The organism is Brevibacillus sp. B_LB10_24 (assembly GCF_046036945.1).
Taxonomy (GTDB): domain Bacteria; phylum Bacillota; class Bacilli; order Brevibacillales; family Brevibacillaceae; genus Brevibacillus_C.
On record NZ_JBJQOQ010000009.1, the window covers coordinates 57,672 to 173,014 of the forward strand.

Consider the following 115,343-nt stretch of genomic DNA (forward strand, 5'->3'; position numbering starts at 1 on the left):
CGGGGAATCCTGACCTTGTCTACAATACACGGCAGCATTCGCTCCATTAAGCCCTTGACAATCTTGTCGCCAGTCCTCGGTCCATAGGTGGCAAAAGCGATGTCCTTCGTGGCCGGAGCCCCGTAGAATTCAACAAATTCCCCTTGTTCATCTTTTCGATAACGATGAAGCCACGCACAGGAGGTATGCCATTCTTTAAGCCTGTCCAAATAAAGGTTTTTATCCATATTCCGATAGTACAGCACAGCCATGCGTCCGGTTGTCGCCGAGTCAAGGACCAGAATATTCACATTGGACTTGGTGTACAGATCGCTTTTGTAACCATCCAAAGCTTTGGAAAACTGATTCGCAAACTCTTGATTAGTATTGGACTTTCTGACCGCAACGAGGGGCGATGTAGGATCAATGGCAAAGGTATCTTCAGTCGGATCCGGAATATCGAGAGCATCGTTCCCCCATACCAGGAAAACTCTCTGCTCAATGGTCTTCCCTTGACGATGAATCAACCATTTCAACGCATTATGGGCCTTTTGGGATACTTCATAACTGATACTGGCAGCTTCGTTGCTTGTAGTAAAACGGCCTCGAAATGTAAAGCCGCTTGTATCATTTGCCGATATTAGCTTTGCCTTGTCCGCCGCATTTCTGATTTTATTGGCGTGCCTGTCCGTACTTGGCAGCATTCTCCCGGTTACGTAGCAAATGTCTTCACTGCCCAACAGTTCTCGATAGTATTTGACGTAAGAATCATAAACCTCCGTATCTTTCCATACCTCGGTTAGAACTTTGCTGTGTGAAGGCGAATACACATTGAACCTCACAAAGGCGCTTTCCTGTCCACCGGCAACAACGGAAAAAATAAGAGGTCTTTCGCCTTTTCCGTCCCATTTATCGAGTAACCGGTTATGATCATCAACATATAAAATGCGGTTCTCTACTAAATCTTTAATTAATTGCCCCTTCCTTACATATTGATAGATACTTTTTACTTTGGGATGCGCATACGGTGAATTGGCCCAGTTGCCCAATTCTTCAATATAGTACGAAAACGGTTCATCTTCTTTGATCATACCACCATAAGCTGCATAATCCCCGGCAACAGAACTTAGCTTATCGTGAAGCGGATATGGAAACTGATATGCTTTCACACCCGATCTACTGGCCGATTTCTCGGTACACGGAATTAAGGTGCTCGCGTCGCTTTTGTCAATGACGAAAGCCGTATGAAATTCTCCGTCTTCCGTAACCTCCACCTGGATATGGGCATTTTGTGTTGTATGTGAGACAGGCAGGAGCGTATACTCTTGGCCGTTATACTTTTTTTCAATGACCCCAACTCGATCCAGATTGGATTCGTAGGTCTCATAAAGATTCAATAACCAGCTCATGGATTCCCACCCCCTTCCATTTGAGCATACAGCTCGTCCGCTGATTCTACATTGGATTCGTCGAAATGCTTCGGCAGCATATCCGCAATCTTGCGAATCTGTGTGCACTGATCGGGTCTGATAAACTGGATCACGCCATTTCTCATCACCGGATTCCATAAACGCACTTCCATTTGGTTTCTGCCCGTTTCATCCGGATAACTGATGCCATGGACCATATTTCCCAGATGGATGTCGCCGTAGTTATCGTAGAATCCATTTCCTTCTCCAAAGCGACACGGTTCCACATAAGCTTGGCATTCACGCGTACCAAGAAAGATATCCCTACGACCGCCAGCCAGCAGAGAGCGCTTCAAGATATTGTGATGCTTGTGTTCGTTGCGGTCATAAGCCAAGTCGGGACGATTCATGTTGAATTCAAAATAACCCTTCACTTGATAACGAACATCCCTCAGGTAAGTATAATTGGCCAGAGTATTTCCTCCGCCGTACTCAATCGGGCGAACCCCTTTGGATTCCATACGAATGGGATTCATTATGCGAACGGAATCTATTACCATGATGAGTGTTGGTTTCCAGTAAATACTTTCCAATATTCCCTTCAGTGCTTGATATGTGGGGACCTGGTACGATAATTTTTCTCCACCCAGTTTGGTTAATGGATCGGTAAAAAGGGCGTAATCTCCATATACTTCGAATTCAATTGAGTTTCTCATGGTTTCACCTCCTTTCTTTGAATAATCAATCATATCCACTTATTCCTTTGCTGTCATTTCAATAGATACTCAAATCAAACTGACTGTCGTTTTGGATGTCAAGACCAAACTCCTGGCTGTAAGCCCCTTCCTTTAGTACCAGCACCCTTCCGTCGAGACAAGTCGCTAATCCGCCATTTTGTGATAAGAGCTTCAGTTCAAACTCAAACAAATTGATTGTAAATTGCTGTGCCTTGCGCAATAATCGCGTGAGATCCTCAATACTGCGTTCCCCGTTCAATTCGGCAATGATGTTCTTTCCCTCATCCCCATATGGAACGATAACCGCAGTCGTAAGATCGTCGATAACACGGAAATGTTCGGCCGCTGTGCGGTAGCTGTTGGCCAAAAATAAAGGAGGCCGTTCTTGATACTTACTGCAATAGGCTTGATAGTAAGAATTATCAATTTTATTGGCGGACAATAATTCCGTCATTTCTTTTCTTAACTTCGGTATGGGATAATTCAACTCTGATTTATATTTGGTATAAAGCTCTTTAAAATACTTTTCCATCGCTTGTACCGACAGAATATGACCACCATGGCATGTCCGATCCCGTTTCAGATCAATAAGAATCTTTTTCGAGATTTCTTTGCCGAACTTGATTTCTTTTAAATGATTCAGATTTTCCTCTACATGATCAATAACGTATACTTGTTGGATTTCCCGCTCTCCATGCCGGTTGCAGCGTCCTGCTGCCTGCGCAATGGAATCCAGCCCGGCCAGAGAACGAATGACGCATGCAAAGCTCACATCCACCCCTGCTTCGATCAATTGTGTACTGATGCAGATGATCTTGTTTCCCTTCTTCAAATGATCGCGCACTTCTCCTAGAAGATCGTTCCGATGGGCCGCACACATCGATGTGCTCAGGTGATAGACCGGAACGTTGCTCACTTTCGTTTTTAATTGATCGTACAACTTTTTCACAACGGATTTCGTATTTAATATGACGAGAACGCTTTGGACTTCTTCTATTTTCTCCGTTACAAAATCAGATAACTTGTCGTGATCAAAATCTTCACTTGTCGCTCGATCTATAACTTCTACTCGTTTAAAGGCTTCAATAACGTGTTCCAGGTTATCGATCATCTCTGCGTGTGTGCCGATCTCCAGCCTGTTTTCAACGAAATCTAGTGCGGGCTGTGTTGCTGTACACAGTACGATGCTGGAATGGCCGTACATTTGCAAAAAGTTCAATGCTTGATTGAACAAAGAGACACATGACACAGGAACCTTTTGTACTTCGTCAAAGATGATGACGGATTCACATAAATTGTGAAGCCGTCTGATGTTTCTGCTTCCGTTGGCATAAAACACATTTAAAAACTGCACCATCGTTGTAAAGATAATGGGGACATCCCAGTTGTCTTTGGCCAGTTTTAGCTTTTGCTGAACATTGATGAAACCGTCAAAGTTCTCATCGTCATCGTTGATATCGTCAACCACGTTGGAATGATGCTCCAAAATATTGGAGTCGTCCATGAGAATTTTGCGTATTTCTGCCGCGTTCTGCTCAATGATCGTCGTATAAGGTACGACGTAAATGATGTGCTTCTTGTGGTATGTTGCGGCGTGTTTCAGCGCATATCTCAAACTGGCCAAAGTCTTGCCGCCGCCGGTTGGAATGGATAGGGTATAGATGCCTGACGGTTTCTCGGCAAAATGGTCGCATTGTCTGGACATTTCGCTTCTTAATCGTTGAATAGCCGATTGGGTACTGCCCTGTTTTGCAAAAGAGTCAATCTTTTTCATTAGTCTGTCGTAGTATGCGGCAAAGAGTTTATCATGATCTCGTACTGATTCATCTATCTTATTCTCTTCAAATAAACGAGTGTTCGTTCGATCAGCGTCTATTAGTGTGCTGAAAATAAATTTAGTTAAGAACATTAGCTTCGTTTCGGTACTTGCTGAAGATGCTTTCCCCATATATGCTTCTAATTCAGCAGCAGCCTCATCTACATAATGGTGAAAATCCACCTCGCTCATCACATACTTAAAAAACCTGTGCTCTATCAATTCATATTCTTCTAGTACTTTATCCCGTACGCGCTGCAAATAGTTGGATTCTAAATCCGGATTCAGAAAATCTTGGAGATAGGAATGATGAGAGATGATCGCATTTCCCACAATTTCCGCCAATAATCCTTTATGCAGTTTGTCTCTCCCAGAATGGAACAACTTGTAAATGAATTTTCCGCCTGCAGTCGAGTGATCGACGCTTCCGCGCCTTGGCGGAGAATCAGGATTGTTAACTGCATCAAGTATGTATTCTCTAAATTCATTCGTATACTTCCCCATATCGTGAAGCATACCCGCCAGCCCGGCTATATGCTTGACGCCAAGTTTCTCTCCGAAAGATTCGGCGAGTTCTTTTACGCCTAGCAGATGTTCTTCCACGGTTTGGACTTGATGGTCGCTTTCGCGAATGTGAGCAATAAAATTCAATTTCATCTCCTCCCATACACACTGATTCCCTGTACCCATAAGTTGGATACCACAATTATTAACATAGTTCGATAGACTCATTTAAATACCTTCCAAATTACCCAAAATATCGACTGAAACTTCCCGATATCGCAAAAAACAAAAAACACTCCCGGTTCTTGGGGAATGTTAATCAATTCAGCTTTATTATATTGTCTGAGCAATATACCCTTGGTCTATATATTTTTAGAGCAATATATTTTTAATCTTCCTATCCGTTAAGAGTACCCTACCTCGTCTACCACAAACAGTAGGTAGTCTTCAATCTGACTCATCGTTGTAGGATGCGACCAACGAACATCGACCAATACCGGAAATGCACTGGATTTCAATCCACGCATCCGTGTAGGATGCGACGCCAGTATCCCTATGTTGTAGGCACACAGTTGTTATTTCAATCCACGCATCCGTGTAGGATGCGACTTAATGTAAGCAGAAACCAGAGTTAATGTATACACATTTCAATCCACGCATCCGTGTAGGATGCGACTAGCTCATACTTTACAAGACATTGAACAGGAAAATTTCAATCCACGCATCCGTGTAGGATGCGACCAAGACGATCGCCAAAAGCCTGGATGCCATGAAATTTCAATCCACGCATCCGTGTAGGATGCGACGCCCTTTGGGAAATCGGGTAGTTTACCCCTAGCAATTTCAATCCACGCATCCGTGTAGGATGCGACTAACGATGACCGTATAGATCCAGGGAGCAACCACATTTCAATCCACGCATCCGTGTAGGATGCGACCTCCGCCTGTCAGCGCATGCGCACGTTCGCGGAACATTTCAATCCACGCATCCGTGTAGGATGCGACGCGGTAAGCCGCGCAGATCCCGCCCGTCGTAATGGAATTTCAATCCACGCATCCGTGTAGGATGCGACCCAACCATGCGATGACGCGGGCCTCGATGGCGGAATTTCAATCCACGCATCCGTGTAGGATGCGACAATAAAGTAGCTGCCATTGACTTTTTCCATAATTATTTCAATCCACGCATCCGTGTAGGATGCGACGGCAGCGGTACGCCACATTTCCGTAGGCATCAATATTTCAATCCACGCATCCGTGTAGGATGCGACACGAAAAGAACACGGAAGCCATCACCGCTTTAAAAATTTCAATCCACGCATCCGTGTAGGATGCGACGAGCGTTTCACCAAGGTGGAAGACGACCCCGAAACAATTTCAATCCACGCATCCGTGTAGGATGCGACTTTTTACAACTTCAATAAGGTAGCCAACCGCTACTATATTTCAATCCACGCATCCGTGTAGGATGCGACGGGGTTGACCTCACCCCGATTAAAGACAGAGTGACATTTCAATCCACGCATCCGTGTAGGATGCGACCACCGGAAAGATCAGCTTGTGATTCATCTTTTTGGATTTCAATCCACGCATCCGTGTAGGATGCGACGTATTCACCAGACCTTTATTTCCGCCTTTCGGCCAATTTCAATCCACGCATCCGTGTAGGATGCGACATTTCCGTAAGCTCTTATGTTACTGGTATGGCTGTATTTCAATCCACGCATCCGTGTAGGATGCGACGCTATCCGACAGATGATGCCGGTACACACATTTTTATTTCAATCCACGCATCCGTGTAGGATGCGACTCCTGTCATGTTTGACGGAGTACCTATTGAAGGAATTTCAATCCACGCATCCGTGTAGGATGCGACGAGGGAGACAATGAAAGGTTTTGCGAGTGGTATGAATTTCAATCCACGCATCCGTGTAGGATGCGACATCAGTCACATGGCTGTATTTGAGTATCACATCTACATTTCAATCCACGCATCCGTGTAGGATGCGACATCAGTCACATGGCTGTATTTGAGTATCACATCTACATTTCAATCCACGCATCCGTGTAGGATGCGACTTCGTCCAATTCGGCGTTGCTGACTTTATCCGGGATTTCAATCCACGCATCCGTGTAGGATGCGACTAAAAGCTTATCTATATACCTGAACGTTCTCAGGAATTTCAATCCACGCATCCGTGTAGGATGCGACCTAATGGGACATTCATTTGTTTAGCTAGATTCATATTTCAATCCACGCATCCGTGTAGGATGCGACGTGTGGATCTATTTGAAAAGCGGAGCTGTGATTATTTCAATCCACGCATCCGTGTAGGATGCGACTCCAACATCGAAAGAGGAAAATACGCACCATCCTTATTTCAATCCACGCATCCGTGTAGGATGCGACTGAACTCGTACTCGGGATTCTCCAGGTCTTTCTATTTCAATCCACGCATCCGTGTAGGATGCGACCTTATTGTCTGTCCGGCGTCTCTTACATTGAACTGGATTTCAATCCACGCATCCGTGTAGGATGCGACGGGATAGACAATCTTTCCTTTTTCCACGAAAATGGATTTCAATCCACGCATCCGTGTCGGATGCGACGGGATAGACAATCTTTCCTTTTTCCACGAAAATGGATTTCAATCCACGCATCCGTGTCGGATGCGACGGGATAGACAATCTTTCCTTTTTCCACGAAAATGGATTTCAATCCACGCATCCGTGTCGGATGCGACGGGATAGACAATCTTTCCTTTTTCCACGAAAATGGATTTCAATCCACGCATCCGTGTCGGATGCGACGGGATAGACAATCTTTCCTTTTTCCACGAAAATGGATTTCAATCCACGCATCCGTGTCGGATGCGACGGGATAGACAATCTTTCCTTTTTCCACGAAAATGGATTTCAATCCACGCATCCGTGTAGGATGCGACCCAGGTCAGGAAATCCGGCGCGACGAATGACAGCGAATTTCAATCCACGCATCCGTGTAGGATGCGACTTCGCCATCGCATTCGCCATTGTATTCGCCCTTTTATTTCAATCCACGCATCCGTGTAGGATGCGACCTAAACGGTCGTAATCTCCCTGGGACGGTTTACAATTTCAATCCACGCATCCGTGTAGGATGCGACATAGCAAGGTAAAAGCAGTAGCGGAAGCAGAGGGATTTCAATCCACGCATCCGTGTAGGATGCGACTCAAAATCAACTTCAGCCCGACGTGATAGCTTTTAATTTCAATCCACGCATCCGTGTAGGATGCGACTCCGATTTTCCAACAAAACAAGTTAAAAAATCGTTTTTACTATCAAAGAAATACATAAATCCCCTAAGTGATTCAATTTTATTGTTTCTTTTTTCCATTATAATTTATTAAATGGAATTTAATTCGGTGCGAATGTACCTAAGAATCGATGTTCGCTTGGCTTTCGCACCGGAAAATTAAGGGACTACTAAATCGATTTCCTTTTCAGCCTTTCTGTTATCGTGCTTCCATTATACTTTATTTACAACTTTATAGACTACACGTTCATAAGAATTTAGAAGAAACCCCTCTAGCCTTTGCAGTACCAATAACGCACCTATGTAAAGACTTGTATAATACGTTAATATAACGTGGGCGAATCAGTACGCACTTTTTTAATATAAAAAACTTGATTTCTTACCTATTGCTGCCCATTTTTTGTAGTTATGTATGGCAAAGCTAACATGAGAATCAGTAGTACCGTTCTGCCACAAAAAAGCATTATGAAAGCCAAAATAATGTTCAGTCATTCACCGAAGCAACGAAATGTAAACGGAACATCCCTTATGCTTTCGGGGGGATGGTTTCCCACGGAATTAGGGCGGAGAAATTAATCACACGAACGTAACGCCAACTTACACAACTTGTGGACACCAAGGTTACGTATCCCAGACCAAACAAGGATAAATGACCTCATGCCTAGTACACGTACCTATCTAATTCTTAACGTAACCAAATCAGGTATGGAGAAAAATCGGCATCACGTATCTACGGATAAGTAATGAATACAAATATTTTCTCAACAATATCGATTCATACAGCTGCAACTGTAATCGTAATCCTCCTGTCAGTTGCAGTGTAAAAGCAAAAACCTGCCAAATTCTATAGGTGCGTACATATTTATGCCGGACATGCATTATTACCGTTGTGAAAGCCCAGAGGATCATCTCCCCCGGGCTTTCATGCTATTTATTGAAACTTCGTAATAACGTTAAACCCAAACGTCCGGAAGTTGGTCATGTCATCGAGAATTCCCGACACGTCATCGAGGGAAACCTCGCGGGAGACGAGCGATGCCGGATTTAACCTGCCTTGTGCAATCAGGGTGAGCAGGCCGTCGTACGCCGAATGCGGATTGCCGATGCTGCCGACGATCTCAAGCTCCATCGCCGTGATCGCATCGATTGGCAGGCCGACCATTCCGCCTTCTTCTTTTGTGGTCAGGCCGATCTGCACATGTCGTCCGCCCTTGCGCAGGCAGAGCACAGAGTTGAGGATCGTATCGCGAATCCCCAGCGCATCGATGGAGGCATGCGCCCCTCCCTTGGTGATCTCTTTGATGGCTTCCGTGACGTTTTCCTTCCGTGCATTGATGACGGCTGCCGCCCCTTCTTCCTTCGCTTTCTCAAGCTTGTCGTCATCCACATCGACGGCGATGACCATCGCTCCGACGGCATTGCCGACCTGCACAGCAGACAGGCCGACACCGCCGGCACCGTGTACCGCCAGCCAATTTCCCGGCTGCACGTTCCCGCGCAAAACCCCGTGGTAGCCAGTCATGTAGCGGCACCCGATCGCCGCCGCCGTCAGCGCATCCACTTCGTCAGGCAGACGGATCAGGTTGAAATCGCCGTTCGGCACTCGGACGTACTCAGCATAGGCACCATCGTAGCTGAAGCCGAAGATCGCCAGGTTATCGCAGCGGTTGGAATGCCCGCTCATGCAATTGGCGCAATGCGAGCAGCCTTCATGGAAAGGCGTTGTCACGCGATCGCCCACCCGGAAGTTCTTCACGTCCTTGCCGACTGCTTCGATCACTCCGCCCAATTCGTGGCCGGGGATAATCGGCAATTTCGGGCTGAGCCCGATCCACTCCCAGTCTCCCATCCAGGCATGCCAGTCGCTGCGGCACACCCCGCAAGCCTCGACCCGGACGATCACATCTTTCGGTCCTGGCGTCGGATCCGGCACCTCACCGATCCACAGCGGTTTTTGATGTTCATGGATTTGCGCTGCTCTCATGGACAACTCCCCTTTCAAAGTAATCGATTCGTCAATCGAGATTGACCCACACCGCTTTCACTTGTGTATTCAAATCGAGTGCGTACGATCCCATCTCGCGGCCGTAGCCGGACTGCTTGGGCAAAGAACATTACCTCGATATAAATCACATACTTTTCTGTGCCGCCTTCCCCGTATTTGATCTATACGGCACCTGCACTCTACTTCTTTCATGATATTTACGGCAAAGACGAAAAATTACAAGCCGCCATCCGGTTGGCCAAACGGGCCGTAGCGACAGACTACACCGTCATGCTCTCCGGTGAGAGCGGCACGGGAAAAGACATCGTCAGCCAAGCCATCCACCTTTCCAGCATGCACAGCAGCAAGCCTTATGTCGCGATCAACTGCGGTGCAATACCGAAAAGCTTGCTGGAAAGCGAATTGTTTGGCTATGAAGCCGGATCCTTCACCGGGGCGAAGCAGTCGGGACAAGCGGGAAAAATCGAGCAGGCCCACAGAGGCACCCTCTTCCGCGACGAGATTGCCGAAATGCCGCCGGAAATGCAGGTGGCGCTGCTGCGGGTGCTGCAGGACTTCACCGTCACCCGCATCGGCGGCACAAAGCCTATCCAGGTGGATGTGCGAATCATTACGGCTACCCATGTCGATTTGTGGAAAAACGTCCAGGAAGGCAAGTTCCGCGCTGATTTGTTCTACCGCCTGCAAGGCGTCCAAGTCACGCTGCCGCCGCTGCGCGAACGGGAGGATCGGTTGGATCGGTTGGAGCTGGCGAAGCTGTTGTTGCAAGGCATCGAGTCTGAGTTGGATCAAGGCCCGCTTGCGCTTACCCCCTCAGCCAAGCGCTTGATTGAGCGATATCCGTGGCCCGGCAACATCCGTCAACTCACTGCGGCGCTGCGCGAAGAGGCATTTGTGTCGGAGAACAGGATGATTGCTGTCCATAGCTTTCCAGAGTATATTCGCTCAGGCTATCAGCCGATGGGGGAGAGAGATGGCGCTGTTTTACCGAAAATAAATAGCAATGATCTTGTCGACGTGTTTTTGAAAACGGGTGGGAATGTTTCGCAGACGGCTCGTATTTTGGGAATCGGACGAAATACGGTGTATCGGAAGCTGAAGAGGATGATGGGGGATGGAAGATAGAAAAAACCTCCTTTTTACGAAAATGTAAAAAGGAAGTTTTTGTCGATTGAAAACATCATTTTGTAAAAGGAAATTTTCCGTTTTTTGTAAGGAATACGAGGACACCCAACCATCGGAGATTATATCAAATAACTGCTTAATTTTTTCTTGGAGTTATTCATTATCCCCCTTGATATGCCCTGCAAATGATCCACTTGTACTTCTGATATCAGCTTTGTACTTTTTGTGTTCTTTCAACGTCCCTTTTTCTAGAGATAAGCAAATCCAACAATAAATATGGTTCAATCAATCTGTTTGGAGCAAAGGGATGTATCATTTCTTTTCTAGCGAAATCATTTGATTTTCAAATTCAATCCTTAACGATGCACCGGAAGCAAATAGGATTTCATGTGACATTTTAGTATCATCGACATCTAGCAGTTCATCATATCCCCATTCATCAAATCCACGAGTTTTAGAGACATCACTTTCACCACTTTTATAACAAAGTTGAATTTCATTGACATTTAGGTATCTAATCGTCCATTCTTCACGGTGATTAGTTAAGTTGATTTCAACATTTACTGGATATAAATTACCAAAATAGTCATTCAATATAGTTACGCTTACGACTCTAAAACCATGAAAGGTATTTGAACTAAAAAAATCATAAACTTCTTTCGAAAACCGATTCTTATTTAGAGCAAGTCTCGAAAAGTATTCTTCACAATTTTTATCCCATTTTTTACTAGCTTCCTCCCTTTCTTTATCATTTTCACTGTTAAATTGCTCCCAAAGTTCAGCAGTAAAATATCTCAATATTTATTGCTCCTTTCTAAAGAATCACAAATCGTATACGCACACCTAGATTCAACCTAAGGTTAGGGCTAGACTTCTCTACGACTTGGCCTGAGGGTGTTAAAACAGGTACAGATAATCCCATCCTGTAAGCATTAAACTCAGCATAGGAACTGAACCTTAGCCCTGATTCTTCATCATATATACTAAATTTTTGAGAATCATTATAGGCCTTAACTTTACCGTCCCAATCCCAACCAAATTTTTTCTTTATTTCCTTTTTCATATAATTCGGTGGGTCTCCCGGACTGTTTCTATTCTTATCATGAGGAGATCCATCAGTATTTTGTGACCACTCTTGACCTTTAGGACCAAATATATGCACATGATCCTGAGTTCCGGTTCCAATTAGTCCTTTATCAAATCTTACAGACCCCCCCCCTTTACCCCTAAATCAAACCTTCAAGCGCTCCAGGCTGTCAAACGAAAAGCTGGTGTCGATCAGCCAACAATTGCATGTTGCACTTAAGTTTTTACGGTTCCTCTTTCATTGTACACGTACGTAGGAGGTATCACCTATCAATCGTAGAATTGCTTGAAACATCGAAGTAAAAAGGTTTCGTTTCAACTGTTTGAAAAATGCGAAAGACCTTGAAGGAATAGAGTTCCTATCAAGGTCTTCATATAAAGCATTTGTCCAATTTGCTTTTGATTATTTGAAGCAAAACAAGCAGTAAGTAACTTTAATTGGATGAATAGGATTACATAGGGAAGACTAAGAATTTAACCTGTATCTCTAGTATTACAATTTGTTTGCTAAGGGTATTACTGTTTCAAACCCATACCTTATATAAAGATACTAAAATCAAATCAAGCTAACAGTATTTGTAAAAATTTCACTCATTACGGAAAAGGCAACGGCTTTAGGTCTACGTCATCCTTTCTAGCCCACCAGCGTGAGTCAGAGCCATAATAAATATCATACGCCCAAAAATCCTCTAATTCGTGGTAAATAATATGATCTTCACCAACAAACTTTATGCCTCTCCATTTTCGATTGATCCTACCAAGAGCCTCTTCTTCTGAAATCGAAAAAAGATCAATCATCTTTTCTACAATCGTTTTACAGAATCGTTCGGACTCCTGATCAGTAATAAACTCGAAATTCCCCATATATATCCTCTTTTCTTATATCATTTATTATTAATGTTGATAGCTCCTGAGAAACCCTTCCAAAACCATTCAGCCATTCGAATAGATTGAATCGATGATTGGTTACCCTTTGCTACTAAAGTACCGCTATTACTTACGTCCGATTTATAACGCCCCGACGGAAGAGGCTGCCTTGCTGGAATTGATCAATTTGAGGAAATCTGGTGCAAGCAGTATCCCTTGATTGTTCGTTCATGGCGGACCAATTGAGATGAACTCGAGACCTTTTTCAAGTATTCGCCGGAGCTGAGCAAGCTGATTTATACGACCAACATGATTGCCACCGTCAATTACGAAATGTTTCGAAAGTCAAAGTATCTTTCCGACCGATGAATCGCTGTTGAAAATGCTCTATTTGGCGACGATGGATGTGATGCGCAAGTGGACAGGTCGCGTTCAAAACTGGGGTCAAATCTCGCTTCAGCTTACGCTCCATTTTCCAGAGTGGGTGCAAATTCGATAAAGGGCTTAACATGGAGGGCGGGCATAATAGGCTAGTTTGCCATGCGATGTAGGGTTCCACGCATCGCTCCACAAAAATTTATGCCCGCTGGAGGCCCCATGTCAAGCCCAGCAACTGAGGTGCCGTATACACGTTTACACAAAATTCTTGACAGACCCTTACAGTGCCAACATTAGTTACTCGTATTCAGGTGTAGTGGCTGGTTATGGATAGGGGATTGGTTTAATCTCTTCCCCTTCCTTTAACCACCAAAAAGATGATTTTCCATAATAGATAGTTTTCGCCCAGTAAGTGTCATCTTCGTGGTAGACGATCTGTTCGTCCCCAATAAGTTTTTTACCACTCCACATTCTGTTTATTCTCCCAACAGCCTCTTCTTCCGTAATGTTAAACAATTCTATCATCTTGTTTTTTATATCTATTAGAAATTCTTCCCCCTGCTTATCTGTCACAATGTTAAATCTCCCCATTTCCGTCACTCTCCAATTCCAATATAAAATTGAGGTTGAATGTTATTAAAAAGCCATCTTGCCATGCTTTCACTGTTTATTCTTATTTGATTTCCCCATGCTCTAGGTACTTCTCCCTTAGCAAATTGTCTAGGATTCCCAAGTAAAGGACCTTCAACATAGTCATAATTATGCAATGGGGCACCATTTCTATTACTCTTAACAAAATCAACCCAATCTTTATTCGCACTCGGAAAATACAGTCCTTTAAAGCTTTAAAATTCCGATTCCTTCACCTTAAATACAACTACCAATCCCTCTCCTCCTGCCCATTCTTGAGCTTGTTTTAAGTTTCTTGTTACATAAAATTCTTTCCCAAAATCAAGATCCGATCTTGACTTACTTAGATCAATACCATTTTCGTGAATGTTAAATGCGTTTGCCGCTGTTGTACCATGATATAAAATTATATATTTATCTTTGTTATTCTGTGTATTTTCTACTGGAATAGCTACCGGCTTTGTTTCGGCTTTTTCTTGGCTGTAAACATTTTGTATCGCAGGATCGTTTAAGGTAACTGAAGTTAGCCATATTACAGCACCTTCTATAACAGCCTTTGTTTTATTCCAACCTGGTAATACGGCAGAGTCATGCCCTGTCGGGTCAAAATACCTCAATGGATTGTTGTACGTATACACATACCGATTCAAACTCAACGGATTTTCCACTTGCCCCTTATACGTATCCTCCGAAATAAACCGCCCTACACTCGGATCAAAGTACCGGACCGGCCCGCAGGTAATACAGCTTGGACTCGCTGTCGTACATCTCACCCGTATACTTGAATGGATTGGACATCGCCTCCTGCTGCGAGACGATGTTGCCCCAGCTGTCGTACTCGTAACGATTGAGCGTCTCCCCTCTTACATCCGTGATCGCGACGACAACCCCATGGCTGTTGTACAGGTAATAGCCCGACTCGTTGCTGGCCGCGTCTTTGCGGAACAAGAGCTGGTTGCCCCAGATGTTCTGCGCGGTGACATTCCCTTTGTCGTCCAGTTCCTCGATGACTTTTCCGTTCAGGTAGACGCAGTGGGTGGTCAGGTTGTTTTCCTGTTTGGTCGCACGCAGTCCGTTGGCATCATACCGTAAATCACCCTTCGTACAATTCTCATAGTTACTTACATTGGCAAAAAATCCCAGACGCGCATTGAATGCTTGTCTGGGATATTCCCGAACTGAATTAAACCTATAAATTTGGCCCGAATTTTTTCCATGCCAATTCAAAATACTCTTTACTTACCTTAATTGCGAGAAAAACAGAATTTTGGTTATATTCATCTATGTTTGGGGAGGGCTGGTCGGATAAACCCGTAGGATATGCTGTATCGAATTCACAATACACAATATCATCATAAGCATATCCTATCTTACCCTGGTCAAAAAACTCTATTTTCCTAGTCTCATAACCATCCTCTCCTATTTCACAAATAATTATATTTGGCATATCAGGCGATTTATTCTTTCAAATTAACATATGATATTCCATGACTAAACACCTCGTTTATCGATTCTAGGGTTTAAATCCACTAATTGAACCTGCGCCAACAAGTCTTTCTTTAATTGACAAGGGTTTATCATTTAATACTGCATAAATATTTGGGTACTTCTTAGGGTCACTTGCCAAGGGTAAACCAGTAACATCTATTGCAATATAATATTTTAATCTATCTATCTGTCCGGGGTTATTATAAAGTGTTCGTGATAAATCTTCTAGGGACATAGTATTAGGAGCAATATTTGTAAAATACTGTCCATCTCTTAAGCGTGCGTCCTTTGGCCTTACAGCTTTTCGGGCAATTCCCCTCGTCTAGCATACCGTCCAGATTCGGACGCTTTTCCCACCTTAATAGCTCCTCTTGTTTTCCCGTCATCACCGATCACCCCGTACTCTTTCTCGTATTACTCGGAATACCGAGTGAGTCGTTCTGCGGTTTTAAAGCAGTTCACTAGTTTAATCTCATGAGCGGTTGGAGTTTTAACTCGGTCACACACTACTTTTAAAGTCCGCTTACCTGCTTCTCCTCGTATAAAATGGTTACGGGCGATTTAAACGTGGTAAATTTTCATCTTATGTCTCGCCCAAATCTTCTATCACGCGAGAGGGCTGGAAAGATTCTAGGGCGATTTCTGGACGCTAGAGCGTCCCTTTTTCGTCGTATCGGGGGTATGGGCGGGACGTTACCTCTCCTCGATACGCTCGGAGTGCTTCGCCCTCACCGTTCTTGTAGACTGTCATAAGGGCACAAAGAAACCCCAGACGAGCGTTTACTCGTTTGGGGGGAAGTTAACATTATTAAACGGGCAGTTCACTCCAAAAGAGTTTTGTCACTCTGTTGGAAATGTTTAAATAGCAACTATCGGGAAATTGCTCTACTTTTTCTTTAATTTTTCTAGTTGTTTTTCCAGACTCCAATCATGTGGGCGTTTTGAAACATCGAACCATTTTGCTCCTGATGAAATCCATTTGTTTCTATAGTTCAGTAATGCAGTTTCAGTTGCATCCTCATAGCCAAATTCCGCTCCGCAACAATCGCAAATGTTGAAACTAGCCGTTTTTCCATCCAGCCCCCAAGGAGGTTCTTCTAGTTCTTCGTACCCACAGACAGGACAAATATATTTCCTACCAAATTTAACTCCTCCTAATCATTTTTGACTTGCAAAGTACCCCAGCCGAGCGTTTTTATGACTCGTTTGGAGTTCTCTGCCAACACGTTTATAACATTCTATCCACTGCTTTAATGTACATGGGACACCAGTGGAACGCATTGACGTTTGAATACGCTTCTTGAAATTCATCTTCTCGTTGAAACCAAGGTAAATCAGAATGACGATTTGATACATCTCGTAAACAGAACCACCCCTGTCTCAAGTCTTCTCCACCAGTTGACCTGAAATCAGCATTTGAGCAATTAGCACAAATGTTAAAGGATATATCCATTTTGTCCTGAAGTGCTTGTAATGCAATGGAGAAATCCACAACAGCATCGGCTTCAAAGATATTACCTCTGTATTCACATACGAGTTTGAATTTTAATTGCGGTTCATCAGGGTCATATTGTCTGGTAACTAAGACGTATTCCTCTATCGTTACAATTTCTATGGAATTACCATTTGTGATTTGTACACTATTCAAGAATTTATGTGAATATCCCTCTGGTAAATTTGTCATCAATTCAAGCAGACCCTGGACATATGTTCCCGCTTCGCTTTCAATATATAGAGATTTTCCTATTAGAATCATATGAACAGTATCATTTTCTCTAAATCGGACATAAAGATTCGTATCCTGAATTTGTCCCTTATCATCAATTAGTTTAGTAATAATTATCTTCTCGTTCATTCTACCCCTCCTTTTTTTACCATCCCTTAATTGAGATAGACTTTAGTTTAGCAAAATGGTTAAATAATATGGATTTGATTCAGCGTCAGATCTTGAAGCAATCCACGCTTTATGGTGAACTGGGTTTGTTGCAAAGACGCTGACGTGTCCTGTGGTAGGATTGTCTATCACAGCCTTTAAAACTCCTGTAGCATTTACCGCTTTAATTGAAGTGAACGTATATTTGGTAGACCCTGGCGCTAAAAAGTATGATAATCCTGTTGTATCTACTGGTCTTGGTGTTAGATTCATGTTTGTACCTAAACCATCACGGAATATTAGGGTTTGTCCATTATAATTATAGGTCGTAGTGCTTGTCGAGGTGTCCTGAGTAGCAATGTTCAATATTGTTGCTACAACAGCCACCCATCCTATTGCGCCACCAGAAGCTGAACCTGAACCAGACCTCGGCATAGTTGCAGTAGTTCCTGCCTAAAATAGTGGAGGGGTACTTAAATCATACTTTTTAGCAATTGATGATCCTAAGTTACTCCAGTATGCTGTTCTTGCCTCATAGTACCGGGCCCGCAGATATACAGCTTAGACTCGCTGTCGTACATCTCACCCGTATACTTTAACGGATTGGACATCGCCTCCTGCTGCGAGACGATGTTGCCCCAACTGTCGTACTCGTAGCGATTGATCGTCTCCCCTCTTACATCCGTGATCGCGACGACATCCCCGTGGCTGTTGACAAATATTAACCCATCGTGCGTCTAACTTAAATTTTGTTTTACTACATCATTCGTAATTGTCTTTTTAACTGTATTCATATCTAATCCTGTGCCCTCTAAAAGTCTTCCACCGTGCCCAAAGGTAATAGCTCCTCTTGCTTTCCCGTCATCACCGATCACCCCATACTCTTTCTCGTATTACTCGGAATATCGAGTGAGTCGTTCTGCGGTTTTAAAGCAGTTCGCTAGTTTAATCTCATGAGCGGTTGGAGTTTTAAACCGTCTACACGCTACTTTTAAAGTCCGCTCACCTGCTTCTCTTCGTATAAAATGGTTACAGGTGATTTAAACTGGGCAAATTTTCATCTTAGCGTCTCGCCCAAATCTTCTATCACACTAGAGGGCTGGAAAGATTCTGGGGCGATTTCTGGACGCTAGAGCGTCCCTTTTTCGCCGTATCGGGGGTATGGGCGGGACGTTACCTCTCCTCGATACGCTCGGAGTGCTTCAGACTGTCATAAGGCAAAGAAACCCCAGACGAGCGTTTACTCGTTTGGGGGGAGGTTAACATTATTAAACGGGTAGTTCACTCCAAAAGAGATTTTGTAACTCTGTTGTAAATGTTTAAATAGCAACTATCGGGAAATTGCTCTACTTTTTCTTAAATTTTTCTAGTTGTTTTTCCAGACTCCAATCATGTTGGCGTTTTGAAACATCGAACCACTTTGCTCCTGGTGAAATCCATTTGTTTCTATAGTTCAGTAAAGCAGTTTCAGTTGCATCTTTATAGCCAAATTCCGCTCCGCAACAATCGCAAATGTTGAACTAGCCGTTTCCATCCAGCTTTCGAGGAGGCACTAGGTGGAGCTGTTTCAAGCCGCCATGCCATCAAAAAAAAACCACAACGCGAGAGCTAGTCGCATTGTGGTTTAGGTAATTAGAAAATAATGTCAATACTAATATCATTCCATAGTTCTTTTAATGGTTTCGAGTTGATATTAGCATTTTTCAATAAATCTTCTTCATTCTCAAAAACTTGCAAAGTATCATAGTCATAATACTTCATAAATTGCCAACCTTCTTGGGTGTTCGTTATTGAATATCTATTATTCATATAAATAAATTCTACTTCCCTACCTAATTTAATATCGGCTTCAAAATCTTCATACGAATATTTCATATGAACCTCCATTATTTCCACTTACCTCTTGGTGGTTTTTTGCTCCAATCCCAATCATGTTCGTGAGGCACTTTGGGATGTTGTTTAGGGTTACCATGGTCAGTAAAATCAACATCTTTAATAGCTTTTCCATCCGGGCCATAGTATCTTCTAGTGATAATATTATCATCTTTATCTACCAAATCACTGGTTGAATTAGGTTTTCCAATTACAGGGAAAGTTTCTCCCTTTCTAACAAAATGTATGATCAGTAAATTTAGGATATTGCTTAGACCATCAAACCCACCTGTCAACCCCAATATCAAGCCTGAATTTAGGTCAGGAAAACCCATCTCTATTTGTTGCTTCATATACCCTTGTAGTAGTCTTTTTCTTAGCTGATTGTTCGTTCATGGTGGACCAATTGGGATGAACTCGAGACCTTTTTCAAGTATTCGCCGGAGCTGAGCAAGCTGATTTATACGACCAACATGATTGCCACCGTCAATTACGAAAGGTGACGAAAGGCAAAGTATCTTTCCGACCGATGAATCGCTGTTGAAAATGCTCTATTTGGCGACGATGGATGTGATGCGCAAGTGGACAGGTCGCGTTCAAAACTGGGGTCAAATCTTGCTTCAGCTTACGCTCCATTTTCCAGAGAGGGTGCACATTCGATAAAGGGCTTAACATGGAGGGGCGGGCATAATAGGCTAGTTTGCCATGCGATGTAGGGTTCCACGCATCACTCCACAAGAAATTATGCCCGCTGAAGGCTCCATGTCAAGCCCAGCAACTGAGGTGCGGTATTCACGTTTACACAAAATTCTTGACAGACCCACCTAGTATTTCGGCCACTTCCTAATTTTTATTTATACCATCTAGTTGATGAGTTGCAGTTTAAGGTGAAATAAGCCTGCTAAATTCGTAAGGTTGTAAGTTTTTTGTCTGGAATAATCGAGTTAAGCATTTCCTAACTCTTTTAAAACTCTATACCTGCTTGTAAGTTTCTCAAAGGGATTCCACCATAGTCTAATGAGCGAAATTATTGGACTTACAACTGAGTTTTCGATTCCAGCTATGTTTACAATTGCAGCAATCCCCACTTCCTCATGCCACTTCCAAGAGGCTCCAAGAGTTACTCTAATAAATTCTCCATAGAATGCACTCGCCTCTAAAACTAAGTCCCAGTCAACGATTTTGGTTGGGTTGTCTCTATACAATCCTTCCATAATTTCCTCAATTTTCCATAATGCAGTATCATCAGTAAGGATTATATTGTATCTTTCCTTAAACTTGTCGGCTAACTCCTCTCTATTTAAAAACAAATCCTTTGAAAAGCCTTCTGGAATCTGTGGAATCGGTTTTGCCACCCGATCAAACCATGGAATTCCATATTGGATAATAGCCTCCAATAATTCGTTAACTATCAATCTGAGAGAATCACTGTCTGAAAAAGTCCACCATCCAGTTTCCCCTTTTTCCTTAATCATCTCGGATACATATACAGCTTTAAGTTGCTTTGAGGTATTGATTGAAGCCCTGATAGAATTGGGGAAATGGTTACTCAGGTCAAAAGTAACATATTCAATTATCTCTCCTCTAGTTCGTGAAAATATCCAAATCTTCGAACTTGATTGTTGTTTATTCAGTGTAAAACCATAAGAATTCAATTTTGCTAATGCTTCTATAATCGTGTCTCTAATTTTTATTGGCACAAGTATATCCTCCTCTATGGTACTTAGACAGGTCTAAGTACTGGAAATCCAGGTCTAACCGTAGGCATCTTGCTTCCAGGTATTCCACCACCTAGAATAATATTAATCTTCTCAGAACTTGTTAGTGTTTCGTTATCAAGAATTTTTTGCAATTCTGTCTTTGGTTGAGTATCTTGCTTTTTCTTAATTTCACCGTAGTATATCATTCCTGGATCGGATGAATAAGTATATAATTTTATCATCTTATTCGGATCTGTCGGATGAGGTAACTCTAGACCATTTGGATTCCAAGAGCGACCTTGTATTGCGTAAATACCATGTTTATTAAAATCATTAACATATCCAAGAAGTTGTTTTAGTACTGCTTTATTTGCTGTCTTATTTCCGGATGGTGAATTACTTATGGGCCTCAATTCAAAAATCTCCAGTGTATGGTTTCCGTACAAGTCCTCTACCCAAAGTCCCATGTCGATGCGTCCAGTTTTTGATGGTGTCGGAGTCTCTATATATTGCATCATTTCCAAATTTCCCTTTAAAATATCCTTCTACCAATGCATGCACTTTCTGACCAAACCAAGCCTTTCCATACCCATCGTCTTCAATCAGTTTATGTCCCGTGGGTCAAGATACCTCAGCGGATTGTTATGCACATACACATACCGATTCACGTAGACGGCTATAGGCGAAAAAGAACCCCAGACGAGCGTCTACTCGTTTGGGGATAAGTAAAAAAATAATTCTAAAGGGTTTAAATGTTACCTTTTACTATGGTAAATATTAAAGTATTCTAACAACCCTCTCCAAACGTTTTCTGTAACAAAATAAGTTTCGACTGCAGAACTGACACAACCGTTCTCATCTTGGAACTTAATTAAAATATCTTTGTTATCACCTTTTCCGTAACTCCTATCCAAATAAGTTAACTTTTTACCAACATGATACTCTTTTGTTTTCTCTTCATCAATAATACTATTTTCTTGTAAAACTAACTCTGTTACAAAAGCTTCAATTACAAAGATGTTGTCTCCCTTTCGACATTCTGAACTAATACTCATAAATCATTCTCCTTGTAAAATTTTTTAAAGTGTTTTCCTTATCCTTACCGGGTTGAAATAGAGCGGACTTAAATATGCCAGGGTTCAAAAATGAATTAGTCTTCTTGTTACTATTATTAGGTTTTTGCGGAAAGTTGTTAGGGCCATGGTTTATACTTCCAGGTTTTTGGGATTTTTCACCATTTACATTTTGTATGCTTCCCATCAGGATGTTGAACATCCCAATGGTCATTCCCAACTTTAACAGAAGGTTTGTCTAACACCCATTCATTCCCATTCTTATCTATCACTCCGCCATTTGGACCTTTTTTATAAACTGGGTTACCTGATTTATCAAGGGGTGGTTCAAAAGGATAATCCCCAGATTTGGGTAATTCACTCCAAGGATGTTTAGTTGGATTAATAGTAGCTTTTGGGCTTCAAATTCCGCTCTTTCTTCAGGAGTTAAATCTCCACCTGCAGGAGTTGGATTACCGAACAATGTATAGAAAAAGATACCATTAGAGACCCCATCTTGCTGCACTTGTGACATCGGCTGCTGCACCTGCTACTGGAATCGGTGTCGGTATTGCGATATGTCCGCTAGGATCAAAATACCTCAACGGATTGTTATGCACATACACATACCGATTCAAACTCAACGGATTATCCACTTGCCCCTTATACATATCCTCCGAGATAAACCGCCCCACGCTCGGAGTACCGCGCCCGCAGATAGTACAGCTTAGACTCGTGTTTGGAAGGTAATTCCCTAATGAATCGTGGGTGATTTACACCTTAATCTAGATGTTTGTCATCAGACCTTATAAACGATAGCCATATCCATAACAACAGAAATAAAAAATAGGGGGGCCCATAAGTAGACATCTTCTTATGGACTAGCCCCTTCATCTAAAATGTTATTATCGTAAATTCTTAAAATTTAATACGACTTCTATTTCTATTAAACCCATTTATCAAGATTCCAACCATTACTAAGCCTTTCAATTAGTAACGAGTCGTTCCATATCCCCCAAGGGGATAATTTTTTCTGATCATTTGATAGTTCCGAAACTGGTTCACGGTGCCAAGTTTCGGTATCAACAATGTGCCATTTAATTAAATTACCGTCCTTATCGACAGATTTAGATCTCATATATCTGGGCGGTTTAAAACTTTTAGGAACATCATAGTTTCCAAGGTGCTTTAAAATACCTTGTTTATATGCCGCTTTTAGTGGAAAGTAAACAAAGAAGAGTTCATTCCCTTTAACTAATTCTTCAAGGTTATTCGTATCATTATATAAACCAGGCAATATTCTAATTAACTGTCCAGTATCTGGTTTATTTAAAACGTATTGAAAAAAAGCTTTACCCTTAGTTGTTGCAATCTCAAACACATCTCCAACTTTGGGACTCTTCATATAATCACTCTCCATATCCTATACCTTTTAATAATTCATATCCTCGTTTCAATTGTTCGGCGTATTTTGGATTTGTCTTTGAAATACTATTTATTTAATTCATCAAAGTACCGCCATTTTTACCTAGTCCATGTATCTCAATCAATGCTTGCTCAACAGCTCTTGCATCTGCCCTATTGAGGTTTTTCATTAGACCTTCAATATTAATTCCCTTTGAGTTTAAGTGTTCAGCCGCTCTTCTTGCAAGGTTATTGGTAATACCTACATACTGTACTACATCATCTGCATTTCTAGACAAATACACGACATTGTTGGTAGTAGTTTTTGCCCCTATATTTTTTAAACCACCAGCTGCAGGTATTGAGAGCATCCCCAGTCGATCCATGAGTTGTGTCTTGTAGAAGATTCTATCCCACGAGCTCAATTCTTTTCTCTGGGTAGAGCCTTCAACACCCAGATAACCAACAAGAACGCCGTTTTCAATTAATGGTAATCCGACAGCTTCGCTATCATCTAAATGATTAAACCCTTGATCCCAATATGCTTGAACCCTGTCTCCACCACCATTGCAATCGCCTGCATGTGCCCATTTATTGTCACTTGACATACAGTAATGACCGGATGGGTCAACATTATTAAGTGGGTTATTATGAGTATACGTATAACGGTTCAGTGATAACGGATATTCCACTTGCCCCTTATACGTATCCTCTGAGATAAACCGCCCCATACTCGGATCGTAGTACCGAGCCCGCAGGTAATACAGCTTGGACTCGTTGTCATACATCTCCCCCGTATACTTGAACGGATTGGACATGGCCTCCTGCTGCGAGACGATGTTGCCCCAGCTGTCGTACTCGTAGCTGTTGAGTGTATCTCCGTTCGCATCCGTTATCGCGACGACATCCCCATGGCTGTTGTACAAGTAATAGCCGGACTTGTTGCTGACCGCATCCTGGCGGAACAAGAGCTGGTTGCCCCAAATGTTCTGCGCAGTAACATTTCCCTTATCGTCCAGTTCTTCAATGACTTTCCCATTCAGATAGACGTAGTGGGTCGTCAGGTTGTTTTCCTGCTTGGTCGCCCGTAGGCCGTCCGCATAATACCGGTATGAGATAGAAATTCCCGACGGATTGGTAAATTCCTTCAAGCGCTCCTGGCTATCATACGTGAACGTGGTATTTCCCATCGGAGGATTGGTCGTTCCACTGAAGGTCTCCCGGTTTCCTCGGTTGTCGTATGTGTAGGAGGCATCTCCTGACGGTGTCGTTTCTCCCTTGATGCGATCCACTTTATGTGTAACGGTACAAGAAGGCCGCTCCGTTCCGAACGACTATCATATAAGGTTGGTTTAAGTAATCGAAACCTATTTCTTCTCATCAGATTCGGAGTGCTTCGCCCTCATTCTGTTCTTGTAGACTGTGACAACAGCAAAAAGAACCCCCAGACGAGAAATTGACCACACACTCGTAGGGGTTCCAATTTTTTCCTAAGACGTCGATTGTAGGGTATTTTTTAGTTGCAGATACTCTAGTTCAGTAAGATTTACAACAGCTACCATACTAAGAAGACCACTTTGGTCAATTCCAAATCTTACACGTCCAGATTGGATTAAAGATGTCAAGTTTTTTGACTTTCCAAATTTAATACAAACTTCTTTATCCCTTAAATGAACCTCAAACCTTTCTTCTTCGTCTAAAAATCCATTTTCGGGTACCTTCGCAACATTAAAAACGGGCAATCCTGAACTTACCGATAACCCAATCAAATTGCTTTCTAGCGAATCTAAGAAATAATTATCCGTTTGAGTCAATGTTATTGATCGAATAACCCCTTGACTTGACATCCCCAACTCCAACAAGGACTTTTTAAAATCGCCTGTTCTCCAATAGAGAGTACGGTCATGAGTATTATCTAGTTCCCATCTGATGTCGATAGGTATATAGGGATCTATCTCTATTCTTTCATCTGAGACTTTATATACTTTTAGAAGTTCTAGCATACATTAACCCTCCTTTCTATCATGGAATGTAGACAGCATGCTTTATAACAGGTAACAATCCAGCATCCCTAGGTCTACTAAAAATTAACTCCCAATTCCCTACCTTAACTAATTCATCATATTTTAATCCTTTCCTAATTGCTTGGCTGACAGCATTTTGGAAACTTGTGAGAAGAGCTTGGTCGCTCATTTTACTTCCATGCGAGAGCGTCTTTGTAGAATATTCTACCATATGCTTTGTTGCATTAGGGTGTACCCAAAACTTGCTGGAACCAATTGTCAGTTCGAATGATTTCGGTATAACTGTGCCAGGATTTAACGCTTGTGTCGCTTTTATTGAATCCCAAACAGTACCCGTAACCTTACCAGAAGCGGCAGCTTTTCCTCCCCCCAGGAATTTCGGAAGAGGTGCAAATAGTAGAAAGGTATTCACTTCAAGAGCTATATCTTCCCTTGCTCCCTCTATATGATTATATATCCCAACAATTTCTCCATCTTCTCGTATAAAATCACCATCATGCTTAAAGTCAGCTTCAAAACTCTTATTGTTTCTCTTATCGGTACAATTACCTGCATGAGCCCATTTCCCATCTTTGGACTCGCACCAGTGCCCCGTAGGGTCAATAAAGTTAATGGGATTATTTTGAGTATACACATACCGATTCAAACTCAACGGATTATCCACTTGCCCCTTATACGTATCCTCCGAGATAAACCGTCCCACGCTCGGATCATAGTACCGCGCCCGCAGATAGTACAGCTTAGACTCGTTGTCATACATCTCACCCGTATACTTGAATGGATTGGACATCGCCTCCTGCTGCGAGACGATGTTGCCCCAGCTGTCATACTCGTAACGATTGAGCGTCTCCCCTCTTACATCCGTGATCGCGTCGACATCCCCGTGGCTGTTGTACAGGTAATAGCCCGACTTGTTGCTGGCCGCGTCTTTGCGGAACAAGAGCTGGTTGCCCCAGATGTTCTGCGCGGTGACATTCCCTTTGTCGTCCAGTTCCTCGATGACTTTTCCGTTCAGGTAGACGTAGTGGGTGGTCAGGTTGTTTTCCTGTTTGGTCGCCCGCAGTCCGTTGGCATAATACCGGTATGTTGTAGAAATTCCCGATGGATTGGTAAATTCCTTCAAGCGTTCCAGGCTGTCAAACGAAAAACTGGTATTTCCGACCGGCGGATTGACGGTCCCGCTGAAGGTTTTCCGGTTTCCTCGTTCATCATATGTGTAGGAGGCATCCCCTGTCGGCTTCGTCTCTCCCTTAAGGCGGTCCACTTTGTCGTAGCGGTATGAGAAGACCGTTCCGTTCCGATTTGCCGAGATGACATTCCCGAATTGGTACTCGTTTGTCTCCTTCCATATGACGGGTACGTTCTGCCGGTGGCTCACTTCCCGCATCTGACCAAAGGAGTCCATACGATGCTCCAGCTTGATGCCGTTGGGATAGAGCAGGGTTTGAATTTCTCCGTCGAGGGAGACATTGTAATCGTAGGTGACGGTTCCCATCTGCGGACTGAACACCTGTTGGATTCGACCCACTGCATCGTAGGTGTACCGTACCTGCGTGCCGTCAGGGTAGACCAATTCGTCGATCAGGTCATCGTCGTCTTTATACTTGATCTGGTAGTAGCGCCCGAACGATTGGATGCCGCTTAAACGCTGGAAGGGATCGTACGTGTAGCGAAGTTCACGTACATTGGCTGAGCCAGAGCCGTTGCTGTCCGTCTCCGCCTTCAATAGTGACGTATGCGCGTAGTACTCCTTCGTCTGGGTATTCAACAAGCTGCCCGACGGATTTTTCACCTCGACGCGGGACACATCGTAGAACGGCGTATAGCTGTAGTGAAAAGTGTTGCCGTTTTTGTCTCGATAAACCTTCACATCGCCCGTCAGGTTGTAGGTGTAGGTCTCGTTCTTTTGTCCCGGGATATCCTCTTCGCTAAGCTTCCAGGACAGTGCGTTGTAGGTGTAGCGGGTGGTCAGCGTGCCGTTTTCCCTCACCGTCTCCAGGTTTCCGAGCGAATCATAGCCGTATCGATAGGTTTGCCCCTCCGGATCTTTCAGGTAAACCAGGCTGTTCTTCAGGTTATATCGATAGTTCCAAACGCGATTTTCCCCCGTCTGATCGGTGACGACCTTTTCGACAGGCTGGCCAAAGGCATCGCGCCTGTAGGTAGTAACGAGCGTTTGGCTGCCATCTCCGGTGCGGGCTGCTTCTTTTTCCACCGCCTGATAACGGTCAGCATACGTGGTGGTGATAAGCCCATTGACGGCGGTCACTCTTACCGTGTCCTGCGGCAAATAATGGGTGGCATCCTCAAGGGCGTTTGCCCGTTCGTAATACGTGATACCAACCGGATCGATCGTCTTCCACAGCGACCCGTCTTCATTATAGACGTACTCCGTTCGCTTGTCGGTCCGGGCGTTGGGATAGCTGGCCTCCAGTTGGCGGCCGTTCGCTCGGTAGGCATTGTACAACAGATGGCGGATACTGGTGGATCCCGGCGCCTTCTGGCCTTGGTATTCCACTTCGCCAAACGGCGTGAATTGGGTCAGGTATTCGGTGCCATCGGGCATCAATTGGGTCACTTTCCGTGCACTGTCGTCGTACTTGTACTCGATCGTCCGCGCTTCTCCCTGGTTGGCAAACGACTCCGTGCGCAGGCGGCCGAGCAGGTCGTAATCATAACTGACTTCGCTTTGGTCCGGATACGTCTGGGAGGTGATGCGCCCCAACGGATCATAAGTCGTTTTTACCGTCACATCCGCAAACGTCCCCGGCGCGGTTTCTACCCTCATCTGGATATTTGTCGGATAAATCCCGTACGCATCGTACGACAGCATGTTTTGCGTCAAGGTCTTGGAGCTGGCGCCATAGCTGGTTTCGGAAACAGAAGCGACCCGCTTGTTCTCGTACGTGTAGGCGCGCTCGGTCCTCTCCGTTGCTGTTCCCTGTTCCGTCGGATAAGAATCCTGGATCGTCTCTTTTTTCAACAAATGTTCTGAAGTGTATTCATACGTTTCCCGATGAAAATATTCGTCGTCTGCTGGGGATTGCTTCGTCAGACGGGTGGGCAGGCGAAGGTTATTCGTCACCGCCCCCGTATACTCCCATGTCGTCAGATTGCCTCGTGCGTCGATTTCTTTCGTGACATCGCCAAACGAGTTGTACTCATATGTCTCGGTATTGGCATACTTCGGAATCTTGCTGGAGATGTCGGGAGTCAACCCCTTCAGGTCGGGCCAGAGCAGGTACTGGTAGACCTCGCTGTCTGCCGTCAGCCAGGACGGACGACCTAGAAAATGGTAAACGTATTTTGGTTTCTTGCTCCGGTTCTCATACGTGTAGCTGGTGTATTGAACCGGCCGATACAAGTATTCTTTATCCCCTTCCAAGAGGTTCAGCCGGCCGGAGATCGCCTCCGAGTCCCTTCCCTCTTTTATATAGTTCTTCACCAGGCGTATCAGCGGATTTTTGTCCTGGTTGAACTCATAGGTCGTCTCCACGTTGGACTGGTACGAAGAGATGGTCCGTGAGACGACGAGATGCCCGTCCCGGTTTTGCGCATTGGCGAGCCGGAAGTGGCCTTCTTTTTGATTTTTCCAGATTTCATTTGTCGTCACGGGATAGGACACCGTGTCCGAATACCACTCTTCTGGCGATCCAGGCTGAAGCGGATTCGGCGTTTTCTTATAGCGGTACTGCACAGCTGTCACCGGATGGTACGAAGTGTAGGTCAAAACCTTGTCATCGTGGTACAGCCGAACGACGCCGCGTTGAAACGGATCGGGATTCTGTTGGTCGTAGGTGCTGTACGTATAATTTAGCGACAGCCCTTCGACGGGGTAGGTAACCTGCTTGAGCAGAAGATAGTACAGATAGCTCTTCCCGCTGTCGTCCTGTCTGATATAAGCGGAGGACTCTTTTCCTTCAAAATCGAGTGCAATCGTTTTGTTCGGGGCGGCAAACCCGTAATTGGCCAGCAGATTAAACTCCGACTTTCCGTACAGGGATGGATCGTAGTAGGCATATTCTGCGACGGTTTTATAGGCTTTGCCTTGGGTGTCCCATTCCCTCACCTGATTGAGTGTCCATATTCTTCTGCTGGAAAATGAGGTATTGCCCGAGACGTATTCGGTGTGTTTCAAAAGCTGGCTCCGTTTTGTATCGCTGTAGACTTTTATACGTTTCACCGTATTGTAGCTCATTTCTTTTTCCAGCACGATCAAGCGGCCTGCACTGTCGGTAATCTCGATGTCTGCGTTGTAGTTGGGAATCCGGTATACGATCTGGTCTCCGTAGGCATTGGTCTTTTTGATGACCTGGACCGTCTCATATTCGCCATGCCCGACAGGCACGTCTTCCAGTGAAAAATCATAGCTGTTGCCGTTGATATCCAGTCTGGCGCTGATGTAAGGGTAGTTATCCTTCATACGGACCAGGGTCGCCCCCTCGTAAGGGTAATTGACCCATTTGTCACCCTCCCGCTCCAGGACGGTGCCGTCGTCCAGAGTAAAGACGTACCTGAGGGCTCCTCGTTCATCTTTGCAGGAGTATGCGGGAGTTTGCTCGTTGTAGTCACAAAGGACATCTGTCTTGAAGTAGCGCTCCAGCTTGGGAAAGTTAAAGCTCCAGCCGTTGGGGGCATTGTGCTCGTCCTGGTACTCCCTGTCTGCCGTTTCCGTTTCATTTTTTCCCCGTTTGGTTGTGTACGGCTTGTCAAGCAGCCCATCCAAGGAGGAGTAGCTTCGCTTCAACACCAGATCCAGCCCGTGCTTTCCTTCTAGGACGAGATCGTTTTCCGTGATGTTGGCCGTACGGTATAAATCGTCAACCGGGGCATCCGTATTGCTTCGGCGGTATTGGTAAGGCAGCTCCTTTGCCGAGTATTTGAGGTCCGGGTTCTCCGCGCTGGGGGCCGCCACACCATCGGTTGCCTGCGTCCCATCCTGTACCTGATCCGTATCCAGAGACTGGTTAGGTACGTTCTCGACTTCTTCCTCACTGTCCGTTGGAGGCTCAGCCGATTCCGCCTGATCACTCAAAGTGTCTTGATGATGCTGGAGCCACTCCCTCGTATCGGCGGGCTCTGCTTGCGTGTCCGGGCTTATGTGCCCGGTTTGCTCCCGTTGCACTTGCTGACCGTAAGTAATGCCCATCGGAAAACTTGTCAAAAGCAGCACACAGATGAGCATCACCTTGAAAAAGGCGTATCTGTTCATTCCGTACCTCCCGATTCCATACTTCGCTGCTGCAGCTCCGTACCTGATGTGGAAGCTGGCGGAAGTGTTTTCTTGATGGTTGTAATATTTTCGTTTAGACCGTTTTTGGTATAGATAAACTGGATTTCGACCACACCGTTTGCCAAGATCGCGGTAATCCTGTTGCGCTCGTCATACTGGTAGGTGTACACCTTGGAGACAGGGGCATCCCGAAATCCGAAGGCAAACGGGCCGGAGGTGACATCGGCAGCCGCTCCCGCGATCTTGGACTTTGCAATCGTAATGGAAGCGTTGGAGACATCATCCGCCTGGCCATGCCGGATCGCCTGACCGGTAAAGGAAATCGTCAGTTGGGTATTGCTGTTGCGTTCTACCTGGATCCCCAAACCCTTTGGGAGGTTGTTTACCGTGACGCCTGTTGACATGTCGGCGGCAAAGGTGCCGTTGGACAAGAACACCGTCTGCTTCGCCGTGATCCGGCCATCGTTGGATTCGGCCTCAGGGATTAGCGCGCTTCCTACTGTAAGGACAGGAGCGGATGGATCACGAAAGGCAAAGGTAAACGGGCTGGAAGTCAGGTCGGACGAAGCTCCCAGGATTTTTGCCTTTGCGATCGTGACGGCTGCATTGGTAACCTGATCGGCTGCCCCGTGGCGGAGGGCCCGGCCTGTAAACGAAATCGTCAGCTGGGTATCGCTGTCCCTCGTGACGGAAATTCCCAATCCCTGCGGCAGGTTGTTTACCGTAACGCCTGTAGACAGATCAGCGGCAAAAATTCCGTTGGACAAAAGCACCACTTGCTTGGCTGTGATACTGCCGTCATTGGCCTGGGCTTCCGAGATCACGTCGCTGCCAAGGCGAATGCTTGGCGGTTGTACATCCCGCGTGGACGACAGCCGCGTCATGAGGATTCTTTCGCCAAAGGTGCCCAATACCACGTAGTAGTCTCTGCCGGAGACCAGATAAAGGCGCATCTCGGAGAAAGGATCTCTACCAGGAGCATCGATGTTTAAGTCGATCAGTTTGGTCAGGTTCGGGTCGGCGTACAGCGCGAGAATTGTATCGCAGTCTTCACCGTCTCCCCCATAAGGACCGGTAGCGATGATATGCGTGCCGGATTGGGAGGGGGTAAACCGGTAGACGAGCAAGGACTCTCCAGCGGCAAGGACATCGATCGGCTTGCCGGTGGTCAGCACGGGATAACTCTCCGGTTTCATCTGTACCGTCAGACGGGTATGCAGATGGGTATCTTCCGGTCCAGGCATCAGCCTGAGATAATACATTTTGAAGGCGGTCAATTCGACGCTAAATTCGGAAAATCTGGTGTCGCGATTGGCATTGTCGTTGCCTCCGATCGAGCGGGTCAATTCCTCGTCAGCATACAGCTCCAACACGGTATCGTTCTCCCACCCTACGCCGCCGTATGGACCGGTAAAAAAGGTGTACACACCGGAATCGACCGGGATAAAGCTGTAGACTTGTCCCACCCCGGGAGGAAGGTCTACGTCGAGAGGCCGATTCAGAAAGATTTGATTCGAACCAATCGTCAAGGTATAGGGATTGTACGGCGAGTAGTCATATGGGCCGAAGCCGAGCACGACGATATAGTAGGTATCTCCCTTCCGCGCTTGAAAGCTTACTTTTTCTGGAACTCCAACTCCGCCTTGGGATGACTGAATCAGCTCTTCTCTCGAATTGAAGATGTGCAGATCGTAATCGACGTCTTTGGGGACCTTTAACTGAACAGTGATGGCACCATCTTTTGGCGCTGTCAGTTTATAAAAATCGACATCGCCTTTCTGCGAGATGTAGGCATCCAAAGAGGTTCCTATAGCAACCGGATAGGCTTCGGAAAAGTTGTTATTGGGCTCAAACGGGTCCCCGTCCGCATAAAGCGGCGATGCCTGTGCTTGTTGCACCGATTGAGCGTTGGCAAGAGGATGGTTGCCCAGTTGTGCCTCCGTTTCCGAGATCAGCTTTTGATAGGCCTGTTGGAGTTGATCGAACTCGTCCTTTTTGGAACGAAAATACGCTTCTCTCTCTTCTGCAGCCGTTTTTGCGTCGCGGAACTCTTGAGCCCCATTTGTTATCGTTGCTGGCCATTGATGCATAGCCAAATTACGAATCCGTAACTGAGCCTCTTCTTGTTTGATTTTTTTCGCGAGCGGTTTCTGGCCGCTCTTCATTGCGACTTGGAATAGGTAGTCCAGTTTTTGCTGGGCAAGCAAAAACTTCTGGTCCGCCTGGACGATATACGACAGGGTGTCGGGCTGCTCTTTGGCGGCTGTCTGGCCCGGAGCCGCCAGACCGAAGAGCGGTACTGTCAGAAGCAGCGACAGAACCGCTTGGATCCATTTTGTTTTCATGGTCCGCTTTTCACACCTTTCTTGTAGGGTCGGATACTGTGTTTTGTCTTAGTTGGAGCATCAATTCGATTAAATTTTCTGTATATATTGGTTTATATTTCACACAAGTTCAATTAGTCGATCACGTCTATCCCCGCCGCCCGCCGCAGCGCGTTTGCCGCATGGTGGGCAGCCGCTTGTACACCCTTGTCCCCGCTCGCCATGTACAAAGCGCTCAGCAAGCTGATCACCTTCTGGGCCGATTGCTTGTCCAGGGGTTCCGAAGCCGGGTTTCGTTTGCTGCTCACCAATGCAAGAAAGCTTTCCCACCCACCGGCCCGGCCCCTGATGCGGTGCGGGCAGTCCTTCCCGCTCCAGCGGTTGTGCTGGACCACACAATCGATTGGCAGGTTGAATTGCTGAAGCAGGTGAGCCGTCAGCTCCGCGGCGTTGGCCTCCGCTTTGGCTCGATCCCCATCCGCGTTCTCGCAGATCTCGATGCCGATACTCGCGCTGTTTCCGGGACCGCTGCCGTCACCGGCGTGCCAGCCTGCTTCGTCCAGCGGAAGATGCTGCACGATCGTCTTCTCGTCCACAGTGAAATGCCACGAGACCATACGTTTGGCTGCCTCATCGCTTTTTACATAAGCTGCATGAGAGCGCGCATTAGCCCCCGCTGCCTTGTTTCCTGTGTCGTGGATCGTGATATATTTGGGGGCGGTCCATTTTTTGCACGGTCGGTTTGGGCGGCCAACAGGGATGAAATCCTGGATGATCGACAGCATTATCGGACGTCCCCTTTCCCTTTCAACACTTCGACTGCCCGTTTAATCAACTCTGGCACCGGCAGCCCAACACGGCCGGCGTTTTCCAGAATGGACAGCAGTTCATTGGTCAGGTAAAAAAAGATCGCCGCATCGCGCAAGATGTGCTGTTCGCCAAGCGCCGTATCGACCAGGTGGGCAATCGCCACCATCAGGAAGGTAAAGACCTTGCGAGCGATGCCGAGTCGGCCCACTTTGCTGTTCAATCTTCCCTCGACCCCGGCCGCCAGAATGCCTGTGACGTAATCAATCGCGACGAACGCAACCAGTATGTTCAGCAGCATCGACCACCCCCCAAATAAAAAAGAGGCGGCAGCGCCCCCGAGTGAGACTATTAATTTGTAGGTTGTTTCCATTGGGTTTGTCTGTCCTCCTTTTGTGCTGATAATACGCCGTATTTCAAATGAACAAACTCCCCAGTTTTTGAGACAAGGGAGTTTGTTTAGTTTAGTACTCTGTTTTGCAAGAACCAATCTTTTTGGCATTAGACTCGCAACTGCGTTACTGTCCTACCTTGTAGAGTTCTACTTGTTATGCCAAAGCAACGGTTATCTTGTCTATCATTACCAAATTTTGTCCTGAGGCACCGGACTTGCCCCATCTAAATACGATGCGAACATTGTTGTTCCCTGCATCAAGGGGAATATTACCTGTATTCGTATACGTTTGTCCAACAGTATTGTTGCTGTATTTAAGAATGCCTTTTACATAAATATCGACGTACCCTCCGTTAGCATCACCGTACACCAGGTATCGAGAGAAGTCCATGTGCAGGCTACGTGTTGCTGCCTTAGAGGGTGCATAGACCACAAAATTAATTTCTGGCTGAGATGTACTCCTATCAGAAACTACTGCCCATACACAGCCATTATCTTTTTTATCTAACGTGAACTTTCCGATGTCCATGCCCCATTCGAGTTTATCGTCCGTAAAATCTTCAACAACTGTTGACGGGAGCGTAATTTCTCCACTTGGGGCAGTTACATTCAATGTATACGGTCCATTTTGTGCGTTGCTATAACCTGATACTGCAATATAGTAAGTCGAGACCTGTACAAGATACACTGTAACTTTTGGTTGAGCATTTCCTCCGCCGTCATCGTCGTAACCGATCAGATGGTAGTTTGAGTTATAGACACGCATAAACAAGTCGATGCTGCTAGATGTTTGGAAAGTATGGTTTCCTGTAGCGTTTGCAACGTATATAAAATGTTTAACTCGACCATTAACCATTGAATCAGAAACACTGTTTGCCAGCGTAGGTGCCGTTGAAATCAATTTTCCAGTGTAATCTGTAACTGTCGCCCAAGGTGATATTGCCATGCCTTCTCCGAACACGACATTTCTGCTGTTGGTACCTAGGCGTTCTACATAGTACAGTATCCCTAATTTTAGAAAAGCTGGACTATAGGATGGGAACATTTGCTTGTATAACGCTGCGAGACCGGTAATATGTGGTGCTGCACATGACGTACCATTAAACGATCCGTAGGATGTGCTAGGCGTTATATAGTCTGTACCCTGCTGATTTGCCGTGCTCCTTGCTGTTGTCATTACACCGTCGCCAGGAGCGGCAACGTCGATTTTTGGACTGCGATTGGAATAAACCGCTGGCTCCTTATTATTCTTTAGACAAGCAACTGAAACGGTAAAATCGTAGTCAGATGGGTAGTGCTCAATGTTGTTATTGGTATTACTCCCCTCATTTCCGGCTGCACATACAAACAAAACGTCATAATTTTGATAAGCCCTCTTAAATGCATCTGCCAACACTAAAGAATCTATTGAATTACCAAAACTGCAGTTTACAATTTTTACATTTTGTGTAACAAGCCAGTTTACAGCTTCAATGATGGCACTAACGGACAGTCCGCCACCGGTATTATCATCTGCCTTTGCGCTATACAGCAGACAATCAGGGGCTACACCAATGTATCCTTTGTCATTGTTACGTGCGCCAATTATGCCGGCAACGCTTGTCCCATGCCCGCTATAATCGGCTGCTGCTGGTGTCGTACCTCCGTAAACAGCGGTATAGGCATTATATGTTCCTGCATAAACCAAGTCTTCATGAGGAGCCGCACCAGTGTCGATAATACCTACTTTGACACCTTCCCCTGTGTAACCACGGGAATGGAATCCGGAAACATCCATCAGAGGGTGCGACCATTCCGATTTTTGCGCCATATTAATTGGTATTTCTTGGTCTTCCTCAATAGCTAATACATTCGGGTCGTTTCTCAAATCTTCTAATAACTCTTGATCGACGTCATCGATGATGAATATGCTTGGGAGCTTCTCCAATTCGCGCTTAATCTTCGGTCTTTTCGACAACCCTCTTGCAGCGTATTTTGCAGCGTGCTTTTCTACGTGCCTTTTCAATTTTGCTTTGTTTCCTTGTTGATCCTGATCCTTGAAGGTGACAAGATAGACTTTACTCATTATTACCTCTCCTTTACAGATTTCTTTTGAGCTGCGGAACTCCCCCCGCAACTCTTCATTTTCGAGAAGCCCTCATCCGCCTCTCACCCATTACGGGCTTTCGTATGACAAAAAACAGCCTCATCCGGCAAGGACGAGGCTGCTCGCAATCCGCTGGGCCATTTTATTCTGCGCGCGGGTGATATAAGTCTGGACACTGCTCTTGGTGATCCCAAGCAATTGTGCCGTTTCTTCCAGCGAAAAGCACTCGCCGTGGGTAAGGACGAAACAATCCCGCTCCCGTTCGGTAAGCCAGGAAAGCACATATTCCAACTGATCCGCCTCCTGCTTGTCCAAGGGGCACGAACTGCCGGCTGTGCTATCACTGCTGAACATCACCTGCATCAGCGCCGGATCCATCGGCCGTTCGCGTTCATAACCGGCCCGGCGCTCCACTCCCCGTCTGTTTCCGGGCTGGCGGCAGGTTTCCAGCCACTCGATCACGTAGTCAATGCTTCCGATCATTTCTTCTACCAGCCGGCGATCCCCCTTGCGGGCAGGCCCGTTTGAGACGGCTTTTGCTTTTCCTGTCTGCCTTTTGGCCATGTCCAGGCGAACTACCCTTGCAGCATCGTCAGCCTGTTTCAGATGACGCTGCAAGCGGTTCAACGCTTTCCTAGTCTTTTGGTACTCGCAAAGCAAATCTTGCATAACGTTTCCCTCCTCGCCCGGTTATCTCGACCGCTTTCCTTTGTCCTTCAAAAATTGCCGCGGCCCCGTATCGCCCATCAGCCGCCGGAGCTGGCCGATGGTCAATACCTCAGCCGGCTTTGTCGGCAAAGGCTTTTGCGGCCGCCGCCCGTTCGCTTTTTCCAAGTGCTCCGCGAAGCTCACCAGCTTGTCCGTTTTCTTTCGTTTCCATTCCAACAGCTCATAGATCTTTGCCATGTCTCGTCCCACCTTCTTCTCAAAATAAAAAGGGCGCCAGCCACACCTAAAGTCGGTGTTGAACTGACGCCCTCCCGTTGTCGGTACCAGGCTAGCTATGCGGTTTTACAAGCGAACGCTCCTCCTCTCATCAAATCCGGTGATCTTCCCCTGATAACACTTCACGACGACGTCACCGTGCTCTACCAGTCTGACGAGACCGGCCTTGCCCTGCTTCGGATCGATCAGCACCATGGCGGGTTCGTTGCCGACGGGTACCGTCACGGTCTTATTCACCGGATTGATCTGCAGCTCTTGCCAATCTTTCATCCCTCACTCCTCCCTTTCGTAGTAGATTGTCACAGGTTTGCGGTATCTAAAATGTATTGTATTTCCGTCATTTTGTAAAAGACTGTTTCTGTCCATTTTTTGCCGTTTTCTATTATTTTCAAAGGAATACCTGGTTATTCCAGCGAGAAACTCCTGTTTACTTGTATTTACGTCAAGAAATCAATTGTATTTCCGACATTGCTATAGTACAATCAATGAAAGAAATGTCGGTATAATCGACTTTACAGGGAGTGCGGCGTCATGTCTATCGGTAGCAATATCAGGTTCTTTCGAAAACAAAGCAAAATGACTCAAACGGAACTGGCGGAAAAAGCCGGTATTTCCCGATCGTATTTGGCTGACATCGAACATGACAGATACAATCCCAGCCTGGATGTACTGAAGTCTGTTGCCACAGCGCTGCAAGTCGGCACACATCTGCTCTTGTCAGACAATCCGCTCGCAGAGCTCACCGCGGATAAAAACAATCCTCCCCAGCTGCTGGCAAAAGAGGAGAAAGACATCGCCAGAGATCTGCAGAAAATGCTGAATGATCTGGAGTCCAGCGAGGCGCTGGCGTTCCAAGGGGAGCCGCTTGACGAGGCCAGCAAGGAGCTGCTGCGCATCTCGTTGGAAAACTCCTTGCGGCTTGCCAAGCAGCTGGCCAAACAAAAATTTACCCCTCATAAATTTAGGAAGTAAGCGATGGAGGGGGATGGTTGAATGCGAACTATCAAGGAGACCGTATCGCAGCTGACCAAAAAGTATGGAACCAATGACCCCTTTGAGATTGCATCGCGGAAGAACATCCTGGTTCTCTTCGAACAGTTGGGAAGCACACTCGGTTACTTCAATACGTACAAGCGAATCCGCATGATCCACATTAACAGGGACTCGACGGAAGCGGAGCAAAAATACACGTGTGCCCATGAGCTTGGCCATGTGATTTTACACCCGGCTGTGAACACGCCGTTTTTAAGCAAACACACGTTGTTTTCCATCGACAAGATTGAACGGGAGGCCAATGAATTTGCTGTCGAGCTGTTGATGCCGGACGAATGGGTATACGAGAATCGGAATACGGCCATGACGATCTACGAGGCTGCTGCCGTATACGGCATACCGCCGGAAGTGGTCCACCTGAAAAAATTGTAGAACGATTCCCGAAGAAGGTTGGAGGAGGATATGCTAACCTCCATGAAAAAACGTGCAGCACTTGATCCGCTTTCCGGAACAGGGTCTGCACGTCTCACTGGGCATCTTTTATATCCGATTAAATCGTGTCGCCATCAAATTCGATATCGCCGCTCCTGGCATCACCGTTAAAATCGTGAAGCTCATCGTCACCATAACTGTCGATGATCGATCCTCTAATATCTGCATCCTTGAATTTGTCCCAGATATCCTTGCAGATGTTTTCCACGAGCCTTTCTTTTTCGCTGGTTGACAGATCGTTGTAATCATCTTCATATTCGTCGAGGTCAATCTCGATATCTACGTCAATGTCGTCTTCGTCACCGCTCAAGCTGATCTTCCAGTCCAGTCCTTTATAATCCCCGTAGTCGTAGTTAAGGTCGTCTTCCAGATCTGCGAGTTCATCATCTATGTCGCTCTTATCATTTTTTTGCTTTTCTTTCTCAAGCTGGTCTTCCAAATCCTTGATTTTGGCGTCCTTCTGGGCAATCTCTGCCTGCAGGGACGTGATGCGGGGATCGTCTTTGTCCGTGATCCCTACCGTATATGTAGTTCCATCCCAGGTGACATTCTTATTAAACACGCCAGCCATCATTCTCACGGGAATATAGGTCGTGCCATTGATGATGAACGGTTCGATATCCGTAGGAACCAAGCTGTTGTTGTACATGATCTTGATGTTATTGTACAAGGCCTGCACGTTTTTCGTTGTTACGGCAGCATCCGTTTTTACCGGAATAAACGCCGCCAGCATCAGCGTAGACAGAATGATGATCGACTTTTTCTTCAACACAAGAAACCCCTCCTCCAGGTTTTTCTACGTTTCAAAATCAACAATTCATAGTTTACCGATGAATTGTGTCAGGAGGATGTCAGGGACAATCAAATTGTTCTGAACGGAGAATTTGATCCCTAAGTAGTGCTTGTCCCGAAATCTATCGAAATCAATAACGACAACGAAAAACGGACAGTACCATTATGAATGGCACAGTCCGCTTTTTTTGATAGAATTCACCGGCAGCCCATTTACAACTGCAAGGCAATGCCCAGCCTTGCCATCCTGATCACGGCCTCATCCCGTGCATCGATGGTCCTAAAAGCTGGGGGAGCCGCTCATACGCATCCGCGACCCAGTCGCACAGCAGCGGACGGGTATCCCGCGGATCGATGATCTCTTCGATCCCAAATGCTTCCGCCGTGCGAAAAGGCGAGCGGACCGATTCCATCTGCTCCAAAAGCTCTGCCAGCAGCGCCTTGGGGTCTTCGCTTCTCTCAATCTCCCGCCGATACGCCACCTGAACGCCGCCTTCCACCGGCAGGGAGCCCCAATCCCCGGACGGCCAGGCGTAACGCAAATTTAACCCATGCCCGTTGGACATCCCGGCACCGCCTACGCCGAACACCCGCCGCAGAATAATCTCGATCATCGGCACGGTCGCTTGATAGACGGCCGATACAGCCCGCACCGCTTTTCGGATCGTCCCCTTTTTCTCGGCATCCAGGCCAATCACGGCCCCCGGCTGATCCACCAGGTTGACGATGGGCAAATGAAAGGTCTGGCACAGATCGACAAAGCGTTCCAGCTTTTCCGAGCTCTCTACGGTCAATCCTCCCCCCAAAATATACGGGTCCGGGGCGATCACCCCTACCGGGAAGCCGGCCAGCCTGGCAAACAAGGTGACGATGCCGCCTCCGAATAAGCGCCCCATTTCAAAAAGGGAGCCCTCGTCAAAAATCATCGGGAGAATGTCCCGGATTTTATAGGGGGACCGGCGATTTCGCGGGATCGCGGATATCAGCCGCTCATCCCTGCGCTCTGACGGGTCGTTCGACTGGATGGCAGGAGGTATTTTCCATATACTGGATGGCAAGTAGGATAAAAACGTCCGGATGTGTTCAAACGCTTCCTCCTCCGATTGTACGATGTTGTCGATAATCCCGCTTGTGCGGTGAACCTGCACGCCGCCCAGCTCTTCTTTGGTCAGATCCTGCCCCATCCCGAATTTGACCACCTGCGGTCCCGCGGCGAAAAGCTGGGACGTGCCTTCTACCATCACTGAAAAGTGGGAGGCGGCGACGCGTGCTGCCCCAAGGCCCGCCACCGAGCCCAGGCAGGCAGCCACAACCGGCACTCGCCCCATATTCGCCACCACAAGGTCCCAGGCCGGATTGAGTGGAACGTAGGTGTGGCCCATCCGTTCCAAAAATTTGACGCTGCCGCCGCCGCCAGTTCCATCCACCAGCCTGACGATGGGAATTTGCAGATCGTGGGCCATGCGCTCAGCGTAAATCTGCTTTCCTTTGATCGCACCATCTGCGGCACCGCCGCGAACCGTGAAATCGTCGCCGCCAACCACGACCTTCCGACCGTGAATCTTCCCTGTTCCACAGACAAAGTTGGCGGGAACAAAGTCTGTCAATTTCCCCTCTTGATAGGTCGCCTTTCCCGCCAAGGCGCCCGTCTCGTGAAAGCTTCCCGCGTCCAGCAATTGCTCGATCCGCTCCCGTACGGTCAGTTTTCCTTGGGAGCGGTGCCTCGCGACCGACTCCTCTCCCCCCATCTTTCGGGCAAGTTCTTCCCGCCGGTGCAGTTCGTCGATTTCCGGCTGCCATGTCATTAGCTCCACCCCTTCGCGGAAAATGGTCAGGCTCTGAGGGCTCTTAAATCGATCACCCTTTTTTCTTTCAACTCCGTCTCCATGCCGATTTGCTCAAGCAGCGCGGGCAGGCTGCGAAATACAATCCGATTAGGTGTCACCTCCAGCTCGCGATGAAACCGTTCGTGAATCTCTCTGGTAAAGGTGGATTGGTCAGCCTGCTCGGCTAGCGCTACATAAAGCGTAATCTCATCGACGTCAAACGGGTCACCGTTCCGCTTCCCGATCTCAAGCTGCCACTCCTGAACCAGGGGGTGCCCGTTCAAGATAGGTGAAAACGCGTTGAGATCGAGCAAAGTCCCCTTAACCTTCGACAGATGAAACTCCTGGACTAACGAGCTGCGCCGAATATCATAGGAGATCCTCGGAACGGTTCGACCGCAGTTGGGACAGGGCCCGCTCACGATTCCGCCGACGGCGATATCTCCGGTCCGGTACCGGATCACCGCCGTTCCTCTGGTATCCAATGCTGTGTAGACGATTTCTCCCGTTTCTCCCTCGCCTACCCGCTGGCCGCTCACGGGATCGATCACCTCAAAAAATTCCATGTCCGGCCTGGTGTGATAGCCGTACGAGCGAAAATCTCCCGGAGGGGTCTGGCACTCCGAAAGTCCTCCTTTGTTTTCTGTAAAACCGTAACTCCCGAGAACAGACAAATCATCGGGATCCGCTCCCAATTCCACCAAATTCCCGGTCAACTTCTGCTTCAGCTCCACCGTTAGCTTCTCGCCGCCCAGAGCAACATGGGTCACGCTGCTAAAATCCCTTCCCTGCTGAAGGGCAGTCCGGCACAAGTGGTACATGTACCCCGGCATCGCCACCAGATAGGATGGCTTGCTGCGTTCGATCATATCGAGGATGGCTTGTGTTCCGGCGATCTTTCCTCCCCCTGTATGCAGCACCGAGAAACCCAATCCCAAGGCGGTGATTGGATTCAGCCAAAAAGCCTGATGGGAAACAACCGTGAAGGGATAGGTAGAGACAGCGCGGCCCAACCGGTCGCGGTTGACCAGCGTCGCCGTCCTGCGCGCTCCTTCCGTGTAGGCAGCCAAATCTCTTTGCGTAAACCAGATCGGCGTCGGCTGAGCCGTCCTGCCCGTCGTATGATTGGCATGAACCGGGTAGTACTCCCAGAGCATTTTTTCATGATCGGTCCGTTCCGCTGCGGTCAGCTCGCGATAAATCCTCCGCCTCGTTTTGGCATCCTGCTCGGTCCACTTCTTCAGTTCCCCCGGCATCAGCACAAATCGGTTGGGCCGGTCCGGATCGTCTGCAGTGGGAGCCAGATCCGCTTTGGAGGTAAACGGGATCTTGACCAGATCATCTGTCGATTGGATGTCGTCGGGTGCAAGTCCCAACCGGTCAAACATCTCCCGGTAATAGGGACTGTGGGGATAAAGCTGGTCCCGGACAAAATCGCGCAGTTTCCGGTTCTGCAGTTCCCTGATCTCTTCCGCAGACAGGCGGTCCCAATCCGTTCTGAGCCACTGCGGAACCTGATAAGGCTGATACATCTTATTCCCCCCTTTATCTTAAGCAAAGCGAAGGTGGCGGGAGTCTTTAATCACACAAAAAGCAAGCCGTCCAGCGATTCTTCGACACTTCCGCTAATTTCGGCTCTTCACGCCTGCACTGCTCTACAGCCTTGGCACAACGCGTATGAAAACGACAGCCGACGGGAGGGTTGGCGGGACTGGGCAGATCTCCGCTCAGCAATACGCGCTCCCGGTCCCGCAGCTTCGGGTCGGGTTCGGGAACGGCGGAAATCAATGCTTTTGTATAGGGATGGGTGGGCGCTGCAAACAACTGGTCGGTTTCGGCCATCTCGACCGCCTTGCCCAGATACATCACCGCGATCCGGTCGCTGATGTGCTTAACCGCCTGCAGTCCGTGGGCAATAAAGATGTAGGAGAGGCCGCGTTCCTGCTGGATGTCTTTCAACAGATTCAAGATCTGCGCCTGAATAGACACGTCTAACGCGGACACCGGTTCATCGCAGATAATCAGCTTGGGATTTAATGCCAGAGCGCGGGCGATCCCGATTCTCTGCCTTTGCCCTCCCGAGAATTCTTCCGGATACCGGGTGCCGTGCTCTGAGGATAACCCTACCCTCTCCAGCAGTTCGTCCACTCTTTTTCTGCGCTCCAGCTGAGACCCGATCCGGTGCAGCAACAGGGGTTCTGCGATGATATTGGCGACCGTCATCCGCGGGTTCAGCGAGGCGTACGGATCCTGAAAGATCATCTGGATTTGCTTACCCAACTCCTTCTTCATTCCCCGTCGGGTGCCGAGCGCTTTCTCCTCAAACAACACTTGCCCCTCAGTCGGTTCGATCAGGCCGACAGCCATCCTGCCCAGGGTGGACTTCCCGCAGCCGGATTCCCCCACCAGCCCCAACGTCTCTCCCGGCATCACATCCAGACTGATTCCATCAACCGCCTTCAGCCACTTGTTCCTTTTTCCGAACAAGCCGCTGCCGATCGGATAGTATTTTTTTACGTTTCGCAGCGAGAGTAATGGTTTAGGCATATTCCGCCCTCCCGCCTGTTTCCCTCTTCATCGGGTACCAACAGGCCGCTTTCCGCCCGGGTCCGTGTCTTTCCAATGACGGTGCTTGTTTTCGGCACTGTTCTGTGGCAAACTCGCACCGCGTACTGAACTTGCAGCCGGCCGGCAGCTCGAACGGACTTGGCACAGCACCGGCGATCGCGGTCAGGCGGTCCTCCGAAGGTCCTCTCAGCTTGGGCACGCTGGCCATCAACCCCTTCGTGTAGGGATGAAGCGGCTGTTCAAAGATCGAGTAGACGTCTCCCTCCTCGACAATCTCCCCGCAGTACATGACCAGCACATAGTCAGCCATCTCTGCCACGACTCCCAGATCGTGGGTGATGAGCAAGATGGCGACGTCCGTCTCTTGCTGCAGCTCTTTCATTACGTTTAATATCTGGGCTTGGATCGTCACATCCAGCGCCGTCGTCGGTTCGTCTGCGATCAACAGCGACGGCCTGCAGGCGAGCGCCATGGCGATCATCACTCGCTGCCGCATCCCTCCCGACAATTGATGGGGATACTCTTTCAACCGCCTTTGGACATCGGAAATTCCCACTTTATGCAGCAGCTCCAGCACCATCTTCTCTGCTTGTTTGTACCCGATCCTCTGGTGCAGCATGATGGGTTCGGCAATCTGCTTGCCGATCGGATGAAGCGGATTGAGCGATGACATCGGATCCTGAAAAATCATCGAAATTTCATTTCCCCGGATGTGTTTCAGCTGCTTTTTTTTCAGCTTCAGCAGGTTTTTCCCTTGGAAGGAGATGTCACTGTCGTCGCCATAGCGGATGGAGGGAGCGTTTAATCCCATGATGGATAAAGCGGTCACGCTTTTTCCGCTGCCCGACTCGCCGACCAAGGCTACAACCTCCCCCTTGTGTATCGAAAAAGAAACTTGATGAACAGCCTTCACCGCGCCTTTCGGAGTGGGAAAATAGGACTTAAGGTTCTTCACTTCCAATAACGGTTGTTGTCTTGTGTTCAACTCGCTTCCCCCTACGTCCGTTTGATTTTGGGATCGATGGCCACTCGGAGTCCATCACCGAAAAAATTGCCTGCCAATACGGAGAGCAGGATGGCGATCCCGGGAGAAATCATCATCCAGGGACTGACGAAAATCATGCTGTATGCTTGATGGAGCATGCCTCCCCAGCTGATCTGCGGCGCCTGGGCGCCCAATCCCAAAAAGCTGAGCGAAGCTTCCACCAGAATGGCGAAACTAAAGCTGAACGAGGCTTGCACAATAATCGGTGAAGAAATATTGGGAATAATATGCTTGAGCATAATCCACCAGGGGCCTGCCCCGGAGATCTTCGCCGCTTCCACGTAGGGTTCGCGGCGCACTTGCAGCGTTTGCCCTCTGGCCAAGCGGGCAAACTGCGGGGTGAAGACGATGCCGATCGCGATCATCGCATTGACCAAGCTGGCTCCAAGCGCACCGGTGATCCCCAAAGCCAGCAGGATGGCCGGAAACGCCAGAATGCCGTCGACGATTCGCATGAAGACATCATCGACAATCCCGCCGATGTAACCGGAGATGATCCCCAAGGGAACTCCGATGAAAAGCGGGATCAGGATCGCCACGAATCCCGCCTCGATGGCGGCTCTCGACCCCATCAGCAGCCGGCTGAGAATGTCCCGGCCCAGTTCGTCCGTCCCCAGCCAGTGGGAAGAGTTGGGCGGCATCATGATGTTGTTCAAGTCTTGCTCTTCCGGATCGTACGGCGCGATAGAAGGGGCAAAGATCGCCACGAGCAGCAGCACCAGCAAAAAGAAAAAACTGACAAAAGAAAGTTTCTCCCGGGCCAACCGGGCAAAAACCAACTGAAAGCGCATCTTTTTTCCCCTTTCAATCGAATTCAATCCGCGGGTCGAGAATACCGTAAATCACATCGGTTAAAAAGTTTATCACCAGGACCATGACGACCATCACCAGCACGACTCCCTGCAGCATCGGAAAATCGCGCTGCAAAATAGAATTGACGGCGAGCTGCCCCATGCCGGGGATGGCAAAAATCGTTTCGATCACAACTGTCGCTCCCAGCAGGTTGCCGAACAAAAGACCCGCTGTCGTGACGACAGGCAGCAGCGCATTCCTCACCCCATGCTTCCAGATCACCGACCAGAGGAGCAGCCCTTTGGAGTAGGCCGTACGGATGTAGTCCGTGCCCAACACTTCTAACAGTGACGACCGCAGCTGTCGGGTAATTTGGGCCGCTCCGAAGGCCCCAAGAGAAACGGCGGGGAGCAGCACGCTCTTGAAAAAATCCACCGGACTGTCGGAGATGCTGACAAAACCGGTGGCGGGCAGCCAGCCGAGCTTGATGCTGAAAGCCAGGACCAGCAGCATCGCCAGCCAAAAGTTGGGGACGGCCGTTCCCAATGTGCCGAAAAACCTTGTGATGTAATCCAGCCAGCTATTGGGCCGGATGATCGAAGCGATCGCAAAGATCATTCCGATGAGAAAGGAGAAGATCATCGCGACCACGACGATCTGGAACGTGATCCCCAAATGGGCTGCCACCGAATCGCTGACGACTTCCCCGGTAAACAGCGATTTTCCCAGATCTCCTTGCACGGCTTTCCCCAGCCAATCGGCATACTGAACCAGGACAGGCTGATCGAGCCCCAGTTGATGGCGCAATTGTTCAATCTTTTCCTGGGTGGCGTTCTCTCCTAACAAGGAGACGGCAGGATCGCCAGGGATCAATAGAATCAGGGAAAATACCACCAGAGTCGTCACGAGCAGCATGGGGATGACGTACATCAAACGCCGCAGCAGAAATCGGAAGAACAAGCGACCTCCTCTCCTTTCCGTTCGTGTTATTTCTCAAGCCAGAGAAACTGGATTCTCGGTTTGCCGAGCAGGGTAGATTCAAATCCCTTCACTTTGGGGGACAGCGCGGCAGCAATGGGCGAGTACATAATCGGAATCTGCATCGCTTCGTCCAGCAAGGCGATTTGGTTAATCTCGCCGTACAACTTGGCGCGCTCTTTTTGATCGTAAGATGCGGCAGCCTGCGTGATCAGCTGTTCTTTTTCCGGGACCGTGGCTCCTCCTGCGTTGTAAAAACCTTTGCCGCTGTAGAACAACTGGGCTGTCTGCTGCGGGTCAGGACGTCCCGTCCATCGGGTAAGGTTGGCCGCAATCTGTTTTTCGTTGAAGTACAGGGCCGTCCCTTTCGTCAGCTCCATCGGCTTGATGTTGACCGTGATCCCCACTTCTTTCAGCTGTCCGCGGACGGCCTCGGCAATCCTCTGATAGAAGGCAGTAGGGGGGGTGGTCATGTCAAAGGAGACGTTCTCGGCACCAGCCTGCTTGAGCAGCTGCTTTGCTTTTTCGGGGTCGTACGGAATCTTCAGCCCTTCCTGGTGGGCCCAGTATCCGCTCGGGTATGACTGGTAAGCCGGTTCTCCTTGTCCGAACGTAAACGTTTTCACCAAAGCTTCCCGATCGATCGCGTATTGCATGGCATGTCGTACTTCTGCTTTGTCAAACGGGGGGATGGTTGTATTGATGTAGATATTGTAGAAGGCCAGGCTTACCTTCGAATCGATGACCAGGTTTGGGTCTGATGTAAGCGCTTGTACGTTGGAGGGTGAAACATTCCAGTAGATTTGGACCTGCCCGGATTTCAGCGCATTCAGGCGGGCGTTTTCATCCGGCATGATCTTGACAGTGATTTTATCCAGATAGGGGTAGCCCTTCTGCCAGTAATCGGCGTTTGCGACAAACTGGATTTCGCCATTGCGAACCCACTTAACCATCTTAAAAGGACCCGTTCCGACTGGATTTTGCGAATAGTCGGCACCGTATTTTTGGATGGCGGTCGGAGATGCCATCATCCCGGTGCGATCAGCCAGCGACAATATAATAGAAGAATCGGGTTGCTCCAAATGAAGCTTGACGGTAGATGGGTCGACGACTTCGACCGACTTGATGTTTTTCAGATCCGACACTTTGGATTCGGCAGAATTGGCCCGCTCCAGATTGAACTTGACGGCTTCGGCGTCAAACGGCGTGCCGTCGTGGAAGGTTACCCCTTTTCTCAAATGCAGGACGATCGTCTTGTCATCGACGATCTCCCACGATTCGGCAAGGCATGGCTGCGGTTCCAGATTGCTGTTGTACGTGACCAGCGTGTCGTATACAGGATAGAGCAGTGCGTGGTCACTCCCGGAATTACCCAAAATCGGATCGTAGTTGCTCAGATCGCTGTCGTAAGCGACCGTCAGTTCACCGCCCTTTTGCGGTCCGCTCGTCACGGACGAAGTCGCAGAACTGCTCGACGTCTTAGGATCCGTACTGTCGGATTTGGCAGGCGAGGAACACCCGGCCAGCAGCAGAAGGGCCGTCATGAATACAAGCAAGGCATGCACTCGTTTGACAACCATCTATCCATCCTCCCCCTTTTCATCTAATCGAAGCAAAATAAGGCGTCGAACATGGCATGTTTTTCTAAAAGATACTGACCGTACAGTATCTATAGTATTTAATATTCAGAATATTGTCAATATACTAACCGTCCTCTTTTGGTAGGATAGTTAGCAGGCTGTATCGGATTTATTTATACGCAATACCGTTCAACAGCATTTCCATATAGGTGCGAATCAGTTCGTCTTCCGGAACCGGGCCGTCAGGTTTGTACCACCTGTTGCTCCAATTGCACACGCCTAGAATGGCAAAGGTTACAAGATCGGCTCGCAGATCCGGACGGAACTCCCGGTTCTCTATACCCTGTTCGATAATCTTCTGCAGATTTTTGCGAAATTCCCGCCGTTTTTTTCTGATGATCATGTAATTCTCTTCATTGAGGTGGCGCAGCTCACGATAGAAAATCCTGGCGATCCGTCCTTGTGTGCGGATGTGTTTGATCAGCAGCGCTACGACCTCAAACATTTTGGTTTTCCAATCCTTGTCAGGTTGAAGCAGTATTTGCTCCTGCTTGGCCAAAAGATCATCGATATACTGCAGTTGGATATCCATCAGCAATTGTTCTTTTGATTCGAAGTAATAGTAGAAGGTTCCTTTGGTAACGCCGAGCCTGTCGACAACGTCCTGAATGGAGGTTTGACTGAATCCTTTCAACTCAAACAACGAAATACTCTGTTCTATAATTTTATTTTTCATGAAATGGTGCCCCTTTCCCTAGACAGATAATTACGACTATTATAATAGAAAGACTTCATCCCCAACAATTCCAACGATAGCAGGTCACCAAGCTGCGGGCCGGATCGCCCAATCGGGCAACCCGTCCCTCGGCATTGCCTATGTGTTCAAGGTCTGCCGCTTTGTAATCGACCCGGTAAAGTGCGGCGCCTACTTTTCCCGTTCCAGAATCACCGCAATTCCCTGTCCGCCGCCGATGCATGCCGTCAACAGAGCGTAGCGTCCCTGCACCCGCCTCAGTTCGTAGACGGCTTTCGCAGCCAGGATCGCGCCGGTTGCCCCGAGCGGATGTCCGTGGGCAATCGCCCCACCGTTTACATTTACTTTGTTCAGGTCCAGTTGAAGCTCCCGGTCACAGGCAATCACCTGGGCGGCAAAAGCCTCATTGATTTCGATCAGATCCATATCGTCCAGGGTCAGACCGGATTTCTCCAGTACTTTGCGGACGGCTGGGACCGGACCGATGCCCATGATATTCGGGTCGACTCCGGCCACCGCGCGGGAGCGAACGGCTGCGAACGGCTGCAAGCCCAGTTCCTCCGCCTTTTCCCGTGCCATGATGACCAGAGCGCAAGCCGCGTCGTTCAGTCCGGAGCTGTTCCCGGCTGTGACGCTGCCTCCCTCGACGAATGCCGGCGGGAGTTTGCTGAGTCCCTCCAGAGTCGTCTGCGGTCGGGGATGCTCATCTTCTGCGAACAGGAAGGTTGCCCCTTTTCCCTTGGGGACCGAGATCGGCACGATCTGTTCGTCAAACCGTTTTTCTGCCATGGCGTTAGCCATTTTCTGCTGGCTGGCCAGGGCAAACGCATCTTGTTCTTCCCGGCTGATCCCGTATTTTTTGACGAGGTTTTCCGCGGTGATGCCCATCGGAGGGTTGCCGATTTCGCGCGGAGACAGCTGGGACTTTCTGAATGAAGGCGGCTGTACGCTGTACAGTTTATCAGGCTTGCTCATCAGATAAGGCGCCTGGCTGTAGCTTTCGATCCCGCCAGCGACATAGATGTCGCCATCCCCCGACTCGACCGCCTGGGCAGCCAAAGTAATGGCATTTAATCCCGACCCGCACTGCCGGTCAACCGTTAAACCGGGAATCTCCAATGACAATCCCGTCTTCAGTGCTGACAAGCGGGCGATGTTCCCCCCGCCGCTAAGCACGTTCCCCATGATGACATCGTCGATCATATCCGTAGTCACCTGAGCCCGGTTCATCGCTTCCTTGATGACGGCCGCCCCGTAATAATGCGCTGGAAGCGTCGCCAACGCTCCCCCGTTTCTGGCTATCGGCGTTCGCACCGCAGCAACAATAACAGCATCACGTTTCATCCTGTTTCCCCCTTCCTTGTAATAAACTGACCGGTTAGTATGTCGTTGTATTAGTTATTTATATTATATTTTAAAATATTGATTTATTCAAATATTTATAACTATTTAGCTTTCTCTCTGAATAAAATTTGCTATGATACTTGTGAACATCCATTATGCAGCAAAAGGAGTGGCTTGGCTTGAACATCTATTTGATACGTCACGGTGAATCCGAACATAATGTCGACCGTTTTCGCATGGCTCATACCCACGATTCTAAACACGCCCTGACTGAACGCGGCAGAAAACAGGCGAATCTCACGGGGCAATTCATGAGCCGGCAGATCATGGGCAACGCCGTTCTCTACTCATCCCCGTACCTTCGCACCATCGAGACGGCAAAGGCGATCCACGCCATGCTGCCGGCGGAAACCCCGTTCTATGAAAATCCGCTGCTGCGGGAATGGGAGCTGGGAAACCTCTACGATTTCAACGGGCGGACACCGGAAGCGAAACGGGAATTTAAGGCGGCCGGACGATTTTACTATCGCTATCAAAACGGCGAATCGGCAGCCGATGTCTATCTGCGCTCCGCCCTGTTTATGAACACCGTCGTCCAGCGGCTCGTGCAGCAACAGAGATACGAACATCTGCTGGTGGTGTCGCATGCCGCCTTTATCCACATGTACCTCGCTTTTTTGCTGAACTGGCCTGTCGAAAAAATGGAAGTGTATGAGCCGGTGGAAAACGCGTCTGTCATCCTGATCCAGGAGACAGCGGGCGAATACCGCCACGAAAAGATTTTTGCGCCTGTGGCAGAAGAATAACCTCCTGCAGCATGCCCGTAATCTCCCTACTTGCCGAAGAATTGCGGGCTCCTTTTTTCGATAAACGCTTTGACGCCTTCGCTGTGGTCATGTGTCGTCTTGATCATCGCCTGGGCCGTTCGCTCCATTTCCAGGATCCCTTCCAAATCGGAGATCAGCGCACGGTTGGCAATCCGCTTCATCATGCCGATCGCCCGGGATGGGCCTTCCGCCAATTTCCGGGCGTACTTCATCGCTTCCGGCAGCAGCTGCTCACTGGGGTAGAGGCGGTTGACCATCCCCCAGGAATAGGCTGTCGCCGCTTCGATCGGCTCCGCATTGAACAGCACTTCTTTTGCCCGGTAAAGTCCCAGCGTCCTGGGGAGAAAGAACAGGCAGCCGCCGTCGGAGATGAGACCGACCTTGGCAAAACTGAGGACGAACTTGCAGTCTTGTGCCGCGAGGATTTGATCGCAAGCCATCGCCAGGCAGACACCTGCCCCGGCTGCATAGCCGTGCACGGCTGCCACGATCGGAACGTCCAGATCGGCCATCGCGAGAATGACTTTGTTCAAACGGCCAATGTGCTCGTAGGTGAGGACGGGCCCGGAGTCACCCATTCGCTCCTCCATCCGTTTGACATCCCCGCCGGCGCTAAACGCCCGCCCCGCTCCCGACAAAAGGACGGCCCGGATATCGGGATCCTCTTTTGCCCGCTGGATCGCTTCCATCATCCCTTCCAGCATGTCGGGACTAAAGACGTTTAGTGACTGGGGACGGTTCAGTGTGACCGCTAATACATTGCCTTCCACCTGCAAAAGAATGTCTTCTCTACTCATACAAACACCCTCCTTCACGATTTATCCGCATGGACATCGGCTGCAGCTACTCCAATTCCAGAATCGGATCCCCTTCATTGACGAAGTCCCCCTCGCCTGCTGTGACCTCCTTCACCCTACCCTCGCGATCCGCCGTAATCGGGATTTCCATCTTCATCGATTCAATGATCGCGACCTCTTGTCCGTTTGCGACGGCATCTCCCTTTTTGACCAAAATTTTCCATACGTTCCCTGCCATGCTTGCTGTCACTTTGCTCATCCCAATCCCTCCATTTCTTCACACAGATACAGATATAGATTTTGATACCGCTGACGGGGTTTAAAAACCGGTTGGCCAATTTGCCAGCAGCCGCTGACTCTTCGAACCGTTCTTCACACATGCGTATTCCAGCGACTGGCAGAGGAATTTGCGCGTGTCCCGCGGGTCAATCACATCGTCGATGTAGTGCTTGGCCGCCGCTTTATAGGGCGAACTGTCGAAGGACCACAAGTGGAGTAATTCTTTGCGCTCCTCCGAGGGATTTTCGGCATTCATCAACTGTCTGCCGTAGACGACGTTAATGCCCACCTCCGGTCCGGTGAAGTTAATCTCGGCTGTTGGCCAGGCGGCGACAAAGTCAGCCCCCATCCCCGGACCGCACATATTTGCGTAAGCCATTCCGATCGCTTTGCGCACGATGACAGACAGCTTGGGGACAGTGGAGTAGGCCAGTGCCTGATTCCATACCATGATCTTGGTCGGGATCTTCTCCCGCTCACCGACACTGCCAATGCGGAATCCCGGTGTATCAAGCAAAAAGATCAAGGGGATATGGAACGAATCACATAAACAGATAAATTCCGTCGCTTTGTCACACTCATCGGGACCGGCTGCCCCGGCACTGTACAGCGGCTGGCTGGCGACGATCCCGACGACCCTGCCGTCCAGCCGGGCCAACCCGGTGATGAGCGCGCGGCCAAACAGCGGCTTCAAGGGGAAAAACTCCTGGTCATCAACGATCGAGCGGATCAATTTGGTCATATCGTAGGCGCGGTTTCTTTTCGTCGGAACGATCTGGACTGCGTCGTCGATCCTCCGCCAGGGATCATCCTCCGTCCGCTTGAAAGGCGGTTCTTGTTGGGCATTGAGCGGCATGTAAGAAAAAAAGGCCCTCATCTTGTCGATGCACTCCTGCTCGCTTTCGGCGACGTCATCATTCTGACCGGTCACTTCGGCATGGAGCTTCCAGCCGCCCAAATCTTCTGCAGCAATGGTTTCACCGGTGGCCACCTCAAGCATTCTCGGCCCGGCGACTGCCATGCAGGTGCCCTTCACCTGTACGACATAATCGGAGGTGACCGCATGCCAAGTCGGCGCTCCAAAGCTGTCCCCCATAATTCCCAGGATGCCGGGCACCTGCCTTGCCGTCATCAAGCCGTCCCGCGTTGGCAGGCTTGCGCTGATCCCGTCAGACCCCATCCCGTCCGGCATGCGAAGTCCGCTTCCTTCCGCCAGTTCAAACACCGGGAGTCCCCGTTTGACGGCGTAGGCTTTTACTTCTCTTGCCTTTCGCTTGGAGACGTGACCCGTCGCCCCTCCGAAGACCGTCTTGTCCATGGCTTGCACCACCACCGGACGGCCCGCCACTTTGCCCAGCCCGCAGATGAGTCCGTCAGCCGGGCTTTGCTCCTCATGCCCCGGCAGATCAGAATGGTTAAGCAGGCCAAGTTCCATAAATGTCCCCGAATCAACCAGCATCCCGATCCGTTCTCTGGCGGTGCCGCGGCCAAGACTATGCTGCTGTTCCACCTTTTGTTGGCCGCCCATGATTTTCGCCTGTTCCTTGCGCTGCTCCAGCTCTTTGATCAACTCTTCCAAAGCTCTTCCCCCTTCCTCATCGTCGCGGAATCCGTCCGCGCCATCAATTAAGCAGCTTCTTCAATTCTGCTTTTTTCACTTTTCCGGTCGACGTCAGCGGAAATCCATCGACTAATGACGGGAACTTTATAGACTGCCATGTGCTGCCGGCACCATTCAGCAAGCTCTGCTGCAGAGACTGCCTGTTCGCAATCTTCGCGCAGCTTGACGAAAGCGACGGGAATCTCTCCCTTCTGTTCATCCGGTTTCCCGATCACGGCGCTCCCTTCAATCGCGGGGTGACGGCTGAGCAGCGCTTCGATCTCGGAGGGAAATACGCTCATCCCGTTTACTTTTAGCATTTCTTTTTTTCTGCCGAGGTAATGTAAAAACCCCTCGGAATCGATCATGCCCATATCGCCGGTATAAAACCATCCGTCCCGCAGCGATTGGCGGGTCGCCTCCGGTTGATTCAGATACGACCTGAACAGGGAAGGGGAACGGACGACGATCTCTCCCTTTTCCCCCAGCGGTACGAGTTCTTTCGTCTCGAAATCAACGATGCGCAGTTCCGTGCCTGGGACCGGCAAGCCGCAAAATACAGGCGGCTGGCTGAGCAGATCCATGTCGTCTGCCTGAAACCCGTTAGTGAACGTATCCGCCGTGTGGGTCTCCGTCATTCCGTAAGCTCCCTCGCGGATCGAGCAGTCCGGGCCGGTCAGCTCTTTCCAGCGCTTTCGGTATGCCGGGTCCAGCTTCTTGACGAATGACATGGCTGACACCAGCCGAACACTATTCAGGTTGTACTCCTTGACGCGGGGGTGTTCCATCAGCTCGACGACATTGTCTACCACGGCACTAAAATAGTTGACTCGGTAGCGGTCGATCGACGTCAAGACGGCATCGGCGTCCCATCTGGTCAACAGAACGCATGTGTTTCCGTTAAAGACAGGCCCGATCAGACCGCCGTTCTCCCCCGAGATCCAGAAGATCGGCGTGTATACCAGGTTTACATCTCCAGGCTGGTATCCGACGTTAAACGTCCTTATGCAGGCAGCGGTGTAGAGCATGTTCCTCTGCGTATGCTCGCATCCTTTGGGCAGTCCGGTCGTTCCCCCCGTGTAGTTCAACGCTGCCGTGTCATCGAGGGCTGCCTGATTGTCAGGATAATCAGGCAGCCGCTCGGCGAGCGCAGCCATCAGGTCGATTGCTCCCGCGGTATCTGCCGTTCCTGAGAGCAGGCTCCTGTGGACCGGGATCGCAGGGTTTTCCGGGAGAAAATCAGCCAGGCGGGTCGTGATGATTTCCCTCAGCCGCGTCTGGCCCATCACTGCTTTTACAGCAGCGTGCAGCACATCCAACGTGACGATGACACTGGCCTCGGCATCCTGCAGTTGATGGAGCAGTTCCATTTCCCGGTACATGGGATTGATCGGTACATGGACACACCCCAGTTTCAGAGCGCCGTAAAAGACAATGTGGAATTGCGGACAGTTTGGCAGATATACCGCCACTTTGTCCCCCTTGCCAAGGCCGAGCTGATGCAGCAAGGCGGCAAACTGATCGCTTAACTCGTCAAGCTGTTTGAAAGAAAGCTCGTTTCCGTAGTAGATAAGTACAGGATCATGCGGCTTTAGCTCGGCCCACTTCCGCAAATAATCGGGTAACGGAATTTCTCCAAACGGATAGCAAGGCTCTTTCGGAAGGTGACGCGGCCAATTCTTTTTCCATAGCTGATGAAGGTTTGCAGCGCAGCTGTCTGCATTCACATTCGTTTCCCTCCTGACCTGAATCAACTAACCAGTTACTAACCAGTTAGTATGTTATGAAGTATTTTTCATTATATTACGATATTTCAAATGATTCAAATATTTTATCGCACTTCTCTTTAAAATATATTGTTATAATTTTCTGAATAAATTATAATACATACTAACCGGTTAGATAGTAATTGATATGTTAGGGGAGTTCAAATGAAAAAAGACAAAATGAAGCTGATACTCTTGTTCCTGTCGACTGTATTCCTGCTTCTTGCGGGATGCGGCGGCCAACCCGCTGCAAGCGATCCAGGCCACGCCGAATCAAAAGTCAATGCCGATCAGGCAAGCAGCGGGCAAGGCGGAGAACTGACGATTGGCTACTATGCGGATATCAGCAGCTACGACCCGACATTGGCGGCATCAGGCGGGGACCACAGCCTGTTGTATTTTGTGTACGAAAGTTTGGTCAATTACAGCCCGAATATGGAGCCTCTCCCCGGACTGGCCAAGTCGTGGGAACAAAAAGACGACAAGACCATCGTCTTTCATCTGCAGGAGGGCGTTACTTTTCAGGACGGAACCCCGTTTGATGCGGAAGCCGTCAAATTCAATATCGAACGGGTCAATTCTGACAAGTCTATTCTTACCGATCTGAAAACAGTCGAATCCGTCGAAGTCATCGACCCGCTGACAGCGGTGTTTCATCTCAAGCAGCCCGACTCCGGGTTGATCCTGTCCCTGACAGAGCGGGCCGGGATGATGGCAAGTCCTGCGGCGGTGAAAAAATACGGCGACGACTACGCCGCCCATCCGGTCGGAACAGGTCCCTACAAGCTGGCTAAACGGGTGCCCAACAGCGAAATTCAGCTGGAACGCTACGACAGGTACTGGCAGAAGGGAAAGCCGTCCCTGGATAAAATCACCGTCAAGATCATGCTTCAGGAAAACACCATGATCAATGCGTTGAAGTCGGGAGAAGTGCAAGTCATCGCCCCAGTCACCCCGCAAAACATCCAGGTCCTGCAGCAGTCGCCCAATATTGCACTGGACATCAGTCCTTCCTTAAACTTCCAAAACATGTTTCTCAACACGTCCAAGCCTCCTTTGGACAAGCGGGAAGTGAGGTTGGCCATCCAGTACGCGCTTAACCGCGAACAGTTGGTGAAGGCGCTGCAATTTGGGCAAGGGGAGCCGGCTTACAGCCCTTTTCCCCAAGATCACCCTGTATTTGATCCAGCCCATGTGATTCCCTATGATCCCCAGAAGGCGAAGCAGTTGCTCGAGGCTGCCGGCGTCTCCGGCGTTACACTCGACATCATCCTGAAACCTGACGCGTTCAGCTTGCGGCTCGGGGAGGCCGTGCGGGCTCAGCTCGCCCAGGTCGGCATCAAGGTAAATTTGCATCCGACAGAAGTGACCAAACTAACCGAGGAGTTTTTCAAGGAGTTCAAATATCCTGCGGCCATCGCCCGAGCTTCCAACAGGCCCGATCCCAATCAGATCCTGCGCCTGTACTACGGCGGCAGCAGTTTTTACAACCCCGGGAAGCACGCGAATCCCGCATTTGAGGCGCTGCTGGAAAAGATCGCCGCCACGACAGACCAAAAGGAAAGGGCAAAGCTGATCGGCGAAGCGACCCGGATCGCCATGACAGAGGATGCCGTTGGGATTCCGATCTTTTTCGAACCGATGATCGTCGCGATGGATAAAAAAGTGAAAGGATTTGAAGCAAATCTCATCGGCAAGCCGAAGTTTCAATTCCTCTCGTTTGAAAAGTAGTCGACTGGTTGTCTTCGGCACCTATGTCACTACAGGACGCTGCCAGCTAGCCGTCAAAAACAGAGACGGCCAACCATTCACCTTCACAGCTCGATGACAAATGGTTGGCTGTCTTGCTGCAAGCAGCGGATCACTCTTTGTTTAAACACCTGTAGTTTGATATTCCTCATCGCCTCTTCAACGGAAAAATAGCCGACATCAAGATGTTCATAAGAGCAGGCGAGCTCGCCGCTGACTGGTTTTCCCTGAAACAAAAAAACACAGGTGGACCTGGCCAAATCCTGTTCAATTCCGCATAGCCTGGTCAATTCAATCTCGATTCCCGACTCTTCCTTTACTTCCCTGATGGCTGCTTCCTTAATCGGTTCACCTGTTTCTACATATCCGCCGGGAAACTCCCAACCCCTGCCGTGCGCCTTTACGAGCAGTAGTTTATTTTCCGGATTGATCACCATAACCGCGACGGCCAATTTCTGCTTTGGTATGTCCATCAGCCTCACCCCCTTGCCAACCGCCGTTTGATCGATCAGCTTCCCGCGCTTGGATCAAGGGATAAATCTGCAGGGCTGCCCGGTTCCAATGAGACTCGTCATCCACTTCACACCAAGCCAGGTCATGCAGCCTCTGTACAAATAATTTGACGTCCTTGGAGATTCCGATCAGCGCATTCTCGTAATCTAGCGTGGATGCGGTTGGCAAAATCTTCGCTACATACCTGCACAAGGCTTCAAAGGCAGTGTAGGAGAGTTTCGTAATCCCCACCAATTCCGCATAAATGCTGCCCAGATCTTCGGCTCTTTTGGACAGATTGACGAGATAATGGTCTTCATCTGTTTCGATAAAGACTTCATCTCCGGAATGAGTGAATGTGCTTGCCAAAATAACGTCCTGCCGCTCTTCTTCCAATAATCTGCGCAAAGCCTTCTTTTCATAGATCAGATCTGACTCAAGCAACAAAAAGTCTTCGCTGATATAATCCTTTAACTGATAGAGGGTGTACATGCTCCCCGTCGATTCGTAACGTTCATTGCAGACACATTGGATTTGAGGATATTGAGAAGCGAGATGTTCGTACATTTCGCTGACATACCCCGTTCCGATGACGATCTTGTCAATTCCCGCCTCCAGCAGTTTGGCGATGGAATGTTCGATAATAGGCTTTTCATCGATGATCAAAAAACCTTTCGGGCGGCCATTTGTCCTGCTGCCCAGCCGCTTTCCCATGCCTGCAGCGACAATGACCGCCGTCTTAATGATTCCGCCACCTGTCCCCCGGCAGCTGCTGAGGCTGAAGCCCTGCCCCGTCTCGTGAAGATCATGGCCCATCCGTTCCCGCCCGCCGCTGATCGGGTAAAAGCTTGCTCTTTAAGCTGATAAAGGACTCTCTCATCATCACCCGGTAGGTAACCTTCAACAGAATCATCGCGTTTTCATCAAGGTGAGGCTCCAAAATCTTGAAAATCTGCGAACCGGTCTCACAAAAATAAACGCGGTCCTCGCTCATCCCCTGTCTCAAGGCACTAAGACCGATTTGCTCCGCTTCCTCACCAACGACGATCAACAGGTCAAGATTGGTTTCGGCCGCTTTTTCACCCATTTTCGCATATTGTTCCTGCGCGTATTCACTTTCACCCAGCTGCGGCATGAAGCCCAAGAGAGCGATTGTTTTCCTTCCCTGAGAAATATCTTTCATCACTTGCAGCGCAGTGGCCATGGAGAGCGGAGAAGAATTCCATGTATCGTCTAGTACCGTACAGCCGTTGACACCGGTCTTTACCTCCAAATGCTCCTCCACCTGTACAAAGCCGGCTAATCGATGCAGGGCTGTTTCAATCTTCACCCCGATACACGACACTGCTGCGACCGCGGCAAGAGCATTGTACACATTGTGCTCTCCGTAGCCGGGAACGTAACCCTGATAAGATTGGCCTTGATGCTCCAGCTCAAATGTCATCCCGCTGTCTGCATAGCTGATGTTTTTGGCGCGAAAATCGGACCGTTCCGTTTTGCCGAAATAGACGACTCGCTTCAAACCGCTGACATCGATCACTTTCTTGATATTTTCATCATCGTCATTCAGGATGAGGACACCGTTTTCTGGATCGAGTCCTTCCATGATTTCCGCTTTTGCCATCATATACTCCTCGGGTGTTTCACAACCGGCCAAGTGGTGCACGTCGATGTTCAGTAACAGGCGGATCTGCGGCTGGAAGTACCGGCAGGCAGTGCTCAAATAGCCCGGATGGACGACCGGTATTTCAAAAACAGCCACGTCCGTGTGTTGGTCGATTTCGAGCATGTATTCCACATTGTCCCAAATGTCATTGATGCTCCTCCAAGTAGCGGTTACGGTATAATCTTCTTCCTCGAGAATGTGCCGGATCATTTCTTTTGTCGTCGTTTTGCCGCAGGTTCCTGTGATGCCGATTACCGGGATCGGAAAAAGGTTTCGATAGTACTGGACGAATTGCTCATAAGCTTGCTCTATCTGATCAACCTGGATGAGAATGATCGAATCCCCCAAATCAGTGCAAAGCTCCGGTTGATCTGTAACAATCGCGACTGACTGGTAAACTCTCCAATACTTTCCATGGATTGGCTCTCTATCCAGATGGAAGACCAAGGTATGATCGTCGATCTCTTTCTTTGACCAATCGATTACGTTTCGTATCATCGGGTTGCCGGACCCGTGAATGACGCGGCCGCCTATTAACTGAACAATGTCACGTAACGGCAGGCTTTTCACCTCAAGTCACTCCAATCCAATTGAATTTTACGTTGCTTCCTGTCACTACCGGTCAGTGATGCTGTCTGAATGAGCAACGGAGCTGCGAGAGTGCGCAACTATCCAGTCTTGTCTTACCCATGGTTTCGTCTCATTGCATTGTATGGAAAATGCATCAAATTTCCTGTGTATGTATCACGGTTCAATCAACTATTTGTCGTTGTGTAGCTTGCAGTCTAAACAAAGCAAAAAAGGGCCCGGAAAGGCCCTTTTGCCTGCCTCCTCATCACGGTTCATGGAAACGGATGGGGATGTGGGTTGAGCTGCTCGGGCGTCAGCGGCTGCTTCGCATACCCAAGTTCAGCCGGTACGCGCAACACCCGTTCCAGCCCAGTCAACCGCGTTAAGTGATAGCCAAACGTCATCGGCAGCATCCCCGGAATCAGCACTTTCACGCAATGCAGTCCGTTTCGCAGGATTTCCGGGGAAGTCTGGTCGACCACGATCACATCGAGGTTCAAACGGCGAAAGGCCTGTAGAAGCCCCTTCAGGTCATCGGTCAAGTCCGGATTCCATGCTTTCTTTTTATATTCCTGGTCAAATGTTCGCAGCGGACGATTTTCACCCAGTAGGAAGTGCAGGCGTTCTTCCGCTTCCGGCAAGCTGTACAGCATCGAGTGATCTTCCATCTTTTTCACCAAGGTTGGATCGTCCAGCATTTGCCTATACGTATCGCGGTTCGCCTCAAATTTGTCGTTAAGTCCAATCAGCATGCTGGCCACCTCATAGATCGAGCCTTTTACCGCCCGAATCGGATCGGGGTGGGCTCCGGCCGCGCAGATCAGATTGACCCCCTTTTTCTTCCTGTTTTTTCCTATCGTCCAAACGCTTGGAATTCCATGCTCCAGCGTGGCGTTGTACAGATACAGATCATATCCCGCTACCGCCCGCACACGCTCAATCATCAAGTGCAATTCCGGGTCGTTTGCGGAATCAAGGTCAAGGCGCGGGAGAGGCAGTTTTGCATACCAGGGAAGCAGGAACGCATCTCTCTCCACTACTTCCAAAATGCCGTAGAAAATAGCCTCCTCCAGACTTCCTCCCAGCGCGCAGCCGTTGGAGGTTTCATAGACGAAGCCGCGACCGCAGCCCACGCTGTAATAGGCGAGCAGTTCAGGAACCAGGATCGGACTCTCTTGTGATAAAGAATACCCCCATACCCAATCCATGACCGAGTCCGGAGAATACGACGCAAACGGAAAATCGGGTAGCGCGTACTGTTCTTTCGAGTGCAGCCCCACCTTCACAGGATCAAGCGCCTGTTCTGCCAGATTGCGGTAACTGTCGCGGATGAACGTCCGTTTGCCGCGGGGCGCCATTCCGCAATACCGCTCTAATGCTTCCAAAATGGCGGTAAGCTCGCTTTCGGCATAGGAGAGAGTCCGCCCTGCTGTCCCCTCGTCCCCGATGAACAGCGGCAGATTCACGCTCATATCGGCAAACGGGGAGATGAGATCGCGCATTTTCCCATTGATTAAGCCAGTCCGATAATCGAGATAATCGTTGAGCAGGCCTTCCTTCAATTCGCCCATCGGACGGCAGCGGTAGCTGTCAGCGCTGACTTTGGGGCTGGGTTGCAGAGTGATTTTCGCAGCGATCGCGGAATCGACGGGCAATTGACCGCATAGGCTGCACAGCGGGTCAGGCAGAATGAAATGGCGTGAACACGTTAATGTTTTCAGGTTGAACAAAAATACCTGTCCATCCGACAGAGGCTGATTGTCTTGCAGTACGTTTTGCACCTCACCCTCGATCAGATGAGCCATCTGCAAGAGCCCTGTGCGGGAAGCCCATAAATCACGCGGTATCCCGCCACGCTCATTCAGGTCCTGCCGCAGTTTCCAAGTTTCCTCGCGATCCGGTCCAGCCATAAAGTGCCGTATATCCGCACACTGCGTGCATCCTGGTGTACCCGGGCGAACCAAAGGCCCGACGATGCCTTCGCCAAATAATACGGAGCCGCGGAGCCAGGGGACTTTCGCTCGCTGCAGAATTTCTGCCGCCTCATGATAAAACGCCGGATTCCACCCGTCGTGCAGCACCACTGCCAGATCAATCCCATCCCGCACCCCTGCCTTCAGATCACGCTGGCGCTCCACCCGGCACTGGGCAGATAAGGATCGGCACACATCGTCCGCCAACAGTCCTTCGCCGACAACAAGCACGACAGCGCTCATCGCGTCCCCTCCTCTCGTAACGCCACGCCGAAAACGCCTGCAAGCTCCTCTTGTAAAAACGGTTCGATTGCCAGATCGAGGAGCATGAGCCGCTGATTGTTCTTTTTCAAGGTCTGCAAGGCTGACTGCAAAACGTCAGGTCGAGCCGTCTCTTCATATGCGGGGAAAATCGCACCATGCTGCACCTTTTCTGAAAGAAGCACGGACGATGCCTCCAAAGCCTCGCTGCCCATACCTGCCGATTGATTTTGCGCCTTCGTCAGAGCATGCTGCAGCGCTTTTCTCAGCGCTGCTGTCACATGCAGGCCAACGCTGCCATACCAGCGGTCGTTTGTCCCCACCCAAACGACCGGAAAGCCTAAGACTTCAACGCCTAAGCCGATTGTCGGCGCTCCTTGCAAGGTGGCGAGCGCTTCTAAATAAAACCGGCAGCGATCATCTTCCACTGCGCTTGCTTCCACCGGAAAAACAGTTGGCTTTTCAACCAGCTGTTGGTTGGCCAACTCCTCAGCCAAACATTTTTGCAGCCCTCGGCAGACGGCTTCTGCGACCGTTTCTCCCGCTCCCACGCCAACTCCGGCATATCCCAGCGGCACTATCATCCGTGTCACGTACGCTTCGATTCCAGCGAGACCTGCATCCCGCCGCGCCTCCTCATGAGTCAGGCCCGCGCAGACTACATCCGGCAAGAGCTCTGCCGGTCCCCGAGAGAGCGGATCAACCGCCTGAACGCGGCACAGAGCCAGCGGCAGCTGCTTCATATCACCTTCATCCAGAATATGGAGAATCCCTGATTCTGCCGATGTTATCGAGCTGAAAAAAGCAAACAAACGATTCGTCTCGCTTCTGTCGGAACTCGTTTCGAACAGCAAATGAAGATCTTGAATCTCTTCGGGCGCTTTCTGTCCGGTCACCATGGGATGCGGAATAAAGGAATACCAGGTGCCTTCCCATGTCTCCAAATCAAGCAGATAGAATGTGTTCTTCCATTCCGACTCGTACACTTCAGTTACCATTTTTATCCATTCAAATACAAGCACATTGGCCAGCATGGCTCCGGCCGTGGAAGAGAAGGCAATCCGCTCTGAATCCTTGCAAACTGCAGATCGGTGGATGCGACGCAGTGCGGACTCCCAACACCCCTCAGCGTCCGGATGCACGAGCGGACCAGCCAAACCGGCTTGAAACAAGCATATGGCCGGGGCAAATACTTTGCGCTCCTCCCGGCAAATGGCATGAAGCATGCGCAGTTCCTCAAGATCTCCCTCCTGCGAGACATAAAAGATCGAGTCAAACGGCTTTACTGCCTCCCGCCAAAAGCCCTCTTTCTCCCGCTGCAGCGCAATCTCCCTGATCTCCACCTCCGGGTCGGATTTGCGGGCATCGTCGGCAAGTTCCGCCAGCTTCTGCCGATCGGTCGGCATAGATTCGGTCAGCAGCACATGAAACTTGGGCAATCCCGATTCAAGCAAGGCCGCAACCAACGAAACAAAAAAAGGCCCAGAGCCGATCGCCAAGACTTTGGACTGACGGTATGTCTCAAACCGGTACACACCCGACCCGCCGAAGCTGTCCAAAAATTCGATTTGCGCTGCGTAGGTTTTTCGCACCTCCTCTGGCAGTTGATGCGGCCTGTCTCGGCTTACATCCTGCGCGAATCCATTTTGGTACAAGCTTTCGGCAATCTCGTATACTCTGTCACGGTATTCATCCGGCAATCCATCCGTCAGCTCGTGCAAGGTGTGCTCCCCGTTTAATACCGGAATCAGCTTTTCGATCCACTGATCAATGGCGCTGCCTTCCATACGAAACGACCCCAAGTTATTCCGAAAATAGACGCTGCCTTTCGGGTCAGGGAGAAAAAACGTGTCCCCTTTCACTTTCAAACGCGTTGAAGGGTCTAAACCTGCCATTTCACTCCTCCATTCTCAGATGTTGCGTATGCCATCACTTTCACTGATATCCTATGTACTCCTCATTGTCCTTCTTGCCTATTTGTTTCTGAAATCCGAATGGAAATGAAAGAACCCCTGCCAGCCCAAATTTCTGCTGTGTACAGGGGTGACCCTTTGATTTCTTGCACCCATTCAAGAAACGAGCCTACCTTTTCCTCAAAAACCGCCGCACCGTCCACAGCGTTCACCACAGCGGAAGCAGCTCTCACCGCACCGTCCGCCACAGCTGCACCGTCCACCACAGCTGCATCTTTCGCCACATCGACCACCGCATCGTGGAGGATCATCGCTGCTATCGCATCCGCAGCTCGAAGACCACATTGCGCTCGCCCGGAAGTCACCAAGATGCAATCCGCGGAGCTCTTTTTTAAAATCACCCATTTTGACAACCCGCCTCTTCAAAATAATGTATAGAGTACTACTAGGAAAACACCTGCCTGCCCAAATTTTTGCTGTGCACGGGGGTACCCTTTCTTTTCCTTATCCTCAAAAACCGCATCTGCCGCAAAAACCACACCTGCCGCAAAATCCGCACCTGCCGCAGAATTCCCCGCACCTGCCGCAGAATTCACCGCATCTGCCGCATCCACCGCATCCAGCGCATCCAGCGCATCCACCGCATCCACCGCATCCACCACAGCGGCAGAACTGTTGAGGATAGCTTGCCATTTCATAGGCCGAGGACGACATTTTACCTGCCCGGTAGTCACCAAGATGCAATCCGCGGAGCTCTTTTTTAAAATCGCCCAATTTAAAACCCACCCCCTAAAAAAATTCTAGGTTACTAGGCATCATAGCTATATCTGCTTTAGATATATGAATCATTGCCAAATGTCGGCACGACGCAGTTACCTATTTTCTTAGATTTCCGCGAAAGTCGGCCTGCTTGATGACTCGATCGATCCGGTTGGCCTCGGTCTTTTGGATCGCGATAGAATATATCCATAAAAAACGCCGAAAACCCTTATCATAAAAGGATTTTCGGCAAGAGAACAGCATATGAACCTCACTCTTAGACTCTCTAATTTTTCAGGTATTCTCTCAAACGCTGCAGGGCTTGTTTGGACAGCCGATGCAGCTCATGCCTGTATTTCACACACTGCCACAACAGGATAAAGGCGGCGCATCCCAGCAGGATGCTTCTGGTGAGCGAATGTGCGGAAGCGCTTTGGATGAGCTTCCAATTGGGCCCCAGCTTGTTTCCAAGTGTGACGAAGGTGAGCACCCAGACCAAGGCACCACTGTAAGAATAGAGTGCGTAAACCCGAAACCGTATGTTCAGAATGCCCGCGATATACCCGGTAAAGTGCCTTAGCCCCGGTACGAAAAAAGCGATAAACATGACCTTGTTGCCGTATTTTTCAAACCACCGGGAAGCTTTGGCAAGCTTTTTCGGTCCCAGTAAGAAGCGGGACCCGTATTTTTCAAAAAAGGGACTGCCAAACTTGCGTCCGACGCAGTAGGAGAAGGTTGATCCCAGTATGGTTCCGGAAACGGCTGCCAGCACGCATACCGCCCCATGCAGCTGTCCTTGATAGGTCAGGAAGCCCGCATAGCTCATCGCAAGCTGGCCGGGAAATGGGAGGGCGATATATTCGAGTAAAAGGCCAATAAAAAGTACCCAATAGCCGTACCCTTGAAACCAAGCTGTCACGGATTCCAACACGTTTTCTCCTTCCTTCAGCGGGGGCGCCAATATACGATCAGCAATACTCTTTATATTACCTTTTTTCACCCCATAAAGAAACGGCTGCAGACTGGCTGCCCCCCTTTTTTGCTTCTGGAACCGTATCTGATCGCTCCCTGATGGAAGCCTCGATGGATATAAAAAACAGGCCGCTGCCCGGCGGTTCTTCGCCTGGTTAGCGCCCGTTTTGGGTTGCAAGTGCCAAACCTTCGTCACCCATGCCTCACATCGTCAGATTCCTCCGCGAACATACAGGACTTGGCCGGTGATGAAACTGGACTCCTCCGAGACGAGAAAGAGGACGGCATTGGCGATATCAATCGGCTTGCCTGTTCTCCCCAGCAGCGACCGCTCTGCCGCTGCCTGTTTAAACGCTTCAAATTCGCTTCCGACCCGCTCCGCCGTCGCCTTGGTCATATCGGTTTCAATGAACCCGGGGGCGATCGCGTTTACGTTGATGTTGAATTTGCCAAGCTCGATCGCCAGCGTCCTGGTAAATCCCTGCAGGCCAGCCTTCGCTGTGGCGTAATTGAGCTGGCCGCGATTGCCCAGCGCTGAGGTGGAGCTGAGATTGACGATTTTGCCGTACCGCTGCGGCACCATGTACCGCTGGGCCGCCTGGGAGGCGTAAAATGAGCCTTTCAGATGTACGTTCATCACCGTATCCCAATCCTCATCCGTCATTTTGTGAACCAGATTGTCCCGGATCACCCCGGCATTATTGACCAGAATGTCAAGACGTCCAAACGTGTCGACTGCTTTCTGCACCATCTCCTCGACCGACTGCCGCTCGGTGATGTTGCACGGTACGGCAATCGCCTCGCCGCCGGCCGCTTTGATGGCCGCCGCCGTTTCTTCGCAGGCGTCAGCTCGGATGTCGGTCACGACGACTTTTGCCCCTTCTTCCGCCAGCCGGCCGGCCGTTGCCGCCCCAATGCCCCTCCCTGATCCCGTAATAATGGCTACTCGATCTTTTACTCTCATATTCATTCTCCCTTCCGTTTCACATCCCGATATTCCGGGCCGTGTCGTTTCATTGCACTGCCGGCATCGCGTACTCGGCATGTCCCCGGACTGCCTTTGTTCCTCCTTGCGTGGCAGCCCATACCTCACAGGAAACGATCTGCTTGCCCGCCTCGACCCGGGTCTCAAGCACGCGGCCTTCGCAGGTGATCTCATCTCCGGGGCGGACCATTCCCGTAAACCGGACACCGAATGTCCGCAGCTCTCCTTCGATACCGATGACATCTGTCAAAAGTTGGCCGACAAACGCCATGGTCAGCATGCCATGGGCGATCACACCGCCTAGTCCCGCCTCAAGGGCAAACTCTTCGACGGTATGAATCGGATTGAAATCCCCTGAGGCCCCGGAGTACATGACCAATTGTGTTTTGGTGATCGGCGGTTTCGTCAACGGCCCGATCGTCTCGCCCGGTTGAAACAGCTTGTTTCCCATCGCCATCCCCCTCCTATCCCCGGTAGATCGTCGTCATCTTCGCGACGAACGCAGTCTCTCCGGATTCGTTGACGCCTTTTTGCTCATGGACCAAGAATGTCATCCGCCCCAGCTTTCCTTCCTTGTCGTAGACATCCACCAATTTCGTCGAGCAGTACAGCACATCGCCGGCGCATATCGGCTGGAAGTACCGGAACTCCTGCTCGCCGTGAATCAACCCTTCGCGCTTTATGGTGAAATCAGGGATGGCACCGTAGTCGAAAGTGCGGCTAAATGTCGGCGGTGCGATGATCCGTCCGTACCGGGTGGTCTTTGCGTACTCCTCGTCGCGGTAGATCGGATTTGGATCTCCGATCGCATCGGCAAATTTGCGGATGGCCCCTTTCTCCACTTCGTTTTTGACAGGCTTTGACTCCATTCCGACAAACCGTTGAAACAACTCTGCGCTCATCCAATTCCCCCATTCCTCGGAATTTTAACTGACCGGTTAGTATGTAGGCATAGTAGACATTACTATTATATTCAAAAATATCAGTTAATTCAAACATTTTCGCGAATTGGTCTATTTTTCGGAAAAGAAAGCTGCTATGATACTAGTTGGGCTTCTCTTTTTTCTGTAGAAGGAGTAACAGGATTTGAACATCGGATGGAGATCCGGGGGCTGGTTGTCTTTGACAGCTATGAACCCTATTATAGAAAAAAAGGAGTGGAGAAAAAGTGGAGACGAATTATCTGCAGGAACTGAAACATGACTTTTCTGACGTACCTTTTTGGCGGCACGTCGGCTGCGTGATTGAAAGCATCGAAGAGGGGCAGGCGGTGCTGTCGCTTGCCATCCAGCACCACCACATCAACGGAAATATGACCCTCCACGGGGGCATGTACGCCACCCTGCTCGACAACGCGATGGGCCTTGCTGCCCGTTCCCTCGGCGAGCGGAAAGTGGCCACGACCAACATGAGTATTCACTACCTCGCAAGTATTGGCGAGGGTACTATCTACGCCCGGGGCCGGGTGGTCCATACGACCAAGCGGACGATTACAGCCGAAGCAAGAGTGGAGACGGCAGACGGCAAATTGCTGGCGATGGGGACAGGCAGTTTTCGCGTGCTTAAATGAGAGCTTTGCCTGAGGCGGCAGCCCCCATCCTTTCACAGGATGAGGGGCTGCTGTGCTATGGTCCGAGCAAACCGGGAAGCCACATGGATATCTGCGGGACGTAGGTGATCAGCAGCAAATCTGCCACGAGCAGCAAGATAAAGGGGAAGATCCCGCGAATCAGATGCTCGAGTGAAATTTTGGCGATCCCCTGTACAATGAACAGATCGAGCCCGACCGGCGGGGTAATCAATCCGAGAGCGAGGTTGACCACCATCACCAATCCAAAGAAAACGGGGTCGATTCCCGCTGTTTTGATCAACGGCAGGAACAAGGGCGTTAAAATCGTGATCGCGGCAGATGCGTTTAAAAAACAACCGGCGATGAACAGAATGATGTTGATCAACAACAAAATCATGTACTTGTTGGATGTGACCCCCATGATCAGAGCAGCCAATTGCCCGGGGATCTGTTCTGCGGTCAAGAGCCAGCCAAAAAGATTGGCCGCAGCGATGATGAACACAATCATCGCTGTCGTGATTCCGGCGCTCATCAGAACCTCGGGCAGATGCTTCCACTTTACATCCCGGTAGACAAACATCCCGACGAACAGGGCATAAGCGGCTGCGATCGCTGCGGACTCTGTCGGGGTGAACACTCCCGAGCGGATCCCTACGATGATGATCACGGGAAGCAGAAGCGCCCAGATCCCTTCTCTCAGAGCTTTTCGCAAAGTAGTCAGTTCAAAAGCGCCCCCTTGATCGTCATACCCCCTTTTCTTCGCTGTGAAGTAGTTCATGCCCATGATCGATAACCCGATCAAGATTCCCGGAACGATGCCGGCTGTGAACAGAGCGCCGATGGATACCCCCGCTGTCACACCGTAGACGATCATCGGAATGCTGGGCGGGATGACCACGGCGATTGTACCGGCCGTTGCAATCGTCGAAGCGGCAAACGCCTTGTCATATCCTTTTTTTTCCATAACAGGAATCATCATTTTTCCGACTGCCGCCGTATCGGCAGCCCCTGAACCGGAGATTCCGGCAAAAAACATGCTGGCCAGCGTAGATACTTGGGCCAGCCCCCCTTTCAGCCACCCTACGCACGCGAATGCGACATTGGTAATCCGCTGGGCCATCGACCCCGCCATCATCAGCTCCCCTGCCAGCATAAAAAAGGGAATCGCCAGCAGCGGAAACGAATCCACCGCAGTAAAGAATCGCTGCGCAACGACAGTTAACGGGATCGGCACGGAACTGAGCCCGACCCCGCCAATCGCCGCCAAAGACAGAGAGATGGCGATCGGAACGCCGATTCCCATGAAGACAAACAGCAATACAATCACCGGCAAAACCATCCGGACCCTCCTCTACCCGATTTTTTCCGCCATAGCGGGCTCTTCTTTTCCTCCTTCGCCAACAGCTTCCCCTAACCTCTCCTTCCGATGCAAATGGACAGCCCCCATAAGCGATGCAAACGAATGGATCAGGCAAACGGCAGAACAGAGCATGATCGAAGCGTACATCGCCGACATGTTGAGATGCAGCGAAGGAGACAGCTGCCCATTGGTGATTTTCGCCATCTCGATCCCTTTAACCAGGAGAACACCGAAAAACGCGGAGTTAAGCACTTCGACCGCGAGACTGCATCCCCGCTGCCACCGGGAGGGAAAGAAATTCGTCACGATCTCCACCTGCGCATGACCTTTGCTTTTGTACACGACGCCGATTCCCAAAAAAACGATCCAGATAAAGAGATAGCGGATGGCCTCCTCCATCCAGGGAAAATTCAACGCAGCCAGATTGGCCTTGGGCAGCACATTGGCGAAAAAAGAACTTTGCAGGGCATACCGCGAGAACACTTGGTAGATCGTAGCCAGAAAAGCCAATCCCATAAAAGCGATGACAACGTATCGGGACAGTTTGTCGACCCATTGGCTCAGCCTGTTTAGCGATGCTCTCATGTGAAAACCTCCCTTGGGGAAAGTCGGGGAAGGACAGAGCCTTCCCCTGTCAGTTCGTGTTTCTGATTTTTTCGATCAGGTCCTTGCCAATGGAATCCTGCATCTCCTGATAAACGGGTTCCACCGCTTTGCGGAAGGAGTCGAGATCCGGATGTTCCTCCACCGTCATGCCATCCGCTTTCAATTCCTGCAGGAACTTTTCTTCCGATTCCTGGGAGACTTGCCGCTCATAGGCTCCCGCTTCTTTGGCCGCCTCTTTCACTACCTGCTGCAGATCGGCGGGCAGCTGCTCGAGGGCCGCCTTGCTCATCAGGAAAATAGCGGCATCGTACGTATGAGCATTCAGCGTCAAGTACTTTTGCACTTCCTGAAATTTGTTGGTTGCGATTTGAGCCAGGGGATTTTCTTGGCCGTCCACGACTTTCTGCTCCATCGCGGTGTACAATTCGCCGAAGGGGATCGGAGTGGGTGTTGCACCCAGAGCGTGGACGAAGGAGATGTAGGCGGGCGACTCCTGTACGCGCAGTTTCAACCCTTTTGCATCAGCTGCGGTTTTGATCGGCCTGACATTGTTGGTCAGATGCCGGTACCCGTTTTCCCAGAACGCCAAATTCACGATCCCTTTTTGCAGCAGGTCGTTCGATAATTCTTGGCCGATCTCGCCATCGAGAGCTTTGATCGCCTGCTCCCGGTCGCGGAACAGGTAAGGCAGGCTGAGGACGTTTAATTTAGGGGCAAAGTTGGCGACAGGAGCAACCGAGCCGACGTGGAACTGAATGGTGCCCAGCTGCAAGCCTTCGATTTGGTCGCGGCCGTTTCCAAGCTGGCTGCTGGGAAAAATGTCTATCTGGATCCTTCCCTTTGACTTCTCCGCGACGATTTGTTTAAATTTCTCCGCCCCCAGTTGATAGGGGTGTTCTCCCCCCTGGAGATGCCCCAGCTTAAAGACAAACTCCGGCCTGGCGGAAGCGGCGATTGCCTGGTCAGAGGCCGCTTGCGGAGCGCCGCCGCAGCCTGCGATGACCAAGATCATGCTCATCAGAAGCATTCCGATCGTTACTCTCACCATCTTGATCCCCCTTTATTGTTGTTCACGTGTAAGCAGCAGCTTTTTGGGAAACGCTACCTCCAGCTCTTTTCCCAAAGCGGCCAATTCCTCTTCGACCTCTGGCGGCAGCTGGATTCCTTTGGATACCCGTTCTGCATGCTCCTTTGCCCTGCGCTCACCGGGAAACAGGATTTCTTTCACCTCGGGCATCCGGGGAACCGCTTTCATCTCTTGCAGCAAGACGTTCATCAGATGGGTAAAATGCTCCAGCGGCATAAATTTCTCCACGTCAAGCAGCAGGAAAAAGTGGCCCACATTCGCTCGCCCGCCGTCATCGTTGTACAAATTTTGGACATGCGGCCCAAAAGCGGCTCCGGACAAAACCCCTGTCAGCACTTCGACCGCAAGGGACAGAGCGTAGCCCTTGGCCCCGCCTGCCGGCAGGACAGCACCGGCCAGTGCCTCCTCAGGGTCTTCGGTTTCCTCTCCGCGAGCATTGATCGCCCACCCTTTAGGGATTGGGTGTCCCTGTTTGGCGGCCAAAATGATTTTCCCCCTGGCGACCACGCTCGTCGACATGTCAATGATCACCGGCGCCTCTGTTCCCGTGGGAAATCCGAAAGCGATCGGATTGGTCCCGAAGAATGCCCTCGCCCCTCCCCACGGGGGGATTCCCGGCGGAGAATTGGTGAAGACCATTGCAGCCAGTCCCTGGTCGCATGCCATCTGACAGTAATAGGAAGCGGCCCCGAAATGATTGCTGCCTCGAACCGCGACGACTGCCGCTCCGGTCTCCTTGGCGATCGCTATCCCCTGCCTGCAGGCGTGAACGGAGACGATCTGCCCCAGACCGTTGTCTCCGTCTACCAGCAGGACGGACTCACCCGTTTTTTGCATCGCAATCGCAGGATTTGCTTGAATCCTCCCTTCCTTCATCCGTTTCGCATAGATGGGCAGCCGGCTGATGCCATGGCTGCCGGTGCCCTCCAAATCAGCCCGAATCAGTGCATCTGCCGCGACGGAAGCGTCTTCCCCGCCTACTCCCAGCCGCTCGAATACAAGCCTGCAAAACAACTTTAATTCTGCCGCAGTATGTGTCATCGTTCGTTCACTCACGTTCGATTTGTTTTTGGCGAATGATTGATTTTTCCACGCTGTCCAAATGGTCCAGCATCAGCTGTTTGGCTGTGTCTGCGTCTCGCAAAAGGATCGAATCAACGATTCTGCCGTGCTCTTTGATCGATTGCGCGGCCCGGTCCGGAATCCGGATCGATTCGTTTCGCGCTTCGCCCAGCAGGTCGATGAGATGCAGCATGATGCGGTGCAGAACCGAGTTCCCGGACATGCGGGTCAACGCGAGATGAAACTTGTGGTCCAACTGGGCCAGTCCCGCATAATCCCCTGACTTGAGCGCCTGTCTGCTGTCAGCCAACATATTGGTCAATTCTGCTTCGCATGCGGTATCTACATGCTTGATGGCCCATTCGACCGCTTGTGTCTCCAAAACCTTGCGAATCGCAAACAGCTCGCTGATCTGGTCATGTTTGACGAAAAAAGCCGAGGTGATCTTGGCAAGCTGGGTATCGGCGTCGGCGACAAAGACGCCGTTTCCGTGCTTGATGTTCAGGTAGCCTTGAGCGGCCAGTATTTTAAAAGATTCCCGGATCGTGTTCCTGCTGACATTCATCAGCTGAGCCAATTCCCGTTCGCCCGGAATTCGTTCACCGGGAGCAAACTTTCCTTCATCTATCAACTGTTTCAGATAATCGACGACAGTGTCTGAGATATTCCTGCGCTCTACTCGAAACGACTCGAACATGTTCTCACCTGTATTCTCCTTTACCGAACCTGACAAACGCTTGGCTCTCCCCGCAGCACTCTCCCTATCTCCTCCGCGATCAAGACCGCTGTCCTCGTCTGTGATTCTTCCGTTACACCTGCGATATGCGGGGTGACGGTCACGTTTTCACAATGCAGCAGCGGATTGGCAGGGTCGGCAGGTTCTTTTTCCAACACGTCCAGCACGGCGCCGGCAATCGTTCGCTCCGTCACGGCCGCAAGCAGAGCGGCTTCGTCAATAATGCCGCCCCTGGAAGTGTTGATGAGGTATGCCGCTTGTTTCATTTGCTGAAATTCTCGCGTGGACAACATCGCTTTGGTCTGGGACGTCAACGGAACGTGGATGCTGATGTAATCGGATGTCTGCAGAAGATCAGCGAATGAGACAAGTCCGATCCCTGTCTCGGCGGCGGGAAAATCAAACGGCGTGACAAAGGGATCATACCCGATCACCTGCATGCCGAATGCCAGCGCCCTTTTCGCGACGCGGTGGGCAATCTCGCCGATTCCGACCAGCCCGACTGTTTTTGTGTACAATTCCATTCCCGTAAACCGCTTGCGGTCCCAGTTTCCCGCTTTGACATCCCGGTTGGCTGCATGCAGGGGACGGTTTGCCGCAAGCATCGCCGCCATCACGTATTCCGCCACGGAAACGGCATTGGCGTTTTTGGCGTACACCACTTTTATGCGCAGGGCACCGGCGCTGTCCAAATCGATATTATCCAGTCCGACGCCGAGCCGGCCGATGACTTTCAGATTGGATCCGGCCTGCAGCAGGGCGCGATCCACCCTTGTTTGATTGCGCACGATCAGGGCGTCTGCCTCCCTCGCTTTCTGCAAAAGCCGGACTTCATCTCTCCACAGCGTCTGATCGTAGTCTACCTCGGCGTATTCCCTGATTCTGTCAAGCCCTTCCGGCCAGATGAACTCGGTTATCAACACTTTCACAGGAAGCCACCCCATCCTGGCTGTGAGGCAAGGGAACCCGCCTTGCCTCACGTTTTCACAACGGTTTTGCTGATATGACTATATGCTGACGCCCACGCGATGGATCGCAAATCCGGTCTGCTCGTGCAGGATTTCGCTCTTCGTCAGCTTCCCGCTGCAGGTTTCCAGCACTTCGTCGTAGATGAGCTCTCCGGCCTGTTCGATCGTCAGCTCATCCCGGAAGATCCCGCTCAGATCCAGCTCCATGGTGTCTTTCATCAACGCAAAGGATTCGCTGTTGCCGGTGATTTTGATCGTCGGCATGATCGGGTGTGATATCGTATGCCCTCCGCCTGTGCTGAAAACGAGGACCTGTGCGCCTGCAGCCGCAATGCCCGTAATCGATTCGCTGCCGTGGCCCGGCGTGTACATCACGTAGACGCCCGGATCTTTTTGCGTGCATTCCTCCGCATATTCCAACCCGTTGATGATCGGAGCCGATCCTGACTTCATGTAAGCGCCAAGCGATTTTTCCTCGATCGTGCTGAGTCCGCCCAGGATGTTGTCGCCGGTCGGCTGCGATCCCCGGATGTCTTCGCCGCTCGCCAGCGCCCTGCGCTCCAGATGCTCAATGTAGCCGACGATTTTCTCTCCGACCTCTGGGGTGACGGAGCGCTGCCTGATGTACTCCTCCGCCCCCATCAGTTCCATGACTTCCGCCAATACAGAGCGCCCGCCTTGGGAGATGATTTTGTCGGAGCAGACCCCCAGGGCCACATTGGAGCCAATGCCGGAGCTGGTGTCGGACGTGCCGCAGTTCAACCCGAAGAGCAGATTGGAGACGCTGACCAGCTCCCTTTTTTGCTTGGACAATTCGCGTTTGATGTACAGGGCTTTTCGCGTCGCTTCCGCCGTCGCCTCAATCGCACCGCCCGCCTTCCTGATGTTGACGACTTCAACCGGCTTTCCTGTCTTGGCGATTTCGGCGGCGATATCCTCGGCCGTACATCCTTCTTCCCGGAAGTGATCGATCACCACGACCCCGCCGACATTTGGGTTCTTCCCCATGCCGACCAAGGTTTTAAACGTCATGCGCAGGTCCGGCCTCACCTGGCAGCGGCCGAGAGGATGGGTGATCGCGACAGCTCCGTTGATGGTGGCGGCCACCCGTTCGGCAGTGGAGTTGGCGTAAATCGTGCCGGATAGGATCAGAATGGTGTTGCGAATCCCGACCGACCCATTCGGCCGGATGTATCCCCAAAAAGTGTCACTCATCTCAAAGCGCCTCCTTTGCCGTAGCCACCTGGTACAGATCTCCGCGGCCGCGGTTGCTTTCGATATTGTGGATGTGGACGTGGTCGCCGACTTGGATATCCGTCAATGCCGTTCCGATACTCAGTCCGTATTTCCAGATCGTGTCGCCCTGGCGAATCGGGCGAACGGCGATCTTGTGACCGTAGGGAATATCCTTCAGAATCTCAATGGATTGAATCGCTCCGTCAAGCTCCATTTCCACCACCCGCCCTTTTGCCATATTCCTGCTGATGACGGTTCCGGTGTTGTCCTTTGGACTGATCACGTGAATCTCTCTTGCCATGCCGAGGCCTCCTTTATTGTTTTTCTGTATGCATTGGTCGGAGTTGCGATGGTCAAATGCTCCAACCAATTTTGCCTGAGCCTATTAAAACACCGCCGTTTGAATTTAGACAATAGTTTCCGAATATTTTGATTTATTGTAATATTCAATAGGACAAATTGGGATTCCCAATGATCACGATCCCTCTTCCTGTGTTATTGTTACAAAAAAAGGCAGGGTGATTTGGCAGTGAACCTCGACCATTTGAAAGTCTTTTATGTCGCGGCGATGAAAAGAAACTTCTCTGAAACGGCAAAAGTGATTCACCTTTCGCAGCCAACCGTCAGCCAGCAAATTCAGCAGCTGGAATCAACCCTATCGGTAAAACTATTTGAACGAACGACGAAATCGATCAAATTGACAGATTCGGGAAGGGTGCTCTACGATTACGCCGAAAAAATTTTGCAGCTGGTGGAGAAAGCAAAGAGAGAGCTGCACCTGCTGTCCCAGTCGATTCACGGAGACTTGCAGATCGGGGCCAGTCTGACCATCGGCGAGTACATCCTGCCTTATCTTTTGGGGAAATTTTCAAAGGAGTACCCCAAGATCGACCTGCTCATGAAGACGTACAACTCCACGAAAATCGTCGAACTCCTGGAGAACAGGGAGATCGATCTGGGTTTTGTCGAAGCGCCCGTCTCGGGTAAAATCCTCTCTCAATGCCCGTTCCTGGACGATGAATTGGTGGTGATTGCATCAGCACTGGAGCCTGACCCTAGGCTTGAAAACAGGGATTGTATCACAGCCGAGGAGTTGTTCCAGCTTCCCGTCATTCTCAGGGAACCCGGGTCTGGAACGAGGCAGGTCATAGAAAATGCGCTCCGCCAAAACAACCTTGATCCTGGGAAACTGCAGGTTGTGCTGGAATTGGGGAATACCGAATCGATCAAAGCCACCGTAGAATCCGGGTTGGGTATCTCTATCATCTCCCGGTCCGCCATTCAAAAGGAACTGAGGTTAGGCAGCCTGAAAATGATGAAGATACAGGGGATCCATCTCCAACGTTTTTTTTCGATCGTGTACGACAGGAGCAGGGTCATGCCTGTCCATGTGGAGGCTTTCATGCAATATGTACTGAAGCATGCGGATCTCTTGGGGCATCAGCTGCGTTTGCAAGGCGCGGCGGCGGAACGCATGTGTCAAAGCGGCGTCCAAGTCGATTTTCACCATGCGATCAAATAAAAGAGAGAACATCTCAGACCGAGATGCTCCCTCTGTTCGTTTGAAGCCGGGTTCTAGCTGACCAAAAATCAAGATGCGAGATGCGGAAGAAGCACCCCGGCAACCTGCTCAGCGGTTGACGCTTCTTTAATGCTTTTGAGCAGAGAGCCGTTCGACAACACGCCCATGATGTTCTTCAAAAGTTCAAGCTGCTTTTGCGGATCGGCGATGGCCAGCAGCATGACCAGCCCGACATCCAGTTTCTTTTCGGCATCTCCCATCATGCCAAAGGATACCGGTGTTTCAAGTGTGGCAATCGCTATACCCGATTCCTTGACATGACTGCTGTCTGTATGGGGAATCGCGATAAACACTTCTTTGCTCGGCAGTCCGGTAGGATACTGTCTTTCACGTTCCACCACCGCTTCGCAATAGCTCTCCTTGACTATATCGTGAGCCAGAAACAAATCGCTCAACTGCTTGATAACCTCTTCTGCGCTGGCTGCTTTCGACTGCAGCACGATAAATTCGGGACGTAACATCGCAACCTCCTCTTTAGTAAACCACCTGGTTTTGCCCGCGCCCAGACTTGCTCGTTCATGCGGCCGCCTGGAAGCGGGACGTCATCCCATCTGCGGGGCCTGCTCTTGGTTCGGCTCTTTCTCTGAAGTGCTGCCGTATAAAGCGCTGCGTTCCAGATAGTCCACAATCGCTGCTTTCTTTTTCTTGAACAGCGCGTAAGCCACAGCGTATATCGCCAGGACAACGCCAATCCACAGCCAGGATTGCGATAAAAAGGCGAGGAAGATCAGTGCCGTTACCGGCGAAGTCAAAATCCCGAAGCTAGTGATGAGCAGGGTTTCCGCCGGGATGGTGACGCCGACCCCTTTTGCCACTTCCGTAAACAGGGGCGCCGTATAGGTAGCCGCGTACAGCCCGATGCTGAACCAAATGGCTCCGATGATGACAGATTTGAAAATGTTGCCGTTGGTAATCGCGACGACACCCTGGATCATGAAGGGCAGCGCGATCAAATCGACCAGCGGCAGGACTTCATTTCCCGGCAGGATCAGCGCCAAGACGACCATGATCGGGATGAGCAGGATGCCGGAGGTCAGCGTTGCCGTCTCCCCGTACCCCATCGCGTCATTTACGCCCAGATACCACTCTCTGGATTTGTCGCCGGATTTGCTGTTGGATTTCTTCAGATTTTTCTTGGCCGTCTCCGTCAGCGGAAGGAACGCCTGGGCAAAAATGCTGGATACCTTTGGAAAGATCACCATGATCGCGCTCGTCGCAATTCCGACAGTGGCGATCTGTCCCCAGGAGGCCAGTTGGCCCAGATTCGTCAGATTGCCCAAGAGCCCGAGCAAAAGGCCCAAAATCAAGCCCAGGGAGATCGGTTCCCCGAAGATGCCCAGCCGCTTTTGCAGGGCGTCCGGACTCAGGTTGATTTTGCTGGCGCCCAACTTGTTCAGCACCCAGTTGAGGGCGATGGCGAAGGGAATGCTGCCCACGTGATGAAGCTGGACGATCGTGACGCGCGGATACTGAAAGTACGTCGACCACCTCTTCGCAAACAATTCGGAAAAGAGCAGACTGTACAGGTTCAGCACGATCATGCAGGCAATCGCCAGGAACATGCTGTCGGTGATCAGGTACACCATCGACCCCCAGACCATGTAAGAGTAATTGTTCCACAAATCGCCCGGCTGAAAGACATTCGTCCACTTGATGGCAAACAGGAAGATTTGCAGCACGAGCGCAAGCCCGAGGAAGATCATGCCTACCCGTGTGGAATAAGCGACGATCGCCGTGGCTTGCCAACCGATGTCAAAGACGGGAAGGCTGACCCCGGTGCTTTTTACCATATTTTGGACAACGGGCATGATAATCGGAATAAAGGCATTGGTCAACAGGTTGAAGCCAAACAGACCGATTCCGGCATAAAGCGCGGAATAGAGAGCTTTTTTCACTTCCACTTTCATCGCCAGCGAGATGATAAAGATGACGACCGGAACAAAAATGGGAGCGCCAAACGTGTCAAAAATATCCTTTAACGTCTGCAGAAACATACGGGTTGACTCCTCTCAGGGCCGTGGTTTAGTTGGCTTCGCGCGCCTGAATTTGCGCGATCACGCTGCGTACTTCTTCCAGAAACTCCTCTTCCTCCAACCCCGTCAGGAAACCGACGCCGTTGATGACCGGGATGGGGATGTTGTCGGGAACGGGAGTCGTATTGACGACGAAATCGTAGTTCCCTTGCTCCACATGACTGATGACTTGGGTCGGTTTTACTTCCGTTGTGACGATTTTGATCCCGTCCGCCGCCAATGCTTCCTTTAATTTTTGCGCGACCATGGTCGAACTGACGGTACCGGAACCGCAGACTGTCAAAATTTGAATCGTTCTCATGTTACATCATCCTTTTCTTTTCCCTATTTTTTGAAAACAAACTACGCATACACAACGGCATTCTTGATCGCCAGGCCCTGCGCGTGGGTGCGGATCGCCTGCTCAATCTCCTGCAGCCGATACTCTTCATTGACAAAATCGGATGCGGAGATGACGCCCCGGCAAATCAGGTCAAAGGCGGCCTTCACATGGCGCGGTGTCGTATGGAACACGCCCTTGATCGTGATTTGCGAATAGTGCAAAAGCTTGGTGTCGAAAGTGACGGTCGTTCCCGGCTTGGGACCGCCAAACAGGGTGGCAATCCCCCCTTTTCTGACCATGGCGACAGTCTTTTCCCACAACTCGGGAAACCCGGCTGCTTCAATGGCGACATCCGCTCCCCGCTCCTCTTCGGTATAAGCTCGTACGGCTTGGACCTGGTCGGAAACATCGCGGATGTCGATCGTCACCTCTGCCCCCAGTTTTCGCGCCAGCTCAAGCCGCTTCGGGTGCAGGTCAGTTGCGATGACGCGAGCGCCGCACAGCGCCGCCAGGCGAATCAGCATCAAGCCGATCGGTCCTGCCCCGTTCACCGCTACCGTGTCGCCGAGCTTAATCTCCGACTGTTCGATGCCGTAGAGAGCGCAGGCAAACGGTTCCGTCAAAGCGGCATCCTTAAAGGACACCTCGGGAGGGATGCGGAAGGTGTTTTGGCTGACGATCACTGCCGGAATTTTTTGAATCTCGGCAAAAGCCCCCAGGTTAAAGGTGATCCGATCGCAAAGCGAGTGCTGCCCTTGCTTGCAGAAATAGCAGATGCCGCACGGGGCAGAGTTGTGGGCGACGACGCGGTCCCCGACAGCAAAGGGGGCGCCTTCGCCAACCGCGATCACCACGCCGGCCGATTCATGTCCAAACGGCGCAGGCGGTGTCCAATAGGGGTGGCCGCGAAAGAAAGTCTTCACATCCGTACCGCATGTCAGGGTTACCCGATTTTGCACAACGATTTCACCCGGGCCGGGAACCGGGGACGGACGTTCCTCAATCCTCACATCCTCCGGCCCGTAATACATAGCAATCTTCATGGCAGACGCTCCTTTTCCTTTCGTCCTCGATGCCCTGCAGCCAATTTTTGGCGGCGGTGGGCATGGCAAGAATGTGATCATAGTTTAACTTGATTAATCCGATGAGTCAACTATGAATTATATCTATGAGATAAACAAAAGAAAAAACGCTCAGCCGCGGGCGTGAGCGGTTAGCGTTTGGATATCGGTGCGAAGTTTGAGATTTTTGGAGCTTCCCATTATCCTCGAGATGGATTCATCATCGTATCGATATTGTTCGATTCGGGATCGAAGCGGAAAAATACGTCCCGATCCTCCATTTCCGTATAAAAGATCAACTTGCCGTCTTCCCAGAAACGAGTGTGCACGGTCTGGGGCATACTGCCTTGAATGTGCCGGGACAATATCGTTTTTTGTTCTCGCTGCAGATGATAGACGACAACATCCTCCTTTCCGTCTATTTCCATTTCAATCGCAATATATTTTTGCTCGGCATCGATTATCATCATCGTTGAATACGGGACATCTGGAAATGTATCTATTTCTTTATATTGTTTTGTTGCGACATCATAACGGATCAGGCTCAGTTCTGCTGCCTCATCTTTTTGCCGTTTTAAGGTAAACCATAACGTTTCCGTCGATTCTTGATATACGATGTTGCAGATCTCCCCATTCGTCCAATTTTCTTTCTTGGGCAAATCCTTTAGCTCCAGTACTGGTTGCGGTTTTCTATCACCGTTTACTGTCATGTATATGCCCTCTCCCCATATGCTAATGACGAGATTGACTTTTTCCTCCATATTGTCAATCCTGTATCCTTTCGGCCCCTCTGAAAGAAAGTAACGTGTTTTGCTGATTTCATAATAAGGCTCATAATAGGATAAATAAGTCTCGGCATCCACAAACTGCTCTCTATCAAGTACGCCGCTGTCTAGCAGTTTGTATCCGATTTGCCGGGGGTTCGTTCCTTTTAAATATCCCGGATCGTAGCTGAAAAAGGAATGAGCGTAATCTTCGTCCCGATAAATAAGCGCTTGTATCGACCTCGCTACGATGTCTTCCGGTGTCGATTTCGATGTTGAGATTTCGAACCGCGTCAGTTTCTTCCATACCTCATTCGTATGAAATACCTTATACACAAACAAGGTGCGATCATCCCGGCTCCATGTCGGCTGTTCGAAAGTATATCGAGCCTGCTGCTTCCCTTCGATCATTTTGCCTGTCTGTTGGTCCCAAGCGTCAGAAAGCTGGTTTTCTGTCAGTTGTTTTTTCGTGTTAAAATTTGTATCCGCTATCCAAACGTCTTCAAGCAATGGATCGCCTTGCGATTTGACGTAGGCCACATAAGAGCCGTCATTAGAGACAGCAGGATATTTTCCGGTATCGAGCACTTTTTCCTCTCCGCCGCTCAAGTTTTTGGCAATAATCTGATTGTCTCTTTCAAAAAATAGTGTATTTTTACCTGACACGTAAGCGGGATACGTTCCCTCTGCTACGTTGCGAATTTCTCCCCGTTTTACGTCCAACTCTGCAATTTGCCCAGGCAGGCTCACCTCTCCTTGCTCATTTAATTCCGCCCTTTTGACAAAGACAATCCGCGTTCCGTCCGGCGACCAAGAAGGCGTTTCAAAAAAGCCCTGTTCCTTCCCTCCCGGAAGCAGCAGACGGCTTGTCTTGAGATGGATCTCATACAAATACAAGCTTCCCTCCTGCACATAAACCAACTGCTTCCCGTTTGGAGAGACCCGAACAAAACGGATGTCACCGTCCGCCAGTTTATAAAAACCGTTATTTCCGTAAGCATATAATCCTTTTTCTTGTAACGGAAAATAGATGACTCCCCCGTATTCTGCCACCCCTGCGCTATTTTCTTTGCCTAATTGTTCTATCAAGGAAAATTGATTGGAAAGCTGAAGGGAGGCTGCTTCTACTTTCGGGATAATCTGTTCGGGCTCCCATACCGTTCTATATAAAACGAGACATAACAATGCCGCCGCAATCCCCGTCCATCGTAAAAAGTGTTTCTTCCCGGGTTTACGAACAAACGAGTTGCGAAGTTTTTGCTTCAATTCTTCGTTAACGGGAAGACCCTCTTTCAGTTGTTTAACGGTATCATTCCATTGTGATTCGTTCATCTTTCACCCTCCATGCAACGGTTAATGAATTGTGCCATTTTTTGTCTAACTCGTTGGGATTTCACTTTTAGCCATGGCTCTGTTTTACTGAGCATCTCGCCGATTTCTGCGTATTTCAAACCGACGATATACTTCAGATTCATCAGCTCTCTCTCATCCGGCGTAAGGGAGAGCAATGATTCCTGTAAACAATCGTTCCTGGGGTCCGCCTCTTGGAAAAACATCGAGACCTGCGTATAGCCATATACTTCCGGATCGTGTCCATAGGCTACTTCTTTTCTTTTTCGGTAATAATCGATCACCGTATGGCGGGAAATGGTCAGCAGCCATGATTTCAGATTCGATGCTTCTATGTTTTCGGATTGAAATTTCCGGAACGCTTTGCGAAATATTTCGCTGACGAGATCGTCCGTATCCCATCGATTCCCTGTTTTAAACAGGACAAAGCGATATACGTCGCCAAAATATTCATCATACATCGCTAAAAAATTCTCGTGCACGAGAAAATCCCTCCTTCATGAACAATAAACGTTCAAAGTTGCGAAAAGTATCACTTGAACACAAATTATGGCAATGTGTAATTGATCATCAGATGACGAAGGAGGGTTATATGATCAGGAAAAGTGAGAAACATTTATAAACGAATTTCGTCAAAATAGAAAGGAGTGAAAATGTGATGAAAAACTTTAAACTATTTATTTCTCTTGTTTTACTTTTGTCATTATTACTCCTATTTGGTTGCAGTAATGTCACAAAAGATAATCAAGCAGAAGATAATCAAATGAAATTCGATTTAATAGCAAGTGAAAAAACTTTGCCTTCTCACTTTCATGAAATAGCGTTTAAAAGTAAAGAAACACCTTTTTTTCAGTATTTAGTAAGAAAAGTCAATGACCAATCTGAATTTGAGGATACATGGAATTTCTATGCATTTGAAAATCAAACACCGAGCATAGACCTTAACGAGAAAGATGTTTTTTTCATTGGAGTTTATGAATCTGGAAGTTGTCCTTCCAAGATAAAACATATGAAACTAAGCTCGGACAACAAAACCATGACAGTATCCTTGACAGAACCAGACGGTGCTTGCACTTCTGATGCAACACCGAGAACATTTGTAATCCAGATTGATAAAGAAATATCCAAAGAGATAGAGAGCGTAGTTATTGTCCAAAACGGAGTGGAAACAAGCATACCGTTTGAAAACGAAAAATTTGGATCAAAGGGAAACTCCCTATAACAAACAAGAGCGAGTCTAGCGGCTGATCTCCGCCAAAACTCGCTCTCTCTTCTTTATTGCTGCCCGATATCACTGCTTATCTACATTAATAAACGGCATCGCTCCGCCCGTTACATTCGGCAGCTTGCCGTCCCAACGGCGAATCGCTTCCAGCTGCGCCTCGATCTGTCTCAGCTGGATCAATTCCGGCGTGACTTCCTGTTTCTGCAGCCGCAGCGCCTCTGCCTGGGCTTGTGCTTTGGTGATTTCCTGTTCTTTTTCAATCTTGATCCGCTCAAGATCAAGCTTCGACTTGAGGGCCTGCTGTTCGGCAATTTGCTTTGCCTCGATGGAACGGTCAAACTCTTCGCTGAATTTGAACTCTCTGATGTTGATCTCGTCAAGGAGAATATGATAGGCGGAGAGTTTTTCTTTTAACAACTCCTTCACCTTTGTGCTGACTTCAGGTCGTTTTGAGATTAATTCTTCTGCTGTGTATTGGGCCGTGACAGCTTTCAAGGCTTCAGCGATGGCTGGATCGACAATGCGCGCTGTATAGTCCATGCCGACTTCTTGGTACAGCTTATTCACGTTGTTCGCATCGAGGTGATGATTGACCGCGATCGTCGTTGCGACTGTCTGCAAATCGCGCGAAGCGGATGTTTGACTCGACTCCGATTTTTGGACCCGCACTTCCATGGGGATGACCGTCTGAGCAAACGGAATCTTAAAATGCAGCCCTTCATCAAAAACTTGAGGCTGAACGGCGCCCAATTGCAGGACGACACCCCGATGTCCGGCCTGGATGATCGTCACGGATTGAAAGATCAGCAGTCCCGCCAACAAAGCCACGATAATCGTGATGATCATCTTTACGCCGCCGGATTTCGGAGTCATTTTTGTTACATTATTTATTTCCATTTTTCCTCCCCCTTTTCTCTACCATTAGGACAGTATACTCGAAATTCCCGAACGATTCAAAACAAAAAAAACATCAACCCCTCACTACAGAAGGGTTGATGGCGTGAACTTGCTTACATCAACAGATTGGGCAGCCAGAGCGATACAGCCGGAACGTACGTAATGATCAGAAGCAGCAGAAGAAGTACGACGTAAAAGGGGAGCATTCCCTTTAAAAACTCTTCCAGCTTCACTTTGGCGATGGAACAGGTGGTAAACATCACCGTTCCAAGCGGCGGAGTCAGCGTGCCGATCGACAGGTTGAACAAAAACACCATGCCAAAGTGCACAGGATCGATTCCGTACGCTTGCGCCATGGGGATCAACAACGGCGTCAGGATAATGATCGCCACGTTCCCCTCCACGAACATGCCCAGTATCAACAAGAATACATTGACGACAATTAAAAATAAGAACGGTGAGTCGACAAAGCCGGTGATAAAACCGGTTGCCGCCTGCGGGATGCGCTCCCAGGTCAAGATCCAGCCGAACGCGGACCCGGCGGCAATGATCAGCAGCACCGAGGCAGTCGTCGACACAGATTCCCGGATGGCCAGGGTAAAATCGCGCCACTTCATCTCGCGGTAGAAGATCACGCCCAAAAACAGCGCGTACACGACAGCCACGGCTCCCGCTTCCGACGGCGTAAACATGCCGACGCGGATCCCGCCGATGATCGCCACAGGAAGCAGCAGGGCGAGGATGGCGTCCTTGGACGCACGGAACAGCTGCCCTTTCGGCATCGGGCCGGTTCGAATCGGGGCGTAGCCCTTCTTCTTGGCAATAAAATGAATCGCCACCATTAAAAACACACAGGTCAGTAATCCCGGCATAACGCCGGCCATGAACAGCTTGCCGATCGAAACGTTGCCGATGTACCCGTATAAAATCATCCCGATCCCCGGCGGTATCAGCGGCGTGATTTGCGCGGCAGAGGCGATGACGGCTGCAGCAAAGCCGGGAGAATAATTCCGCTTGACCATCTCCGGGTACAAGATCTTCGTTTGCATCGCCGCATCGGCGATATTGGAGCCGGACAATCCGCCCATCAGCGTAGCCAGCACGACATTCACCTGGGCCAGCCCGCCAGGCAGCCGTCCGGTTATCAGTTCGGCAAATTTGGCCAGCCGCTGTGTGATCCCGGTGTAGTTCATCATCGCCCCCGCGACGATAAAGAACGGCACGGCCAACAGCGGGATCGATTCGATGCCGCCGATCAGGCGCTGAACCAGGACCATTGGCTCAATGCTTTGGGCCAGCAAAAAGTAGACCAATACACTGGCGATCATCGAGACGGCAATGGGGATATTGGCCAGAAACAGCGCAAATAGTGTGATGACCGATACGGCGATACTCATTGTTCAACGCCTCTTCCTTTGTCAATTTTTCTCTTCGCTGCCCAGCGGAGCAGCATATGGACAGCAGCCAGTGCGCCTCCGATGGGGACGGCGATGTCGATAAAGGTATAAGGAAGACGCAGGATGGCCGTCAGCTTGTCCCAGGCGTGCACCGACAGTTGAAATCCGAGATAGACAAAGACGACAAGGAACGTGATAAAGGTGACGGCGGCGCGGAAATACGCGAAAAAGGTCTGGAGTCCCTGCGGCATTCGGGCCACAAAGAAATCGATGCTGATGTGCTCGTCCCGCTTGGTAACCGTACTCGTTCCGATAAAGGTAAACCAGACAAACAAGGCCAGACTTATTTCTTCGGTCCACTTCAGCGGGCTTCCGATGACGAAGCGCATGAATACGCCCAAGACCGTGACCCCGATAATCGCCAAGATCGTAAGGGATGCCAGGACGTCATCCGTTTGCCAAAACCATCCCTTCCTTTTATCCCCCATGTACATGACTCCCTTCCTGCCTGGTCCGCCAGCCGGCGGCAGCGGCTTCTCCGATTATTTTCCCTCTTGGATGATCTTCTCCACCTTCTCATGCAAGCCGGGACTCCATTCGCTGAACTCGCTGTAGACAGGTTTGACCGCTTCGCGGAAGGCAGCCTGATCCACCTCTGTGACCGTGACGCCGTTTGCCTTCAGGTCGTCCAGCGTCTTCTGGTCGTTTTCCGCCACTTTCTTGTTCAGGAACTCGCCCGCTTCATCCGCCGACTCTTCGAGCATCGCCAGGACCTCGGGCGGCAGCGTATCGATATACTTCTGTCCCGCCACCCACTGGATCAGCATTTTCATGTGTCCGGTGAGCGACACGAACTTGGCGTTTTCATACACCTTGGAGCCGTAGATGACGGGCAGCGGGTTCTCCATTCCGTCGATTACGCCCTGGGCTACAGCCGGATATACGTCTCCGAGCGGCATCGGCGTCGGGGTTGCTCCCATCTTCTCGATCGCCGCGATCTGCAGCTTGTTGTTCGGGACGCGAATCTTCATCCCGGCCAGGTCTGCCGGCGTCTTTACCTCTTTCTTTGCGATCAGATGGCGTTCTCCGTAAATCCAGTTTGTCGAAACGATGTGCAGCCCTTTGCCCTGCAGCTCTTTGTCCAGGCCGGTAAACCAATCGCTTTTGGTAAGCCGGAGCAGCTGATCGAAATCTTCAGTCAGATAAGGCGCGGAAATGATGCCGATATCGGGTGCGTAGTCAGCCAAAAAGCTGGCGTCGGCGATCTGAACCACGTTTCCTCCCAGCTTCCCCTGCTCTATTACGTCCGTCTTTGAACCCAGAGCGGAACTCGGGTACAGCTCCAGCTTCAGCTTGCCGCCGCTCTTTTCCTCGGCGATCCGTTTCCACTCATTGGCAGCCAGATCGATCGGCTCACCCGGTTGGTTTTCGTAGGAGACCTTCACCACATAGGTCGTGTCCTTCTCCTGATTTGTTCCGCCGGAAGCAGCCTGCTGGCCGCCGCCTCCCCCGCATGCCCCAAGCAGCAGGGCAGCACTGGCACATAATGCGATAAACACGCTTTGCTTTTTCTTCATTCTTCGGTCCCCCTTTTTTTTCTTTTCTTTTCTACCTCTTCATTTCCTCATCACGTTGGTCAGGCGTCCCAGCCCCTCGATCTCAATCTCGACTACATCACCGTCCTTCAGCCACACCTGCTTGTCCTTCGGGTACCCGAGAATCACGCCCTCCGGAGTGCCGGTGAGAATCAGGTCGCCCGGCATCAAGGTCATGTACTGGGAAATGTAGTGAACGATTTCATCGCAGGGGAAGATCATGTCGGCCGTGTTGGAATGCTGCCGGACCTCGCCATTGACGATCGACTTGATCTCCAAGTCGTTGGGATTGCCTACCTCGTCGGCAGTCACCAGCCAAGGACCGATCGGACTGAATCCGTCGCAGCTTTTTCCCAGCAGCCACTGGCTGGTCCTCACCTGCAGGTCGCGCGCCGAGATGTCGTTCGCATTGCAATAGCCAGCGACGTACGACAGGGCCTGTTCCCTGCTGACGCGCCTCGCTTGTTTGCCGATGACGATCGCCAACTCCGCCTCGTAGTCTACCTGCCCGGACTCGGGGAGCAGTTCAATCTCATCGCCATGGGCAGCCAGCGAATTGGCAAACTTGTTGAACAGCACGGGGTACTCTGGCACAGGCATGTTGGATTCTTCCGCGTGTTTCTTGTAGTTCAACCCGACGCAGATGATTTTGCCAGGCTCCGGTACGCACGGTCCAAGCTTCAGCTCCGATTCGTCCAGGAACAGCTCCGCTTCCCCTTCCTGCTCCATGCGGCGGACATGGGCAGACAAGGCCGCAGACGCCGCGTCTCCCCCCTGCAAAAACTGTCCGACCGTTTGGGGAAGGTCCGCTGTTTCCGCTCCGTGCCGCTGGGCCGAAGCGGTTACGTCCAGGACGCCCCGATCTGTTTTCACTCCCAGTCTTTGTTCTTCTTCCAGATAAAAGCTGAGCAGTTTCATAGTCAATTCCTCCGTTTCTTATGCCATTTTGCCAAACACGACGCCTCCGTCGATGTACAGCGGCGCCCCCATCATGAAGCGCGACTCGTCTGAGGCGAGGAACAAGGCAGCCTTCGCTACGTCTTCGGGCCGGCCCAGCTCGCCGCTGAGCTGCCGTTTCTTGATCGTGGACAGCGCTTCCTCGGGGTCGTCGTACGACGATTTTAAATAGTTCTCCACAAACGGCGTCAAAATCGTTCCCGGCAGCAGCGCATTTACCCGAATGTTGTACGGCGCGTAATCCACCTGCATGGATTTGGTCAAGGCCAGCACGGCCCCTTTGGTGGCCGAGTAGACGGCCCGCCTCATCAACCCGATTTCCGCGATGCAGGAGGACATATTGATAATGCAGCCTGCCTTTCGCTCCATCATGTGGGGCAAGATGTGCTTGCTCGGCAGAAAGACACCTTTCAGATTGACGGCCACGACTCTGTCCCACAGCTCTTCGCTGGTTTCATGGATGGCTCCCACGCCGGAGATCCCCGCGTTATTGAACAGAACATCGATGTGACCGCAGGATTGGATCGCTTTTTGCACCATGTCCGCCACTTCTGTTTCGGACGTGACGTCCGCCGGCAAAAAAATGGCTTTGCCGCCGGCGCGGCAGATCTCCTCCGCCGTTTCTGAACCGCTCTTGTGGCTGACGTCGTTGACCACGACCGTCGCCCCCTCACTGGCGAACAGGAGTGCGGTGCTTTTCCCGATGCCGGAACCGGCACCGGTGATCAAGGCAACTTTTTCCTTTAGTCTCATGAAAACCGCCTCATTTCCTTTTGGATTATCATGGGGAAAAAACGTGGCCGGCACGCCTTGAGAGCCGTTTGCCCAAATCGACGATTTCTTCCCTAGCCAGATCCGCCTTTTCCTTCCAAGCATTTTCCAGCATGGTAAAACTGACGGAAGCAATCATTTGGCCTTCATGGTTGTACACCGGAGCCGCGATGCAAAAAAATCCGGTGACGGCCTCCTGCTGTTCGCTCCCATAGCCTGCTGCCCTCATCGCCTGCAGCTGCGCCCACAACTGGTCCACATCGCCAACCGTATAGGGAGTCCTCGGCTCCAGATCGTACTCGGGATAGAGCGCTTTCAATTCGGGATAATCGAGGGCGGAAAGCTGCACCTTCCCCATGGCCGTCGCATAAGCTGGGAACCTCATGCCGGCATCTGTGGCAACCCGCAGCGGGCCGGGGCTCTCTTCCTTGGCCAGATAGATGATATCCCGCCCATTCCGCACGGAAAGCTGCAGGGTTTCCTGCACCTGCCGCACCGAAGCCGGAGCCTCGGCATAAAACGCTTGCAAAATGTGGAACTGGCGAAAATAAGCCGCGGACAATGCACCAATGGTCGGGCCAAGCGAATAGGTACTGTCTTTTTCCTTCACCACAAAGCCCAGCGACTCCAGCGTATGCAAGAGGGAGAACATCGAGCTTTTGTTGATGGAGAGAGCGTGGGCCAAGTCGATCAGCTTCATCTGGGACGGCTCCGACGCAAGCAGCTGAAGGATGTCGTTTGCCCGCTCCAACGCAGGTACCCAGTATTTCTTTTCCATGATCAACAGCGCCTTTCGTAACCAAGACTGTTGGTTTAGCATAATAAACCAGGTTTACTATTTTGAATACCCACATCTTACCACAGCATTTTTCCACAAAGCAACGGGTTCTTTCAAAAAAATAGTTGTATTCAAAAAACTATTGCAAATCGCGCTTTTCCTGAACTATCATAAGGGTGCTTGTTCTTATCCGATATTGTTTAACATTGTTCTGCATTATAAAACAAAATGCTCTGTATCAGAAAAGGAGGGGCCTCATGACTTATCGCGCCATCTTGATGCAGCCGAGCGACAACGTGGCAACCGCGCTTGAATCCATCCCGGAAGGATCCGTCGTAACCGTCGCATGCCAGGATGTTCAGCACAGCGTTACGCTCTTGGAAGCCATTGAATTCGGACACAAGTTTGCCGTCCGCCCCATTCGCGGCGGCGAGGACATCGTCAAGTACGGAGAAGTCATCGGCGTAGCCGTACGCGATATCCCCCCTGGCCAGCACGTACATGTGCACAACCTGGAGGGGAAACGCGGGAGAGGAGACAAGATCAGCCATGAATCATGAATCGAAGCAAACGCCCGTATTTTGGGGCTATCGCCGTCCTGATGGGCGCGTCGGCGTTCGCAACCACGTCCTGATTTTGCCCACGATCACTTGCGCGACACAGGCAGCCCGGCAGATTACCGAATTGGTCAGCGGAACGGTTTCCTTTATTCACCAGCACGGCTGTGCACAAGTAGGGGTCGATTTTGAGCAAACCTTCCGCACCTATGTCGGAATGGGTGCCAATCCCAATGTGTACGGCGTCGTCGTCCTCGGCCTCGGCTGTGAAACCCATCAGGCCCGCAGTGTTGCCGGGGAAATCGCCAAAACGGGCAAACCGGTGGAGGTCGTCTCCATTCAGGATCACGGCGGCACCCTTATGGCCATCGCGCAAGGAGCGAAAATCGCCGCGCAAATGGTGCAGGACGCTTCCCTCGTGCGGCGCGAGCCCTGCGATCTTGCCGAATTGATCGTCGGTACGGAATGCGGCGGTTCAGACGCCTGTTCCGGCCTGTCCGCCAATCCGGCTGTCGGCGTCGTCAGCGACATGATCGTGGACGGCGGCGGAACGTCCATTCTGGCGGAGACGACGGAGTTGATCGGGGCGGAGCATTTGCTCGCCAACCGGGCCGTGGACGACAAGGTGGCCAAGCGCGTCTATGAAGTAATTCACGCCATGGAACAACGCTCGATTATGATGGGCGTGGATATCCGCACAGGCAACCCCAGTCCCGGCAACATCCGCGGCGGCCTCAGCTCCCTGGAAGAAAAATCGCTCGGCGCAGCCAACAAGGCAGGCACCCGCCCGCTGCAGGAACTGATCAACTACGCAGAGCGGCCTGCCCAAAAAGGGCTGGTCTGGATGGATACGCCGGGCCACGACATCGAACAGCTTACCGGGATGGTTGCCGGCGGGGCCCAGGTGGTCCTGTTCACCACCGGCCGCGGAACGCCGACCGGCTCGCCGATCGCCCCCGTCATCAAAATCGCCACGAACACAGCCATCTTTGAAAAGATGGGCGACAATATCGATCTGAATGCAGGCACGATCATCGAAGGTAAGGAATCGCTCCAATCGGTGGGCCAGCGACTGTTCGACGAGATGCTGCAGGTGTGTTCCGGCAAGCTGACCAAGGCAGAGATCCTGAAACAGCACGACTTCGGGATTTGGCGGATCGGCCCCACTTTCTAAACCGGCTGCAAGGACCGGATCATAATTTTTGCGAGGAGGATGAATGATGAGGACAGATACAGCAGCCAAAACCTATCTCAACTACATTGGCGGGGAATGGTCTCCCTCCCCGTCCAATCAGGTGGATGCCAGCATCAATCCAGCCAACCGCCACGAGGTGGTCGGATACGTGCAAAAATCGACCGCAGAAGATTTGAACCGGGCCGTAGAGGCCGCCCGGTCGGCCCAGTCCGCCTGGCGAAAGCTGTCTGGCCCGGCACGGGGCGAATACCTCTACAAACTGGCGAACGCACTGGAGCGGCGTTTGGACGAAATTGCCGAAACGATGACCCGGGAAATGGGCAAAACGCTGCCTGAGGCAAAGGGCGAGACTGCACGGGGTGTAGCCATCCTTCGCTACTATGCCGGCGAAGGTATGCGCAGAGTCGGCGAGGTGATTCCCTCCACCGACAGCGAAGCGCTGATGTTTACCAGCCGGGTGCCGCTCGGCGTGGTCGGTGTCATCACGCCGTGGAATTTTCCCGTCGCCATCCCGATCTGGAAAATCGCTCCGGCGATCGTCTATGGAAATACCGTCGTATTCAAGCCGGCCCAGGAGACTGCCGTCACGGCGGCCAAATTGATGGAATGCGCAGCCGAAGCCGGACTGCCCGCGGGAGTCGTCAACATGGTCACAGGTCCGGGCTCTGTCATCGGAACAGGCATCGTGAACCACCCCGGCATTGCCGGGATCACCTTTACCGGTTCTGATGAGGTGGGCAAGCAGGTAGGACAGGGAGCTTTTGCCCGCGGCGCCAAATACCAGCTGGAGATGGGCGGCAAAAATCCGGTGATCGTCGCTGCCGATGCCGACCTCGATCTGGCCGTGGAAGCAACCGTCAGCGGCGGCCTGCGCTCTACCGGACAAAAATGCACGGCCACCAGCCGGGTGATCGTGCAGCGGGCGGTATACGACGCCTTCAAGGAAAAACTGCTTTCCCGGGTTCGTTCCCTGCCAATCGGAGACGGGCTCTCCCCTGATACCTGGATGGGACCGTGTGCGAGCGAACGGCAGATGCAGACCGTGCTCGGCTACATCGAGAAAGGGCAGGCCGAAGGAGCGTCCCTCTTGTACGGCGGCAAACGGTTGGACACTCCCGGCCTGGCAGATGGCTTTTATGTAGAGCCGGCGATCTTTGAGCAGGTAACCCCGGACATGACGATTGCCCAGGAGGAGATTTTCGGCCCGGTGCTGGCCCTGATACCGGCGGACACCATCGAAGAGGCGCTCGCGATCGCCAACGATTCCCGCTTCGGCCTCAGCGCCTCCATCTTCACGCGCGACATCGGCCATATGCTATCCTTCATCCGTGAGATGGACGCCGGACTCATCCGCATCAACGCCGAAAGCGCCGGCGTAGAACTGCAGGCTCCGTTCGGCGGCATGAAACAGTCAAGCTCCCACTCCCGTGAACAGGGACAGGCGGCGATTGAATTTTTCACCGCAATCAAGACCGTATTTGTAAAAGGCTGAAAGAACCCGTCAGGAACTTCCTGACGGGTTCTTTCATGGGCATTTTTTTACCTCAGACTCCTCCCTGCTGCCAACCGTTTAAGGCCGTCTGATTTCGGTGACAATGGATACAAGTCCCGGAAAAACCGAGGAGGGAATAGGATGGCACACCTGCTTCTGGAGGATCTGCGAAACGAGCTGAAGTCAGATGATGTAAAACACCAGCGCTTGACCTCAAACGAAGTCGCTGCCGACCTCCTGTATATCAATACCCTTTGCGACGATACGCTGATCCAACAGGTCATTATATCACCCTTTTTTCACGCCAGGAATGAAGAAGAGTTTCGGCATATCTTGATGTCGAACCCTCACTATACTCCGTTTGCTGAAAACACAAACCTGAAAACCCTGAAGGATCAGCTTTTCCAGGGGCAAGTCATCGTCCAGGCAGGAGGTTGGCTATGCCTTTTCAACGCCAAGAATATCATCACAAAAACACCCGATGATGTAAAAGTGGAGACTACGGTTCTCGGTCCGCAAAAAGGCCTTAGCGAGGACTTGCAAACCAGCATCAATCTCATTCGGAACCGGTACCACAATCCTAGCTTGCACGTAGATCTCCGCAAGATCGGAAACCGGACCCAGACGCCTTTTGCGCTTTTATACGATCAAGGATTGGTCGATCCTGACCTCTTGCACGAAGTCAACCAAAGGCTGTCCAAGGTAAATCTTGATGTGGTTCAATCGGTTGGACAAGTGGCGAGACACCTGTCCGAACGAGGGAACATCCTCTTTCCAACCATTATGACGACCGACAGACAAGACCGCATCGTCCTGAATTTATCCCAGGGAAAAATCATTCTGTTCCTGCATGGAACGTCCTTTGCCTTGATTGTTCCTACGGTATTCTTCGACTTTTACTCTGCCATGGACGACCTTTACCAACCGTATTTGGTGGGCAAGTTTCTGTTATTCCTGCGGTATATCGGGCTGTTTTTTTCCATTGTTCTGCCGGGCGTTTACGTAGCAAGCGTCTCCTATAATCCGGAGGTTTTTCGCGTGCAGCTGGCATTCTCGATTGCCGGCAGCAGAACTGCCGTTCCCTACCCGTCTTATCTTGAAGTATTGTTCATGCTTATCATGATGGAACTTCTCACCGAGGCAAGCTTGCGGCTGCCCAAAGCGATCGGTCAGACCGCTGCAACGGTTGGAGGACTCATACTGGGAGAGGCGGCCACTCAAGCCGGACTGGTCTCGAGTATCATGATTATCCTGATTGCCGGAGTCGCCATCTCCAATTTTGTCATTCCCATCAACACCATGGGTTTTGCCATGCGGGTTGTGAAGTATTTGATTTTACTGCTCGCCACGTTTTACGGGCTGCTTGGCGTAGTCGGCGGCTTTCTGTTTCTGATTGGCTACCTGACCCACTTAAGAAGCATGGGACAACCCTTCTTTAAGATGTTTCGGCAAGTAGAATCCTCATCCGACACGAAAGGAAAGGCAACGAATCGTAAGGTGGCTAGTAAATGAGCCGTTACTTTCACTACCTTGTCTTGATCAATATGATCGTCAATATCGTGGTATTTGTTCCGAAAATCATGCTCAATCATCGTTTCAACGGGGCAGTGATGTCGATTCCGCTGGGCAGCATCATCGGAACGACTCTCCTGATCGTGTTCACAAAAGGGATGATGAAGTTTCCTGGCAAGGATCTATCCCAGATTCTGCAGGAAAGAACCCCCAAGTGGGTTCGGATCCCCCTCCTCCTTTTCCTGATTTTGTTGTTTTTCTGGGCAGGCTGTGTTACCTTAACCGCTTTTACCTCCATTTCGAAGCGGTACTTAATGCCGGAATCTTCCACTGCCTTTATTCTCGTCTTATTTCTCGCTATCGTCGGCTGGCTGGCAAGACAGAACACGAAAAGCGTACTGTTTTTTACCGAAATCACTTTTCTCATCAATTTGCCGTTTATTGTCTTTATCATCTTGAAGGCTTACGCCAATCCGTATCTGAATTGGGATGCCATAAAAGAGGTTGGCACCCACGTATTGGAGTTTCCCAACTGGACCCTGCTCGGAACCTCCAGCTACGTCTTCTCCGGCTACGCCAATCTCGTCCTGTTTCATCGCGTGTTTCAAGAACAGTTTCGTGTCCGTTTTCTCTGGCTGATCCCGATTGCCGGTTTTCTCACCTTATGTACGACTTTTTTTGTCCCGATCGGTTTTGCCGGCACCTATGCCGTGTCTGATTTTGTGTATCCCTGGTTTGCGACAGCAGATTATATGCGGATGGAGTACGGATTCATCGAAAGGGTGCTGTATCCCTTCCTGATCCTCTACATCTCGATTGCATTCGTAAGCTGCATCATCCACTGGCATGTGGCCCTGTTTCTGACCCTCAGCTTCTTTCGAAACAATGCCGGTTCTCAGCGGAGGGTATGGTGGGTCAAATGGCGGCCTTGGCTGGTCCTTGCCGTCTTTGCCGGCGCCACTTATCTGTACGATTATCTGTTTGATATCAATCAGTTTTACAAACTTGCCTTACGCTGGATGGATATACGATTGGCGTCAGAGTTATTCATGGCTGTATTCATTGTTTATCTGGCAAGGAGACGGAAAACATGAAAAAGATGATCTTCTTTGTGCTGGTGCTCTGTTTGTCCGTAAGCGGATGCAGTTTTAAGGATATCGACAAGCGTTTTTTTGTTGTCGCCATCGGAGTGGACAAAGGAAAAAAGCAAAAATTCCTGGTGACCCTAAAATTGGCGATCCCCGCTCCCTTGGGGACCAAATCCGGCGAAAACGAATCCGTGATGATCCGGCAAGAGATGAATTCCATTTCGGAAGCAATCCGCCTGTTGAAGACCGAAGTAGACAAAGAGTTGGATTTTGGCCATGCGAAGGTGATTCTTTTTGGCGAGGGTCTGGCCAAGCAGGATATGACAGAAGCGCTAGATTGGTTTGTTCGCCGAAGGGACATACAAGGAATTGCCTGGGTGTCCATCGCCAGTCCGAGCGCCGAGAAGATCATTCAAATCCAGCCAAAGTGGGAAAGATTCGCCTCCAATGCCCTGTACTTGTCCTTTGGTCAGTCAGGCGTAGAGTCGTCTTACATTATTACTGAGTTTCTGTATGATTTTTACGCCAGATATCATGAAAAGGGACTAAGCGCTTACCTCCCTGTCATTAAAGCAAGGGAAGACCACTACGTCATAAATCAAGCATCCATCTTTCGCAATAAAAAGGTAAAGCTGGAGCTCTCCAAGGAGGAAACACAACTTCTCAACGTAACGATGCGATCCTTCAACAAATTTGATCTGAAGGTGAAGACAAAACAGGGGGAGTTGTATATATCAGTGGAAGGAGTCAGCAATCGTTATACGATCGATACAACAAGCAGCCCTCCGACCATACATTTCAACGTTGAGCTGAACGGCATCCTGGAAGAGGAGGTTCACAAGATAGGTGCTGCTGAAAAAATAAAAAAATACGAAGCGATCGCTGCACAAGAGTATGCAAAAAAGCTGAAGGCTTTCCTCCAAAAGCTCCAAAAAGCAAATGTCGACCCGTACGGCTTTGGCTTGCGGTACCGCGCGACCCATTTCAACAATAAAAACGAGTGGGCAGAGTGGGAAAAAATATATCCCCGGGCTCAATTTAAAGTGGACGTCAAAGTGAAAATTGCCGCCACGGGACTTGTTGAGTAAAACAGGGAACGGCAAGGCGGCTTGGTAGATGGCACATAAAAGGGTATGGCGTTCTCGCCGGGATCGCCATACCCTTTTTCAGGCTAAAATTCGCTGCGCTTATTTTCTTTCATCTGCTTCTCCATCAGGCTGATCAATCGATCCAGCTTCTCACCTTGCTCTTTATCATGCTGATTTTTCGTTTTCATGAACTTTACGAAACGAAACAGTACATACAAGATGAATCCATAAAACACCAGTGTCAGCAGCATTGGAATGAAGGCAAATCCTAATCCGATTCCAATTCCAGGTTCATGAATGGCAGAAAAATCCAACAAACGAAAATTCCCCCTCTATTTCAAATTCAACTTGGAAATAATTCCCTTGCATGATTTTACCACTAATTCCCCTACCCGACCAGCGAAAGCCGCTTTGCCTTCTTTGCATGAAAACCGCTTTGAAATCCGCCGACTTGTTCCATTTTTCCCTCCATTTTTTTTCTGCCAAAATATCAGATAACCTGCTTCTCTCTCAAGGAAAATGGTATAATATAACAAATCATCTGTTAAGAGATGAAGTTCATTTTCTCACTCCCTTCGACCGCATCTTAAGACAGATTCAAGTGGAACATCGAGAAGTGAAAGTCGAAAAGAAAGTGGAGGACGACGAAGAAGGGGACGACAAAGACAAAAAACGCCAAGAAGGCATCCAAACGGTGATATTCGTCAAGTGAATGATGAATGTTGCATGAAGACCGAAGTGATTTTCACGCAATGACGACACCATAACTGGGTCCTGTAAGAATCGATGTGATGAAGAGGTGGCTGCCTTGGATCATTTCCTGAAATGGGTTGGTTGCGTAATTATCAGTTTCTTTTTTTGTTTTGGGCTGTATTTTGCCGGTATTATGATCGGTCTCGTCATCGCGTTTTCACTGATTATCGGCACCCTTCTGTTTCTTGTCGGTTTTCTCTATTCGGAAATGCAAGGGCTGCATGCCGCAATCAAAATGCTTGAAGACAAATTAGACGATATGAAGAATTCCCCAAAAGAATGAAGCAAGGATCATTCGCTGTCGTGATAAAGGATCTCGAATTTGGAGGTTGGTTGGCGAAAGAAATTAATTTGTGCTTAGCAACATATCGTGTCCTAATTCTCCCATCAGTCGTATAATTTGGAAAGGATCTGATGTTGGAAAATTCCGAATGAGAGGTGAACGCTGCAGTGAGCAAATTATTTGATACATGGGTCGGAGCCGTCGCACTGGAGATGGCGTTATTGGGGGCCGCCCTGATCTTTTCCGATAATATGAAGTTTGTCATCTTTATGGTCACCTTCATTGCAGCGACCCTGATCGTTGGCGCAACCTATTTGCTTCTGAAAAAAGAGTCATCCTCCAAGACGGATATGTAACCGAAACAAAGTGTTTTTTTCCAAGAGTTACATGCTCCATCACTTTAGAATCATGATAAAATAATCATGTTAATAAATGAGTAACGGGGTATTAGCTCAGTTGGCAGAGCAGTTGACTCTTAATCATCAGGTCGCAGGTTCGAGGCCTGCATACCCCATTGTTCGATATACGAAAGTAAAGCGCAGGGCAAAAGGCTCCTGCGCTTTTTTTGTTTTCGAACGCTGGAAGAAAACGGGCGCCGACCGCAGCCGACACCCTTCGAAGTTCGCTGTCTTTTCCTTATTCCAGCACAACCGTCCTCTTCGAAATTTTCAAAAAGAGATAATAGACTACCCCAATTCCCAGCCAGATGAAGCCGAGTTCCTTCGACATCGCATCGAGGCTGTACCAGACATAGCCGATGATGAGAAAGCCGATCAACGGCAGCAGCAGGTGTTTGACCACATTGCCCGATTTGTTGCGCAGGAAGTAATGGTTAAACACCGAAACGTGCAGCAGCAGAAATGCAGTCAACGCCCCGAAGTTGACCAGCGAGGTAAGCGCCGCCAGCTGGTTCATGAAAAACAGGCCGACCAACAGCGAGATGACCGCAACCAGCACCGTGCTGAGGTAAGGCGTTTTAAACCGGGGATGAACCTTGGCGAGGAAAGCCGGCAGGTTCTTGTCCCGCCCCATGCTGTACAAGATCCGCGAAATAGCGGCTTGTGCGGCAAGCGCGTTGGCCAAGCCCCAGGAGATGACCGTGGCGAGAATGCAGAGGTTTTTCAGCCAAGGGCCGCCGGCAAGCTCGGCGATCTGGTAGAAAGCGACATCGGCGTTTTCAAAACTGGTGAAATCAGGCCAGATCATCGCGGCGATCCAGGTTTGCACGATGAACAGTCCGCCAACCCCGAACAAAGCGATGATGGCCGCCTTGCCCACGGTGTTGACGCCGCCTTTCGTTTCCTCCGCCAGCGTGCTGATTCCGTCAAATCCCAGGAAACTGAGCACCGCGATGGAAACCGCCCCCATCACCAGCGGCATGCTGAAATGGTTGGCGTCATAAATCGGTTTAAGCGAGAATCCTCCCCCTACTCCGTTAATCAACGCCGTCAAGCCAACGATGATAAACAACAAGAGAACGATGAGTTCAAAGGCGAGAACGATCATGTTTGCTTTTGCCGTAAATTCGATGCCCCTGATATTGATCAAGGTATTCACTGCGATAAAGACAATCAGCCAGACCCAAACCGGAACCGAGGGTACCAGCTCCCCCAATGCCGAAGCGGAGACGAGGTACAAAAGGGACGGCACCAAGATATAGTCAAGCAGCAGCACCCAGCCGGCAAAGAAGCCGACAGTGGGATTGATCCCCCGCTGCGCGTACGAATACACCGAACCGGCGATCGGAAATGCCTCCGACATGCGGGCATAGCTGAGCGCGGTAAAAATCATTCCGACCATCCCGATCAGATAGGTAAGGGCGACCATTCCCCCGGAGCCCTGCGCCACTGATCCGTAAATGCCGAACGGAGCGATCGGAACCATGAAAATCATGCCGTAGACGACCAGGTCGCGCAGCGTCAGCGACCGCTGCAGCTCCTGCTTGTATCCAAAAGTAGAAACGGTTTCTTGTTTTGTTTGTGCTTCCATGTTGTTCACCCTACTTTACAAGATAAATATCAGCGTCAAATCCGGCTGCTTTGGCAAAAGTGAGCGGCAGCTCCATACGTGCTGTCTTGAGCGGATCGACAATCTGGCATACGCGCAAATCGCCGGCGGCAGACAGCAGGAAGGTAGCTTCTTCTTTTGCTATCTGCAGTTCTTCGTGCAGGAAGCAGACCATGTTGACAACGGCGCGGTCTGCGGCTGCGTCCAGCTCCTTTTCGGAAGCGAGCGTCATGAGGTGATCTTTGTTTACCGCCATCGGCAGCGGCCATTTCTTCCCTTTGATTACCTCAAGCGTTACCGTCACTTCTCCGGCCACTTCTACGCCGCAGACAGCCACTTCCCCATCCCCCATGGCGGCATGCAAATCGCCAAGGGCAAACAGCGCTCCCGGCACGTTGACCGGCAAAAACAGCGTCGTGCCTTCCCGGTTCTGTTTGCAATCGAGATTGCCGCCGTGGTCGCCGGGCGTACCGCAGGAGATTGCTTCGCCCGCCGGTGCTGTACCGATCACGCCGATCATCGGATTGATCGGGACTTTCAGGTTTTCGGCGAGCACCGCGCAGCCGTTTTCCACCGGCACCATCCGAATGGTGTTCTGCGTAAAATCAAAGCCCATCACGCCCAGATTGGGACCGGTAACCATGACGCCTTGGCTGGCGATGTTGATTTTTTCAATCTTGACGGCAAGGATATCGCCCGGTTCGGCTCCTTCCACATAGACGGGGCCGGTCGCCGGATTGATCCGGTTCCAATCCAGTTCGCCAAACTCCATATCGGCGGATGTAATCTGGTCTTCAAAGCAATCGCAGGTTTCAAACACCACCCGGCTGCCTGATGTAACGCGCAAGGCTGGTTCGTTTTCCGGCGACATCGCGTAAATGAGATGCTCTTTGCTGATCCGATTCATCTTTCATCAACCTCCTGTTGTTCTGTTAAAACAAATGAAAATACTCGTTTCGCTCCCACTCGCTCACACTGCGCTGATACCTCTGCCACTCATTCTGGCGAAGGGAGGCATAGTGCTGGATGAAGCGGGAACCGAAAAATTGGGTGAACCATTCATTGGACAAGAGCGCTTCCACAGCAAGATCAAGTCTGGCCGGCAAAGGACGATGGCCGCCAGGCTGGCGGTAGAGATCGACACCAGTGGCTGCGGCCGGCGGTTCCAGCCGCCTGCGGATCCCATCCAGGCCTGCTAGCAGAATCGCCGCCATCGCCAGATACGGATTGGTATCTGCCCCGGGCAGCCGGTTTTCCAAATGGGTTCCCGCTTCCCCTCTGGCAAACGGAATCCGGATCATCGCGCTGCGGTGCTCGTAGCCCCAGGCGGCATGCGTGGGGGCAAACGTACCGGAGACGAGGCGCTTGTAGCTGTTCACCGTACTGTTGCAAAGCGCGCAAACTGCATCGGCATGCTCGATTTGCCCGGCGATAAACCAGCGTGCCAAAGCGGATAGACCATCATTGGACTGCTGATCGTAGAACAGGTTGCGTCCCTGCCGATCCAGCAGCGAAAGGTGGACATGGCCGCCGCTCCCGCTCAGCCGCTCGTCCGGCTTGCTCATAAAAGTGGCCTGCCAGCCCTTTTGGCTCAAGATTTCCTTGATTCCCATCCGGTAGAAATAGGCCATATCGGCGATCGCTTTGCCTTCAAAGGGGGAGTTGGTAACTTCAAACTGTCCCGAGCCGTATTCCGTGTTGGCCACTTCCGGACCGGCGCCGATGCCGTCGAGCCCCTGCTGCAAGTCTTCCAGGATGTCCGCCACCTCCGCCTGGACTACGTCGGAATAGCAGTTAAGGCCGCTCCAGGCCGGCTGCTGCGTCATCTTGTTATAGACAAAAAATTCAAATTCGAAGGCGCCCCGTACCCGAAAGCCCTCCTCCTCGTACGCCCGAAGCACCCGTTCCAACTGATAGCGCGGGGATTCCGCGATCGGCTCGCCTGCATAGTCGAACAGATCGGCGATCACACGGGCCGTCTGATTGGCCCAGGGCAGGACGACAAACGTACTGAGATCAGGCTTCATCAGCCAACTGGGATAGCCTCCTGCGTAACCGTCGCCCGCCTCCTCAACCAGCTCGGCGGATGTATCCATGGAATAAAGCGCGGAGGGAAAAGTAAGCCCCTCCCTCATCACCTTCTCCAGGAAAAACCGGGCCGGCACAAAACGGGACCTGGGGATGTTTGAATTGTCAGTCACGGCGACGCGAACAGTTCGAATATTTTGCTCCTGGATCAGTTGCTGAACATAACGCTGGAAATCTTTCTCGTCCATAAAGACACCCCTTGGAAGATTTGTATTATGCAATTTTCGTGCCAATAACCAAAAGGCTTGAAACAAGCCATTTTAACAGACTTTTCAAAAAGACAACAACCCATTTTGTTTCGAAAATAAACCAAAAAGTAATATTTGACGAAAATTCGCGATAAATTTACCATGTAATTGTATCATATCCGAACCAACATTTGATCCGAAATTGAAAACAGCACTGGATGAAAAGCGGGCTGTCCCCCCTAGTCATCCAATTTCGAAGAGGCTTTTTAGCGTTTTGCCAATCTTTCCGAGAAAGAAGGGTCTTTATGTTTCTCTCCACACCCGTCCATCATCCGCCTGCCCGCCTGACATCGAAAAACGCCCGTTTTTCCCGTACGCTTGCGATGATCCGCCGCGTTGCGGTTCACCCGTGTACCGTATTGATCGAGGGCGAGACAGGCGTCGGCAAGGAAGTGATCGCCACGCTGATCCATGAGGAGAGCCCCCGCGCCGGCATGCCGTTTATCCGGCTGAACTGCGGGGCGATTCCCGATGCGCTGGCGGAATCCGAGCTGTTCGGCTACGAAGGCGGTGCGTTTACCGGGGCCAAAAAGGAAGGCAGCCCGGGAATGTTTGAACAGGCAGACAAGGGAACTATTCTGCTGGACGAAATCAGCGAATTGTCCCCGTTGATGCAGGTGAAACTGCTGCGTGCCCTGCAGGAGCGGGAGATCAGGCGGGTCGGCGGATCGTGGTCGAAAACGATCGACGTGCGGGTGATCGCCTGCACCAACCGGAATCTCAGCAGGCTTGTGGAAGAAGGGAAATTCCGCGAAGATTTGTTTTACCGGCTGCAGGTGGTTCATTTTGTCATACCGCCGCTCCGCGAACGACCGGAAGACCTGCCCGATTTTCTCGAAGGGTTTTCCGCCCAGTTGGCCGCCGCTTACGGAACCGGCAGCAAAAGCTTCTCGCCGGAAGCGAGGGAGGCGCTGCTTCATTACTCCTGGCCCGGCAATATCCGTCAGCTGCGCAACTGTCTGGAGGGTCTGTATGCTACGGTCGAAGAGGAATCGATTCGCTTATCCGATCTCCCCCCCTATCTTCAGTCATCCGGCATCCGCAGCGAGGGCCGGCGTTCTTCCGCAGGCTTGCGCCAGCAGCTTGACCAGTTTGAAAAGCAGGTGATCGAAGAAGCGCTCAAACAGTCAAAAAGCATTCGCCAGGCCGCCTCTATGCTGCAGCTGCCGCACGCCACCCTGATTCGCCGAATGGAGAAGCTGGGCATCGAAAAGACGTCAAACGTTCCTGTGTGAAAAAGCATAACGGCATATGCTTCCATGCGTGTCCGAAGTCAGCAATCTGTGAGAAATGCTCAAATTCATACGCCTCCAGTGCGATTTGCTGTTCAAAGTTGAGAATCTTGGATGGTCAGGTCGTGAGATCGATGGGCGCCTTTTCAGATTTTGCTTTTTCCAGCCATCCCGCCGACTTGTTATTTCCACCAAATAGAGTGGAAAAGGGAGAACAAATTGGCTGGATGGTCCCGCCAAACGGAGGGTTCATCCAGCCTTTTATCATACAACACCGTTCTACATGCATTTTTTATGTAACCACTGTCCCGGACAGATCGTTATCCGGTGAAAGGCAGGGGCAAACGTGCTTTTTACAGGTATCCTTCCGCCATCATGTTGGCGATTGGCGTCTCCAAGCCGACAACCGCATCGATCGCCCTTTTCCCGAGATTTTTTGCCGCCATTTGAGCTGCTTTTACGGCTTCTTTCTCGTCTACTGTAAGCAGGATTTTATTATCGACCACTACCCGGCCGTCAATAATGACCGTCTCCACTTCACTGCCTTTCGCGGAGTAGACCAGGTTTGGCACGATATTGCGGATCGGCTCCTGAATGATCGGAACCAGGCTCGGATTGTTGAAATCAACAATAATGACATCCGCTTTCTTCCCTTTTTTTAACGAACCGACTTCGTTCTCCAAGCCGATTGCTCGAGCCGAGTCGATCGTAGCCATCCGCAGCACTTTCCACGAGGGAAACACCCGGGGATCTTTCGCTTTGCACTTGTTCAGGATGGCGGTAAACTTCATCTCGTTAAACATATTGTTGCAGTTGTTGCCCGGGGCCTGATCAGAGCCTAGCGCCAGTTTATCGCTCAGTTCAATAAAATCTGCTGCCGGAGGAACGATGCCGTCTATTATCCCAATGCTGCCGGAACAAAGGATCATGGACGCACCCGACTTTGCCAATCGCTGCGTCTCTTCCCGCGTTGCTTCGGTCAAATGGACGGCCAGCAGACGCTCGTTTAGGCAGCCGATTTCTTCTAGATACGGGATGCTTCTTTTTCCGTATCTTTTTACCATTTGGTTGATTTCCCTGTCTCCCTGGGCCACATGCATGTGAATCTTGGTGTCATATTGCTCGGCCAACCGCTTTATTTCCAGTAAAAGCTCCGCCGAGACCATATCCGGCCCCTGCGGACCGAGCAGGCAGGTAATTCGTCCGTTTTCTTTCTCGTGCCAATCTTCCAATAACTCTATGTTTGCCTGCAGTTTCTTCTGTCCGATAACAGGGTCTAGCGGATATAGATCGCCGACTGTTCGATTGCCCATCTCGTCCGGCATTTCATTAACCGTTTCGCAAACGCGGGCTCTCGTCCCTACCGCAACGTGATTCTTGACAATCTCCCCCATATGGGAATCGTAGTCACAACAGGTGGTCGTTCCGGCTTTCACTGCCTCGATAATGTTGACCAGCGAACCTGTGATGTGGTCTTCAAGCGTCAATTCTTTGACAAACGGCCAGAGCCCCTTTTCCATCCAGTTGTCCGTATCCTGGGACAATCCACGCAGGATGGCTATACCCGTATGCATGTGTGCGTCAATCAGCCCCGGCATCACCACTTTGCTTGCTGCATCGATATACCGATGTGCCTTGTACGCTTTTGCGACCTCATCTGAATCACCTACAACCTCAATGAGATTTTCCTTGATTCCGACGGCACCGTTTTCGATCACCCCGACTCCTTTCCCTTCCATCGTAATCACAGTCCCGTTGTAAATGAGTATGTCCAGCATGTGCACCGCTCCCTTCTCACGTATGGTTCTAGGTTCAAATCACTCAATCCTTTAATGCTCCAAAACCTTCGATAGAAAATCCCTTGCCCGGTCTGACTGCGGATTGCTGAAAAATTGATCAGGCGGGGCTACTTCTACTATTTTTCCCTCTGCCATAAAGACAATGTTATTGCAAATTTCTTTGGCGAATCCCATCTCATGGGTAACGACAACCATTGTCATGCCCGTGGCGGCCAGATGGCGGATGGCATCCAGCACTTCCTTGACCATTTCCGGGTCCAGTGCCGATGTCGGCTCATCGAACAGCATGACTTTCGGATCCATCGCCAACGCTCTTGCTATAGCAACCCGCTGCTGCTGCCCTCCGGAGAGTTGACCGGGATAGGATGAGATCTTTTCCCCCAGCCCGAGCGAGGAGAGCAGGCTTTTGGCCTTTGCTTCCGCTTCCTCCCTGTTTACCTTTTTCACTTTGACAGGAGCGATTGAGACATTTTCCAAAGCAGTCAAATGAGGATACAGGTTGAACGATTGGAATACGAAACCGATGTTTGCCCGCACTTTATTGATATCCGTAGTCTTGTGATGAACCTGCAGACCGTCGACGACGATTTCCCCTTGCTGAATGCTCTCCAAGGCATTGATGGCCCGAATAAGCGTACTTTTCCCCGCTCCGCTTGGTCCGATCAGAGCATAGACATGGCCCTTAGGTACCTCCAGGTGAATATCCTGCAGAACTTTATGCTTGCCGTAGCTTTTTGCAACATTCACAATTGAAATCACGATTTTCTCCCCTTTCCTCACGCTGTTTCCATTTACTCTACGACACGATACCTTTTCTCAAGGAAATGGATCACCCGCGAAAGAGTGAAGGTCATCACGAAATAAATGAGGGCGATAAATGTCCACACTTCCAACGAGCGGAATGTGGTTGACACGATGTTTTTTCCGATTAATGTAAGATCGACCACAGAGATAACAGAGACGAGAGAGGAATCCTTTATCAAAATAATAAATTGTGAAGCCATTGGCGGCAGTACCCGACGGAATGCTTGCGGCAGGATGATAAATCTCATAGCCTGCAGGTACGACATGCCGGAGGAGCGGGCTGCTTCCATTTGCCCTTTGGGAACGGCTTGAATTCCGGATCGGACAATTTCCGCAATAAACGCTCCGGAAAAGAAGGAAAGCCCTCCTACAGCAGACCAATAGTCATCTAGGTGCAGAACTTTCCCGATGACGAAGTAAATCCAGATGAGTAAGACCAGTAGAGGCACCCCTCGAATCACTTCCACATAACAGGTAGCGATAAAAGAGAGGACGCGGTTTTTTGAAATCCTCAGCAGCCCTGCTACAATTCCGATTGGAATGCTAAAAAGCAGCGACAATGCGGAAATTTTTAATGTTAACCAGATCCCTTTGACGAAAAGATCCTGGTTTTGAAGGATGACACTCCAATCAAATCCCATTCCTTCCCCTCCCTTTATTTCCCATCACCATTCGCTCTATTGCTTGGTCTGCGGTACTTCGCCCAGCCATTCATTTGATTCAAACCACTTGTTGTGAGAAGCGATATCATCAGGACTGTTTTTGTAGGAAGACAGGAAGGCATTTAGCCAGAGTATACTGTCCAGATCGTTCTTCTTGACAGCAATCCCTAAGTTCTCGGAAGAAATCAGGTCGTAAATGCCCTTGACGTTATCCGGATACATAAGTTCGTATATGCGAAGCGCTGTTTCATCGAAGATAAGTCCGTCCATTCTTCCTTGTCCAACTGCCATCGCTGCATTCGTCAGATCGTCGAAATCCTTGATTTCCGCATGTTTCATGATTTCCTTTGTCAGGAGCGCGCCGGTAGATCCCTGAGAGACGGCGATCACTTTGCCAGGTTTGTCAAGATCCTGCCAGCTCTTTGTCACATTGTCTGTTTTCGGTATCAAAAGTGCCTGTCCCGTGGAGTAATAAGGGTCGGAAAAGCTTACAGCCAGGGCGCGATCTCCACGTATGGTCAAGGCGGAAATGATCAGATCAATATTGCCGTTTTGCAATGCCGGAATGAGAGCGCTGAAATCGTACTGTTTAAACTCCAGATCAACGTTCAGTGCTTTGGCCATGGCGTTCGCTAAATCTACCTCGTAGCCAATCCATTCTTCTTTCTTGTTTTTCATGTGAAAGGGCATGTCTCCGAGGCCAAAACCAACGATCAGCTTCTTTCTTTCCAGTACTTTTTGAATCGTTGACTGCTCCTGCTGCACGGTGGTATTGGCCGCCTGCGAACAACCTGTTGCGACCAAGATAAAGAGCGCGAGAATAAGTAAGGCTTTTTTCATACAATGAACCCTCCCCTTTTTTATCATCAACATTCTTCAACCACTTTGGCGGAAGGAATGCCGCAAACAAGTTGACCTGTTCTATCTCCTCATCAACGACGTGGAGATATCCTGTTGTCTCCGCTTTTCCTCTCATGGAGGGTGTGGTATTCGGTTGGTGCTCTCTGATCAATGTGACACGGTCCCCCTTGTAAAAAGTGTACGTGTAACGTTATCGCATAACGATGAACAACCCGGACGCGCAGCACGATCGGGAAAAAGCCGCGCCAAACAAAAGAGCCAAGGTCATTCAGCGGCCTTTCATCACCACCTCATCATGGATGAGCAGGTGATTCCATTATATTTAAATGATTGCGTACTTTCAATATATTTTCTATTATTCGAAAATAAATTTTCTGGTTTATCGATATACACTCCAAGCTTATCAGCTCCATCTCCTTGGCACATTCACTTCTCTACTGTTACACGACAAAGTGGCTGGATGATCCCGCCAGACGGAGGGGCCTCCAGCCTTTTATCAAACAAATCCATTCTGAATGTTTTGGGAAGCACTTATCCTGCCATGCCATTTCTTGCCGATTCTACCAGCGCGACAAACTTCCGTGACTGCGCTTCGATTGCGCTATAATCGTCCAGAGAAGGCAGCAGATGACTCCCGACTCCTACGGCAGCGGCTCCTGCCCGAATAAAATCAGCGGCCTCGCGTCATCCTCCCCTGCTATCGATGAATGATGTTCCTTTGCCCGTCAGGAGCAACCTGCGGCCAAAACGGAAATCCTTCTACATCGCCGACGACCGTCAAGGCATAAGAAGCTACTCTGTTGGCCAACTCCACCGATGCCTGTGTATTCCACCCGCGGATCATGCCGGAGATCATTCCAGCAGCAAAACCGTCTCCCGCTCCGATCGGATCCACAACCTGTTCGACGGGATAGCCGGGAACATAACCGCTTTCGGCGTCTGTGGCAAAATAAGCGCCTTTTTCGCCCAGCTTCACGACCACGGTTTTTGCGCCAAGTTCCAAAAAGAACGCAGCCATTTTTTCCGGAGTGGACTCTCCTGTCAGCAGTTTTGCTTCGTCGAATCCGGGCATGACAACATCGGCTTGTTTTGCAATAGGCAGAAGTTTTGCTCGGGCCGTTTCCGCCTTCCACAGCTTTAGCCGAATATTGGGGTCAAACGTTATCTGCAGTCCATGGCTTCTGGCGATCTCGATCCCCCGCTGCAGCGTCTGCTCACACGAGTCGCTGAGCGCGGGCGTAATTCCCGTGACATGCAGTATTTTTGCCTGGCGGATGTAGGACTCATCCAAATCCTCCGGCATCATCCGGCTCGCCGCCGAAAGCTTGCGGTAATAGTAAATATTCGACTCCTTTTGTACCTGCCGCTCCTTGAAAAAGACGGCCGTCGGATACTGGTCGTCAAAGATTACCCTCGACGTATCCACTCCTTCGCCGCGGATAAAATTTCGCACGTACAATCCAAACTCGTCGCTGCCAAGCCTGCTGATCCAACCAGCCTGATGTCCCAACCGAACCAATGCGATCGCTACATTGGATTCTGCACCGCCTACCGTCTTGTCAAACAGCTGGGCGTATCTGAGCGGTCCTACAGAGAGCGGGTTAAATAAGACCATTGATTCACCGAAAGTAACTACATCCACTGCATGTTCTCCTCCCTGCATCGTCCGTTATCGCTTCTATTTTGGTGTGCCGCGGCTTCCTCTCACCCTTTGGTTTTGCCGGCGATAAAGCGGCAGATCCGTTTCACCCCTTCGAGCAACAACGAATCTTCGGTAGCAAGCGAGATGCGGATCATCTGCTCCGTCGACGCGCCAAAGGTTGCTCCGGGTGCCGCGGCTACTCTCTCCTCTTCGATCAGCGCCAGCGCGAATTCACGTCCAGCCATGCCTGTTCCTGCGATGTCGACCAGCATGTAAAACGCCCCGGCGGGACTGTACGCTTGTATTCCCGCGTTTTGAAAAAGCTCGCAGACTTGATCCCTGCGCCGTTTATACACCTCGGACATCTCCTTGACAAAATCCTGCGGACCATTGATGGCCGCTTCGGCCGCCTTCTGCGAGACAGAGGAGGCGCACGAGACCATCGGCTCCAGCAGCTTGGCGATCATGGGGGCGACAGCCAAGGGAGCCACTGCGTAGCCCACCCGCCAGCCTGTCATGGCGTAGTTTTTGGAAAAGCCGAAGACGCTGATGACTCTCCCCTCCTGATCAAGCGAAAGCGGACAGCAGTGCTTGCCTTCAAACACGATGCCGTCGTACACTTCGTCCGAGATCACGTATAAATCGTGTCTGCCCGCGAATGCCAGAAGCTCTTTGAGCGTCTGCTCCGGAAACATCGCCCCGGTGGGATTGGCAGGCGAATTGATGATAATCGCTTTGGTCTTCGCCGTTACCAGCCGCTCCAGCTCGGCCATATCCGGCAAAAAACCCGTCTCCTTGTGGAGGGTATATCTGACCGGGGTCGACTCCTGACTCAGGACCATCTGTTCGTAATTGGGCCAACCGGGGTCCGGAATCAGGACCTCGTCCCCCGCATCCGCCAAAGCCAGCAGGCTCGCCGCAATCGCGGTAACCGCACCCGGGGTGACGACGATTTGATCGGGATGTGCGGTGAGCAGGTACTGCCGCTTTAAGTGGCTGCAGATAGCATCTCTTAGCGAAGGAAATCCGGCATTTGCCGTGTAGTGGGTATAGCCTGAACGAATCGCTTCGATGGCTGCCTGCTGCACATGTTCCGGCGTGTCGGCGTTCGGTTCTCCCACTTCAAGATGAATCACATCCGGAAGCTTTGCCGAATGCTCCATGATCTCGCGAATCCCCGACCGGGGCAGCTTGCTGCGGGCTTGCGCCAAACTTTTCATAGGTTGTCCCTCCGTTTACTTGCTCCAGCTGTCATTTGCCAGTTGGTATAGTGCGTTTGTCAACAATTGCGTCCCCATGGCGAGGTCCTGCTTGGCGGTGAATTCCTCCGGACAGTGGCTTAAACCGTCTTTGCTCCTCACAAAGATCATGCCCATCGGACAAAGACCGGCCATGACCATCGCGTCATGCGCCGCCCCGCTTGGCATGATCATCGCAGGGATCTGCAAGTCTTCCGCCAGTTTCTCCAACAGCCCGACAATCCCGGAATCTGCCGGAACCGGCGGCGTATCCTGCGTCACGACGATGTGATGCCTTAACCCTCGTTTGGCACACGTGTCGGCGATGTAGGCCTGAATCTGCTCACCCGCCCGTTGTCTTTGCAGCGCGTCGATGTCGCGTATGTCAACGGTCAGCTCAACCTCTGCGGGAATCACATTATGCCCTCCTGGATAAGCTCTGACGTATCCGACGGTCCCCCGCGTCGTAGGCCCCGTCTCCCGGGCGATGCGCTCCACTTCCGCAATGACCAGCCCGGCAGCAGCCATCGGATCTTGGCGCAGATGCATGGGAACCGCTCCTGCATGGCCCGATCGGCCACTTATTCTCACTCGCATTTGATAGGGGCCGGCTATTCCCGAGACGATGCCCACGGGCGTATCCGTCTCCTCCAGAAATGGAGCCTGCTCGATGTGAAGTTCCAAGAATGCCCGGAAGTCGGACGCCGGCCGCCTTGCTGCCAGGATTTGATCGGGCTTGGCGCCAAACGACTCCATAGCAGAAGCCAACGCGACTCCGTCGTCGTCTTTTACCTGGTAAGGCATATCCGCGCCGAGCCGCCCTGCCACTGCCAGGCTGCCCATCAAGCCGCCGGGAAACCGGCTTCCTTCCTCATTGACAAAGATGGCGATTTCGATCGGCCATTTGGTTTCCACCCGGTTTTCGTACAAGACCTGAACCGCTTCCAAGGCCGCCAACACCCCGGCGACGCCGTCAAATTTTCCTCCGCTGCGGACGGAGTCAAGGTGCGAACCGGCGAGCACCACCGGTCCGCTTTCCCTTCCTTCCCGTCTGCCAAAGACATTTCCGGCTGCGTCAGTCCGGACATCCAGGCCTGCCTCCCGCATCCAGCCCGTCACGATATCGACTGCCTGGCGGTCTTCAGGTGAAAACGCCAATCGGCTGACTCCTCCGTCAGGCATCCCGCCGATTTCGCCGAGCACTGCAATTCGTTCCCAAAGCCGCTCGCCGTTTACCTCCACGCTCAACACCATCCCTGATTCGGTATAAAAAACCTGGCCTACAATTGGTAGTTTGCAAATTTCTTGATCCACTTCCCGTGGCCCCGCTGTCCAATCACAGTGCCGTCCTCATACACTTTCGTTCCGCGAACATAGGTAGTCAGCACCTTGCCTGTCACCGGCATCCCCTCGTACATCGACCAGCCCGATTGGGCGCGCAGCTTTTTCCCTTCCACCACCCACTGCTTGTTCGGATCGAATACGACGATATCGGCGTCCGCGCCGACTGCCAGTGTGCCCTTTTGCGGATAGATGCCGAGCAGTTTGGCCGGGTGATAGGACAATAACCGGACGACATCTTCCAATCCGATATGCCCTTGATGCACCCCTTCGCTGAAGACGAGCGGCAGCATCGTCTCAATCCCCGGACTGCCGGAAAAATTGTCAAAGACATTGGGATGGTGGTTTTCCGGGTGCGGGGCGTGATCCGATGCGATCAAGTGAACCTTCCCTTCCCGTATGCTTTTCCACAATCCGATCCGACTCTCTTCGCTGCGCAGCGGGGGGTTGATTTTGAACTGCGCCCCTACCTCCCTCCAGCGGTCATGGTTGCACAAGAGATAGTGCGGACAAGTTTCGCCCGTTACCCGAACTCCTTCTCTTCTTGCCTGGTGGATCAATTCAAACCCCCGCGGGTTGCTGACGTGCACGATATGCAGCCGGCAGTTCAATTCGCGGGCAATTTCAATCGCGGTAAACATGGCAACGATTTCTGTCATTTCCGGCCTCGTCTCGTGGTGGGCGGCCAGATACGTCTTCCCTTCGCTCGTCCATTTGTTCACCAGATGGTTGATGATCCATTCATTTTCAGCGTGGACCATCGCCGTTTGCCCGCTTTGGGCGATCCGCTCGAACATGGCGTACAGCTCCCCGTCGTCTACTGCTCTCATGCCGTAGGAGGCCGCCCCTGACGTTGCGTGCATCAGCATTTTGTAACCCGTGACCCCCATGTCTGCGATCGTCGGGATGTCATCCAGTTTTTCCGGCAGCCCGGCAGCCAGCAGCGTAAAATCGACCACAGCTTCCGAAGCGGTTCCTTTCGCCTTCGATTCGACATCCTGCGGGTTGGTCGTGGGGCCGCCCAATTCGAGCAGATCGAGCGGATGGTCATTGATCGTCGTGACCCCGCCGGCAGCCGCAGCCGAGGTTGAATTCCAGTGCCCCTCATGCTTGTCGCCCAGCGAGTGCGTGTGATTGTCCACAACCCCTGGCATGAGCAACAAATCACCGTAGTCCACTTCTGTCTCGGCAGCCGGCATTGCAGCCTTCGAGCCAATCGCCGCGATTTTTCCATCCTTGACGGCAATAGATGTATGTTCGCTGACTCCGCTGTGCGTAACGACTTTTCCTGTAACCACTAAATCGACTGTCATGTTTGATCCCTTCCTTTTTCGTTCTACGCTTTGCGCATTCGCTGCAAAGAGGTGATGGATACCGCAAACAGAATAATCAGACCCTTCGCAACCGATTGGTAATAGTACGGTACATTGAGCAGCGTCAATCCGTTGCTGAGCACCCCGATGATCAGGGCGCCAATGAAGGTTCCGGCGAGGTTGGGTTCACCGTTGCGAAACGCGGTTGCCCCGAGAAAAACAGTGGCGATGGCGTCCAGCAAAAGCCCGTCCCCGGATAGCGGGTGGGCCGCCCCGAGCCTCGAGGTCAGTACGACTGACGTAACAGCTACACCGATGCCGCAAACGACAAACGAGAGAACCAGATTTCCTTTCGTGCTGACACCGGAGAGCATCGTCGCCTCTTCATTCCCGCCGATAGCGTGAATGTATCGGCCATAACGAGTCTGGTAGAGGAAGACGAACATGACCACGAGAAATCCAGCCATGATGTAGATGGACGTCGGAATCCCCAACAGGTACCACTGCCCGAATACGCCAAACTCCGCGGGAAAGCCGGAAATCGGATGGCCGTGCGTATACGCCTGATTCAAACCGGAGACCAGAAATCCAATCGCCAGCGTGGCGATAAAATCGGGGATGCCCATGTAGGCAATGGCAAATCCGTTGACCAGACCGATCACCGCACCTGCTGCAAGTGTCAGCAAGAGCGCCGGGAGTAGAGGCATGCCGGCGTCCACGACCAAGGCGCCCATAAAGATCCCGAGCGCACTGCAGACGTACCCGACAGAGAGGTCGATCCGCTTCGTAATCATCACCGCGGTTAAGCCTGCACTCATAATGCTGAGCATGGCGATTTGGCGCAGAACGGTCAGCCCATTGCTAAAACTGGCAAATGCAGGGCTGAGAGCTGAAAAACCGATGCAAAGCAGGATAAACCCAAGCAAAGTACCATACACCTTGAGAAACTTCGATATGTGAAAAGCTGATCGCTGTTTGTTTTCCTGAATGGAAATCATCGTCTCCATAGTACCCCCCTCTTTTCGAACTGACCCTTCCGTCAGCTTCCAATGGCATGCGACAAAATCGTTTCCGCCTGAAGCTCGCTCCTGTCTAGTTCCGCTGCAATCTGTCCCTCTTTCATGACCAGCACACGGTCGCAAATGGCCTGCAGTTCCGGTATCTCAGAGGAAATCATCACGACAGCAGTCCCTTCGCTGGCCAGTTGATTGATCAATCGATAGATTTCGCTTTTCGCTCCCACATCGATTCCTCTCGTCGGTTCATCCAGAAAGAACACTTTTACGGGGCGGTTCATCCATTTGGCCAGGACGACTTTTTGCTGGTTGCCGCCGCTTAAGTTGACGACCAGTTGATCCATATCAGAGGTTTTGATGTTGAGCTTCTTCACCAGGTCGGCTGCCATGCTGCGCTCTTTCCCCTTCTGCAGAAGACCTCCCCTGCTATACGCGGCGAGATTGCCCAGGGAAATATTGGCGCGTACCGACAAGTCCAGGACGACTCCCTGTCTCCGGCGTTCTTCCGGCACCAAGACCAGTCCTGCCTTGACCGCATCCTTCACGCTTCGCAGGAAAACTTCCCTGCCTTCCAAAAAGACGCGGCCTGAGCTTTTGGCATCAATGCCCAGCAGCGAACGAACCATTTCCGACCGGCCGGCGCCCACCAGACCCGAGATTCCCAGCACTTCTCCCCGTCTGACGGAAAAGCTGACATTTTTCACGACATCACTGCGGGAGAGATTCTCCACACGCAGGAGCTCCTCGCCGATCTGAACCTGCTCTTTGGCGATCGTCTGCTCGATATCGCGGTTGACCATGAGCCTGATCAGTTCATCCTTGTCAAAATCGCCCGTCTTCTTGGTCAAGATGGTTTCTCCGTCGCGTAAAACCGTAATCTCATCGGAAATCTCGAAGATCTCATCCAGGTGGTGGGAAATGTAGATGACCGTGATTTGCTGCGACTTGAGATAGCGAATG

At 50.5% G+C, this 115,343-nt stretch carries 110 protein-coding genes, 1 tRNA gene, 4 pseudogenes and 1 CRISPR repeat array (2 of these 116 cut by a window edge); of the genes and pseudogenes, 21 read left to right on the top strand and 94 right to left on the bottom strand.

Annotated features, from left to right (window positions below; genetic code table 11):
• The 5 genes and pseudogenes from cas8c to ACI7RC_RS10680 all read right to left on the bottom strand — a co-directional run.
• On the bottom strand, positions 1-1,388 hold the 5' portion of the coding sequence (cas8c, locus tag ACI7RC_RS10660) for a type I-C CRISPR-associated protein Cas8c/Csd1 (protein WP_408108222.1). 505 nt of this gene lie to the left of the window's left edge; the window shows 1,388 of its 1,893 coding nt (coding positions 1-1,388); its start codon is at positions 1,386-1,388; the stop codon falls past the left edge of the window.
• A complete protein-coding gene (cas5c, locus tag ACI7RC_RS10665; protein ID WP_408108223.1) occupies positions 1,385-2,104 on the bottom strand; it encodes a type I-C CRISPR-associated protein Cas5c in 720 nt (239 codons plus the stop codon). Before cas5c ends, cas8c begins: the two co-directional genes overlap by 4 nt.
• 58 nt (positions 2,105-2,162) lie before the next feature.
• The gene (cas3, locus tag ACI7RC_RS10670; RefSeq protein WP_408108224.1) at positions 2,163-4,592 is read right to left on the bottom strand and encodes a CRISPR-associated helicase Cas3'; all 2,430 of its coding nucleotides are present in this window, start codon (positions 4,590-4,592) and stop codon (positions 2,163-2,165) included.
• 364 nt (positions 4,593-4,956) lie between these two features.
• Positions 4,957-7,724: a CRISPR direct-repeat array (repeat unit 32 nt; unit sequence ATTTCAATCCACGCATCCGTGTAGGATGCGAC).
• 948 nt (positions 7,725-8,672) lie between these two features.
• The gene (locus tag ACI7RC_RS10675) at positions 8,673-9,725 is read right to left on the bottom strand and encodes a zinc-dependent alcohol dehydrogenase family protein (protein ID WP_408108225.1); all 1,053 of its coding nucleotides are present in this window, start codon (positions 9,723-9,725) and stop codon (positions 8,673-8,675) included.
• 31 nt (positions 9,726-9,756) lie between these two features.
• Positions 9,757-9,843: pseudogene (locus ACI7RC_RS10680) on the bottom strand (hypothetical protein); the annotation flags it as partial.
• Between the two features lie 59 nt (positions 9,844-9,902).
• Between ACI7RC_RS10680 and ACI7RC_RS10685 the strand changes: the two are divergent.
• The gene (locus ACI7RC_RS10685) at positions 9,903-10,871 is read left to right on the top strand and encodes a sigma-54 interaction domain-containing protein (RefSeq protein ID WP_408108226.1); all 969 of its coding nucleotides are present in this window, start codon (positions 9,903-9,905) and stop codon (positions 10,869-10,871) included.
• A 312-nt stretch (positions 10,872-11,183) separates the two neighbouring features.
• Here the strand turns inward: ACI7RC_RS10685 and ACI7RC_RS10690 are convergent, their stop codons facing one another.
• The 3 genes from ACI7RC_RS10690 to ACI7RC_RS10700 all read right to left on the bottom strand — a co-directional run bounded on the left by ACI7RC_RS10690 (position 11,184) and on the right by ACI7RC_RS10700 (position 12,821).
• A complete protein-coding gene (locus ACI7RC_RS10690) occupies positions 11,184-11,669 on the bottom strand; it encodes a hypothetical protein (protein ID WP_408108227.1) in 486 nt (161 codons plus the stop codon).
• A 16-nt stretch (positions 11,670-11,685) separates the two neighbouring features.
• On the bottom strand, positions 11,686-11,934 hold the full coding sequence (locus tag ACI7RC_RS10695) for a hypothetical protein (protein WP_408108228.1): 249 nt from the start codon (positions 11,932-11,934) through the stop codon (positions 11,686-11,688).
• Positions 11,935-12,551: 617 nt separating this feature from the next.
• Positions 12,552-12,821, bottom strand: coding sequence for a hypothetical protein (locus tag ACI7RC_RS10700; RefSeq protein ID WP_408108229.1), 270 nt, complete (start codon positions 12,819-12,821; stop codon positions 12,552-12,554).
• Positions 12,822-12,954: 133 nt separating this feature from the next.
• Between ACI7RC_RS10700 and ACI7RC_RS10705 the strand changes: the two are divergent.
• A pseudogene (locus ACI7RC_RS10705) lies at positions 12,955-13,323 on the top strand (transposase); the annotation flags it as partial.
• A gap of 203 nt (positions 13,324-13,526) precedes the next feature.
• On the opposite strand, the gene ACI7RC_RS10710 reads toward ACI7RC_RS10705, so the two are convergent.
• The 10 genes from ACI7RC_RS10710 to ACI7RC_RS10755 all read right to left on the bottom strand — a co-directional run bounded on the left by ACI7RC_RS10710 (position 13,527) and on the right by ACI7RC_RS10755 (position 19,418).
• Positions 13,527-13,775: a hypothetical protein gene (locus ACI7RC_RS10710; RefSeq protein WP_408108230.1), complete on the bottom strand. Its 249-nt coding sequence runs from the start codon at positions 13,773-13,775 to the stop codon at positions 13,527-13,529.
• A gap of 272 nt (positions 13,776-14,047) precedes the next feature.
• A complete protein-coding gene (locus ACI7RC_RS10715; RefSeq protein WP_408108231.1) occupies positions 14,048-14,605 on the bottom strand; it encodes an RHS repeat-associated core domain-containing protein in 558 nt (185 codons plus the stop codon).
• Positions 14,547-15,059, bottom strand: a complete 513-nt coding sequence (locus tag ACI7RC_RS10720; RefSeq protein WP_408108232.1) for a hypothetical protein — start codon at positions 15,057-15,059, stop codon at positions 14,547-14,549. Before ACI7RC_RS10720 ends, ACI7RC_RS10715 begins: the two co-directional genes overlap by 59 nt.
• On the bottom strand, positions 15,022-15,279 hold the full coding sequence (locus ACI7RC_RS10725; protein ID WP_408108233.1) for a DUF6881 domain-containing protein: 258 nt from the start codon (positions 15,277-15,279) through the stop codon (positions 15,022-15,024). Before ACI7RC_RS10725 ends, ACI7RC_RS10720 begins: the two co-directional genes overlap by 38 nt.
• A gap of 66 nt (positions 15,280-15,345) precedes the next feature.
• Positions 15,346-15,633 carry an HYD1 signature containing ADP-ribosyltransferase family protein gene (locus ACI7RC_RS10730; protein ID WP_408108337.1) on the bottom strand — a complete coding sequence of 96 codons (288 nt, stop codon included), beginning with the start codon at positions 15,631-15,633 and terminating at the stop codon, positions 15,346-15,348.
• A 915-nt stretch (positions 15,634-16,548) separates the two neighbouring features.
• Complete coding sequence (locus ACI7RC_RS10735; RefSeq protein WP_408108234.1) at positions 16,549-17,175, bottom strand: hypothetical protein; 627 nt, start codon at positions 17,173-17,175, stop codon at positions 16,549-16,551.
• Between the two features lie 42 nt (positions 17,176-17,217).
• Entirely contained in the window at positions 17,218-17,580 is a 363-nt protein-coding gene (locus tag ACI7RC_RS10740; RefSeq protein ID WP_408108235.1) for a hypothetical protein, read from the bottom strand.
• A 350-nt stretch (positions 17,581-17,930) separates the two neighbouring features.
• Positions 17,931-18,068 carry a hypothetical protein gene (locus tag ACI7RC_RS10745; RefSeq protein WP_408108236.1) on the bottom strand — a complete coding sequence of 46 codons (138 nt, stop codon included), beginning with the start codon at positions 18,066-18,068 and terminating at the stop codon, positions 17,931-17,933.
• A gap of 757 nt (positions 18,069-18,825) precedes the next feature.
• Positions 18,826-19,068 carry a hypothetical protein gene (locus ACI7RC_RS10750; RefSeq protein WP_408108237.1) on the bottom strand — a complete coding sequence of 81 codons (243 nt, stop codon included), beginning with the start codon at positions 19,066-19,068 and terminating at the stop codon, positions 18,826-18,828.
• An 11-nt stretch (positions 19,069-19,079) separates the two neighbouring features.
• On the bottom strand, positions 19,080-19,418 hold the full coding sequence (locus ACI7RC_RS10755) for a hypothetical protein (RefSeq protein ID WP_408108238.1): 339 nt from the start codon (positions 19,416-19,418) through the stop codon (positions 19,080-19,082).
• Positions 19,419-19,445: 27 nt separating this feature from the next.
• On the opposite strand from ACI7RC_RS10755, the pseudogene ACI7RC_RS10760 reads away from it, so the two are divergent.
• A pseudogene (locus ACI7RC_RS10760) lies at positions 19,446-19,728 on the top strand (transposase); the annotation flags it as partial.
• Positions 19,729-20,009: 281 nt separating this feature from the next.
• Here ACI7RC_RS10760 and ACI7RC_RS10765 read toward each other — a convergent pair.
• The 16 genes and pseudogenes from ACI7RC_RS10765 to ACI7RC_RS10840 form a co-directional block, all read right to left on the bottom strand.
• Positions 20,010-20,765 carry a hypothetical protein gene (locus tag ACI7RC_RS10765; RefSeq protein ID WP_408108239.1) on the bottom strand — a complete coding sequence of 252 codons (756 nt, stop codon included), beginning with the start codon at positions 20,763-20,765 and terminating at the stop codon, positions 20,010-20,012.
• Positions 20,766-20,788: 23 nt separating this feature from the next.
• The gene (locus ACI7RC_RS10770; RefSeq protein ID WP_408108240.1) at positions 20,789-21,283 is read right to left on the bottom strand and encodes a hypothetical protein; all 495 of its coding nucleotides are present in this window, start codon (positions 21,281-21,283) and stop codon (positions 20,789-20,791) included.
• Between the two features lie 237 nt (positions 21,284-21,520).
• Positions 21,521-21,820, bottom strand: coding sequence for a hypothetical protein (locus tag ACI7RC_RS10775; protein WP_408108241.1), 300 nt, complete (start codon positions 21,818-21,820; stop codon positions 21,521-21,523).
• A 176-nt stretch (positions 21,821-21,996) separates the two neighbouring features.
• Positions 21,997-22,224 (bottom strand): polymorphic toxin type 17 domain-containing protein, encoded by a 228-nt coding sequence (locus ACI7RC_RS10780; RefSeq protein ID WP_408108338.1) that lies wholly within the window; start codon positions 22,222-22,224, stop codon positions 21,997-21,999.
• A gap of 168 nt (positions 22,225-22,392) precedes the next feature.
• A pseudogene (locus ACI7RC_RS10785) lies at positions 22,393-22,552 on the bottom strand (RHS repeat-associated core domain-containing protein); the annotation flags it as partial.
• Positions 22,553-22,763: 211 nt separating this feature from the next.
• Positions 22,764-23,222 carry a hypothetical protein gene (locus ACI7RC_RS10790; protein WP_408108242.1) on the bottom strand — a complete coding sequence of 153 codons (459 nt, stop codon included), beginning with the start codon at positions 23,220-23,222 and terminating at the stop codon, positions 22,764-22,766.
• 94 nt (positions 23,223-23,316) lie between these two features.
• Positions 23,317-24,513: an RHS repeat-associated core domain-containing protein gene (locus tag ACI7RC_RS10795; protein ID WP_408108243.1), complete on the bottom strand. Its 1,197-nt coding sequence runs from the start codon at positions 24,511-24,513 to the stop codon at positions 23,317-23,319.
• 198 nt (positions 24,514-24,711) lie between these two features.
• Positions 24,712-25,224 carry a hypothetical protein gene (locus ACI7RC_RS10800; protein ID WP_408108244.1) on the bottom strand — a complete coding sequence of 171 codons (513 nt, stop codon included), beginning with the start codon at positions 25,222-25,224 and terminating at the stop codon, positions 24,712-24,714.
• Positions 25,225-25,243: 19 nt separating this feature from the next.
• Positions 25,244-30,457: an RHS repeat domain-containing protein gene (locus ACI7RC_RS10805; protein ID WP_408108245.1), complete on the bottom strand. Its 5,214-nt coding sequence runs from the start codon at positions 30,455-30,457 to the stop codon at positions 25,244-25,246.
• Positions 30,454-32,823, bottom strand: a complete 2,370-nt coding sequence (locus ACI7RC_RS10810; RefSeq protein WP_408108246.1) for a hypothetical protein — start codon at positions 32,821-32,823, stop codon at positions 30,454-30,456. The genes ACI7RC_RS10805 and ACI7RC_RS10810 overlap by 4 nt, the downstream gene beginning before the upstream one ends.
• Positions 32,824-32,936: 113 nt before the next feature.
• Positions 32,937-33,587 carry a peptidoglycan recognition protein family protein gene (locus tag ACI7RC_RS10815; protein WP_408108247.1) on the bottom strand — a complete coding sequence of 217 codons (651 nt, stop codon included), beginning with the start codon at positions 33,585-33,587 and terminating at the stop codon, positions 32,937-32,939.
• A complete protein-coding gene (locus tag ACI7RC_RS10820; protein ID WP_408108248.1) occupies positions 33,587-33,982 on the bottom strand; it encodes a phage holin family protein in 396 nt (131 codons plus the stop codon). The genes ACI7RC_RS10815 and ACI7RC_RS10820 overlap by 1 nt, the downstream gene beginning before the upstream one ends.
• 175 nt (positions 33,983-34,157) lie before the next feature.
• Positions 34,158-36,068 carry a S8 family peptidase gene (locus ACI7RC_RS10825; RefSeq protein WP_408108249.1) on the bottom strand — a complete coding sequence of 637 codons (1,911 nt, stop codon included), beginning with the start codon at positions 36,066-36,068 and terminating at the stop codon, positions 34,158-34,160.
• A 120-nt stretch (positions 36,069-36,188) separates the two neighbouring features.
• The gene (locus tag ACI7RC_RS10830; RefSeq protein WP_408108250.1) at positions 36,189-36,758 is read right to left on the bottom strand and encodes a sigma factor-like helix-turn-helix DNA-binding protein; all 570 of its coding nucleotides are present in this window, start codon (positions 36,756-36,758) and stop codon (positions 36,189-36,191) included.
• 21 nt (positions 36,759-36,779) lie between these two features.
• The gene (locus ACI7RC_RS10835; RefSeq protein WP_408108251.1) at positions 36,780-36,995 is read right to left on the bottom strand and encodes a hypothetical protein; all 216 of its coding nucleotides are present in this window, start codon (positions 36,993-36,995) and stop codon (positions 36,780-36,782) included.
• 105 nt (positions 36,996-37,100) lie between these two features.
• Positions 37,101-37,304, bottom strand: coding sequence for an XtrA/YqaO family protein (locus tag ACI7RC_RS10840; RefSeq protein WP_408108252.1), 204 nt, complete (start codon positions 37,302-37,304; stop codon positions 37,101-37,103).
• Between the two features lie 261 nt (positions 37,305-37,565).
• Here ACI7RC_RS10840 and ACI7RC_RS10845 point away from each other — a divergent pair, with 261 nt between their 5' ends.
• Both ACI7RC_RS10845 and ACI7RC_RS10850 read left to right on the top strand, forming a co-directional pair.
• On the top strand, positions 37,566-38,006 hold the full coding sequence (locus ACI7RC_RS10845; protein WP_408108253.1) for a helix-turn-helix domain-containing protein: 441 nt from the start codon (positions 37,566-37,568) through the stop codon (positions 38,004-38,006).
• Positions 38,007-38,027: 21 nt separating this feature from the next.
• On the top strand, positions 38,028-38,459 hold the full coding sequence (locus tag ACI7RC_RS10850) for an ImmA/IrrE family metallo-endopeptidase (protein WP_408108254.1): 432 nt from the start codon (positions 38,028-38,030) through the stop codon (positions 38,457-38,459).
• Positions 38,460-38,577: 118 nt separating this feature from the next.
• On the opposite strand, the gene ACI7RC_RS10855 is transcribed toward ACI7RC_RS10850, so the two are convergent.
• The 10 genes from ACI7RC_RS10855 to ACI7RC_RS10900 all read right to left on the bottom strand — a co-directional run bounded on the left by ACI7RC_RS10855 (position 38,578) and on the right by ACI7RC_RS10900 (position 50,198).
• Entirely contained in the window at positions 38,578-39,291 is a 714-nt protein-coding gene (locus tag ACI7RC_RS10855; RefSeq protein WP_408108255.1) for a stalk domain-containing protein, read from the bottom strand.
• A gap of 271 nt (positions 39,292-39,562) precedes the next feature.
• Complete coding sequence (locus tag ACI7RC_RS10860) at positions 39,563-41,116, bottom strand: acyl-CoA carboxylase subunit beta (RefSeq protein WP_408108256.1); 1,554 nt, start codon at positions 41,114-41,116, stop codon at positions 39,563-39,565.
• A gap of 26 nt (positions 41,117-41,142) precedes the next feature.
• Positions 41,143-42,669 (bottom strand): phenylacetate--CoA ligase family protein, encoded by a 1,527-nt coding sequence (locus tag ACI7RC_RS10865; RefSeq protein ID WP_408108257.1) that lies wholly within the window; start codon positions 42,667-42,669, stop codon positions 41,143-41,145.
• 46 nt (positions 42,670-42,715) lie between these two features.
• On the bottom strand, positions 42,716-43,684 hold the full coding sequence (locus ACI7RC_RS10870) for an ABC transporter ATP-binding protein (protein ID WP_408108258.1): 969 nt from the start codon (positions 43,682-43,684) through the stop codon (positions 42,716-42,718).
• A complete protein-coding gene (locus ACI7RC_RS10875) occupies positions 43,677-44,690 on the bottom strand; it encodes an ABC transporter ATP-binding protein (RefSeq protein WP_408108259.1) in 1,014 nt (337 codons plus the stop codon). The genes ACI7RC_RS10870 and ACI7RC_RS10875 overlap by 8 nt, the downstream gene beginning before the upstream one ends.
• 11 nt (positions 44,691-44,701) lie before the next feature.
• The gene (locus tag ACI7RC_RS10880) at positions 44,702-45,541 is read right to left on the bottom strand and encodes an ABC transporter permease (RefSeq protein WP_408108260.1); all 840 of its coding nucleotides are present in this window, start codon (positions 45,539-45,541) and stop codon (positions 44,702-44,704) included.
• 13 nt (positions 45,542-45,554) lie between these two features.
• Positions 45,555-46,502, bottom strand: a complete 948-nt coding sequence (locus ACI7RC_RS10885) for an ABC transporter permease (RefSeq protein ID WP_408108261.1) — start codon at positions 46,500-46,502, stop codon at positions 45,555-45,557.
• Between the two features lie 26 nt (positions 46,503-46,528).
• A complete protein-coding gene (locus tag ACI7RC_RS10890) occupies positions 46,529-48,100 on the bottom strand; it encodes an ABC transporter substrate-binding protein (RefSeq protein ID WP_408108262.1) in 1,572 nt (523 codons plus the stop codon).
• Positions 48,101-48,269: 169 nt separating this feature from the next.
• Positions 48,270-48,836 (bottom strand): TetR/AcrR family transcriptional regulator, encoded by a 567-nt coding sequence (locus tag ACI7RC_RS10895; RefSeq protein WP_408108263.1) that lies wholly within the window; start codon positions 48,834-48,836, stop codon positions 48,270-48,272.
• 189 nt (positions 48,837-49,025) lie between these two features.
• Positions 49,026-50,198 carry a thiolase family protein gene (locus ACI7RC_RS10900; RefSeq protein WP_408108264.1) on the bottom strand — a complete coding sequence of 391 codons (1,173 nt, stop codon included), beginning with the start codon at positions 50,196-50,198 and terminating at the stop codon, positions 49,026-49,028.
• Positions 50,199-50,377: 179 nt separating this feature from the next.
• On the opposite strand from ACI7RC_RS10900, the gene ACI7RC_RS10905 reads away from it, so the two are divergent.
• Positions 50,378-51,004 (top strand): histidine phosphatase family protein, encoded by a 627-nt coding sequence (locus ACI7RC_RS10905; protein ID WP_408108265.1) that lies wholly within the window; start codon positions 50,378-50,380, stop codon positions 51,002-51,004.
• Positions 51,005-51,030: 26 nt separating this feature from the next.
• Here the strand turns inward: ACI7RC_RS10905 and ACI7RC_RS10910 are convergent, their stop codons facing one another.
• The 4 genes from ACI7RC_RS10910 to ACI7RC_RS10925 form a co-directional block, all read right to left on the bottom strand.
• Positions 51,031-51,822: an enoyl-CoA hydratase/isomerase family protein gene (locus ACI7RC_RS10910; RefSeq protein WP_408108266.1), complete on the bottom strand. Its 792-nt coding sequence runs from the start codon at positions 51,820-51,822 to the stop codon at positions 51,031-51,033.
• Between the two features lie 46 nt (positions 51,823-51,868).
• On the bottom strand, positions 51,869-52,081 hold the full coding sequence (locus ACI7RC_RS10915; RefSeq protein ID WP_408108267.1) for an acetyl-CoA carboxylase biotin carboxyl carrier protein subunit: 213 nt from the start codon (positions 52,079-52,081) through the stop codon (positions 51,869-51,871).
• A 60-nt stretch (positions 52,082-52,141) separates the two neighbouring features.
• Complete coding sequence (locus tag ACI7RC_RS10920; RefSeq protein ID WP_408108339.1) at positions 52,142-53,629, bottom strand: acyl-CoA carboxylase subunit beta; 1,488 nt, start codon at positions 53,627-53,629, stop codon at positions 52,142-52,144.
• 98 nt (positions 53,630-53,727) lie between these two features.
• Positions 53,728-55,428: an AMP-binding protein gene (locus ACI7RC_RS10925; RefSeq protein WP_408108268.1), complete on the bottom strand. Its 1,701-nt coding sequence runs from the start codon at positions 55,426-55,428 to the stop codon at positions 53,728-53,730.
• Positions 55,429-55,632: 204 nt separating this feature from the next.
• Between ACI7RC_RS10925 and ACI7RC_RS10930 the strand changes: the two genes are divergently transcribed.
• Positions 55,633-57,198, top strand: coding sequence for an ABC transporter substrate-binding protein (locus ACI7RC_RS10930; RefSeq protein ID WP_408108269.1), 1,566 nt, complete (start codon positions 55,633-55,635; stop codon positions 57,196-57,198).
• A gap of 83 nt (positions 57,199-57,281) precedes the next feature.
• Here ACI7RC_RS10930 and ACI7RC_RS10935 read toward each other — a convergent pair whose 3' ends face one another.
• The 11 genes from ACI7RC_RS10935 to ACI7RC_RS10985 form a co-directional block, all read right to left on the bottom strand.
• Complete coding sequence (locus ACI7RC_RS10935) at positions 57,282-57,689, bottom strand: NUDIX hydrolase (protein WP_408108270.1); 408 nt, start codon at positions 57,687-57,689, stop codon at positions 57,282-57,284.
• Positions 57,631-58,524: a phosphocholine cytidylyltransferase family protein gene (locus ACI7RC_RS10940; protein ID WP_408108271.1), complete on the bottom strand. Its 894-nt coding sequence runs from the start codon at positions 58,522-58,524 to the stop codon at positions 57,631-57,633. The genes ACI7RC_RS10935 and ACI7RC_RS10940 overlap by 59 nt, the downstream gene beginning before the upstream one ends.
• Positions 58,514-59,944, bottom strand: a complete 1,431-nt coding sequence (locus ACI7RC_RS10945; RefSeq protein WP_408108272.1) for a Mur ligase family protein — start codon at positions 59,942-59,944, stop codon at positions 58,514-58,516. The genes ACI7RC_RS10940 and ACI7RC_RS10945 overlap by 11 nt, the downstream gene beginning before the upstream one ends.
• 272 nt (positions 59,945-60,216) lie before the next feature.
• Positions 60,217-62,160, bottom strand: a complete 1,944-nt coding sequence (locus ACI7RC_RS10950; RefSeq protein WP_408108273.1) for a TOMM precursor leader peptide-binding protein — start codon at positions 62,158-62,160, stop codon at positions 60,217-60,219.
• Positions 62,157-64,073 (bottom strand): putative thiazole-containing bacteriocin maturation protein, encoded by a 1,917-nt coding sequence (locus ACI7RC_RS10955; protein ID WP_408108274.1) that lies wholly within the window; start codon positions 64,071-64,073, stop codon positions 62,157-62,159. The genes ACI7RC_RS10950 and ACI7RC_RS10955 overlap by 4 nt, the downstream gene beginning before the upstream one ends.
• A 62-nt stretch (positions 64,074-64,135) precedes the next feature.
• Positions 64,136-64,504 carry a hypothetical protein gene (locus ACI7RC_RS10960; RefSeq protein WP_408108275.1) on the bottom strand — a complete coding sequence of 123 codons (369 nt, stop codon included), beginning with the start codon at positions 64,502-64,504 and terminating at the stop codon, positions 64,136-64,138.
• A 9-nt stretch (positions 64,505-64,513) separates the two neighbouring features.
• Positions 64,514-64,789, bottom strand: coding sequence for a hypothetical protein (locus tag ACI7RC_RS10965; RefSeq protein WP_408108276.1), 276 nt, complete (start codon positions 64,787-64,789; stop codon positions 64,514-64,516).
• Positions 64,790-65,136: 347 nt separating this feature from the next.
• Complete coding sequence (locus ACI7RC_RS10970) at positions 65,137-65,781, bottom strand: DedA family protein (RefSeq protein ID WP_408108277.1); 645 nt, start codon at positions 65,779-65,781, stop codon at positions 65,137-65,139.
• Between the two features lie 252 nt (positions 65,782-66,033).
• Positions 66,034-66,792: an SDR family NAD(P)-dependent oxidoreductase gene (locus ACI7RC_RS10975; RefSeq protein WP_408108278.1), complete on the bottom strand. Its 759-nt coding sequence runs from the start codon at positions 66,790-66,792 to the stop codon at positions 66,034-66,036.
• Positions 66,793-66,835: 43 nt separating this feature from the next.
• Positions 66,836-67,258: a MaoC/PaaZ C-terminal domain-containing protein gene (locus ACI7RC_RS10980; RefSeq protein ID WP_408108279.1), complete on the bottom strand. Its 423-nt coding sequence runs from the start codon at positions 67,256-67,258 to the stop codon at positions 66,836-66,838.
• 13 nt (positions 67,259-67,271) lie between these two features.
• On the bottom strand, positions 67,272-67,709 hold the full coding sequence (locus tag ACI7RC_RS10985) for a MaoC family dehydratase N-terminal domain-containing protein (protein WP_408108280.1): 438 nt from the start codon (positions 67,707-67,709) through the stop codon (positions 67,272-67,274).
• 266 nt (positions 67,710-67,975) lie between these two features.
• Between ACI7RC_RS10985 and ACI7RC_RS10990 the strand changes: the two genes are divergently transcribed.
• On the top strand, positions 67,976-68,377 hold the full coding sequence (locus ACI7RC_RS10990; protein ID WP_408108281.1) for a PaaI family thioesterase: 402 nt from the start codon (positions 67,976-67,978) through the stop codon (positions 68,375-68,377).
• Positions 68,378-68,432: 55 nt separating this feature from the next.
• Here the strand turns inward: ACI7RC_RS10990 and ACI7RC_RS10995 are convergent, their stop codons facing one another.
• The 8 genes from ACI7RC_RS10995 to ACI7RC_RS11030 all read right to left on the bottom strand — a co-directional run bounded on the left by ACI7RC_RS10995 (position 68,433) and on the right by ACI7RC_RS11030 (position 75,733).
• The gene (locus ACI7RC_RS10995) at positions 68,433-69,716 is read right to left on the bottom strand and encodes a TRAP transporter large permease (protein ID WP_408108282.1); all 1,284 of its coding nucleotides are present in this window, start codon (positions 69,714-69,716) and stop codon (positions 68,433-68,435) included.
• Positions 69,717-69,728: 12 nt separating this feature from the next.
• Positions 69,729-70,322: a TRAP transporter small permease gene (locus ACI7RC_RS11000; RefSeq protein ID WP_408108283.1), complete on the bottom strand. Its 594-nt coding sequence runs from the start codon at positions 70,320-70,322 to the stop codon at positions 69,729-69,731.
• A gap of 49 nt (positions 70,323-70,371) precedes the next feature.
• Positions 70,372-71,391 (bottom strand): TRAP transporter substrate-binding protein, encoded by a 1,020-nt coding sequence (locus tag ACI7RC_RS11005; protein WP_408108284.1) that lies wholly within the window; start codon positions 71,389-71,391, stop codon positions 70,372-70,374.
• A 12-nt stretch (positions 71,392-71,403) separates the two neighbouring features.
• Positions 71,404-72,471 (bottom strand): Ldh family oxidoreductase, encoded by a 1,068-nt coding sequence (locus ACI7RC_RS11010; protein ID WP_408108285.1) that lies wholly within the window; start codon positions 72,469-72,471, stop codon positions 71,404-71,406.
• Positions 72,472-72,478: 7 nt separating this feature from the next.
• Positions 72,479-73,225: a FadR/GntR family transcriptional regulator gene (locus ACI7RC_RS11015; protein ID WP_408108286.1), complete on the bottom strand. Its 747-nt coding sequence runs from the start codon at positions 73,223-73,225 to the stop codon at positions 72,479-72,481.
• Complete coding sequence (locus tag ACI7RC_RS11020; protein ID WP_408108287.1) at positions 73,210-74,157, bottom strand: hydroxyacid dehydrogenase; 948 nt, start codon at positions 74,155-74,157, stop codon at positions 73,210-73,212. Before ACI7RC_RS11020 ends, ACI7RC_RS11015 begins: the two co-directional genes overlap by 16 nt.
• Positions 74,158-74,235: 78 nt before the next feature.
• Positions 74,236-75,411 (bottom strand): UxaA family hydrolase, encoded by a 1,176-nt coding sequence (locus tag ACI7RC_RS11025; RefSeq protein WP_408108288.1) that lies wholly within the window; start codon positions 75,409-75,411, stop codon positions 74,236-74,238.
• Position 75,412: 1 nt separating this feature from the next.
• Positions 75,413-75,733, bottom strand: coding sequence for a UxaA family hydrolase (locus ACI7RC_RS11030; RefSeq protein ID WP_408108289.1), 321 nt, complete (start codon positions 75,731-75,733; stop codon positions 75,413-75,415).
• 228 nt (positions 75,734-75,961) lie between these two features.
• Here ACI7RC_RS11030 and ACI7RC_RS11035 point away from each other — a divergent pair, with 228 nt between their 5' ends.
• On the top strand, positions 75,962-76,954 hold the full coding sequence (locus ACI7RC_RS11035) for a selenium metabolism-associated LysR family transcriptional regulator (RefSeq protein ID WP_408108290.1): 993 nt from the start codon (positions 75,962-75,964) through the stop codon (positions 76,952-76,954).
• A gap of 68 nt (positions 76,955-77,022) precedes the next feature.
• Here the strand turns inward: ACI7RC_RS11035 and ACI7RC_RS11040 are convergent, their stop codons facing one another.
• The 6 genes from ACI7RC_RS11040 to ACI7RC_RS11065 form a co-directional block, all read right to left on the bottom strand.
• Positions 77,023-77,475, bottom strand: coding sequence for a PTS sugar transporter subunit IIA (locus ACI7RC_RS11040; RefSeq protein ID WP_408108291.1), 453 nt, complete (start codon positions 77,473-77,475; stop codon positions 77,023-77,025).
• Positions 77,476-77,556: 81 nt separating this feature from the next.
• Complete coding sequence (locus ACI7RC_RS11045; RefSeq protein WP_408108292.1) at positions 77,557-79,008, bottom strand: PTS galactitol transporter subunit IIC; 1,452 nt, start codon at positions 79,006-79,008, stop codon at positions 77,557-77,559.
• 28 nt (positions 79,009-79,036) lie between these two features.
• Entirely contained in the window at positions 79,037-79,348 is a 312-nt protein-coding gene (locus ACI7RC_RS11050; RefSeq protein WP_408108293.1) for a PTS sugar transporter subunit IIB, read from the bottom strand.
• Between the two features lie 41 nt (positions 79,349-79,389).
• Positions 79,390-80,412, bottom strand: coding sequence for a zinc-binding dehydrogenase (locus ACI7RC_RS11055; RefSeq protein ID WP_408108294.1), 1,023 nt, complete (start codon positions 80,410-80,412; stop codon positions 79,390-79,392).
• Positions 80,413-80,630: 218 nt separating this feature from the next.
• The gene (locus tag ACI7RC_RS11060; protein WP_408108295.1) at positions 80,631-82,526 is read right to left on the bottom strand and encodes a Cas5 family CRISPR-associated protein; all 1,896 of its coding nucleotides are present in this window, start codon (positions 82,524-82,526) and stop codon (positions 80,631-80,633) included.
• Positions 82,523-83,026 (bottom strand): RNA polymerase sigma factor, encoded by a 504-nt coding sequence (locus tag ACI7RC_RS11065; RefSeq protein WP_408108296.1) that lies wholly within the window; start codon positions 83,024-83,026, stop codon positions 82,523-82,525. The genes ACI7RC_RS11060 and ACI7RC_RS11065 overlap by 4 nt, the downstream gene beginning before the upstream one ends.
• A gap of 176 nt (positions 83,027-83,202) precedes the next feature.
• Between ACI7RC_RS11065 and ACI7RC_RS11070 the strand changes: the two genes are divergently transcribed.
• On the top strand, positions 83,203-83,766 hold the full coding sequence (locus tag ACI7RC_RS11070) for a hypothetical protein (RefSeq protein ID WP_408108297.1): 564 nt from the start codon (positions 83,203-83,205) through the stop codon (positions 83,764-83,766).
• Between the two features lie 69 nt (positions 83,767-83,835).
• Here ACI7RC_RS11070 and ACI7RC_RS11075 read toward each other — a convergent pair whose 3' ends face one another.
• The 7 genes from ACI7RC_RS11075 to ACI7RC_RS11105 all read right to left on the bottom strand — a co-directional run bounded on the left by ACI7RC_RS11075 (position 83,836) and on the right by ACI7RC_RS11105 (position 90,164).
• On the bottom strand, positions 83,836-84,666 hold the full coding sequence (locus tag ACI7RC_RS11075; protein ID WP_408108298.1) for a prohibitin family protein: 831 nt from the start codon (positions 84,664-84,666) through the stop codon (positions 83,836-83,838).
• 113 nt (positions 84,667-84,779) lie between these two features.
• The gene (locus tag ACI7RC_RS11080) at positions 84,780-86,063 is read right to left on the bottom strand and encodes a TRAP transporter large permease (protein WP_408108299.1); all 1,284 of its coding nucleotides are present in this window, start codon (positions 86,061-86,063) and stop codon (positions 84,780-84,782) included.
• Positions 86,060-86,551 carry a TRAP transporter small permease gene (locus tag ACI7RC_RS11085; RefSeq protein WP_408108300.1) on the bottom strand — a complete coding sequence of 164 codons (492 nt, stop codon included), beginning with the start codon at positions 86,549-86,551 and terminating at the stop codon, positions 86,060-86,062. The genes ACI7RC_RS11080 and ACI7RC_RS11085 overlap by 4 nt, the downstream gene beginning before the upstream one ends.
• A 54-nt stretch (positions 86,552-86,605) precedes the next feature.
• Entirely contained in the window at positions 86,606-87,640 is a 1,035-nt protein-coding gene (locus ACI7RC_RS11090) for a C4-dicarboxylate TRAP transporter substrate-binding protein (protein WP_408108301.1), read from the bottom strand.
• A gap of 39 nt (positions 87,641-87,679) precedes the next feature.
• A complete protein-coding gene (locus tag ACI7RC_RS11095) occupies positions 87,680-88,576 on the bottom strand; it encodes a fumarylacetoacetate hydrolase family protein (RefSeq protein WP_408108302.1) in 897 nt (298 codons plus the stop codon).
• Positions 88,577-88,594: 18 nt separating this feature from the next.
• Complete coding sequence (locus ACI7RC_RS11100; protein ID WP_408108303.1) at positions 88,595-89,368, bottom strand: SDR family NAD(P)-dependent oxidoreductase; 774 nt, start codon at positions 89,366-89,368, stop codon at positions 88,595-88,597.
• A gap of 28 nt (positions 89,369-89,396) precedes the next feature.
• The gene (locus ACI7RC_RS11105) at positions 89,397-90,164 is read right to left on the bottom strand and encodes an IclR family transcriptional regulator (RefSeq protein ID WP_408108304.1); all 768 of its coding nucleotides are present in this window, start codon (positions 90,162-90,164) and stop codon (positions 89,397-89,399) included.
• 257 nt (positions 90,165-90,421) lie between these two features.
• On the opposite strand from ACI7RC_RS11105, the gene ACI7RC_RS11110 reads away from it, so the two are divergent.
• The 6 genes from ACI7RC_RS11110 (at position 90,422) to ACI7RC_RS11135 (ending at position 97,096) form a co-directional block, all read left to right on the top strand.
• Positions 90,422-90,724, top strand: a complete 303-nt coding sequence (locus ACI7RC_RS11110; RefSeq protein WP_408108305.1) for a UxaA family hydrolase — start codon at positions 90,422-90,424, stop codon at positions 90,722-90,724.
• A complete protein-coding gene (locus ACI7RC_RS11115; protein ID WP_408108306.1) occupies positions 90,714-91,895 on the top strand; it encodes a UxaA family hydrolase in 1,182 nt (393 codons plus the stop codon). Before ACI7RC_RS11110 ends, ACI7RC_RS11115 begins: the two co-directional genes overlap by 11 nt.
• 46 nt (positions 91,896-91,941) lie before the next feature.
• Positions 91,942-93,408, top strand: a complete 1,467-nt coding sequence (gene gucD / locus ACI7RC_RS11120; protein WP_408108307.1) for an alpha-ketoglutaric semialdehyde dehydrogenase GucD — start codon at positions 91,942-91,944, stop codon at positions 93,406-93,408.
• Positions 93,409-93,549: 141 nt separating this feature from the next.
• A complete protein-coding gene (locus ACI7RC_RS11125) occupies positions 93,550-94,920 on the top strand; it encodes a spore germination protein (RefSeq protein ID WP_408108308.1) in 1,371 nt (456 codons plus the stop codon).
• Entirely contained in the window at positions 94,917-96,014 is a 1,098-nt protein-coding gene (locus tag ACI7RC_RS11130; RefSeq protein WP_408108309.1) for a GerAB/ArcD/ProY family transporter, read from the top strand. Before ACI7RC_RS11125 ends, ACI7RC_RS11130 begins: the two co-directional genes overlap by 4 nt.
• Positions 96,011-97,096 carry a Ger(x)C family spore germination protein gene (locus tag ACI7RC_RS11135; RefSeq protein WP_408108310.1) on the top strand — a complete coding sequence of 362 codons (1,086 nt, stop codon included), beginning with the start codon at positions 96,011-96,013 and terminating at the stop codon, positions 97,094-97,096. The genes ACI7RC_RS11130 and ACI7RC_RS11135 overlap by 4 nt, the downstream gene beginning before the upstream one ends.
• A gap of 83 nt (positions 97,097-97,179) precedes the next feature.
• Here ACI7RC_RS11135 and ACI7RC_RS11140 read toward each other — a convergent pair whose 3' ends face one another.
• Positions 97,180-97,413, bottom strand: a complete 234-nt coding sequence (locus ACI7RC_RS11140) for a DUF4083 family protein (protein ID WP_408108311.1) — start codon at positions 97,411-97,413, stop codon at positions 97,180-97,182.
• Positions 97,414-97,895: 482 nt separating this feature from the next.
• On the opposite strand from ACI7RC_RS11140, the gene ACI7RC_RS11145 reads away from it, so the two are divergent.
• The 3 genes from ACI7RC_RS11145 (at position 97,896) to ACI7RC_RS11155 (ending at position 98,646) form a co-directional block, all read left to right on the top strand.
• Positions 97,896-98,132: a hypothetical protein gene (locus tag ACI7RC_RS11145; protein WP_408108312.1), complete on the top strand. Its 237-nt coding sequence runs from the start codon at positions 97,896-97,898 to the stop codon at positions 98,130-98,132.
• Positions 98,133-98,299: 167 nt separating this feature from the next.
• Positions 98,300-98,488 carry a hypothetical protein gene (locus tag ACI7RC_RS11150; protein WP_408108313.1) on the top strand — a complete coding sequence of 63 codons (189 nt, stop codon included), beginning with the start codon at positions 98,300-98,302 and terminating at the stop codon, positions 98,486-98,488.
• Positions 98,489-98,573: 85 nt separating this feature from the next.
• A tRNA-Lys gene (locus tag ACI7RC_RS11155) sits at positions 98,574-98,646 on the top strand.
• A 122-nt stretch (positions 98,647-98,768) separates the two neighbouring features.
• Here the strand turns inward: ACI7RC_RS11155 and ACI7RC_RS11160 are convergent.
• The 3 genes from ACI7RC_RS11160 to ACI7RC_RS11170 are packed head-to-tail and all read right to left on the bottom strand — an operon-like array spanning position 98,769 to position 102,415.
• Entirely contained in the window at positions 98,769-100,121 is a 1,353-nt protein-coding gene (locus tag ACI7RC_RS11160; RefSeq protein WP_408108314.1) for an APC family permease, read from the bottom strand.
• 10 nt (positions 100,122-100,131) lie between these two features.
• On the bottom strand, positions 100,132-101,046 hold the full coding sequence (locus ACI7RC_RS11165) for an acetamidase/formamidase family protein (protein ID WP_408108315.1): 915 nt from the start codon (positions 101,044-101,046) through the stop codon (positions 100,132-100,134).
• 25 nt (positions 101,047-101,071) lie between these two features.
• On the bottom strand, positions 101,072-102,415 hold the full coding sequence (locus ACI7RC_RS11170; protein ID WP_408108316.1) for a glutamine synthetase family protein: 1,344 nt from the start codon (positions 102,413-102,415) through the stop codon (positions 101,072-101,074).
• Positions 102,416-102,720: 305 nt separating this feature from the next.
• On the opposite strand from ACI7RC_RS11170, the gene ACI7RC_RS11175 reads away from it, so the two are divergent.
• Entirely contained in the window at positions 102,721-103,710 is a 990-nt protein-coding gene (locus ACI7RC_RS11175; RefSeq protein WP_408108317.1) for a sigma-54 interaction domain-containing protein, read from the top strand.
• Positions 103,711-104,060: 350 nt separating this feature from the next.
• Here ACI7RC_RS11175 and ACI7RC_RS11180 read toward each other — a convergent pair whose 3' ends face one another.
• Genes ACI7RC_RS11180 through ACI7RC_RS11195 form a run of 4 tightly spaced genes read right to left on the bottom strand, consistent with a single transcriptional unit; the run spans position 104,061 to position 107,812 of the window.
• The gene (locus ACI7RC_RS11180; RefSeq protein ID WP_408108318.1) at positions 104,061-105,485 is read right to left on the bottom strand and encodes an amidohydrolase family protein; all 1,425 of its coding nucleotides are present in this window, start codon (positions 105,483-105,485) and stop codon (positions 104,061-104,063) included.
• Positions 105,486-105,536: 51 nt separating this feature from the next.
• Positions 105,537-106,265 carry an amino acid ABC transporter ATP-binding protein gene (locus ACI7RC_RS11185; protein WP_408108319.1) on the bottom strand — a complete coding sequence of 243 codons (729 nt, stop codon included), beginning with the start codon at positions 106,263-106,265 and terminating at the stop codon, positions 105,537-105,539.
• Between the two features lie 32 nt (positions 106,266-106,297).
• A complete protein-coding gene (locus ACI7RC_RS11190) occupies positions 106,298-106,951 on the bottom strand; it encodes an amino acid ABC transporter permease (RefSeq protein ID WP_408108320.1) in 654 nt (217 codons plus the stop codon).
• 36 nt (positions 106,952-106,987) lie between these two features.
• Positions 106,988-107,812 (bottom strand): transporter substrate-binding domain-containing protein, encoded by an 825-nt coding sequence (locus ACI7RC_RS11195; protein WP_408108321.1) that lies wholly within the window; start codon positions 107,810-107,812, stop codon positions 106,988-106,990.
• A gap of 154 nt (positions 107,813-107,966) precedes the next feature.
• On the opposite strand from ACI7RC_RS11195, the gene ACI7RC_RS11200 reads away from it, so the two are divergent.
• A complete protein-coding gene (locus ACI7RC_RS11200) occupies positions 107,967-108,440 on the top strand; it encodes a hypothetical protein (RefSeq protein ID WP_408108322.1) in 474 nt (157 codons plus the stop codon).
• 90 nt (positions 108,441-108,530) lie between these two features.
• Here ACI7RC_RS11200 and ACI7RC_RS11205 read toward each other — a convergent pair whose 3' ends face one another.
• The 6 genes from ACI7RC_RS11205 to ACI7RC_RS11230 form a co-directional block, all read right to left on the bottom strand.
• On the bottom strand, positions 108,531-109,475 hold the full coding sequence (locus ACI7RC_RS11205; protein WP_408108323.1) for a sugar kinase: 945 nt from the start codon (positions 109,473-109,475) through the stop codon (positions 108,531-108,533).
• 62 nt (positions 109,476-109,537) lie between these two features.
• Positions 109,538-110,695, bottom strand: coding sequence for a pyridoxal phosphate-dependent aminotransferase (locus ACI7RC_RS11210; RefSeq protein WP_408108324.1), 1,158 nt, complete (start codon positions 110,693-110,695; stop codon positions 109,538-109,540).
• A gap of 15 nt (positions 110,696-110,710) precedes the next feature.
• Positions 110,711-111,955 carry a Zn-dependent hydrolase gene (locus ACI7RC_RS11215; protein WP_408108325.1) on the bottom strand — a complete coding sequence of 415 codons (1,245 nt, stop codon included), beginning with the start codon at positions 111,953-111,955 and terminating at the stop codon, positions 110,711-110,713.
• Between the two features lie 38 nt (positions 111,956-111,993).
• Positions 111,994-113,367 (bottom strand): dihydroorotase, encoded by a 1,374-nt coding sequence (locus ACI7RC_RS11220; RefSeq protein WP_408108326.1) that lies wholly within the window; start codon positions 113,365-113,367, stop codon positions 111,994-111,996.
• A gap of 23 nt (positions 113,368-113,390) precedes the next feature.
• Entirely contained in the window at positions 113,391-114,374 is a 984-nt protein-coding gene (locus ACI7RC_RS11225; protein WP_408108327.1) for an ABC transporter permease, read from the bottom strand.
• Between the two features lie 32 nt (positions 114,375-114,406).
• Positions 114,407-115,343, bottom strand: the 3' portion of a protein-coding gene (locus tag ACI7RC_RS11230; RefSeq protein ID WP_408108328.1) for a sugar ABC transporter ATP-binding protein. It continues 569 nt past the right edge of the window; only the last 937 of its 1,506 coding nucleotides appear in the window; its start codon lies off the right edge, out of view — the gene reads right to left on this strand; its stop codon occupies positions 114,407-114,409.

Coding starts and splice junctions, on each gene's coding strand:
- ACI7RC_RS11050 (WP_408108293.1), bottom strand. CDS start 79,348: ATGAGAACGATTCAAATTTTGACAGTCTGCGGTTCCGGTACCGTCAGT.
- ACI7RC_RS10840 (WP_408108252.1), bottom strand. CDS start 37,304: ATGAAAGATTGGCAAGAGCTGCAGATCAATCCGGTGAATAAGACCGTG.
- ACI7RC_RS11055 (WP_408108294.1), bottom strand. CDS start 80,412: ATGAAGATTGCTATGTATTACGGGCCGGAGGATGTGAGGATTGAGGAA.
- ACI7RC_RS10920 (WP_408108339.1), bottom strand. CDS start 53,629: ATGGGCGGCCAACAAAAGGTGGAACAGCAGCATAGTCTTGGCCGCGGC.
- ACI7RC_RS10995 (WP_408108282.1), bottom strand. CDS start 69,716: ATGGTTTTGCCGGTGATTGTATTGCTGTTTGTCTTCATGGGAATCGGC.
- ACI7RC_RS11025 (WP_408108288.1), bottom strand. CDS start 75,411: ATGAGTGACACTTTTTGGGGATACATCCGGCCGAATGGGTCGGTCGGG.
- ACI7RC_RS10935 (WP_408108270.1), bottom strand. CDS start 57,689: ATGGACATACCAAAGCAGAAATTGGCCGTCGCGGTTATGGTGATCAAT.
- ACI7RC_RS11100 (WP_408108303.1), bottom strand. CDS start 89,368: ATGAGACTAAAGGAAAAAGTTGCCTTGATCACCGGTGCCGGTTCCGGC.
- ACI7RC_RS10820 (WP_408108248.1), bottom strand. CDS start 33,982: ATGGAAACAACCTACAAATTAATAGTCTCACTCGGGGGCGCTGCCGCC.
- ACI7RC_RS11080 (WP_408108299.1), bottom strand. CDS start 86,063: ATGAGTATCGCCGTATCGGTCATCACACTATTTGCGCTGTTTCTGGCC.
- ACI7RC_RS11030 (WP_408108289.1), bottom strand. CDS start 75,733: ATGGCAAGAGAGATTCACGTGATCAGTCCAAAGGACAACACCGGAACC.
- ACI7RC_RS11085 (WP_408108300.1), bottom strand. CDS start 86,551: ATGGGGGATAAAAGGAAGGGATGGTTTTGGCAAACGGATGACGTCCTG.
- gucD (WP_408108307.1), top strand. CDS start 91,942: ATGAGGACAGATACAGCAGCCAAAACCTATCTCAACTACATTGGCGGG.
- ACI7RC_RS11135 (WP_408108310.1), top strand. CDS start 96,011: ATGAAAAAGATGATCTTCTTTGTGCTGGTGCTCTGTTTGTCCGTAAGC.
- ACI7RC_RS11170 (WP_408108316.1), bottom strand. CDS start 102,415: ATGGACGAGAAAGATTTCCAGCGTTATGTTCAGCAACTGATCCAGGAG.
- ACI7RC_RS11220 (WP_408108326.1), bottom strand. CDS start 113,367: ATGACAGTCGATTTAGTGGTTACAGGAAAAGTCGTTACGCACAGCGGA.
- ACI7RC_RS10835 (WP_408108251.1), bottom strand. CDS start 36,995: ATGGCAAAGATCTATGAGCTGTTGGAATGGAAACGAAAGAAAACGGAC.
- ACI7RC_RS11095 (WP_408108302.1), bottom strand. CDS start 88,576: ATGAAACTGCTCAGCTTTTATCTGGAAGAAGAACAAAGACTGGGAGTG.
- ACI7RC_RS11040 (WP_408108291.1), bottom strand. CDS start 77,475: ATGTTACGTCCCGAATTTATCGTGCTGCAGTCGAAAGCAGCCAGCGCA.
- ACI7RC_RS10850 (WP_408108254.1), top strand. CDS start 38,028: ATGCGAACTATCAAGGAGACCGTATCGCAGCTGACCAAAAAGTATGGA.
- ACI7RC_RS10950 (WP_408108273.1), bottom strand. CDS start 62,160: ATGAGCGCTGTCGTGCTTGTTGTCGGCGAAGGACTGTTGGCGGACGAT.
- ACI7RC_RS11225 (WP_408108327.1), bottom strand. CDS start 114,374: ATGGAGACGATGATTTCCATTCAGGAAAACAAACAGCGATCAGCTTTT.
- cas5c (WP_408108223.1), bottom strand. CDS start 2,104: ATGAGAAACTCAATTGAATTCGAAGTATATGGAGATTACGCCCTTTTT.
- ACI7RC_RS11180 (WP_408108318.1), bottom strand. CDS start 105,485: ATGCTGGACATACTCATTTACAACGGGACTGTGATTACGATGGAAGGG.
- ACI7RC_RS11005 (WP_408108284.1), bottom strand. CDS start 71,391: ATGGTGAGAGTAACGATCGGAATGCTTCTGATGAGCATGATCTTGGTC.
- ACI7RC_RS10915 (WP_408108267.1), bottom strand. CDS start 52,081: ATGAGCAAAGTGACAGCAAGCATGGCAGGGAACGTATGGAAAATTTTG.
- ACI7RC_RS11070 (WP_408108297.1), top strand. CDS start 83,203: ATGAAAAACTTTAAACTATTTATTTCTCTTGTTTTACTTTTGTCATTA.
- ACI7RC_RS10675 (WP_408108225.1), bottom strand. CDS start 9,725: ATGAGAGCAGCGCAAATCCATGAACATCAAAAACCGCTGTGGATCGGT.
- ACI7RC_RS10860 (WP_408108256.1), bottom strand. CDS start 41,116: ATGACATGGCAGCCGGAAATCGACGAACTGCACCGGCGGGAAGAACTT.
- ACI7RC_RS10830 (WP_408108250.1), bottom strand. CDS start 36,758: ATGCAAGATTTGCTTTGCGAGTACCAAAAGACTAGGAAAGCGTTGAAC.
- ACI7RC_RS10755 (WP_408108238.1), bottom strand. CDS start 19,418: ATGAAGCAACAAATAGAGATGGGTTTTCCTGACCTAAATTCAGGCTTG.
- ACI7RC_RS10815 (WP_408108247.1), bottom strand. CDS start 33,587: ATGCTGTCGATCATCCAGGATTTCATCCCTGTTGGCCGCCCAAACCGA.
- ACI7RC_RS10725 (WP_408108233.1), bottom strand. CDS start 15,279: ATGCCAAATATAATTATTTGTGAAATAGGAGAGGATGGTTATGAGACT.
- ACI7RC_RS10895 (WP_408108263.1), bottom strand. CDS start 48,836: ATGAAAAATAAAATTATAGAACAGAGTATTTCGTTGTTTGAGTTGAAA.
- ACI7RC_RS10955 (WP_408108274.1), bottom strand. CDS start 64,073: ATGGCAGGTTTAGACCCTTCAACGCGTTTGAAAGTGAAAGGGGACACG.
- ACI7RC_RS10940 (WP_408108271.1), bottom strand. CDS start 58,524: ATGGGCCATGATCTTCACGAGACGGGGCAGGGCTTCAGCCTCAGCAGC.
- ACI7RC_RS10985 (WP_408108280.1), bottom strand. CDS start 67,709: ATGAGCGCAGAGTTGTTTCAACGGTTTGTCGGAATGGAGTCAAAGCCT.
- ACI7RC_RS11130 (WP_408108309.1), top strand. CDS start 94,917: ATGAGCCGTTACTTTCACTACCTTGTCTTGATCAATATGATCGTCAAT.
- ACI7RC_RS10870 (WP_408108258.1), bottom strand. CDS start 43,684: ATGCCTAAACCATTACTCTCGCTGCGAAACGTAAAAAAATACTATCCG.
- ACI7RC_RS10695 (WP_408108228.1), bottom strand. CDS start 11,934: ATGAAAAAGGAAATAAAGAAAAAATTTGGTTGGGATTGGGACGGTAAA.
- ACI7RC_RS10735 (WP_408108234.1), bottom strand. CDS start 17,175: ATGAACGAGAAGATAATTATTACTAAACTAATTGATGATAAGGGACAA.
- ACI7RC_RS10805 (WP_408108245.1), bottom strand. CDS start 30,457: ATGAACAGATACGCCTTTTTCAAGGTGATGCTCATCTGTGTGCTGCTT.
- ACI7RC_RS11010 (WP_408108285.1), bottom strand. CDS start 72,471: ATGACACATACTGCGGCAGAATTAAAGTTGTTTTGCAGGCTTGTATTC.
- ACI7RC_RS11060 (WP_408108295.1), bottom strand. CDS start 82,526: ATGAACGAATCACAATGGAATGATACCGTTAAACAACTGAAAGAGGGT.
- ACI7RC_RS10880 (WP_408108260.1), bottom strand. CDS start 45,541: ATGCGCTTTCAGTTGGTTTTTGCCCGGTTGGCCCGGGAGAAACTTTCT.
- ACI7RC_RS10890 (WP_408108262.1), bottom strand. CDS start 48,100: ATGGTTGTCAAACGAGTGCATGCCTTGCTTGTATTCATGACGGCCCTT.
- ACI7RC_RS10845 (WP_408108253.1), top strand. CDS start 37,566: ATGTCTATCGGTAGCAATATCAGGTTCTTTCGAAAACAAAGCAAAATG.
- ACI7RC_RS10975 (WP_408108278.1), bottom strand. CDS start 66,792: ATGAATATGAGAGTAAAAGATCGAGTAGCCATTATTACGGGATCAGGG.
- ACI7RC_RS10910 (WP_408108266.1), bottom strand. CDS start 51,822: ATGAGTAGAGAAGACATTCTTTTGCAGGTGGAAGGCAATGTATTAGCG.
- ACI7RC_RS10865 (WP_408108257.1), bottom strand. CDS start 42,669: ATGTATCAGCCTTATCAGGTTCCGCAGTGGCTCAGAACGGATTGGGAC.
- ACI7RC_RS11000 (WP_408108283.1), bottom strand. CDS start 70,322: ATGAGAGCATCGCTAAACAGGCTGAGCCAATGGGTCGACAAACTGTCC.
- ACI7RC_RS11075 (WP_408108298.1), bottom strand. CDS start 84,666: ATGGAAATAAATAATGTAACAAAAATGACTCCGAAATCCGGCGGCGTA.
- ACI7RC_RS10965 (WP_408108276.1), bottom strand. CDS start 64,789: ATGAAATGGCAAGCTATCCTCAACAGTTCTGCCGCTGTGGTGGATGCG.
- ACI7RC_RS10900 (WP_408108264.1), bottom strand. CDS start 50,198: ATGAAACGTGATGCTGTTATTGTTGCTGCGGTGCGAACGCCGATAGCC.
- ACI7RC_RS10770 (WP_408108240.1), bottom strand. CDS start 21,283: ATGATGCAATATATAGAGACTCCGACACCATCAAAAACTGGACGCATC.
- ACI7RC_RS11045 (WP_408108292.1), bottom strand. CDS start 79,008: ATGTTTCTGCAGACGTTAAAGGATATTTTTGACACGTTTGGCGCTCCC.
- ACI7RC_RS10800 (WP_408108244.1), bottom strand. CDS start 25,224: ATGCTAGAACTTCTAAAAGTATATAAAGTCTCAGATGAAAGAATAGAG.
- ACI7RC_RS10930 (WP_408108269.1), top strand. CDS start 55,633: ATGAAAAAAGACAAAATGAAGCTGATACTCTTGTTCCTGTCGACTGTA.
- ACI7RC_RS10750 (WP_408108237.1), bottom strand. CDS start 19,068: ATGAAATATTCGTATGAAGATTTTGAAGCCGATATTAAATTAGGTAGG.
- ACI7RC_RS11115 (WP_408108306.1), top strand. CDS start 90,714: ATGAATCATGAATCGAAGCAAACGCCCGTATTTTGGGGCTATCGCCGT.
- ACI7RC_RS10790 (WP_408108242.1), bottom strand. CDS start 23,222: ATGAAGAGTCCCAAAGTTGGAGATGTGTTTGAGATTGCAACAACTAAG.
- ACI7RC_RS10700 (WP_408108229.1), bottom strand. CDS start 12,821: ATGGGGAATTTCGAGTTTATTACTGATCAGGAGTCCGAACGATTCTGT.
- ACI7RC_RS11165 (WP_408108315.1), bottom strand. CDS start 101,046: ATGAATCGGATCAGCAAAGAGCATCTCATTTACGCGATGTCGCCGGAA.
- ACI7RC_RS11195 (WP_408108321.1), bottom strand. CDS start 107,812: ATGAAAAAAGCCTTACTTATTCTCGCGCTCTTTATCTTGGTCGCAACA.
- ACI7RC_RS10810 (WP_408108246.1), bottom strand. CDS start 32,823: ATGAAAACAAAATGGATCCAAGCGGTTCTGTCGCTGCTTCTGACAGTA.
- ACI7RC_RS11190 (WP_408108320.1), bottom strand. CDS start 106,951: ATGGGATTTGATTGGAGTGTCATCCTTCAAAACCAGGATCTTTTCGTC.
- ACI7RC_RS11110 (WP_408108305.1), top strand. CDS start 90,422: ATGACTTATCGCGCCATCTTGATGCAGCCGAGCGACAACGTGGCAACC.
- ACI7RC_RS11160 (WP_408108314.1), bottom strand. CDS start 100,121: ATGGAAGCACAAACAAAACAAGAAACCGTTTCTACTTTTGGATACAAG.
- ACI7RC_RS11090 (WP_408108301.1), bottom strand. CDS start 87,640: ATGAAGAAAAAGCAAAGCGTGTTTATCGCATTATGTGCCAGTGCTGCC.
- ACI7RC_RS11125 (WP_408108308.1), top strand. CDS start 93,550: ATGGCACACCTGCTTCTGGAGGATCTGCGAAACGAGCTGAAGTCAGAT.
- ACI7RC_RS11105 (WP_408108304.1), bottom strand. CDS start 90,164: ATGGAAAAGAAATACTGGGTACCTGCGTTGGAGCGGGCAAACGACATC.
- ACI7RC_RS10825 (WP_408108249.1), bottom strand. CDS start 36,068: ATGAGTAAAGTCTATCTTGTCACCTTCAAGGATCAGGATCAACAAGGA.
- ACI7RC_RS11175 (WP_408108317.1), top strand. CDS start 102,721: ATGTTTCTCTCCACACCCGTCCATCATCCGCCTGCCCGCCTGACATCG.
- ACI7RC_RS11210 (WP_408108324.1), bottom strand. CDS start 110,695: ATGAAAAGTTTGGCGCAAGCCCGCAGCAAGCTGCCCCGGTCGGGGATT.
- ACI7RC_RS10980 (WP_408108279.1), bottom strand. CDS start 67,258: ATGGGAAACAAGCTGTTTCAACCGGGCGAGACGATCGGGCCGTTGACG.
- ACI7RC_RS10775 (WP_408108241.1), bottom strand. CDS start 21,820: ATGAGTATTAGTTCAGAATGTCGAAAGGGAGACAACATCTTTGTAATT.